We start from the raw sequence: 114,637 nt of genomic DNA on the forward strand, positions 1-114,637 counted from the left end.
GCTCGACCTGTGTTGCCAAGGGATGAAAAGGCGTGTTCACCCGGAATGGGCTGCAATGATAAGTCACCCAAGCGCGGGGGCTCATGGCCTTGCGCATATCGCGGATCAGCCTGGATTTCCCAATGCCAGCTTCGCCCATCAGATGGACCACCCCGCCGCGCCCGGCTTTGGCCTCTGACCAGGCGTTTTGCAACTGATCGCATTCAGCGTCACGTCCGAACAAGGCTGTCCGGTCTTTCAGATGGAGCGTTTCCTGCGCCTCACCGATCAGTCGATAGACCGGCACAGGATGATCAAACCCGGCCAGTGTTTGTGTACCCAGGGGCTCAAACTCCAGTTGTCCTGCCCCAAGAGTGCGTGCTGCGCCCGAAACCATCGTCTCTCCGGGTGCGGCCAGAGCCTGCAATCGTGCAGCAAGGTTGAGTGTCGCGCCGAATATGGCGTCTGGCTGAACATTGGACCCAAGTGCGATATCGCCAACCAGAACGACACCGGATGCAATTCCGATACGGCAACTCAGATCCATCGGGCCCGCCAGCGTCGCAAGATCAGCGTGAGTACGCAGCGCTGCGCGCAGGGCGCGTTCGGCATTGTTCTCGGATGCGGCAGGCCATCCAAAGGCCACAAGAATACCATCGCCGACGATCTGCAGCACCCTGCCGTTGAATTCTGCTGCCGCCTGTTCGACCAGCTTCTGATACCGCAGTGTGGTTGATAACAGGTCTTCGGGTTCAAGTGTTTGGGCCAGCACAGTAGACCCGACGAGATCCACCAGCATCACCGTCAGATGCCGATGCTCCATCCCGTCAAGATCGGTATCGGAACCGGTTGCCCGCCCGACCATTAGCGGCCTCTGACCATGTCAGCGGCATCGCAATGGCGCGTGATGTGACTGAGTCCGTTTTGACCTGGAACTGGCGACATGCCCCCCATATTTGAGCCTCATAACATTTAACCCCCGCTTCGCGTCCTAGGCCAGAGCCGCGAAGTTATCTGCGAGACTATAGGATAGTGCCCCGTCTGGCTATGTCTGGAGCGCTTCGGCTTCCACTTTGGATATGTGGGGTCATTTCTTGATCGCCGAGACGATGGCTGAGGGCGCAGGAACCAAGATACCGGAATCCTGTCTTACACCTTCGGCGCGCGCCCGTGCGGCCAGATCGGTGCGAATGGCGTCACGTTTGGCCGCAGGCTGCCCGCTGAGCAGCGCGGCCGCACGAACGGCGCCCCGGTCAAAGGCGTCAAACAGAAACTCGGGCTCTGACACCGCCAATTGTGTGGCTAAAACCTCTGAAGATATCTCGGTGAAACCGGCTTCGGTGAGTAGAGATTGCGCTACAGTTTTGTCTGCCAGCAAGTGCGCATCTGGCCCTTCGGGTAATGAAACTTCTGGGTCGCCCAAGCGTCCTACCGCGTCGAACAGCCATCCAAAGGCGCCTTCCGAGCCTTTGCCCTGCCAAATCGAAAACGCCAGCCGACCACCTGGTTTCAAAACCCGTGCGGCCTCGGTCAAGCCGCGTAAAGGATCAGGAAAATGGGGAACGCCAAAGCCTATGGTCACTGCGTCGAAGCTGGCGTCTTCAAATTCCATTGCCATTGCATCCCCATGGATAAACACCGCTTCGGGGGCGGCAGATTTGGCAAGCGCAATCATCGCTTGAGAGAAATCCAATCCGACAACTGATGCCCCACGCTTGAGCAATGTGGCCGCCACCACACCATGACCGGTGCAGAGGTCGAGCACCTGAGTTCCGCTCTCTGCTTTTATTGCATCAGATAGCCGCTCGGCGACGACCCGCGTCGCTTGGGCAAAACCATCCGCATACCCCTTGGCGATGGCTGGGTTGGACCAGCCGTCAATCTCCATCTTTTCGAACGCGCGTGTGTTTGACATGGTCGACCTCTTAAACAGGTCAGAACTCTAGCACATTCTCCTGAGTTCGAGATAACTCGCTTAGGTTCCGCTAAATCAACTAGCGGATTTCACCAGGAAACCTCTAGTCAACTGCTGAGCAACAGCAGATTGCCTCTTAGCACCTCGGTTACTTTTGCGCCGATGCCCGGTGCCTCCGAGGCGCGAGGGCCGGCGATGTTCAAAATTCCTACAGGGTGGGCCAGCAACCATGTTTCGACCTGACGCGTGCAGGGTTCGATCCCATCTCTGAGGTCGACCACAAGATGAGGTTTGCCGACGTCCGAGGCGAAGGCGATGGTCTGTTGCGTGCCCGGGCTGGTTGATCCATCGATGAATACAACCGTGGCATCGCCGGATGCGACGTTCAATCGGGTTCTTTCGATGACGTCTTCGGATCGTGTCTCGGTTAGGCCCTCAAAATCTTCAGATATACGACCACATTCATTTGTTCGACCCTTTGGCACCCAACCGCCATAGGACAAACCGTTTGCTCTGGCAAATTCAAGTGCTGCCATGTCCACTCCGGTCTGTCCGCCTGAAACGATTTTCAAAGCCCTGTTCCTGATAGTGACGCTGGGTCAGGGTATGCGCAGATCTACGGGTCCGTAAACTATTGATTTGGGGTCAGAAGCTGAGGCTGCGCACATCCTGCCAACAGGAAGAATGCGCGCCGGGGTGTTTATCTGTTCAGGCGGCAGCGATCTGACGGGCCTTTTCGACCATGACCTCTGCCTGCCGGATCGAGGCATAGTCGATCAGACGACCGTCCAGCGAAACGGCACCTTTGCCAGCGGTTTCGGCTTCGGCCATGGCGACGAGGATGCGTTGCGCTTTGGTGACCTCAGCGTCGCTGGGCGACATTACTTCGTTCGCAAGCGCGATCTGGCTGGGGTGGATCGCCCATTTGCCTTCGCAACCCAGCACAGCTGCACGTTTCGCAGCAGCTTTGTAGCCTTCGGGGTCCTGAAAATCACCAAAAGGGCCGTCGATGGGCCGCAACCCGTTAGCGCGGGCTGCCACAACCATGCGGGCCAGAGCATAGTGCCACATGTCACCCCAATGGCTGGCCCGGTGCGTGTCTGCGTCGGGATCGGTCAGAACCGCGTAGTCGGGGTTCACACCCCCGATGATCGTCGTTCGTGCTCGGGTCGAGGCCGCATAGTCTGCCACACCGAAATGCAGGCTTTCGTTTCGTTTTGAGGCGGCTGCGATCTCGCTGACATTCTGCATGCCCAGAGCGGTCTCGATGATATGCTCGAATCCGATGCGTTTCTTGTAACCCATCGCGTCTTCGATCTGCGTGACCATCATATCGACGGCATAGACATCTGCCGCTGTGCCGACCTTGGGGATCATGATCAGGTCCAGCCGCGCACCGGCTTGTTCGACTACATCCACAACGTCGCGATACATGTAATGCGTGTCCAACCCGTTGATCCGCACCGACATGGTCTTACTGCCCCAGTCGATGTCATTCAGCGCCGCAATAATATTCTTGCGAGCCTGCTCTTTTTCGTCCGGTGCAACCGCGTCCTCAAGATCGAGGAAGATCACGTCCACATCCGATTTGGCGGCTTTTTCGAACATGTTGGGCTGGCTGCCGGGCACGGCGAGTTCGCTGCGGTTCAGGCGCGCGGGGGCTTGTTCAATGGCAAAAAAGCTCATGAGTTGGTCCTTTGAAGAAGGGTGCGTCAGATCACGCGGTCACGGGGTGGGCGGCCTGCGAAGAAGTCGCCCAGATTGTCGAGCACGCGAAAGCCCATGGCTTCGCGTGCTTCATTTGTTGCGCTGCCCAGATGCGGCAGCATCACGAGGTTGTCGCATTGCAGCAGGTCGGGGCTAATGCGTGGCTCGCCGTCGAACACATCCAGCGCGGCCCCGCCGATCGTGTCGAACATCAGCGACTGCACCAAGGCATGCTCGTCCACCACCTCGCCGCGCGCGGTGTTGATCAGGAAGGCGTCGGGTTTCATCAGGTCCAGCCTGCGTCCGTTGATCAGATGCCGGTTCGCAGCCCCGCCGGGGCAGTGCAACGAGACAAAGTCGCAGTGCGGCAGCAGATCATCCACCGTTTCGACTTGGGTAGCATCGAACTGCTTCAGCACGTTGGGCGACACGGCGCTGCGGTTCTGGACCGCGATCTTCATGCCAAACCCGTGATGCGCGCGCCGGGCCATTTCCTGACCGATGCGGCCAAAGCCGATGATGCCCAGCGTTTTGCCGCTGACCTTGGTGCCGACCAGATGGGTCGGGCGCCAGCCGGTCCATCCGCCAGCACGCAGCTCGCGCTCGCCCTCACCGGCGCGGCGGGCGGCCATCAGCAGCAGCGTCATGGCCAGATCGGCGGTGCATTCAGACAGAACATCGGGCGTGTTGGTGACCGTCATGCCCAGATCGCGGGCCGCCGGTTCACAGATATGGCTGTACCCGACGCCGTAGTTGGCCAAAATCTTGGTCTGAGCTGCGGCCACGTCCAGCGCCTCGGCGCTGAGCGTGTCGGTGACGGTGGGCAGAACCGCGTCGTATGTCTTCAACGCGTCGCGGAGTTCCGCCGGAGACATCGGAATGTCCCCGGTATTCAGCACAGCGTTGTAGTTTTCGGCCAGTTGCGCCTCGACGGCGGCAGGCCAGCGACGGGTGACAAGGACCGAAGGTTTGACCATCACGCAGCCTTTCCCATGACGCGGGCGATGGTTTCGCCAATCACCGCGGGGTTTTCAGCAACTGTCACACCAGCCGCCGACAGGATTTCCACCTTCTCGCTGGCGCTTTCGCCAAAGGCCGAGATGATCGCGCCGGCATGGCCCATGGTCCGGCCCTTGGGCGCGGTCAGACCCGCGACATAGGCCACAACAGGCTTGGTGACGTGGTCACGGACATATTCTGCCGCCTCGGCTTCCTGAGGGCCACCGATCTCACCAATCATGGCGATGATCTCGGTGTCTTCGTCCTGTTCGAACCGCTCAAGGATGTCTCGGAAAGACGAGCCGTTGATCGGGTCGCCGCCGATGCCTACGCTGGTCGAGACGCCAATGCCACGCTCTTTCAACTGCGCCGCAGCCTCATAACCCAGCGTGCCCGAGCGTCCAATGATGCCCACAGTGCCCGGCAGATAAATATGGCCCGGCATGATCCCCAGAAGCGCCTTGCCGGGGCTGATGGTTCCGGCACAGTTCGGGCCGGTCAGCACCATGCGCTTGTCTTTGGGATAGCGGTACATGTAGCGCTTGACGCGGATCATGTCCTGCGCGGGGATACCGTCGGTGATGCAGACGCAATAGCGGATGCCTGCATCTGCGGCCTCCATGATTGAATCCGCCGCGAAGGGGGGCGGTACGAAGACGAGGCTGGCTTCGGCGCCGGTGGCTTCGACTGCTTGTTTCACGGTGTCAAAGACGGGCACGCCTTCAACGGTTTCACCGCCTTTGCCGGGGACAACGCCGCCAACGACGTTGGTGCCATATTGCACCATATCCTTGGTATGCAGGCGCGCCATGCGTCCGGTGATGCCCTGAACGATAACGCGGGTGTCGCGGTCCAGAAGAATGCTCATTACACGGCCCTCATCTTGGTGTTTTGGGACAGGTCATTGCGCCATGCGCCCACGGCGCGCTCGGCGGCTTCCATCAGAGTTGTGGCGCGGATGATCGGCAGGCCCGATTTGGCGAGGATTTTCTGACCTTCCTCGACATTGGTGCCCGCCAGACGGACGATCACGGGGATATCCAACTCCAGTTCACGCAGCGCCTGCACGACACCCTCGGCAACCCAGTCGCAGCGATTGATGCCAGCGAAGATGTTGACCAGAACCGCCTGAACATTGTCATCTGAAAGAACCAGCCGGAAAGCTTTGGCCACCCGCTCGGGCGAGGCTCCACCACCGATGTCCAGAAAGTTTGCAGGCTCACCACCGGCCAGCTTGATGGTGTCCATCGTGGCCATGGCCAGACCGGCGCCGTTCACGATGCAACCGATATTGCCGTCCAGTCCGACATAAGACAGGCCACGATCCGCCGCCCGGCTTTCGCGCGGGTCTTCCTGGCTTTTGTCGCGTAGCTCTGCGACCTGCGGGTGGCGGAACAGGGCGTTGTCGTCAAAGCTCATCTTCGCGTCCAGCGCCAGCACCCTGTCATCGCCGGTGATGACCAGCGGGTTGATCTCGACCATGGTCGCGTCCAGCTCGCTAAAAGCGGCATAGCAGCCTTGCAGGGTGCGGACCATGTGCTGGATCAGGCGCGGCTCAAGCCCCAGATTGAACGCGATCTCACGCGCCTGAAACTCCTGCAGGCCAACCGCTGGTTCGACGATCGAACGGACGATGCTGTCGGGGCGTTCGGCAGAAATATCTTCGATCTCCATCCCACCCTCGGATGAAGCGACGATCATCACCCGCTGGCTGGACCGATCGAGAACGAAGCCCAGATAGATCTCACGATCGATTGGCACCGCAGATTCCACATAGACGCGGTAGATGCCTTTGCCTTCGGGACCGGTCTGATGCGTCACCAGCTTACGGCCAAACATTTCGTCGCAGGCTTCGTGGATTTCATTTTCCGAATTGCACAGCTTCACGCCCCCGGCCTTGCCACGCCCACCCGCGTGCACCTGAGCCTTCACGATCCATTTGTCGCCTCCCAGTTCACGCGCGCGATAAGCAGCCTGTTCCGGGCTGTAGGCGAGAGCCCCCGAAGGTGTTTCGACGCCGAACTTCGACAGAAGCTCTTTTGCCTGATATTCGTGGATATCCATCTGCATTTCCTCCCGTTTATGCAGCGATAGATGTGCCGTAGCGGCTTTCCAGAAGCGCATCGATGGCTTCGAAATCCACCGAGCCGCCGATCTCGCGGATCGCTTCGGCAAAGAGTTTTACGATGCGGCTGATCGACTGGTGGTTCAGCTGGTTCAGGATGCCGATGCGGACCTGTACCGGTGCGCTGAGCGTCGGCCAGATGCCAAAGCCACGGGCGCGGCAGTTCTGCACCAATTCCATCTCGCGGCCCGCAAGCTCGGCTGGCAGGTTTAGCACCACAAGGCTGGGCATGTCCGAGGTGACCTGGCAACCCATCGCGGTGACGGCGTCGCGCAGGACGGCCTCATGCGTGCGATAGGAATGCGCGCGTTTGGCCAAGCCTTCCTGCAGAGTCAGGCGCAGCGATTCATGGAAGGCGGCGACAGCATAGCCCGAATGGGTACGGTGATAGGTGCCCTTTTCCACGTCTTGCCCGTCAACGATGCCCCAGTGGCGTGCTTCGAAAATCGGGTTGTGGACGTAGGTATAGGCGCCGGTGGTCTTCAGCGCATCGATATAGGCGTCGGTGAAGCTGACCGGCGCATAGGTCAGCGGTAGGCAGCACAGCCCTTTTTGCGGGCATGAAGCCCAGCCAACGACACCCGGATAATCATCGATGCGGAAGTCCGCGACGCCCAGCGACGAGACAGCGTCGATCAGACCCATCGCTCCGTGGCGTTCACAGGCATCCGAGAAGCCCTGGATGTCGTTCACACGGCCCGAACCGGTTTCCCAATGCGCCATGAAGGCCCATTTCGGTTTGTGCCGGGCCAGAACCTCTTCGACCATCTCTCCGGTGACGGGCTGGCCGTGGGGAACTTCGATCACGGTGACGCTGGCGGCCTGCGGGTCCAGCGGGTTGGCCGCGTGTTCAGCCGGGGTCGCGGCCTTGATGCGCAGGGTCAATGCATCGATGCCCGAGAAAGTGCCGTTCGTGAAGGCCACGATCTTGTCGCCTGGCATGACGGCCGAGAACATGGTGTCGAGGCCGCTCCACCCCGTGCCCGCGACAGCAAATGTATAAGCGTTTGATGTGCCCCAGACCTCGCGCAGCATATGCTTGCATTCGATCATCCCGCGCAGAACATCACCGTGCATGTGATCAGCGATGCCGGCCCGGGCAAAGGCCTGCAGAACGCGGGCATCGGTGTTTCCCGGTCCGGGACCTGCGGCCAGGGTTTCCGGGATTTCGAGGCTGGGGTAGATTTGAAAAGTCATATGTTCCTCCGCGGCGGCAGGGACAGGTTTCGCCCCGCTGATCGCCTTTCCTTGGAGGAGAACCGAAACTTGCGTCATTGCGCAACGTAACTTACTACTGCTTTGGGATACCTATTTGGATGGGTAAATACCTATCCAAACAGGTAAATATACTGATGTATACCAACATAGTTCCTACCCATATGGATGGGTTCTTGCGAAATTGGACAGGAAATCAATGACCGAGACGTTACAGCGCCCCATCGATGTCATGCTGGCCAACAACAACCCTCTGGTCCTCTCGGCTATGTCCGAAATCTTTGAGCGCGATCCGCGATTCTCGCTCGTGGCGACCTCGGCTACGGCCGAAGGCTTTCTTGGTACGGTCATGCGCATCCCGGTTGCAGTGGGGATAGTATCTTGGGAACTGCCCGCGTTGGGCGCAGCCAAACTGATCGAGGTTTTGCGCGAGCAGGCCAACGCCCCGCGGTTTGTGGTCTATGGGGATGAAGCCGGGGATGTGCCGCGTCAGGCCATGCAGGCGGGGGCTGCCGGGTTCGCACCGCGCTCTGGTGACGTCGAAGGCCTGCTTGAAACCTGCGTTGATGTGGCCAAAGGCAAGATGGTTTTTCCGTTCATCGACGTGCGCAAGATGCAACAAAACCCGTTGCAGACGCTGTCGCGCAAGGAACTGGCGATCCTTGAAGCTTTGGCGACCGGCATGTCCAACCGGGAGTTATCGAAAGAGCTGCAAATATCGACCAATACGGTGAAATTCCACCTGTCGAACATCTATGAGAAGCTATCGATCAAGAACCGCGCGCAGGCGATCGCGTTTTATTATTCTTCAAAAGCCGACAATGGTTAATGAGACCTGAAGGTCAGCCATTCTGATAGTAGAAAGAGAGTTTTCGGCTCACTCCACCCGGAGGCGGCGGGAAAGGGGCTGCTCTGCGGATCTGCTCTTTTGCGGCACGGTCGATCTGGGTTGAACCGGAACTGTCGGTTATCTCGACCCATGCGAGTGTGCCATCCGGGTCGATCTGAAAGAAAACCCGCGCAAATCCGCGCTCGGACACAAAGACTGCAGGGGTCCGGTTCAAATGCACCAGTACCAGCCCGGCATAGTTGGTGGTGTTGGAATTACCCGGCCCGCGCCCGCCCGACTGACGCTGACGATCGCCGCGGGTAAAGGCATCGGTGCCCTGGCGCTGAAAGGTCGTTAGTGGCGACTCGATGAGCTGTTGTGGAAAGCGTAACTCGGCGAATTGGTCCGAGCTGTCGGCCGCGCCTTCAGGCGCTTCGCTGGGTGTGCGATCAGGTAGGCGTGGACGGATGGACTCGGTTACTGCCTGCTCTGAAGCCGCAAGATCCGCCTCCTCCTCCGGCTCCAGCGCAGCGATGACCGGGGGGGCGGGCGCTTCGGCCTCTGCCAGCTCTGGTTCCGTGGCCGGTTCGCCTTGCGGGATTTCAGCAACCTCATCAATAGAAGTCGGCTCTGCAGTCTCGGCATCAGCGCGCGCAGGTTCTTCGCTGTCTGGGGGATCAGCCGGTTCGGCGTCCTGCGGTTCGATCACCTCCGGCTGAACCGTTTCAGCTTCGCCGAAATCGGGGGCAAAAACGCGTTGCGGATCGTCGGACGCAACCAGTGCTTCGCTGGTGGGGATTTCGGCTGCTTCCGGTTCTGGGGTTTCGGCAGGTTCGGGTTCCACTGGATCGCTGGGCGTCTCCGCAAGATCTTCGAAGCTGTTGCTCAGGTCCACCACGTCGGAATTGCCTTGTGCGGCAGGTTCACCCGGTTCAACAGATGCAGTCATGCTGAGGCCGAGAACGTGCAAAATCAGCGACACCAGAATGGCCAGCGCGGCAACTATGACCGACCCCCGGATCATTCCAGTGTCCGTTTTGTGACCAGAAACACGGAAGGCGCACCATTGCGGCGCAGCAGGCCCGTGACTTCGATCAGGCGCGCACCCGGAGCATCACGATCCGGAACGATCCGTACCGGCCCTTCATCATGATCGGCCATGAAGGTCTCGGCATCGGTAGGTGTTCCGCGAAAGCTCAGCGTTCCATCCTTGTGCAGAACCAGCGCGTCGGGCGGTTCGCGCCCTTCGAGCTCTGACGTGTCCACAAGGTCGAGGTCAGGGTCCAGTGGTGGTGCGATGGTACCGGTGATCAGAAAGAAGATCAGCATCAGAAAGACGACGTTGATCAAAGCTATCGTTGAATCGCGTTTTCGGCGGGGGGCGGTCTGGCGGATCATCGGCTCACTCCAGCACCAGAACGCTGAGCCCCTCGCGCCCGCGCAGCCGAACCAACAGATCCGTCAGGCGTTGGGCCGTGACATCGGTATCGAGGCTGACGAGCACCTGCCCGGTTTCGATCTCGGTCGCGAGATCGTCCAAGGTTATCGCCGTGCCGTTCAACACAAGACGTTCCGCACCGAGCTGTAGAAAGACCCGCTCAGACGGTTCGCTGGTTTGCGCGGTTCCGCCAGTCGTGCTGCTCAGCTCGATCTCGCCGAATTTTGAGAAGGTCGAGGTCAGCATGAAGAACAGCAAAAGCAGAAAGATCACATCGATGAGTGGCGTCATCGACAGGGTCCGCCGGACAAATGGCGCCCGGTTACGCATGTTCCGGCACGGCTGAAATGGCCTCGGCTTCTTTGGCCAGCTGACCTGGTACCAACACGGTCCGCAGTGCTTTGTCTGCAAAGACCCGCTCGCGCGCGGTGCGGCTTTCGAACCATGACAGAACCATTGAGGTCGGCATCGCAACCGCCAGCCCCACGGCGGTGGTGATCAGCGCCACCCAGATGCCACCCGCAAGCAGCGACGGGTCAATGGAGCTGCCTGCCTGTTGCAGGCTTTGGAACGCTTCGATCATACCCAGAACGGTCCCGAACAGCCCCAGCAAAGGCGCGAGTTGGGCAACGGTGTCAAGAAGGCGAAAACCGCGCTCCAGCCCTGCCAGGGCCAATCCGGCTTCAGCATCCAGACGATCATCGAGACCGGGTAGATCGGGCGCATCCATGGCTGCACCGACCAATGGGGCCAGATAACTGTGGCTTTTCGCCAATCGCGCGCGTGCAGTCTGATGATCCCCGGCATCCCATGCCGTCAGGGCCTGGGACAGCACCCGATGTCGTCCAACTCCGGTCACGGTGAATTGCCACAGTTTGTAAAGCGTGACGGCCAGAGCCAGCACTGACATCACGATCAGAATGGCCACCACTGGCCCGCCCAGAGCCACGATCTGGCGCAATGCTTCAAGCGCGTTCATCCCAAAAGCTCCACATCTATCCGGCTGGTAAGGTTCAGTCCTGTTGCACAGATATCGCTTTCTGAGCCGTCGACAACGCAGCTGTTTGCGCCATTGATCAGAACGCGCCCGATCGAGTCGCAGTTGAGATCGGGCAGGCCGAACTGACGCACGCGCGGACGGTCTGCCGGCAGATCCCGAAAATCGAACAGAGAAAGCGTAACGACACGGCCCGAGCTGTCGAAAATGACGGTCTCAAAAGCTGCCTTCTCGATATCGCTTCCGGTTTCGTTCTGAACCAGAAAGGTCAAGCGGCAGGCGCCGTTCACCTTTTGCACGGTATTGAGCTCCAGCAACAGTTCCGAGGGGTTGTCGTCAGCAGATTGCGCCAGCGCCGAATTTGTTGATGAAATTGCCAGCACAGCTACCAGAGCGAGGCGGTGATACGGCATGAGCGGGCTCCTGATTGTTTAGCGCTGAGGGTTTGTCCCGCGCATCTTTGCAGGGGTTGATCCCTCTTATCCAATCCAACCGAGACGTGAAAGAGCGGGTGGCGCGATTGTGTCCGGCCGACCGGTAACGCGTGATAACTTTCGTATTGACGCATTCATCGATCTCAGGCACTGAATCCGGTGATGGTTCCCAAGGGTGCGCCCGTGGGATGAAAAGGGAATACGGTGCGGTCTACACTGGCCAAACCCGTAACTGCCCCCGCAACTGTAAGCGGCGAGCGAAGCCAAACAGCCACTGGCCCCAAGGGTCGGGAAGGATGGCCAAGCACCGACCCGCGAGTCAGGAGACCTGCCATCAGTTGTTCAACCAAGCCGGGGCGGGGCGTCCTGGAAGGAGGCTTTGATGGCACGTGATACACGTGTTTCTGTAATCAGCACCTTCGCACTGCGTTTGGGCAGAGGCGGAGGGTTATATGCCTGGCGCACCTGATCATTTTGTTCTGATCTGTTCGACCTGTGCGGCCGCGCAATCAGTGGATGGAGTGCATGATACGCTTCAATCGAAGCTGCCCGAGCATTTTGCGATCCGGGCTGTCGATTGCATGGCAGGATGCGCGCATCCCGTGACCGTAGGCTTTCAAGCGGTCGGCAAGGCGCAGTATCTATTTGGTGATATCCAGACATTGATTGACGTCGAAGCCCTGGCCGAGTTTGCCCATCAATATCAACAGAGCCCGGATGGCTGGACCAAGGCCAGCGAGCGTCCGCGTGCCCTTTACACCAAAACCTTGTCTCGCATGCCCCCGATCAGTCAGGAGGTTTCGATATGACCGTCCAGCCGTTTCTGGTGGCTTCGGATCTCGAATATTATGCCTTGAATGGGGACATACTGCTGCAAGGCGTATCCTTTGAGCTGTCCGAAGGGTCAATACTGGCAATCGCGGGCCCCAACGGTGCAGGTAAAACCACACTGCTGAATTTGCTGTGTGGGGCGGAAGGGCTGGCACTAGGGGATGTTTTGCTCAAGGGGCGCAGCCTCAAGCAACTCTCGGCAAAAGAGCGTGCTCGGATGATCGCGGTGGTCAGTCAGCAAGAGATGCCTGACGGGCGCTTGTCGCTGCGGGATTATGTGGCGCTTGGACAGATTCCGATCCGCGCGGACCGATCTGCAGGTGAACACGCGCAGGAACTCAGCCGTATATTGGAGATTACGGGCCTTGGCGCGCTGGCTGACAAGAAGATGGCCCAACTGTCGGGTGGTGAGCGTCAGCGCGCGCATATCGCTCGGGCGCTGGCACAGAACCCGACTTTGCTGTTTCTTGACGAGCCGACCAATCATTTGGATCCCGATGCGAAGGGGCGGATGCTGTCTCTGGTCGCTGATCTGGGTATTACTGTCGTCATGATCGTGCATGATTTGGTCATGATCCCTGAATTCGCCACCCACGTTGCTCTGATGAAATCCACGCGCCTGACCGGGTTTGGTTCGGTCGACGAGGTACTGACATCGGAACGTGTGCGCGAAACCTTCGGTGTCGATTACCTGCGCTTTCATCACGAAGGCCGCATGATCCCCGTTCTGGACATCCGAAGAACAACGCTTTCCACATAAACTCAGGAGACTATCAATGAAGCAAATCTGGTCCGTGGCGCTGGTCACTGCCATGGCAAGCGGCGCCGCTGCGCAAGAGGTGACGGTTGACAATTGCGGTGAGCCGCTTGTCTTTGATGCCGCGCCAGAACGTCTGGTCGTGCATGATATGAATATGACCGACATGGCCTTTGCGCTGGGTCTGCAGGACAAGATCGTCGGTCTGACCGGCATCACCGGATGGTATAAGACCAGCCCCGAGTTCGACACGCTGCGCGGCGATATCCCTGAACTCGCGCCGAAATACCCGACTGTCGAAAATCTTGTTGCGGTCGAACCTGACCTGTTCTTTGCCGGTTGGTATTACGGTATGAAGCCGGGCGGAGATGTGACCCCCGGCACACTGGAGCCATTCGGCATCAGGACTATGATCCTGACCGAAAGCTGCGTCCATCTGGACAAGGATCGCCCCGAAGCCAGCATGAACCTGCTGTTCGACGATGTTTTGCGTCTGGGCAAGGTCATGCATGTCGAGGACAAGGCCGAAGCGCTTGTGTCGGGCTGGAAAGACGAGTTGACAGCAATCGAAGCTCGGACCGCTGATCTGGCCAAACCGCGCGTGTTCCTGTTGGACGGCCCTGCTGATGCGCCCTTTACGGCGGGTAAGTTCGCCATTCCTGACGCCATGATCGCAGCGGCTGGAGGAGAAAGCGTTACGCACGACATGGATACAAGCTGGGGCCGTACCTCTTGGGAAGCGGTTGCCGCAGCCAACCCTGAATTTCTGGTGCTACTGGATTATCAGACCGGCAATGGCGCGGCAGATACCTTCAAGTTCCTGCAGGAACACCCTGTGATGTCGCAGACAGATGCCGTCAAGAACGAACGCTGGATCGGCCTGCGCTATGAAGAGCTCACTCCGGGACCGGCGAATATTGCTGCGATCTCGAAAATGGCCAAGGCCATGCATCCGGATCTCAACTGATATGGGCCGATTGGGCCTGATACTCTTGCTGGGGGCGGTCGTTCTGGCTGCCCTTTTGCTGATCTCGACTATCTATGGAACCACCTCGATTCCGATCACGGACACATTCGAGGCGATCCTTCTGGGCACCGGCCTGACCGGAGGCGAGATGTCTCCGATGCATCGGATCGTCTTCGACCTGCGCCTGCCACGCGCATTGTTTGCAGCGGTGATCGGCGCGGGCCTGGGTATCGTTGGCGTCGTGTTGCAGACCACCACACGCAACGATCTGGCGGATCCATTTCTGTTTGGCCTGTCTTCAGGTGCTGCAGCGGGGGCCGTATTCGTCATCACTGTAACCGGAGATATTCTGGGCTTCTGGACTTTGCCATTGGCTGCGTTCTGCGGAGGGTTGGTGGCGTCGGGTATCGTGCTCGCGCTGGTGCATGGGCTGCGGACAAGCGCGCCCGAAAAGCTGATACTGGCTGGGCTGGCGGTGTCTTTCCTGTTCTCTGCCATTACAAACTATCTGATCTTCGCGGGCGATAGTCGTGCCGCGCATTCGGTGATTTTCTGGATGCTGGGCGGGTTGGGCCTCGCCCGTTGGGAGACTTTTCCGCTTGTCTGCGCGGGCTTGATACTGATCCTGAGCTACTCACTCTACCGCAGTCGCTGGCTGGATGCTTTGCTGACAGGAGATCTGACCGCAACCACTTTGGGCGTGCCTGTGCAGGGCTTGCGGTTCAGCATGTTCTTCACCGCGGCCCTCGCGACCGCCGTCTTTGTTTCGGTGGCTGGCGTGATCGGCTTTGTCGGCTTGATGGTGCCGCATATCGCCCGAGGAATTGCCGGCCCGCTGCACCGCCATTTACTGCCCACGGCGGCCTTGGTTGGTGCTGCGCTTTTGACTGGCTCGGATATCCTCAGCAGGCTGTTACTTGCTCCGCAGGAATTGCCTGTTGGGATCGTGACCACCTCAATCGGGTCCGTATTCGTATTCCTGTTGCTGTTTCGTACAGCGCGAAAGGTGCATTAGGATTGAAGCTGGTTCTGGCTTGTTTCGAGCCAGATCACACGCTTCGACCAGGTCTTGCGCGCGCATGATGTTCCAGACTTGCGCTTCTTTTCCTGCTCACAAACATGGTTTTGCGCCGCTTTCTGAGACGGCGCAAATATGGACAGGCTTAATTGCCCTGATTTCTTTCGGCCAATCGCTCAAGATTGACGACGGTCGATAGCATGAGTCTGTCATGGCTCCAGTCGTCGGTCTGGCGCATTGAAACTGAGCCGAAAGCCAGTATCCCGGCGAATATCAGCGTGCTACCAAATACCAGAGTGTTGGCCGGGCGAAGCAGAAGAGGCGCATCTGACAGCGCCAGTACCCGCTGACGCAACACGCGCTTGGCGCGGCCACCACTGACCAATGCGACGTCCAGAACGTAGGATCGATCACGTGCCACTATGCGACCGCAATAGTTCAACAGGCAATTGGCGTAGTGCGAAGCGTTCAAGCGTCGTCTCGCCACGATGGATTGATCACAACCCAGTTCACGCAGACGTTCAAACTCATATTTCAGCGCTATGTAGGCGGGGTTCCAGAACATGAGCGGACGCAAAAACTCAAGCATCAGTTGCCATTCTACATCGCCAGCGCGGACGTGCTGGAACTCATGCGCGATGGCAAATCGCAGCTCATCCGGCGTATCGAGCAGGTGCGTGGGCAAGACGACGTGCCTCCGGCGCAATCCCCGCACTGCGAAAGGGACCGATATACGGTCAGACAGGCGAATGTCGACTTTCGACGAACGTCGCCAGAGGAAACTGGCGTTTATGGTTCCGCGAATTCGATATGCAGCATGTGCCACGCGCGCTGTCAAAAAAATTGCCCCGGTGGCAATTGCAGCAAACGCAATCAAGGATAAGACAGAACCGCCACTTAGTACGTTATCCGCCCAACGTTCCCGTATGTTGAGCAAGCTCTCGAATTGGGTGGCTGGCAGGGCGATGTCACCCCGCAGATACGCCGCGACCGCGATGTCACCAAGGGCGATAGGACTGTTAGGCAAGGCCATGCGCAACAACTCGGCCAGGCTGATCGCCAGCAGCGGGCTGAGCACGACGCAGACAAGCAGTATCTTGAACACGCGAAGCTGCGCAAAATACGCGAATTGAAGGGACGTCCGTTTCAAAGCGAAGCGCGACGTCAACCAAATCAACAATGCCAGAACCATCACCAGATTCAGCTCGAGATAGAAGTCGAGTACGGGCTTAACTGCTGTCATTTTGCAGTCTCCTCTCTACCAGTGCCCGAATGTCCTCAAGATCCGTCTCTGTCAGCCCGGCATCGTCGACAAGACGCGCGACCAACGTGGCGGGCGTGTCGTCGAACAATGTACGGGACAGATTCTGTAGCGACCGTGTCTGATACCTGTCTTTTTCCAGAAGCGGTTTATAGATCAGCGTCTTGCCGTCCTTGCGACTTTCGACAAAGCCTTTTTCGTCGAGAATACGCAGGATGGTCGCGCCGGATGTATAAGCCAGATTACGTTCTGGCGGCAGGCGGTCAAGAACGTCACGGACCGAGCCCTCACCAAGTGCCCAGAGTTCATTCATGAACTCCAGTTCCACTTCGGTCAGCAGATTGGATGTCTTTTTCTTTCGCATCGGTCTCGGTTTCGCCATTTCTTAGTATGCCTGCCAGACAAGCATCCTTTCGTTGTTTCGCAAAGCCTAAACTTTCCAGAAAACGAAAATCCCCCAACCGATGGACAAGAATAGGGGTGTCCAGACAGGTTGGCCGACCAGGCCGAGCCAGGCGAGGAAGATGTAAGCGGAACCGAGTAAGGTGATGAATAGCCGGTCGCCCAGCGTGGTCGTCAGGCCCAGAACCCCGCGCCGTTCGATCCCGTCGCGGTACTTGAACCCCTCTAGTAGGCCGATCAACGCGATGGCCGAGAAGATGCCAACGAACAGAGCCAACGTAGCCGGTGTCCAGGCCATCCAGAAATCGGGCCACAAGGGATCGGTCCACGAGAAGCCTTTTTCCTCTTGTTGGCCGACACTGCCCCATCCGGCCTGTTGGGCCATAGCCATGGTCGGCAGGAAAGGAAGGGTGAGAAGGAGTTTACGCATATCGAACCTCACACACGTCCCATCGCGAAACCGCGCGCGATGTAGTTGCGGACAAACCAGATGACGATGGCTCCGGGGATGATGGTCAGCGTACCGGCGGCTGCCAGCAGGCCCAGCTCATACCCCGCACTGGAGGCCGTCCGGGTCATCACGGCGGCGATGGGTTTCGCCTCGACTGCAGTGAGGGTTTTGGCCAGCAGCATTTCCACCCATGAGAACATGAAGCAGAAGAAGGCCGCCACGCCCACGCCTGCCTTGATGTTGGGCAGGAAGATCGTCACGAAGAAACGCGGGAAGGAATAGCCGTCGACATAGGCTGTTTCATCCAGCTCCTTTGGGATGCCGCGCATGAAGCCTTCTAAAATCCACACCGCCAGCGGCACGTTGAACAGGGTATGCGCCAGCGCCACGGCCAGATGGGTGTCGAACAACCCGATGGAGGAATAAAGCTGGAAGAACGGCAAGGCGAACACCGCAGCCGGGGCCATCCGGTTGGTCAGCAGCCAGAAGAACAGCTGTTTGTCACCCAGAAACCGATAGCGCGAGAAGGCATAGGCTGCAGGCAGAGCAACACAGACGGAAAGCACCGTGTTCAGCGTCACATAGAAGATGGAGTTAATGTAACCCCAGTACCATGTTGGATCGGTGAAGATCGTGATGTAATTCTCCAGCGTAAAGGTCTGGGGAAACAGGGAAAAGCCCGACAGGATCTCGTTCGTAGTCTTGAAGGACATTGCCACCAGCCAATAGATCGGCAGCATCAGGAACGCGATATAGAGGATCGGGATAAGGGACCGCTTCTTCATTGCGCGTCATCCTTTGTCATCAGAGTGTAGAAGACCCACGACACCAACAGCGTGATAGCGAAATAGATCAGGCTCATCGCAGCCGCAGGGCCAAGGTCGAACTGTCCCAGCGCGATCTTCACCAGGTCGATCGACAGCAAGGTCGTTGAGTTGCCGGGGCCACCGCCGGTCAGAACGAAGGGCTCGGTATAGATATTGAAACTGTCCATGAACCGCAGCAGAACCGCGATGGTTAGGACGGTTTTCATCTTGGGCAATTGGATATAGCGGAACACCGACCATGGGCTGGCACCGTCGATCTTGGCGGCCTGATAATAGGCATCCGGGATCGACACGAGACCCGCATAGCACAGCAGCACAACCAGCGAGGTCCAGTGCCAGACATCCATGACGATGACCGTGATCCAGGCGGACAGAGGCTGTTGCGTCATGTCATAGTTGATGCCCATAACGTCATTCAGGAAATATCCCATCAGGCCGATTTTCGGCAGGGTGAAGATGTTCCACATCGAACCGACCACGTTCCATGGGATCAGCATCGGAAGGGCCATCAGCACCAGACAGACCGGCACCCAGAAGCCTTTGCGGGGCATGGATAGGGCCACGATGATGCCAAGTGGAACTTCGATCAGCAAGATGAGGAAAGTAAACAGGAATTGCCGTCCCAATGCGGCCTGAAACCGGTCGGAACGCAGGATTTGTTCGAACCAGCCTAGCCCTTCCCAGAAGAACTGGTTGTTGCCGAAAGTTTCCTGCACCGAGTAGTTGACCACTGTCATCATCGGCACCAGCGCGTTGAACGCGACCAGTGCCAGCACTGGCAGGACAAAGAACCACGCCTTTTGGTTTTCTGTTCTCATTGCGCCCGCTCCTCGGTTGCGATCCAGCCGTCGCGATAGACGCGGGATTGTTCAGGTTTGAATTGCAGGAAGACCTGTGATCCGGGCTCGGGCACGCTGTGTTCGGTCACGGCTTTGAGAGCCGTGTTGCCGACCATCGCGCTGACTACGAAATGACGGCCAATGTCCGAGATTTTGGTCACATGCGCCGGGATGCCGGTATCGCCAAAGCCCACATATTCGGGGCGGATGCCCAGATCGGTGCGGCCTCCGTCGCCATGAGTGGGGCCTTCCAGCATAACCTCATGGCCTTCGAACACCGCTCGGTCACCTCGGGTCTCACAGGGCAGAACGTTCATGCCGGGCGAGCCAATGAAGTGTCCGACGAATGTGTGCTGAGGCCGCTCGAACAGCTCGACTGGGGTGCCGATCTGAACCACTTCGCCCTCCTGCATCACGACCACTTCGTCCGCAAATGTCAGCGCCTCGGTCTGGTCGTGAGTCACGTAGATCATCGTAGCTTTGACGCGCTGGTGCAGCTCTTTCAGCTTCGATCGCAGCTTCCACTTCAGATGCGGGTCGATCACTGTCAGCGGCTCGTCAAACATCACCGCGTTCACATCGTCGCGGACCAGTCCGCGACCCATCGAGATCTTTTGCTTGTTGTCTGGGCTCAGACCCGAGGCACGGGTATTCAGCATATCCGTGACGTCCAGCATCTCGGCGATCTCATCGACCCGTTGTTTTATCCGCGCTGCGTCAACACCTCGGTTCTTCAACGGAAAAGCCAGGTTCTCGCCCACAGTCATTGTGTCGTAGATCACCGGGAACTGGAACACCTGTGCGATGTTGCGCTGATCGGGGGGGAGGGCGGTCACATCCTGACCATCGAACAGAATCTGCCCTTCGGACGGGGTCAGAAGCCCCGAGATGATGTTCAGCAACGTCGACTTGCCGCAGCCGGATGGGCCAAGCAACGCATAGGCCCCGCCATCGCGCCACGTTACGTCAACTTCTTTCAACGCATAATCCTCGGGGCCTTTCGGCGCGGGCATGTAGCTGTGTCGCAGGTTTGAAAGCTTGATCTGTGCCATGTCACGCGACCCTTTGGCCGTCTTGGCCGAAATACCGGCAATGTGCCGGGTTCATATAGAAACTGTGATCTTCGCCAACCTGGTAGGGATGCACGCCAGCGGCCAGGGATACCCAGTCATCCGACCCGTGTCGGAAATGCGCGCTGGAATCTGAACCCGAAAGCTCGGTCACGATCACGCGGCCTGTCAGCTCAACGTCAGCGTCCGAGGTACGGAATGGCGTGACCCGATGCGGGCGCACTGCGACCATGTAGTCTCCATCGGCCATATCAGAGACGGCCCAGCCACCGCCGCCTGCCAGTTGCGCCTGCGCACCGGATACGGTGATGTGCGCCACGTTAATCGGAGGGTCCGAAAACACGCGTGCTGCAGCGATGTTTTCCGGGTTGCGATAGATGTCTGCCGTGGGGCCGAACTGCGTGACGCGGCCATCTTCCATTAGCGCGGTATAGCCGCCCAGCAGCAGCGCTTCTTCCGGTTCCGAGGTCGCGTAGACAACCACGGCGCCACGCCCGGCAAACAGGTCGGGCAGCTGCTCACGCAGTTCCTCGCGCAGCTTGTAATCGAGGTTTGCCAGTGGCTCGTCCAGAAACACCGCGCGGCTTTCTTTCGCGATGGCGCGGGCCAGTGCGGTCCGTTGCTGTTGCCCACCCGACAGCTCATGCGGGCGGCGTTGCAGCATCGGGCGCAGTTGCAGCAGGTCGGCTGCTTCTTCGACGCGGCCTTCGATCTCGGATTGGGCCATGCCTGCCACGCGCAGCGGCGAGGCGATGTTGTCAAAAACGGTCATATGCGGGTAGTTCACGAAGAACTGGTGCACCAGGCTGATCTGCCGTTTCTGAGTGTTCAGCCTTGTGACGTCCTGCCCATCCATGAGGACCTTGCCCGAAGCAATCGGGTCCAGCCCGGCCATCATCTTGATCAGAGAGGTCTTGCCCGATCCGGTCGCCCCCAGCAGCACATTGAAATGGCCGGTCTGCAGCTTCAGGTTGGTGGGCTTGATATGGATGACGTTGCCGACCCGTTTGGTCGCGTCTTGAAGTTCTATCATGTCCGTGAGTTCCGGTCCTTCAGTGCGCGGCACTGGTCTTGGGGTGGGGGTGCCGCAGACGGCACCCCCGGTTGCATCGGTTTACTGAGACTGCCAGCGCGCTACCAGTTCGTCATAGTTGACGGTCTGGCCCTGCGGCTTTTCGTTCTCAAGCTTGGCCTTGGGCGAACCCTCTTTCTCCAGCCAGAAGGCAGGATCCTGCGGTTCGTTCAGGCGCGGGCCACAGCCACCATAGACACCGGCGCTTTCATCTGCAGCCTGCATGCGAGACATGGTGATGTCCATCTCTTCGGCTAGACGGTCCATTGCCTCTTGCGGCGTGAAGGCGCCCGAGTTCACGTCACCGATCTGCTGCCACCAGATCTGGGCCAGCTTCGGATAGTCCGGCACGTTGATGCCGGTCGGCGACCATGCCACGCGGTCAGGCGAGCGATAGAACTCGACCAGACCACCCAGCTTGGGTGCGCGTTCTGTGAACGATTCGTGGTTGACCGAGCTGTCGCGAATGAAGGTCAGACCCACATGGGACTTCTTCACATCAACAGTTTTGGACGTCACGAATTGGGCATAGAGCCAGGCTGCCTGGGCACGATCCGAGGGGGTCGATTTCAGGAACGTCCAGGAGCCCACGTCTTGGTAACCAACCTTCTGGCCTTCTTCCCAGTAGGGGCCGTGCGGGCTGGGCGCCATCCGCCACAGCGGCGTGCCTTCGTCATCCACGGTGTTGTTGCCTTCGGACTTCGGCTTCACCATGTCAGCGGTAAAGGCGGTGTACCAGAATATCTGCTGGGCCACGTTGCCCTGGCTGAGCGCCGGCAGCGACTGGTAGAAGTCATAAGACGCCGCGCCCGGAGGTGCATAGTTCCGCAGCCATTCGTCCCATTTACGGATCGCATAAACCGCAGCCGGGCCGTTTGCAGCACCGCCGCGCGAGACAGACGCACCAACAGGGTTACAGGTTCCCGCTTCCATGCGGATGCCCCATTCGTCGACCGGAACACCGTTCGGTTCACCCTTATCGCCAGCGCCAGCCATCGACAGCCAGGCGTCGGTCATGCGCCAGCCCAGATCAGGCGCGCGCTTGCCGTAGTCCATGTGGCCATAGATCGCGACGCCATCGACTTCTTTCACATCATTGGTGAAGAACTCGGCGATGTCTTCATAGGCCGACCAGTTGACCGGAACGCCCAGATCATAGCCGTATTTCTCTTTGAACGCGGCTTTGTTGGCTTCGTCATCGAACCAGTCCTTGCGGAACCAGTATAGGTTCGCGAACTGCTGGTCCGGCAGCTGATACAGCTTGCCGTCAGGACCGGTGGTGAACTGGATGCCCATGAAGTCATCCAAGTCCAGCGTTGGCGATGTTGTTGCCGCCCAGTCGCCCCCCATCATGTCAGTCAGAGGATAGGCCAGTTGCAGACGCGAATGTGTGCCGATGAGGTCACTGTCGTTGACATAGCCATCATACAGGTTCCGACCGGTCTGCATCTGAGTCTGAACCGCCTGAACTACTTCGCCTTCGCCGAGGATCTGGTGATTGACCTTGATGCCGGTGATCTCTTCGAACGCTTTGGCGAGGACCTCGGATTCATAGGAATGCGTCGGGATACCTTCGGACAGGACGTTGATTTCCATGCCCGAATAGGGTTGTGCAGCTTCAATGAACCACTTCATCTCACCCATCTGTTCGTCTTTCGACAGCGTCGATGGCTGGAACTCGTCGTCGATCCAACGTTGTGCTGCGGCTTCGTCGGCCCACACGGGACCGTGCCCCGCAATGACGGCAGCCGCCGCCACTGCGGAAAGTAGATGTCTCCGCATCTGTCTCCTCCCAAGATATTTTGCTTGTCCGGCGCTAACCGGATGCCCACAACCATCAGCGATTTTTTGCTACGGTGTCAAACTAATTTTTTAGTAATTGCATAGAATATTGTTTTTGAATGCTAATTTCAGTATGCGCGAATATCCAACTTAAATCCCGGCCAACTGACTTAACGAGAAGGCTGCTGTCGATATAGTCGAAATCACGTGTCGAATTCTGGGCATTTGCGCCGATGCAGGCTTGCAAGCAAGAGGTTCATGAGGTTTCTTGCGTCGGGCTACGAATAAAAGTTTATGCCCATGAAGCTCGAATTCCATCACATCAACTACGTTTCCGACGATGTTGAAAGTTTGCACAAGTTCTATACCGATGTGCTGGGTCTTGAAGACATCCCGATTGAGAATTTTCCGCGGCCGGTGGCAACGGACAATAAGGGATATGATGGTAAAATCCGGTTTGCGACAGATGGTGCAATGCAGATGCATCTGGCCGAGCGCAATCTGGATGTAGCTTTCAAGCATGGTGAGACGATCAACCCCGTAGAACGCGGCCACATTGCGTATCGAACCGACGATATCGAAGCCTTCAAAGCGGTGCTTGAGGCTAACAATATTCTCTATTCAGATTATGGGACGGCCTTCGCCAAAGAATGGCACCAGATCTTTTTTCACGACCCAGAAGGTAACATCGTTGAGGTGCATCAAGCCGTTCACACCGGTTAAATCCAGTGTGAAACAACTGGCTCTATGCTAAATGGCGGGACTTGAAGATGTCGCCAGAGTGCGTTGAACTTCCGCCCAAACGGCCAGAATATGATCAGCAATCTGATCTGCCGCTTCAAACTCGGTTGCGTCGGAAATCACCGATAGGCGCATTACCCAATCCCCGCGCCATTGGCTGCCGCCGACGAAGATTTTACCTTTTTCCAAGATGCCTGCGATGACGGCTTCAGTCGTTTTGCGGCGGGTCCCCGACTCCGCCTCTTCGTTGCCAAAGCTGATGATGATCTGGTTCAGGACGACCTCGTTCAAGATGTGTATACCTTCGACCGGTCGCAAACGGTCTGCAATGCGCTTGGCGGTTTTGCAATGACGCCCGACCATCTCTTGAACCCCTTCGCGGCCAAGCGATTTGAGCACTGCCCAGGTTGGCAGGCCGCGCGCGCGGCGTGACAGTTCAGGGGTTAGGAAACACGGGATGCGCTCATGTTCAGCCTGGGGCGGCAGATAGCTTGCGCTGATCCGCATCGCCTTTTGCAAGGCGTCTTTGTCCCGAACAATTGCATAGCCGCTGTCAAATGGGGTTTGCAGCCATTTATGACCATCGACGCTCCAGGAATTCGCGCGGTCGAGGCCTTCGGTCAACGCGCGATATTCGGGATGCGCGCGCGCCCAGAGGCCGAATGCACCATCTACATGTATCCATGCTCCTGATCGTTCTGCGATGTCTGCGATCTGGCCGAACGGATCAAACGCGCCGGTGTTGATCTGCCCGGCCTGTGTGACGATGATCGCTGGCCCCGTCTGCGCGCTCATTTGCTGCGCCAGATCCGCGGCGACCATCCGGCCCTCAACGTCGGTCTTTATGCGTTTGACACGGTTCCGACCAAGACCGAGATACCCGAGTGCCGACATGACCGACGTATGCGCGTCGTCACCCAGATACACTGTGGTCGGAGGTGCTCCGAACAGCCCATCCTCATCCGGGTCCCAACCGTGGGCGCGCAAAACCGCTCCGCGCGCCGCGGCAAGTGCCGTGAAGTTGCCAACCGTTCCGCCCGTGACAAATCCAACAGCGGCGTCGCGGGGCAGATCGAGAATGTCCAACATCCACCCAGCTGCGATCTGTTCCACCGCTGCGGTGGTGGGGGAAGAGTGATGGAACGCCGAGTTTTGTCCCCAGGCGCTTACCAGCCAGTCTGCGGCAACACCCACTGGAGTCGAGCCTCCCAACACCCACCCAAAGAACCTGGGGTGGACCATTTGAGTAAGCCCCTGTTCGCCGCGATCCGCGAGATCGTTGATCACGGCTTCGGCGTCTTTGCCATGCTCGGGAAGAGGTTCGTCAAAGATGGCCAGCATCTCGTCAAAGCTCTTCTCAGGCGGGCAAGGGCGCGTTGGCACAGATCGCCGGTAGGCCAGGGCACGGTTGCAAGCTACGCTCAGTGCTGAAAACGGATCTGCCATCTCAGGACATCTGATAGCCGGGAGTGGAGTTCGAGATCGCGATCTCTTCCTCGGTCATCTCTTCGGCTATTCCTTCAAAGAGCGGTGTGCTCAGGTAACGCTCGCCAGTATCGGGCAGCATGCACAGGATGTTCGCGCCCGGATCGGCTTTTTCAGCAATGCCGACGGCGATTGCGAAGGTGGCCCCACCTGAGATGCCCGTCAGAATGCCCTCTTGGCTGGCCAGTTTCCGGGCCCATTCCACGCCTGTCGGGCCGGGGACGGGAATCAATTCGTCGAAGAAGTTGTTGTCGATCGATTCCTGCAAAACGGCCGGTATGAAATCCGGTGTCCAGCCTTGGATCGGGTGCGGCTCAAAAGCCGGGTGGCTGGACAGAGGATCACCATCCTGCCCACGGTCAGTGGCAATACCGCTGCCAATCAGTTGCGCATTGGCAGGCTCAGAGAGGATGATCTTGGTCTCGGGCCGTTCCTTGCGCAGCACCCGGGCGACGCCGGTAACTGTACCGCCAGTCCCGTAGCCGGTCACGAGGTAGTCCAGTCGTTGACCGTTGAAATCGCTCAGAATCTCCTGCGCGGTGGTTGCGGCGTGAATCTCGGCATTGGCCTCCGTCTCGAACTGCCGCGCCAGTAGCCAGCCATGCGCCTCGGCGAGTTCGGCGGCTTTGCGGTACATGCCAAATCCCTTTTCGGCGCGTGGGGTCAGCACCACCTTCGCCCCCAGCATCCGCATCAGGCGACGACGCTCGACAGAGAAACTATCGGCCATGGTCACCACCAGAGGATAACCTTTTTGCGCGCAAACCATGGCAAGCCCGATGCCGGTATTGCCACTTGTGGCCTCGACCACGGTCTGGCCCGGCTTCAGGGCGCCACTGCGTTCGGCAGCCTCGATGATGTTGACGGCCAGACGATCCTTGACCGACCCGGCGGGATTGAATGCTTCGAATTTCACAAACAGATTGACGCCTTCGGGACCCAGATTGTTGATGCGGATGACGGGAGTGTTCCCGATGGTATCCAGAACGCTGTCAAAAACGCGCCCGTTTCCTTGCGTCGTTCTAAGCTTTTGATCGGTCATTGTATTATCCTACATGAAGTGTTGGTTTGGCCGGATCAGGCCCCCCTAATGCCGCAAGACTAGACGCAATGGGCGGCGCGAGTCCTGAGGAGTTTCTGAGGAAACCCTGTAAATCGGCGTGAAATTAGTTCTTCTGGCTCAGATTTGAGGAATACCTTGCCGGGTCAACGCACTTGAAAACCGTGAACGCGTATCCGGGTCGGTAAAGGGGAACGACCGGAAAAAATGATCCTGCGTGATGCGTTGGCGCGAGGCACGCACGCGATCTGCCCATTGGGCAGCCTCGGTTTGGTTGCCCGCCAGTTCGTTTGTAAACGTCGCAATCAGGCTGATCAGATCATGCGCTCCCGGCGCATTTGCAGCTCGTACTGCCCAATCCGCGGCTTCGCTATCGCGACCTTCCATCGCCAGGCTCATCGCGCGTGTTCCCAGCATCGCATAAAGCAGCGGATCAAGCGGGCTGAGCGCGCGGGCTTCGTCCGACAGACGCCGACCGATGCCGCTGGCGCCGGACACCGTCTCGGTCCAGGCGCGGGCGTAGATGCCTTGCGCAAAATTCGGGCTGAGCGCAGTAGAGCGGTCCAGCCAGATTTTGGCGCTGTTTAGATCACCCACTAGCCACAGGGCGCGGCCCATGTTGAAATTGGCAAACGGGTCCATCGGGTCCAGATCGACGGCACGCTCGGCTTCGGCCCGTGCGAGCTTAATTGGTTCGGCAGGACTGTCCGAATAGTGCATGAATGCTGTTTTGAAATGGGCAAAGGACAACGCCCCGTGCGCCCGTGCAAACTCGGGTTCCAAAGCGATCGCCTTTTCGAATAAGGCAATCGCCCGGTCATTTTCATTGGCGTCAAAGCGATAGAGGGATTGCAAGCCCAGATGATAGGTTGCCCAGGCATCGATATTTTCGGGCGATCGGAGGCGTGCCTTTGACGCCTCGCTCAGCGGGATCTGAACCTCGATTGCGAAGACGACATGAGAAACGATCTGCTCGCGCACCTCGTGCACATCATCGAGGCGGGAATTGAAACGGTCGGCCCAAATCACTTCGCCATCTGCGGTACTGGACAGCATGACGCTGATAGCGACCCGAGGGCCCATCACTTCGACACTGCCGGTCAGGCAATATCGGGCCCCGAGACTCTTGCGGATTTCTCCGATCTCACCGGACTTTGAATGGAAGCGAAACGATGACCCGCGCGCGATTACGGCAATCCAGCGCAACCGAGAAATGGATGCGATGAGTTCGTGTGGTATCGCGGCGCTAAGCGTTTTGGCCGTGCCGTCCGCACCGATGTTATCGAAGGGAAGAATGGCGATTGTGGGCCGTGTCGCGGCTTCGATCCATTCGGTGTCCTGCACGTCCAGATCCTGCGGCACTACGGATGCGGGCGTTGCCTCGCAATCAATGATCTGCAACGGGGCCATCCACCGCAGCCCTTTGCCATGAACCGTTTTGATAACTGCTTGCCGATCCCCGGTATCTTCGACAGCGCGCCGCGCCGATTTGATGCAAGTGGACAAGGCAGCCTCGGACACGATCCGATTGCCCCACAAGGTGGCAAACAGCTCGTCTTTTGTAACGAGGCGGTCTTGGTTCTTGGCCAAAAGGGCGATGAGCTGGAACGCCAGCGGTTCTACATCGACAACCGATCCGTCGCGCAGAAGTTCCTGACGCAGAAGATCGATTCTGAACTCACCAAACTCACAGATCATTGTGAGACATTACCAAGAAACGACAGATCTGGACATAAGATCTGAAATGAGAGGCGATTAATCGGCGTGTTCGGCCAGTAGTCTTTCGGCAATCGCGGTGGTGTCATCCAGATGTCTCTCAACCGCCGCTGCGGCTTTTTCCGCATCGCCTGAGATAATCGCATCGCATATCGCCTGCATATGCTCGGGCCCCGGGCGGCTGCGTTCAGTCGAAGAGAGAGTCATCATGCGCAACCGGCTGATGCGGCCGTTGAGGCGTTGCACGATCTCCCATGCGATATGATCGCCCGCGCCCTGAAATATCTCGGCGTAAAATCCCGCCGTGGCGCGAAATAGCCCACCGGGCGTTTTGTCGGTAAACTGATGCTTGAGCTGGTCGAGCGCACTCCGAAGGCGCATCGCGCGCTCGTCAGTTATGTTTTTGGCGCATTTTCGAGCTGCCGCCGTCTCCAGCATCCGTCGGATCTCGTAGATCTGCTGCGCATCATTCCAGTTCATACGCGCCACGATTGGTCCGCGCCCCGGCAGGATTTCAACCAGACCTTCGGCTTCGAGATAGCGGATCGTTTCGCGTACAACGGTGCGGCTGACACCAAGCTGATCGCACAATGGTCGTTCGACTAGCCGCTCTCCCGGTTTGAAATGCCCTTCGATGATCGCGTCCCGCATACGTTCCTGCACGATGTCCCGCAGGGTTAATGGCGGTTGTTCTATTCTGGAAAGCGCGGGTGTGGTCATAGCTGCGGTGATATCAATGAGGGTGTTTCGGCGCAATGGGATTGACTGATGGTATTATGGTATACCATAAGTCAAATCGAGAATCGAACCATAGGGTGCAGCCATGCCAGCCGAAATCCGAAAAACGCTTCTTCATGTCGAAAACACTCTGATCGAAGGGGACAGGGTGGCTGAGCGCCCTTTGAAGATGATCGCAGCCGTCGCGGTTATCCGAAATCCGTGGGCAGGCCGGGGTTTCGTCGAGAATCTGAGGCCCGAGATCAACGATTGCGCGCCGGGACTGGGCAAGCTGCTGACCGAGATGGTGCTGGACGCCGCCGGAGGGGGCGACAAGGTCGAGGGCTACGGAAAATCCGCCATAGTCGGTGTGAATGGTGAAGTTGAGCATGCCTCGGCGTTGATCCATACGCTGCGGTTCGGGAACCACTATCGCGAGGCGGTGGGTGCTAAATCCTATCTTGCATTCACCAACACGCGCGGTCCGGCCAATGCGCCGCTGCAGATACCGCTGATGGACAAGAACGATGGCGGTCGGCGCAGTCACTATCTGACTATTCAGTTGTCTGTCGCGGACGCGCCGGCACCGGATGAGATCGTGGTGGCGCTTGGTGCCTCGGTCGGTGGGCGTCCACATCACCGGATCGGTGATCGTTATCAAGACCTGAAAGAGTTGGGCCATGACGTTGACAACCCTGCAGCTGTCTGAACCCTACGGAACGCTCAGCTATCGTGAAGCGGGGTGCGGAAAACCGGTGGTATTGATCCACGGGGTCGGGATGCAATCTGCAGCCTGGGGGCCGCAGGTTGACGTGCTGTCGGAAACGCATCGTGTGATTGCGGTGGACATGCCGGGGCATGGTGGATCGTCCCGATTGCCTGAGGGCGCGCAACTGCCTGGCTTTGTCGAATGGCTTTGGACGGCTCTGGCAGCTTTGAACCTTGGACGCGTCAGTCTCGCCGGTCACTCCATGGGTGCGCTTGTCGCTGCAGGCTACGCGGCCAGCTATCCTGATGCTGTCGAGCGGGTGGCGCTGTTGAACGGTGTATATTGCCGATCCCCCGAGGCGCGCGCAGCGGTGGAAACGCGCGCGGATCAGATTGGCAGCGGATGTTTCGATCTTGAGACACCTCTGAACCGCTGGTTTGGTAATAGTCCGATAGAACAGGCTGCACGGAAGGACGTGGAAGGCTGGTTGGCTAAAGTCGATCCAGTTGGTTATGCAACGGCCTACAGTGCATTTGCGCGCGGGGATCGGACCTATGCCGACCGTTTGGGCGACATCGCTTGCCCATTTCTTGCGATCACCGGGGATGGAGACCTGAATTCGACGCCTGAAATGTCTGATAACATGGCCGCAGCCGCCCCCAAGGGGCAATCAGTGGTCATCGCAGGGCATCGGCATCTGGTCAACCTAACCGCTCCGGAGCAGGTGAATGCGGCCCTGAAAGACTGGCTTAGGTGGGAGGCAAACGATGACAGAGTTTGATCCGCGCGACCTGCGCAATGCGTTTGGCGCTTTCATGACGGGCGTGACCGTGGTTACGACACACGACCCCGATGGCAGACCGCTGGGGTTCACGGCGAATTCGTTCACCTCGGTCTCGCTTGATCCGCCTTTGGTTCTGGTCTGCCTTGCGAATACATCACGCAACTACGATGCCTTTGCCGGTGCGGGAGGCTTTGCCGTCAACGTGTTGTCCGAGGCGCAAAAAGAGGTTTCAAACACATTCGCCCGACCGGTCGAAGATCGTTTTTCAGCGGTTGATTGGCGGCCCGGACCGCATGGTGCGCCGATTTTTGACGGTGTCTCGGCCTGGTTTGACTGTTCGATGTTCAAAACCGTTGAGGCAGGCGATCATCTGATCCTGATGGGCAAGGTTCAAGCCTATGCGAACAACACCCATCCGGGCCTTGGCTATGCGCGGGGCGCTTATGTCACGCCAGCGGCAGAAGCCGAGGCGTTGAACAATCGCGCCAACCTGATGGTCTCGGCCCTGATTGCGCACCAGGGAAGGGTCTTGTTGGTCGAAATCAAAGGCGGTTCGTTCGCTTTGCCCGAAGTCAAAGTCGGCAAAGACGGTGCGTCAGCAGCCCTTCGGCGATTAATCGACGCCAGTGGGGTCGAGGCTGAAGCAGGGTTCATCTACTCCGTCTACGAAGACGAGACGCGCGAAACCCAGCATATCTCATTCTTGTGTCAGGCCAGTGGGGAAGCTGCGGAGCAGGGCGCGTTCCATGACCTCGATGCACAGACGCTTGACGCTTTGGCCGACCCGGTGGTGCGTACGATGTTGCAGCGTTTTGCAGTCGAGAGCCGAATGGGGAATTTCGGGGTGTATTTTGGCAATCAGGACAGCGGTACCATCCGACCTGTCTCATCAGAGGGTTGAGCGATGAAGTTTTCGTTATTTGCTCATATGGAGCGCATTTCTGCGGATGAAGATCAGAAGAAGATCTATGATGAGTTCATTGAGCTGTGCAGGATCGCCGATCAGGGCGGGATGCATGCAATCTGGACGGGTGAACATCATGGTATGAATTTCACCATCGCGCCAAACCCGTTTCTGAGTTTGGTGGACGTCGCGCGTCACACCAACAATGTGCGGCTGGGGACGGGGACCGTGATCGCACCATTCTGGCACCCGATCCGACTGGCCGGTGAGGCGGCGATGACCGACATCATCACTGATGGACGGCTTGAGGTGGGTATCGCGCGCGGGGCGTATTCCTTTGAATACGAGCGCCTGATGCCGGGTATGGATGCCTGGGAAGCCGGTCAGCGCATGCGCGAGCTTGTGCCTGCTGTGAAGGCGCTTTGGGAGGGCGATTACGAGCATGAAGGAGAGTTCTATCAGTTTCCCAAAACCACCTCGGCACCGCTTCCATTGAGGCTCGAAGGCCCTCCGATCTGGATTGCGGCTCGTGATCCGAACAGCCACGAATTTGCGGTTGCGCAGGGATGCAATGTGCAGGTGACGCCGTTGTGGAAGGGTGATGCTGAAATCTCGGACCTGATGGAAAAGTTCAACGCGGCTTGTGTAAAACATTCAGACCAACCACGCCCGAAAATCATGTTGCTGCAGCACACCTATGTGGCAGACAGCGATGAGGACGCCCAATTAGGAGCTGTCGAGCTGAACCGGTTCTACTGTTATTTCGGGGCGTGGTTCATGAACCAGCGCGAAATCTCTCATGGACTAATCGAGCCGCTTACCGATGAAGAGATTACCGCCCACCCGTTCTATAGCCCCGAGGCCATGGCGCGTGACCTCGTGATCGGTACCCCTGATAAGGTCATCGAACGGCTGAAAGGGTATGAGGCATTGGGCTATGATGAATATGCGTTTTGGATCGACAGCTCGATGTCGTTTGAGCGAAAAAAAGCCTCGCTTGAGCGGTTTATCAATGATGTGATGCCCGCATTTGCCTGATCACCTTAAGGGAAATACATATGCAAAGCTTCCAGCACTATATCGGGGGTCAGTTCGAAGACGCGGCTCGGCATTTCGATAGCATCGACCCGGCGACAGGCAACCCGTGGGCTCGGATGCCCGACGCCACCGTTGACGATGTAAACCGCGCGGTGGATGCGGCTGAGCGAGCATTTGTCTCGGTTGAATGGGCACAAATGACGGCCAGCGCGCGGGGCAAGCTTCTGATGAGCCTCGCCGATCTGATTGCTGAGAACGCGCCGCAACTGGCGGAATTGGAAACGCGCGACACCGGAAAGATCATCCGCGAAACAACCGCGCAGATCGCTTATGTGGCTGAATATTATCGGTATTATGCTGGGCTTGCCGACAAGATCGAAGGTGCACACCTGCCCATCGACAAACCGGATATGGAGGTTTGGCTGCGGCGCGAACCCGTAGGTGTTGTTGCGGCAGTCGTGCCATGGAATTCTCAGCTGTTTCTGTCGGCGGTCAAAATTGGGCCTGCATTGGCTGCAGGTTGTACAGTGGTCCTCAAAGCCAGCGAAGATGGTCCTGCGCCGATGCTGGAATTTGCGCGTATCTTCGATCAGGCCGGATTCCCCAAGGGTGTCCTGAGTGTCATCACGGGCGGCCCCGAAGTGGGCGCCACGCTGACAAGCCATCCCAAAGTGGCGCATGTGGCGTTTACAGGTGGGCCTGAGACGGCCCGTCATATCGTGCGCAATTCAGCAGAGAATCTGGCCTCGACGTCGCTGGAACTGGGCGGCAAATCCCCATTCATCGTATTTGACGATGCCGATCTGGAAAGTGCGGTGAACGCTCAGGTCTCAGGGGTGTTTGCGGCGACCGGGCAAAGCTGCGTTTCAGGATCTCGTCTTGTGGTACAGGCCGGGATCAAGGACGCCTTTCTGGCGCGCCTGAAAGAAAAAGCCAAAGCGATTGTCATCGGCGCACCGGACAAGATGGAGACCGAGGTCGGACCGCTTTGCACCGCGCGTCAACGCGGCAGAGCCGAAGCGTTGATTGCTCAATCAATTGAGCAGGGCGCGAAACTGGTGACCGGGGGGCAGGCTCTGGATCGCGACGGGTATTACTTCGCGCCAACCATTCTGGATTGTGACGCCGCCCCAAACGCGGCCTGCCTGAGCAATGAGTTCTTTGGCCCTGTGCTGTCGGTCATCAGTTTCGAAGATGAGGCTGAGGCCATCGCTATTGCCAATGATACGCAATACGGTCTGGCTTCCGGGCTGTTTACCCGAGACCTCACCCGCGCCCATCGCGTGATCCGGGCCATTCGGGCGGGGATCGTCTGGGTGAACACCTATCGTGCGGTTAGCCCGATCGCGCCGTTTGGGGGCCATGGGCTGTCAGGTCACGGGCGCGAAGGCGGGATCGAAGCCGCGCTGGACTATACAACCGTCAAAGCCGTTTGGCTTCGGACCAGCGATGAGCCGATCCCGGATCCGTTTGTCATGCGCTAGAGCGGGCTACTTGCCCTTCCAGACCGGGTCGCGCTTTTCGGCAAAGGCCTTCGCGCCTTCCAACTGGTCTTCGCTTGCATAAAGCACATCAACCGTGCGCAACTGGCGCTTGGTGATGCGGTTCATGGTGTCTTGGAACTTGGCATCTTCAGCGTCACGCACGATCTCTTTGATCGCCGCATAGACAAGTGGCGGCCCCGAGGCGAGCAGGCGCGCCAGTTCCCAGGCGCGATCCATCAATTGATCGACCGCGATGATCTCATTCACCAGCCCCCAACGATTGGCCTCTTCGGCATCGAACCAGCGGCCAGTCAGCAGCAACTCCATCGCGATGTGATAGGGAATGCGCTTGGGCAGTTTGACACTCGCCGCGTCGGCCACCGTGCCTGAACGGATCTCGGGTAACGCAAAAGTGGCGTGATCAGCGGCCAGGATCATGTCTGCGGATAGAGCAAGTTCCAACCCGCCACCGCAGGCGATGCCATTAACGGCCGCGATGACCGGTTTGTTCAGGTCACGCAGTTCCTGCAGGCCGCCAAAGCCGCCAACACCGTAGTCCCCATCGACAGCATCGCCTTCGGCGGCGGCTTTCAGATCCCATCCCGGGCAGAAGAACTTCTCACCTGCGCCAGTCAGGATGACCACGCGCAACTCAGGATCGTCACGGAATTCAGCAAAGACATCGCCCATGATCCGGCTGGTAACCAGGTCGATCGCATTGGCCTTGGGCCGGTCCAGCGTCACCTCAAGGATCGCCCCTTCGCGGCGGGTTTTGATCGGGTCCATTTCTCAGGCCTTTCTGATAAGGGCGTCCACGGCCACCGCCTTGTCGGGCGTGCAGAGGAGCGGGTTAATCTCAACCTCGCCAAGCGTGTCGGCATTTTGCATGACATAGGCCTGAACGGCCTCAATCGCGGTGATGATCGCATCCATATCAGCCGCCGGTTGGCCGCGATAGCCCGCCAAAAGCGGCGCGATCTTCAGTTTGCCAAGGGCGGTTCGGATTTCATCGGAGGTACAGGGCAGCAGCAGCGATGCGGTATCACGCAGCACTTCGGTCAGGACGCCACCGGCACCCAGAGTCAGCACAAATCCATGCGCCGGATCGCGGACCACCCCGATAAGCAGTTCGGCGACCGTTCCAGCAATCATTTCTTCGATCAGTATCTCGCTCGTACCGATCTCGGCTGCAACCTCAGCGACGTCCTCGGCCTGAACGCCCAGCCGAACGGCGGCATGCTCGGACTTATGTGCAAGACCAACGCCTTTGACCGCGAAAGGTGCATCCATTTCCTGCGCCGCTGCACGTGCCTCGTCTGGCCCACCGATCGTGCGGTTCTGCGGGATGCGCAGACCGCATTGGGCCAGAGCCTTTTTGGATTCACCTTCGGTGAGCGTCCGGTTGGCCTCGGTTGTGCCCGGCAGCCAAACGGGGATTGCCGAGGGTGCTGCGATCTGCCCTGCCGCGCGAATGGCGGAGAGCGCTTCGGCCAGCCCCATGAAAGGCACGACACCTCCGTCCATGAGCTCTTGCGCGACGTCTTCGGGCAAAAGCTCGGGCAGCGTAGCTGCGATGGCGAACCGAGCGCCGGTTTCAGCGCGCACCCTCAGGGCCGCCCGCGTGGCGCAGATCCAATCGGTCGCGTCGGTGTTCGGGTAGTCGACAATCGAGACCGTCAGGTCAATGTCGTCGCCGGTCATGCCGGACCAGGCCTTCGCCATCGCTCCTTCATCACGCCAGATATAGGTGTGGTAATCCAGCGGATTATTCAGCGCGACCATGGGGCCAAGCGCATCGCGCAGATGGGCTTTCTTGTTATCGGACAGACATGGGAAGGTCAGACCTATACCAACGGCCATGTCGGCGATCAGACTGGCCTCACCGCCAGAACAACTGATCGAGGCGATGTTGCGGCCTGGTAGCGGGCCATAGCAATGCAGCAGTTTCAGCGTTTCAAGGAAATCGGGCAGGGCGGACAGGCGCGGGATGCCGAGACGTTCAAGCAGAGCTTGCGCGCCTGCATCGCTGCCTGCCAAAGAAGCCGTGTGCGATACGGTTGCGGCCTGTGCCTGCTCGGACGCGCCGACTTTGAGGGCTACCAGTGGAATGCCTTTGCGGTATGCTTTGGCAGCCAGAGCTTCCCACTCACGAATGTCCTTGAACCCTTCGACATGCAGCCCAACTGCAGTGACGCGTGGGTCGTTTAACAGAGCCGAAGCGATCAGGGCCTGGCTGGTCTGGGCCATGTTCCCGCAGGCCACCATATAAGCAATTGGCAGCGCACGTTTTTGCATGGTTAGGTTGATCGAGATGTTCGAGCTTTGCGTCAGGATCGCAACGCCCTTATCGACAGGCTTAGCCCCATGCTGGTCCGGCCACAGCAAGGCTCCGTCCAGTGCATTGATGAAGCCATAGCAGTTCGGCCCCAGAATAGGCATGTCACCTGCAGCGGAAATCAGTTGTTGCTGCAGGTCGCCACCGGTTTCATCCTCTGCGGCTGCTTCCGAGAAGCCAGATGCGAAACACACCGCACCGCCGGCCCCCATGCGGGCCAATAGCTGAACCGCCTCAATCGTGGCGTGCCGGTTGATGCCGATGAAAACCGCATCCGGTGCCTCGGGCAGGTCTTCCAGACGCCCATAGACCTTGTGACCCGCAATATCAGCAGCCTTGGGATGCACAGGCCAGATATGGCCCGCATAGCCCATGCGCTCAGATTGCTGAATGACCTGCTGGCACCAGGCGCCACCGCCAATCACAGCGATGGATTTGGGCCGCAGCAGCCGGGTGAGATCTTTGCTCATCGTCAGGCGCCCAGCGGACGGAGAAGGTCGCGGCTGATGATGTGGCGCTGAATTTCGCTGGTGCCATCCCAGATGCGCTCGACCCGCGCGTCGCGCCAAAAACGTTCGATGGGGAAGTCATCCATCAGGCCCATACCGCCAAATATCTGCAACGTTGTGTCGGTGACACGTGCCAGCATTTCCGAGGCGTAGAGCTTGGCCGACGCGATTTCTCGGTTCGAGGGCAGATTTTCATCCAGACGCCACGCTGCAGAGAGGGTCAGCCAATCGGCGGCATCGATCTCGGTGATCATGTCGGCGATCTGGAAGCCTACACCCTGAAACTTGCCGATCGGCTGGCCGAATTGCTTGCGCTCGGCAGCGTAGTTCAGCGCATAGTCAAAGCAGCGACGCGCGCGCCCGACCGAAAAGGCCGCAACCGTCAGTCGGGTTGCGTAAAGCCATTCGTTCATCACGGCAAAGCCGCCATCCACCTCGCCCAGCACCTGCGCGTCAGGCAGGCGGCAATTGTCGAAATACAGAATGTAGTTCTTGTAACCCTTATGGCTGACCGAGTTGTATCCCTCGCGCACCTCGAAGCCGGGTGTGCCGCGATCCACAAGGAATGTGGTGATCCGTTTTTTTGGCCCTTTCGGGGTCTCGTCGACGCCGGTGGCGATGAAGACGATGAAGAAATCCGCGTGTTCCGCGCCCGAGATGAAGTGCTTTGAGCCGTTGACAACCCAGTCCCCGGCGTCGCGCACGGCTTGACATTTCATTCCCCGCACGTCCGATCCCGCATCCGGTTCGGTCATCGCCAACGCGTCCATCTTTTCGCCACGCACGGCGGGCAGAAGGTAACGCTCGCGCTGTTCATCGTTACACGCCATCAGGATGTTCTGCGGGCGGCCAAAGAAATGGGTCAGCGCCATCGAGCCACGGCCCAGCTCGCGTTCGACCAGCGTGAAATCGAGATGCGACAAGCCCGCGCCGCCAACCTCTTCCGGGAAGTTGCAGGCGTAGAACCCCAGATCGATGCACTTTTGTTTGATCTGCTCACCCAGTTCGTGCGAGACCTGACCGGTCCGTTCAACCTCGGCCTCATGCGGGTAGATTTCCTTCTCGACAAAGCTGCGAACCGTCGAGACGATCATTTCCTGTTCTTCGGACAAACCAAACTGCATGGTGCGTGTTCCCTTGATATCTGGTTGCCGATGAAACGAGATTGTCTGACTCGATGACATGCAGTATTCGTCAAATATCATGCGGGAATAGAAAAAGTTGACGCAGAGATATAACATTCTGCTGTTTGACGGGTTTTCGAACCACTGTCTGGCCAGTTTGGTTGAACCGCTGCGCGCGGCAAATACTCTGGCGGGGCAGAAGCTTTATGCGTGGCGATTCTATTCGCCGGATGGCGCATCGGTCCAAAGCTCTAGCGGATTGCGGGTGACGCCGGATGGCGCGCTGGGGATTGAGACCGGCAATACGCTGGTCGTCATGCCTTCTTACGGATATCTCGACCTTGCAATGCCCGAGACGTTGCGGGCTCTGCGGCGAGCGGCGACCCGGCATGTTAACCTGGCGGGTTTGGATACGGGTAGCTGGCTGCTCGCCCGTGCTGGCCTATTGGAAGGTCACCGCGCGACCATTCACTGGGATGAGCTTTCGCGGTTCGAAGAGGCCTTTCCTGAGGTCGATGCCGTGCAGGAACGCTATGTGATCGATCGCAACCGGATCACCTGTTCCGGCGCGATGGCGGCTTATGATTTGGCAACGGCAATGATCCTTGCGGACCACGGCCCGCTTTTATCGATGGAGGTCGCACATCTGTTGATGAACCGCGGTGAACCGGGCGCCGCTGCACTGCCGATGAAGTCCGGAGATAGTTTGGTGAACCGCGTTCTGAACATCATGCAGAAATCACTCGAGACGCCAGTGCAGATCAAGGAGATCGCACGGCAGCTGGGTTGTTCGCAGAAGAAGATCGAAAGCCGGGTACAAGCTGAGCTGGGAACAACGCCGCAGGCGCTCTACCGTCGCCTGCGTCTGAACCTGGCACGTAACCTGGCGACCGAGACGCAGCAATCGGTGGCCGAGATCGCCAGCCGATGCGGATATGAAAACGCGAGCGCTATGACACGGGCGTTTCGGTCTGAATTCGGGCTGACGCCGACGGCCTATCGGAATAGTGGGCAAGGTCAGGCGCGCATTCGCGAGAATTCCGGGTCGTAGGGTGAGGGCGTAATGACCTCTGCCTCGACAATCTCGCCGCACAGGTCGAGTTGCATTCGGCTGCCGGGGGCCGCGAAATCCGGCTCAACGAAGCCATAGGCAAGGTTCAATCCGGTACGGTGACCCCAATCACCTGACGTGATCGTGCCCACGACTTTGCCTGACGAGATCAAAGATGCGCCGCCATGCGCAGGCGCGTGGGTTGCGTCGATCTGCAGATTGACCAGCTTCTTGCGTGCGCCCTCCGCTTGACGTTTCATCAATGCGTCCCGGCCAATGAAGTCACCTTTGTTCAGCCTGATAAATCGGTCCAAACCGGTCTCGAATGGATCAAATTCGGTCAGCAGATCGGCTTTCCAGTGCAAAAAGCCCTTTTCCATCCGCATCGAATCCACCGCTCGCGCTCCGAACAGCTTCAACCCATGCGCGTTCCCGGCCTGCCGCAGGGCGAGGTAGGCCGCATAAAGTGAACCATTGGGGACGTGGATTTCATATGCCAATTCGCCTGAGAAGCTGATGTTCAGCACCGTAGCCGGAGCGATGCCGACAAAACACTCGCGCACGGACAGCCAGGGGAAGCTGTCGCGGGACCAGTCGCCGCGCGCGCAGGCTGACAAGACATCACGTGCTTTGGGGCCCGCGAGCACCAGAATGGTCTGATCATTGGTCAGTGATTTCAGCTGCACATCCTCTTCGTCAGACAGATGTGCCTGCAACCAGTCCATATCGTGATATTCACTGGCCGCGGCCGAGCCGTACCAAACCCGCGCCGGGCCACGATCACTGGCGGGCAGGTTGGCGATGGTGGCCTCAGCCTTGACCATGCCATGGTGGTTGAGCAGATAGCCTAGCCCCACGCGCCCTTCGCGCTTTGTCACCGCACCGCAGAGCATCCGGTCGAGAAACTTGTGACGATCCGCGCCCGTGATCTCGATACGGTTGAAGCCGTTGACTTCGGTCAGGCCGACATTGGTTTGAATGTTCTGAACCTCGGCTGCAACCAGATCAAAGGCCTCATCGAAATTGAAACTCAGCGAGGGATGAAACTCGGGTGACGGCTTGATGTACTCAACCCGTTCCCACCCGTTCACAACGGTGAATTCTGCCCCTTCGGCTGCGAAAACAGGGGTCAACGGGGTGGTCTTGGCCGGGCGGCCCGCGGGGCGGTGTTCATGGGGGAAGTGAAAGCGGAATTCGTTCTGATAGTCCTCGATGGCTTTCAGCGCGGTCAGTTCCACATTCGTGTGACCTGTAAACCGACGCGGATCGAGGCACCATGTGTCATAGCAGGCTTCACCATGTACGATCTGCTGCGCCAGCAGCCAGCCATGGCCACCGCCTTCCCCAAGACCGGCGCGCAGGCCGATGATGCAGAAGGCGTTGCGTTTGCCGGGGATCGGGCCGACCAGCGGCGCGCCGTCAATCGTGTAAGTGATGGGGCCGTTGACGACGGTGTGAATGCCGACTTCCATCAGCGCGGGCATACGGGCAAAGGCGCCTTCCAGCACATCGGTGACCCGGTCCAGATCATCCGGACACAAGGCGTTGACGAAGTTCGGATCAATCCCGTCCATGCCCCAGGTCTTGCAATCCTGTTCATAGAACCCGACCAGCAATCCGTTCTTTTCCTGACGGCAGTAGTAATCGCTGATCGGACAGCGCAGCAGGGGCATCCGGTGACCCGCTTCGCGGATAGTCGGGATTTCTTCGGTCAGGAAATACTGATGCTCCATCGATGCGACAGGGTGATGAACGCCCATCATGGCGCCGACCTCGTTCACACGATACCCGCAGGCGTTCACCACGATATCGCAATCAATGTCGCCATGTTCGGTGTGCACGGTCCATGTGTCGTCCTTATGCTGGGTCAGCGCGGTGACCGGCGTGTTCCGATACACCTCGGCCCCAGCTTTGCGGGCGCGGCGGGCCAGGGCCTGACACAACTGCGCCGGGTCTATGTCGCCATCCAGCGGATCCCAGAGCCCGCCCAGCAGGTTCTCGGTTGAGATCAGCGGATGACGGCGGGCGCATTCTTCGGCGTCGATCACCTCGAAATGAACATCCATCCCGCGCGCCATGGACGCGAAGTGTCGATATCCCTGCATCTGCTCCGGCGTATTGGCCAGACGAATGCCGCCATCGCCGTGATGGTAGTTGATCGGATAATCCGGGTCCTCGGCCAGTTCCTTGTACAGGTTGATCGAATGGGTCTTGAGCCCGACCATGGTCTGATTCATGCCGAAATTGGTCACTTGCGCAGCAGAATGCCAGGTTGTGCCGCTGGTCAGCTCGTTGCGCTCAACCAGTACAACATCGCTCCATCCTTCACGGGTCAGGTGATAGAGCGTTGAGCAACCGGCGATGCCGCCTCCGATGACGACCACCTTAGTGCGCGATTTCATGCAAGAACCCTCCGGCTGGTTTTTCGGGATTAGTCCGGCGCATGCGTGGGTTTTCAAGCGATTGGGCGTTTTTGCGCAGAATATCGAAGATTGATCTTGAGATAATCGTAGAAAGGTAATTCCCGTTGAATCCGGACAGTCGAGATCCTTTGAATAAAGTCATTACATCATGTTGAAAGGACTGCGATGGAAGCGCGGCAGGGAAAGCGGGCAGGGCGAAAGGGCCGTCTTGCACAACGGGCGGAAAAACCTGCGCTTGATCCGTGCCCGCCGGGACAGCCGGGCGGCAGCTATAAACCCCTGACCGACGCTGAGCTGCAGCGTATTTATTCCACCGCGCTCGATCTGCTCGACAGGTTGGGAATGGGCGAGGTGCCGCCGCGACTGCACGCAGATCTCTTGGCGATCGGTGCGCGCGACACTGGCGAGGGTAGGGTGACCTTCCCGCCGCAGCTTGTGGAACAAGCCATCGATCAGGCCGCCAAGACCTTTGTGCTTCACGGACGGGATGAGACGCGTTCGATCGAGGTGGGCGGCAATCGTGTGCATTTCGGAACTGGTGGGGCGGCGGTTCAGACGCTTGATCCGAATACAGGTCTCTATCGCCCGTCGACCCTGCAGGATTTGCATGATTTCACACGGCTTCAGGATGTGTTGGCCAATGTCAGTTGGTTTACCCGCTGCTGCGTTGCCACTGACGTACCTGAGACCTTCGATCTGGACGTAAACACCGCTTATGCGCTGATAAAGAACACCACCAAGCCTACGGCAACTTCCTTCACATTGGCCGAGCATGTTGCCCCCATCGTCGAGATGTTGGACATCGCCGCAGGTGGCCCGGGCGAATTCTCGAAACGCCCTTTCATGAAGGCGCATATCAGCCCCGTGATCTCGCCGATGCGCTATGGTGAAGATGCGGTAGATGTCGTCTATGCCTGTGTCGAACACAATATCCCAATGTCTTGTATCACCGCCGCGCAGGCGGGGGCGACGGCGCCTGCGACTTTGGCTGGGTTTCTGGCTCAATCTCTGGCCGAGACCCTGGCCAGCCTGGTGATGGTTCACGCAATCCAACCCGGATTTCCGATGGTGTTCTCTAACTGGCCTTTGGTGATCGACCTGCGTACCGGCGCGTTTTCGGGTGGGAGTGGTGAAACCGCGGTGCTGAACGCTGCCTCGGCTCAATTGTCGAACTGGTTGGGGCTGCCTTCGGGCGTGGCCTGTTCGATGACGGACGCGAAAGCCATAGATGCGCAATACGGGATGGAGAAGGGGCTGACCTCGATGGCCGCAGCGCTGGCGGGCGGTAATCTGATATACGAAAGCTCGGGCATGACGGCGTCCCTATTGGGGGCGAGCTTCGAGGGCTTTGTGCTTGATGACGAAATGCATTCGAACACCTATCGCGCCCTGCGGGGCATTGAGGTGACCGACGACAATCTGGGCTTTGACGCTATTTGCGAGGCGGTTTTGGGCGAGGGGCATTTTTTGGGTGGGCAGCACACCTTTGCTGCGATGGAACGGGATTATTTTTACCCGTCATTGGCCGACCGGGACGAACCCCGGACATGGGCCGAAAACGGTGCGCTTGATGCCTGGTCCCGTGCGCGCTTGAAGGCGCAGGAAATCTTGCGGGATCACCGTCCCAACTATCTGACGCCCGAGCAGGACCACCTGATCCGAGCGCGCTTCAATATCCTTTGAGCACGGCCGGATTACTCGACAAGATCGAAACGATCAGCGAGCCAAGGGTTATCCGCATGAAGGGGTGCAAGGATGCGATCTCGGATCAGCGCGCGCGTTTTGGTGTCGACCAACTCGATCACCGAGCGGGAACAATCCGGCGTCGCGACCAGAGCAAGCGTGCGTGAAAAGCTCTTTCCCGGGAAGGGGTGCATTTTCAGCTTTGGCTGAAACCGTTTGGCGCGCGAATACAAGAGTGGTGTCGTGATGGTCCACCCGGCCCCGGCTGAAACCATGGACATCAGGGTCTGATTGTTGCTGCACTCAAACCTGTGGGGCGGGGAAAACCCCATCCGGCGCAATTGCGATTCAATCTGCCGCGCAATGATGAGCGAATTGGAAAACCGCAGGAACGGCAATTTCGTGCGCCCTTCGACGATATCGGTCAACGACTCGTCATTCACCTTTGGCAGAACGATGACAAACGGATCGCGTAAAAGGGGGCGGTCCTGAAGATCACGCATCTTTTCGGTGGGTGTGGTTGAGATTCCCACATCCAGTTGCCGGTCACGCAGCATCTCGATGATCGCGTGGCTGGAGTCCGTGTGATACAGAAAATCGCAGGCGGGCATGTTGGCCGACAGGAATACAGCAAGCTCGGGAATGATGTCGCTGTCAAAATCCTCGATTGTGCCAAAGCGCAGATAGCTGGCCTCGGCAATGCTGCCTGCCGAGGCTTCGGCCTTGGCCTTGCGGATCAGATGCAGAGCGTCATCGATATTGCGCAGGAAGACATGGCCCTTTGGCGTCAGCACCATGGGTCGGCGTGCATGATTGAACAACTCGACGCCAAGATGATCCTCGAGATTGCGCAAATGGTGCGAGATTGTGCTGATGGTCAGCCCGGTTTCCTTCGCTGCCGCCTGCAGTGAGCCCTTCTGCGCGCAGATCTGAAACAATTCCAGCCACTTGAGGCTGAGGTCCTTGGGAGCAGTCTGACGTGGCATCCGAGTCGTCTCGTTAGGGTTTGGTCAAATATGATCAAATTATGAGAGTCTTGCTATCAAAATTTCTCAAATCAGATCGCATGACGACTGCCCCTATGTCGTAACAGGCGTGACGGCCTCGTGTTTGGACAAACGCATCTCAGCGGCGCGCGCATGGCCCTCCATACCCTCCATTCGGCTGATCCGGGCAGTGCGTCGGGCCAGCTCGTGCGAGGCCATAGACGTACAGCGTTGCCACGTCACCGTCTTGGTGAATTTGTGGACGGACAGGCCTCCGGTATAGCGCGCGGCGCCGCTGGTCGGCAGCACGTGGTTCGGACCCGAGGTTTTGTCGCCGAATGATACGGTCGTCTCGGCCCCAAGAAACAATGAGCCATAGGCCGACAGCTGATCCAGCCACCAGTCCAGATCCTCGGCCATGACCTGCAGGTGTTCCGGCGCGTAGTCATCTGCTACTCGGGCCGCCTCCTCTCGCGTGTCACATAGGATCACTTCGGCTCGATCCCGCCATGCTACCCGTGCGGCTGAGGCATTGGGTTCAGGCAGGCTGTGGATCAACGCATCTATGCGCGCAATCACTCCGTGTGCCAGCGCCTTGTCGGTGCTGACGAGCCAGACCGGGCTGTCCATGCCATGCTCGGCTTGACTAACCAGATCCCACGCAACAGTTTCGACGGATGCGGTGTGATCCGCGATCACCAGAGAATCCGTAGGCCCGGCGAACATATCGATACCCACCTTGCCGAACAGCATCCGCTTCGCCTCGGCCACATAGGCGTTTCCGGGGCCGACCAGAATGTCCGCAGGTCGCGCTCCGAACAGTCCATGCGCCATGGCGGCAATCCCCTGAACGCCGCCAAGGTTCAGGATCAGGTCGGCCCCGGCGAGGTCCATCGCATAGACGATTGCATCGGGAATACCCGCCTCGGGGCGGGGCGGAGAGACCGCGGTGATATGAGGCACCCCGGCGACCTTGGCCGTTGTGATGGTCATCAGAGCGCTGGCAATATGGCTATATCTTCCACCGGGCACATAGCAGCCCGCGCTCGAGATCGGGATTTGTTTTTGCCCAGCGATCAGGCCCGGCATCACCTCGATCTCGCACTCTTGTACCGTGGTCATTTGTGCCTCGGCAAAGCGACGGATGTTGGCGTGGGCAAAGCGAATATCTTCTTTGACCGTATCGGGTACGCGGTCGCAGGCAGCATTGCGCGCCGTCTCGGACAGGACGAAATCTCCGGTCCAGCCGTCGAGCTTTTCGGCATAGCGCCGCACCGCCTCTTCACCCTCGCGTTCGATGTTTGACAGCATGATCGACACGATGTCGTGGATATCGGTGTTCTCTGTTTCCGGGCGGGGTTCGGCGGTTTTCAGATAGGTGACGGCCATGAGGGTACCTCAACTGGGCAGGTAATGGGCGTGAATGGCGTTGGCCAGAACGTCGACGGTATCAAGGACGGGCACTTCCGAAGAAAGCGTACGCGTGAGGAGCGAAAACTCGGAACAAGCCACGAGCAGCAATTGGGCACCATGCCCGGTCAGGTCTGCCGTGGCGGCAGAGAGCGTTTCGTGTGTTGCCGGGATCGCCCCGTCTGCCTTGATTTGCCGGATTGCATTCAGCATCTGGTCTTCGTTTTTCGGCCAGAGCGCCGAAAGACCTACCCGCTCCAATGAAGCGTCGAACACTCCGGCTTTACGCATCGCCGGCGAGGCCAGGATGCCGAGGCATCCGCCGTCAGGCAGCGCCTGAGCCGCCTGTTCAATCGACAGATCGACCATGTGCAGAAATGGGATCGAGATCGCCTGTTCGATCTGCCCCGCATAATGATGCGCGGTATTGCAGGGCATGGCCAGTGCCGTCGCGCCCGATCGTTCCAGCCCCCGCGCCATGTCGGCCAGAACTGGGCCGGGATCAGCGCCGGTCCCTTCGATCAGATGGGCGATGCGTGAGGGGACCTGCGGGTTCATGTCGATCAGCAAGGGCAAATGATCCACATCATCCTGCGCTTGCACCGTGCCCAGCAAGCGTTGTTGCAATAGGATTGTCGCCTCGGGGCCCATGCCGCCCAATATGCCCACGACCCGGCGGGTCATGCGGGAACCTGACAGAAGACATTCGCCAGCATTTACAGGTTGACCCAACGATCCGAGTGATCGAAGGCAAAATCATAACCGAACAGACCAACTGAACCTCCGGTATGCAGGAACACCAGACGCTCGCCTTTGAACGTGCCCTTCCGGGCCAGATCGATCAAACCTGCGGCACCTTTGGCGGAATAGACCGGGTCCAGCAGAATACCTTCAAGCTCCGCAAACATCCGGATCGCCTCAATCCCGCTTTCGGTCGGCAGACCATAGCCTTCACCCACATAGTCCGTATTGGCCATCACATCTTCGCGGCTCACGACGCCTGAGCAGCCCAGTTTTTCAGCTGTCTTGCAGGCCAGATCATAGACCATCTGCTCTTGCTTGGGTTGCGGCGCGCGGGTGCCGATGCCCAACACGGGGATGCCGGTGTTCATGGCGCAAAGCCCGGTTACCAGCCCGGCCTGCGTGCCGGAAGAGCCGGTGGCATGCACCACGCGGTCAATCTGCAAGTCAGCATCATTGGCCTGACTAACCATTTCCAACGCACAATTGACGTACCCCAGTGCACCCGTCGGGTTCGAACCGCCGCCAGGGATCAAATAGACCTTGTGCCCCTCGGCGCGATTCTTTTCTGCGGCGCGCTCCATCTCGGCGGGCATATCGTGGCCACCGGGAAATTTCTCGGTCGTGGCACCATGCAGATGATCCAGCAGCACGTTGCCGTTATTGTTGTAATTGGCGTTGTTATAGCTGGTGCGGTCCTCCAGCAGGATATGACATTTCAAACCCAATCGGGCAGCAAAAGCCGCCGTCTGGCGCGCATGGTTGGACTGGGTTGCACCCTGCGTCATCACCATGTCCGCGCCCTGTTCCAGAGCCTCACCAAACAGGAATTCAAGCTTGCGGGTCTTGTTGCCCCCGGTCGACATACCGGTGCAATCGTCGCGCTTGATCCAGATCTCGACCCCCAATGCGTCGGAAAGACGTTTCATCGGCTCCAGCGGAGTCGGTAGATGGGCAAGAAAAACGCGTGGGAAACGAGAAAGGTGCATCAAGCTGTCCTGATCTGAACCCTGAGCCGGTTGAAGGATCAACGGGCGAATGGGTCATAGGTTTGATTTCGGGTTCGGCTGCAGCCAGACTATGGCCGCATGTTCGAAGTTTATCAGAGCTTACAGCGCCCGTCGGTCAAGCATCGCGTTTCCGGTTTCGAAAAACCCGGAAGATAACTTCGATATTCCGCGATTGATTGAGGGTCGTTCATTCAGATGTCATCGGGAGGGTGCGAAAATCGTTCTTCAGCCACGAGAACTTCGCCGTCATTGGCTCGGTCACGTGCTGGCGGATCAGATTGTACAAAGTGTTGTGCAGCAATCGTGTTGTGGTTGGTGGATAGACGCTGGTGGTAAACAGCGACACGGTCCGTGCGAAGCTTTTCCCGGGAAAGGGCACGGCGCGCGTGTCCTCGTGGAATCTGCGCGCGCGATAATAACTAGCAGCGGTCGTGACCGCCCAGCCACTGCCTTCGGCGACAAGCCCAATGATGGACTGATTACACTCAAGCTCGAACCGGTTCGGCAGGCTGATCTTGCTGCGGGTCAGCTGGCTTTCGATCAGTTTTCCAATGGTGTGGTCCCGAGAATACCGCAACAATGGCAAGGCGGTCTCTGAATCAAGCAACTCTTCAACCGGGCCTTTGAACGAGGGTGGCAAAATCACAATGAACGGGTCTCTGAGCAGTGGAAATTCCATCAACCCCTCAGCATGACCCGAGGGGCGTGTGGCCACACCTGCATCCAGTTTCTGGGATTGCAGCTTGTCGATGATTTCGTGGCTAGGGCGAGTGAAATGGCGGAAACTGCACCTTGGCAACGAGGCTGACAGATGCCGGAAAAGCTCGGGTGCCACGCGGCTGTCGAAGTCGTCGATCAGACCCAGCCGCAGATCAGTTGCGTGTTGCCAAGTACCCGAGCGCAGTTCAGCCTCGCCACGTTTCAGGGCCATCAACCCCTCCCGAACATGGCGCGAGAACACGGTTCCGGCAGGGGTCAGACCCATGGGGCGACGGCTGTGATCAACCAGTTCGACATCCAGCGCCTTCTCTAAGCTGCGCAGATGGTTCGACACGGTGCTGATCGACAAACCGGTTTCGGCCGAAACCTTCTGGATTGATCCAAGCTTGGAAATAAGTTGAAACACCTCCAGCCATCTGAGACTGAGTGATTTTTGTGGCATCCAAGCGCTCCTGATCTGCGACTGATTAGGCTAAAGCGAAACAAAGTTTCGCTTTTTCCGCAACAAGATTTTTATTTCACGATTCCGCCCGCCTGCGACTATGGTTTTCCCACTGTTTCGCAGGTCGAAGTTTCGCAATAATCGGGCTGACGAAACCAGCAGGGAGAAAGTAGTCAAAATGATCAAGAGAAAACTGCTCACAACCACCTTTGCCGGCATTGCTGCACTAACCGCTTCGCAAGCGGCGGCGCTGGATGAGATTACGGTTGCGTATTTCCTGGAATGGCCGATGCCGTTCCAATATGCCAAGGCCAACGGAACCTATGAAGAAGAGCTTGGTGTAAAGATCAACTGGGTGTCCTTCGACACTGGTACGGCGATGTCCGCAGCGATGGCGTCGGGCGACGTACAGATCGCGGTCAGCCAGGGCGTACCGCCCTTCGTGGTCACCACATCGGCAGGACAGGATATTCAGATCGTCGATGTCGCGGTCAGCTATTCGGACAACGACAACTGCGTCGTTGCAGAAGCGTTGGAGATCGACAAAGGCAACGCGGGCGAGTTGAACGGCAAGAAAGTTGGTGTTCCGATCGGTACGGCGGCGCATTACGGTTTCCTCTCCCAGATGGGTCATTTCGGCGTGGATGTTGGCTCGATGGAGATCGTTGATATGGCACCCGCGGATGGCGCGGCGGCCTTTGCGCAGGGCAACCTGGACATGGTCTGCGGCTGGGGCGGCGCGCTGCGTCGCATGGTCGAACATGGCAATATCCTGCTGACCGGCGCTGAAAAAGAAGAGCTTGGCATCCTGGTCTTCGACGTGACCAGCGCCCCGTCAGGCTTTATCGAGGAAGAGCCCGAGCTTCTGTCCAAGTTCCTGAAAGTCACCGCAGATGCCAATGCGAAATGGAATGCAGGTGACAGCAAGGACGAAATGCTGCCGGTGATCGCTAAGGATGCTGGTATGGATCCCGCGGATGCCGAGGCAACCATCGCCACCTTCTCCTTCCCATCGGTTGAGGAGCAGTTGTCCGAGAAATGGCTGGGCGGCGGCGCGCAGGACTTCATGAAGGGTGTGGCCAACGTTTTCGTTTCGGCAGGCAGCATCGAGTCGGCGCTGGATTCGTATGATGGTGCCGTGAATGCAGCACCACTTGCGGCGGCAGGTAACTAAAACTCACAAGTCGCCAATTAAGACCGGCCCCACAGAGGGCCGGTCAACAGATATGCACGCAGGAAGGATACAGGATGCCTGAACTGGACATTGTCGATTTGTCCATGCGTTTCGACCTACCCAACGGCTCATCGGTGCAGGCACTACAGGATGTTTCGCTCAGCCTGAAAGAAGGCGAGCTGATGTCGGTGCTTGGCCCATCGGGCTGCGGCAAGACCACGCTTCTCAATATCGTTGCGGGATTTCTGGCCCCTACATCGGGTAAAATCGAACTGAACGGTCACCTCGTCGAAGGACCGGACGCTGAACGTGGAATGGTTTTCCAGAAAGGCGCCTTGTTCGAATGGATGAACGTGCGCGAGAATGTCGATTTCGGTCCCCGTATGAAAGGGATGCCTAAGGCCGAACGCGACCAGATCTCGGATCATCTGCTCGAAGTCGTGGGTTTGCAGGACTTCAAGGACAAGGCGGTCTACGAGTTGTCTGGCGGTATGCAACAGCGCGTGGCGCTGGCGCGGTGTTTGGCCAACGAGCCGGACGTTATCCTGATGGACGAACCTCTGGGCGCTCTGGACGCGCTGACGCGCGAAAAGATGCAGGGCCTTGTTCTGAAACTCTGGAAAGAAACCGGCAAGACGATCATTCTGATCACCCACTCGGTCGAAGAGGCCCTTTTGCTGGGCGAGCGTCTGATCGTGATGGCGCCCAGACCCGGACGAATTCACCGCGAATACAACCTGCCGTTCGCCGAGCGCGGCGTGAACGCGGATCTGCGGGACGTGAAGAAATCCGAAGGGTTCGCAGAAAAACGCGATGAGATTCTCTCGATGATCTGGGAGATGGAAGAAGAAATTATGGGTCGGACGGAGCAGGCATCATGATTGTACTTCTGTTTTATATTGGCCTGTTTGGCGGCGCGTTCTTCATCGTCTACGCGATGCGTCGGGGATTGCAGTCACGTCAGGACTTCACCAGCCTGAAAACAGTAACTTTTGGCGATGAAAGCGCGGTTCGTGCAGATCGGGCGGCGTCAATCATCTCGGTCCTCGTGATCTTTGTGATCTGGGCCGCGTTCACGGGGTCAAAACTGTTCCCGATCCATGTGCCGGGCCCCTTTGTAGGCGAAACGCAATTCACCTACACTTTGGAGAATGCGGATGGCACCACGGACGAGGCGACCGTCTTTGTCCGCGTCCCCTCATTTGGTGAAGAGGCTGAGAAGTTCGAGGTTGAGCCCGGAAGCGGTTTTGCCAAGGATGATGCCTTTGCGGCACCTGCGGGCCGGTCTTCGACCATTCTGTTCGACAAAAACGACGACGCCAAACGCGCGGATGGCGCGAAAATCATCGCCATCAATGGCACGCCCATTGGCCCGGATGATGCGGTGGATACAGGTGATGGTACTGTTACTCTGACCGGGAAAGGCGCGATCAGCTTTACGCCCGATCAGGGCCTGCAGATGAACCCGATCTGGCTGCCTGCACCGGAAACCGTCGTTGCGCGTTTCTTTGAAATTGCCAGCGAGGGCTACCAGAACTTCTCGCTGTGGCAGCACCTGGGCTGGTCACTGCTCCGCGTGATCGCAGGCTTTGTAGCAGGTGCACTGGTGGGCATCCCGCTGGGCTATGCAATGGGCCTGTCCGGCTGGTTCCGCGGCTGGTTCGACCCGATCGTCGAATTCATGCGTCCGGTTCCGCCTTTGGCGCTGATCCCGCTGGTTATCATCTGGTTCGGCATCTGGGAAACAGGAAAGATCGTTCTGCTGTTCCTGGCGGCGCTTTGGATCATGACCATCGCTGCGCGGGCAGGGGTTTCCGGGGTGAACATCTCGAAAATCCACGCCGCCTATTCGCTGGGCGCTTCTAAGTGGCAGATCATGCGTTATGTGATCGTACCCAACTCTCTGCCCGAGATATTCACGGGCGCACGGGTCGCGATGGGCGTTTGCTGGGGCACGGTTGTTGCTGCTGAACTGGTGGCAGCCCAGAAAGGCGCCGGGATGATGATCATCGCCGCGTCGAAATTCCAGCTGACCGACATCGTGATCATGGGCATCGTGATGATCGGTATCATCGGCTACGGCATCGATATCCTGATGCGCAAGGCTGAAAACTGGCTGGTGCCGTGGAAAGGCCGCAGCTGATCTGTCGGATCATGGCATAGAAACGGCTCCCGAATATTTCGGGGGTCGTTCAGTAATCGGATACCAGCAGAAAATCCGGAGTCGCGTCTTCCTCAATGGTCGCAAATCGCGGGATCGGATCTTCGAACACATTGTCTGTACGATCGTCGTTGACAGTCGAGACCTCACCAATCAGGCAATCGCCCTGTTCGGCCCAGAACGCATGCCAGATGCCGGGCATCAGGGTGACGCTTTGACCAGGTTTCAGGCGCAATAGCTCTCCAGGCTGAATGATGACCGGGCAACCGTCGCTCGGGACAACAACAGGCGTTTCACGATCGATGCCACCGTCGGGATCTGAGGCGTAGATCTCCATCACGAGATCACCGCCCCCACGGTTGATGATGTCTTCGGCTTTCAGGATGTGGCGGTGCATGGGCGACAGTTGTTTATCGCGCGAAATCAGAAGTTTCTCGGCATAAAGCATGCCGCGCCCTTGGCTCAAGTCGTCTACGTCTCCGTTGCGCAGGGTGAAGAGGAACAGCCCAAGCTCATCGAACCGACCTTGTCCATAGTCGGTGATATCCCAGCCCAGCCCTCGGTTGCGAATGCCTGCAGCCTTGTCGCTGCGCATCTCATCGGGTGACCAATTGTAAAAAGGTGGCAACACCGCGCCGAATGACTGGATAAAGCGTTGTGCATCGGCCTTGATGTTGTTGATATCGGATCGTTTCATGGTCGTATGCCTATCAAAGTTCATGCGCCCAGGGCGGGTTTGCCCCGGCGCGGGAGACAGTTACAGCGGCTACCTGCGCGCCCAGTTCAAGTGCGGCCTTCATGCTGTCTGCCGAAAGGGTCCGTAGCGCCGGTTTGTTCAGGTGGCCGGTTTGCTCAAGCTGAGCGAGAACGCCTGCGTTGAAAGTATCGCCGGCACCAACGGTATCGACGACGTCGACCTTTTGCACCGGGACCGAGACCTCGGAACCGTCGGCAAGATAACCCGTCGCGCCGTCACCGCCTCGGGTGACGATCACAACCGCCGGTCCGGCTTGCAGCAGCAGCGGGATTTTCTCGGCATGAGTTTCCGGGCCTGGGATGATCCAGTCGAGGTCTTCATCCGAAACCTTGACGATATCGGCCAGAGCGATCATCCGGTTCAGACGGGTGCGGTATCGCGTCTGATCTTTGATGAATCCCGGTCGGATGTTTGGGTCCAGCATCACCGCGCGATCCGAGCCGTGACGCTCTAGAAGCGCGGCATAAGCATCAGCGCAGGGTTCACAGGCAAGGCTGATCCCTCCAAAATACAGCGCTGAGACCCCCGTTAGCTGGTCCGGCATGTCGTCGGGACGTAGCATCCGACCGGCTGAGTTTTCGTCAACAAAACTATAGCTCGCGTGGCCGTCCTGCAGCTGCACAAAGGCCAATGTCGTGGGGCGATCCGAGCGAATGATGTGATTGGTCGAGACATGGCTGATCTGCAGTGCGGCAGTCAGTTGCTCGCCAAACATATCCGTCGAGAGGCCGGTCAACAGCCCGGTCTGAACGCCCAACCGTCCCAGTGCAATTGCCGTGTTGAAGATGGCCCCGCCGGAATGCGGAACAAACCCCTGTTCACCCGAAACAGTGGGCGCGGCAATCATGTCGATCAGGGCTTCTCCGCAGCACAGGATCATTCCGCTGTCCTCTTCCCTTTCTCAGCGCGCGAGCGCATTCTGGCAGAAATTGTTAGCGCCAACAATGCCGAAATCATCTTGTTCCGAGACATATAGGTTCATTCCCTGACGCAGCGTATCGAACCGTCCGCCCGCATTGAAGGCCCTCAGGAAATCTTGACCGAAAAGCCAGCGGTTCTTTTCGGCGACGCCACCCACCAAGAAAACACCGCCTGTTGGAACCAGGGCCATTGCCAGATCACCCATGATCGCGCCGAGATGTTCGGTGAACATACGCGCGGTTTTAACGGCGCAGGGATCATTCCCATCCCGCGCGTCTTGTAAAATATCCTTGGCGGATCGTGTTGCTGCTTCGGTCCGGCCGCTCGCCATCCCCACGGCCTGATACAGGATCGGCAAGCCTATTCCGCTCAGAAACATCTCCGCTTCGATCACCAGACTATCGTCGAAAAAGCACTCGGGCGCTATGCGCCGGGCGGCGTTGAAGACCTCAACTTCATCAAGGTGCCGGGGTGAGAGGCCCATATGGCCGCCTTCACCCGATGCTGTATGGAAATGACCTTCGGACCAGAGCAGGGCGCCGACGCCCAGCCCGGTACCGGGTCCCACAACCAGACGGGTGCCAATCGGGGGAGCGCTTTCGCCTTGCAGCACTTCGACATGATCTTCGGTGATCTTGGCGACTGACCACGCAGCTGCTGTGAAATCATTGATCACGAAGGTATGTTGCGAGCCAGTGGCACGGGCGAGCTCATCTTCGGACAGATCAAGATTGGCGTTGGTCAGGCGGATAGAACCATTCCGTACTGGCCCGGCCCCTGCGGCTACTACGGCACGCGGATCGGTGCCGATCTCGTCCCGCAAGCTGTGCAGCGCATCGCGCAGATCGGTCAGAGTACCGGTCGGATGCTTTCGCAGGTTGGTCAGTTCTCCGTTGGTGACGACCCCCAACCGGGTGTTGGTGCCGCCAATATCCGCGACAAGGTTCCAATGTGCGTGCACATGGCTTTCTGGCCTGACCCATGGCGCCGGGTGTGGTTGATCGGACAGAAATGTCAGCAGCTCTGTACTCGACGACTTCAGGAAAACACCCCCTACAGGAACGTTCTGCCGAAGCGCACCTTGAACCGCTTCCAACCCAAGTTCCAATTTAGATAGTGTGCCACCGTCCAGAGTGACAAAAAGCGGTACCTCCTTGGCGTAGCCTTGTACCTCAAGGAGCGTTGGCAAGGTCTTGAGCGAAAGGTCATACCAGTCGACAGGCTCTGCAATTGTGCCAAGGTCCTGCTGCCAGTTTTTGGGCAGATCGGCCCCAAGCGGCTCTAGTATCGATGTTGGATAGGACCCGCCTATGACGGCCTCTAGCCCGTGGCCCAGCTCTGCGCCAACATTCGTCATGCCATAGCCGCGCATCGCTTGGACGGCCATGCCTTGCGCCAGCAGCTGATGGTGCAGGCTCCGCGCGGTGCCGCGTTTGTCGTTCTGTTGGGCGGGCAAGGGAGCACAGGTTGCGATGCTGAACAAAAGCTCACCAATCCGAGCTACGATTATCTCGGCGAAATCGGCAAAGCGCGCAGCGACATCTCGGTTGCGCCATCCGCCATGATCCACCAGAGCAGCTGGCAGAGTTTCATGGTCGAGCATCACGCAGGGGCGCTGTCCAAGTTCCAGAATTTGATCAACTCGTCGCGCAAGGTGATCCACAGCTTCGGGCACCGGTTTGCACTCATCCTGAAGGATCTGATCCCAGTGGATGTGCAAACGATAACTATCAAACCCGCCCGCAATCTTGGCAGGCTCGACCGCACCAAACAGGAAATCGTCGGGAAAATCTGAACGGGTGTATTTCATCGTTGCAACCTGCTGGGCGTGACCTTAGCTCTGCGACCTAGCAGGTTATGTTAGCGTTATCTACCCTTATTATTATGGCTGCACGCGTGTGCGGAACACGACATCACAACCGTTGACCCGGGTATCCTCCCAGACGATCGGGTCTGCGTTGTAGTTGATCAGAACCTCGTAAGAGGCTGTCTCGCGCCGTCGCAAGCCGTTTGGCATCGAAACGACGGGCAGGCCCGTTTGTTGCGCCGCCATGGCGATGATCCTGTCCCAAAGAGGTTCATCCGGGAAACCGCCCAGATACCACAGGCTATCATTTCCCTTCAGTGCCGCGTTGCCATTGTCAAAGCTCAGTAGGTCGGGCGCGTCGCCGGACAGATGTTCGGCCCAGTGGATGACTGCGCCGCCGCCCTCAACCGGGCGTTCGGTGCCGGGGGGCAATGTCTCGATCACATCGACCGAGCAATCCAGCGCCGACAGGCCGGGGCGTCCGTGGTCGGGAATGCGAAACTCGGGCGTGATGGCGCCTGTGCGCGGTCCGAGGATCGCGAGTTTGGCTTTGGACAACGATTTTTGCAGATCCTCGTCCACACTTGCGAGACCCGGTGCCAGGATCAGGTCATAGTCGTTAGGAAGCGGGTAAGCCGCAGAAAGGACATCCACCGATAGCCCAGCCCGCCGTAGCGCACGATAGGCCGCGAAGACCAAACGGAAATACCCAAAGCCCGCCCCCTGAGGCTGCGTCTGCCACGCCCAATCCGACGCATAGTCGAACAGGATAGCGACCTTGGCACGCGCGGGCTTGATCTCTCCAAGCTTGGCCAATTCATCGGCTGTCTGGCGCGCCTCGGTCAGAGCGGGGGTGTCGTCCCCCCATGGGCTCAGAAGACCTGCATGCATCTGTTCTTGCCCGAACGGGGCCTGACGCCAGCGGAAATAGCTGACAACTTCAGCACCATGCGCCACAGCCTCCAGCGACCAGAGCCGCACCATGCCGGGCAGCGGGGCCGGGTTGTAAGGTGCCCAGTTCACCGGGCCGGGCTGTTGCTCCATCACCCACCAGCGCCCGTGGCCAACCGCGCGGTAGAGGTCGTGGTGAAACGCCTGCATATCCGGATCACCTTGTTGCAGGAACGCTGCCTTATGTGTGTCATCAGCCTCAAGCCGGTCCGACAGAAAGCCGATCGGATAACTGTCCCAAGTGGCGATATCGAGGTCTTTTCCGATCTCGAAGTGATCGAAATCCAGCACACGCCCCATATAATTGTGAAGCAGTGGTGTATCTGTCAGCGGGCGCAGCGCATCAACCTGAGCTTTGTTGAAGGCCACTACCTGATCCGAGCTGAATCTGCGGAAGGCCAGAACATGCGCCGGGTTGGGTTCTGTTACTGTCAGATTGGGCAGGTCGATCTGGTCAAAGCTGGTGTATTCCATCGACCAGAACACATTGCCCCACGCCTCGTTCAGGGCCTGAACGGTTCCATAGCGGTTCTTCAGCCAGAGCCGGAATGCCTGCAATGCAACCGGGCTGTAGCTGAGCGTTGTGTCGTGACAACCATATTCATTGTCGATCTGCCACGCGGCGACATGAGGATTGCGCCCATAGCGCTCGCCCATGATCCGCGCAATGCGCACGCCTTCTTCGACATAGCCCAGATGGCTGAAGCAATAATGCCTGCGCGACCCGAAATTGCGTGGGTTGTCGTTGGCGTCAACGGCCAGCATGTCGGGATGCTTGTCCAGCATCCACCGGGGTGGTGTAGCCGTGGGCGTGCCCATCACCACCTTCAACCCCGCAGCGCCAAGCGTCTCGACGGCACGGTCGAGCCAGTCGAATTGCAGATCGGCAGGCGTTGGCTCTAACCGGCTCCAGGCGAATTCGCCGATACGGACCCATTTCAGACCTGCATGGATCATACGTTCCGCGTCTTCGGACCACTGCGTTTCAGGCCAGTGTTCCGGGTAATAGCATACACCAAGTTCGGGTTTCATAAGATGACTCTGTGTTCCATCTGCCCATGCGCGACGTCTGGCGCAAAAAGGGTCATGCCGTTGGTTGGGTTTGATTTCAATGTATCTGCGTCCAACCCCTGCCGGGCCGTGGTGCAGAACAGCGTCGTCAAATCGTTGCCTCCGAATGCGGGGCAGGAAGTATGGCGGGCGTCAAAATCGACTGCACGCAGAAAATGTGCATCCTCGTCATAAACGGCCACCCGGCTGGCACCCCATTGGGCGATCCAGATGTTGCCTTGCGCGTCGACGACCGCACCGTCCGGGTTTAGTCCTTCTTGGGTGAGGTCGAGGAAGACAGCTACCTTTCCCTCGGGCCATCCCGTTTGCGCATTCAATTGCCAACGCATGACCTGTTTGGTCGCAGTATCGCAGAAATAGGCACAGGACCGATCGGGCGCAAAGCAGATAGCGTTCGAGATGGTGACATCTCCGACCAAATGCCTCAGCTCTCCCTGCCAATAGCGGTAGATCGATCCGGCACCGGCCTCGGCCTGTTTACCCATGGTGCCGATCCAGAACCCACCAAATGGGTCTGCGCGACCGTCGTTCGAGCGCGTAACTGCGTTGTCCGCCTCGAGCGCTACGATGAGGTCTTTCGCATCAGTCTCCAACCCAAACCGCCAGAGCCCGGTTTCTGAGGCGATCAGCAGAGTGTCGTGATCGATCCACCCTGCGGCCGAGACATGCTCATCAAACTGCCAGATCTGTGCCGTGTCTCCGTCACGCGACATCAAGCGCTTGCCGATGATATCGAACCAGAACAATTGCTGCCGTTCCGGATGCCACAACGGCCCTTCGCCCAATTCGCAAGGGCGGTCGTCATAGATCTGACTCATGCGATGGCCTCGTCATAAGCTGTAACGATCTTGCGGGCTCGTTCAGCGATATCCGCGACAGGCATGCCCGGCTTGAATAGCGCTGATCCGATGCCAAACCCGTCTGCGCTGGCCTCGATCCATTCCTTGAAGTTTTCAGGCCCTGCGCCGCCGACGGCAAAAACCTGAGTCCCGGCGGGAAGAATTGCCCGCATCGCGGCAAGCCCCGAAGGTCCAGCCATGGATCCCGGAAACAGCTTCAGCCCGCTCGCACCCGCCTTGAGTGCCGAGAATGCTTCGGACGGAGTAAACACGCCCGGCCAGCTTTCGAGGCCTAGCTTATGAGTATGCGAGATGACGTCGACGTCACAATTGGGCGAGACAATCAAGCGGCCTCCAACATTGGCCACCGAGTCGACCTCATCCAGAGTCAGAACGGTGCCTGCACCGATCAGAGCATCATCGCCGAATTCGCGTGCCAGAATCCTGATGCTCTCCAATGGGTTGGGCGAGTTTAATGGAACTTCGATCCGATCAATTCCAGCGTCGATCAGCGCCCGCCCGACAGCGGCGGCCTCGGATGGGGTCAACCCGCGCAGGATGGCAATGACAGGGCGGCTCATGCGGTTTCTTTCGTCAGGGATCGAGCCTGCAACAAACCTGCAAGCGTTGCAGCTGTGGCGTCCACGATCTCAATCATAGCGCCCTGTTGTCCGAGCGCTGCAGCGTAGGCGTTTGACAGACCTTCCGGTCCGATGATTGCCAGTTGCTGACCCAGCCAATAGGGCCGCGTCGCGGCAAGCTCCGCTCCGATCAGCATGCCGGACAACCGTGCATTGGCTACGGACTTGCTTTGACCGTGCAGCAGGTCAGCGGCGCGCAAACCAAACAACCGAACGGCCAATTGTTCCGGCTTGGACAGCGCATCCGTGACCGCTTCGCTGAAACTTGCGTCGTCCCATCCGTCCTCTACCGAGTGTCGGAGTACCGATTGCCCGCGTAGCAGATCGAACAATTCGCCGGTCATGAATGTTCTGAAACTGATGACTTCTCCGGCGCTGATTTGCACCCATTTGGTATGCGTGCCGGGCAGGCATATGACGCCGTCCCAGTGCGGGCGCGTTGCCAGATAACCTGCGATCTGGGTTTCTTCGCCACGCATAACGTCGGCAGGATCGGACTGCTTCAAACCCGGCACGACAAATGCGCGGATACGTGGGTCAGTATCCGGGACCCGGATCGGAGCATTCGGCACAGGGGCCGAGGGGACGGCGACATAGGGTGCTTCGACCCAGCCTTGCCGCGCACCGACCATGCCGCAAGCGATGACATCAACGGTTTCTGCGGGCAACCAGGGCTCAATCAGTGCCATTAGCGCGGCCTGAAAATCTCCGCCGGCTGTTTTGGACATGCCATCCTGTGACTGAGAGTGTTCCAGCACAGTGTCACCCTGCATGGCCCAAGCCCTCAGGCGGGATGTTCCCCAATCAACTGCGATCCAGTCCGTGTTCATTTCATCATCCTGTTGTCACCACACCGCCATCAACCACCATGCATTGGCCGGTCATCGCATGGCTGGCCTTTGACGCAAGAAACAGTGTCGGCGCAACCATATCTTCGGGTTTGAGGTGTTCTTTCAGGCATTGCCGCTCCAGATGCGCGACCAGATCTTCGGGCGTTGCCCACATATCCAGCTGCTTCTGGGTCAGCACCCAGCCCGGAGCCAGCGCATTGACCCGGATGTCCTGCGGCCCCAATTCGCGCGCCAATGAACGGGTCATGCCAGTGATCCCCGCATTCGAAGTCGTGTATATCGGATAACCGGAATTGCCCATCAGATAGCTGATCGAGCTGAAATTGACGATCGCCCCACCTTTATCCTTCATCTGACGCGCAGCTTCCTGACAGGCAAAGTAATAGGCCTTGAGATTGACCTCGATCATCCAGTCCCAGAACTCGGGCGTGGTGTCTTCAAGCCCGTGGCGCTTATCGTTGGCCGCATTGTTGACTAACACGTCAAGCGGGCCATGCGCCTCAGCCGCTTGTTGCATGGTGGCGTGCAAAAGCTCGGTGTCGGTCATATCGCCCTGCAGGAACAGAGGTGCTCGCCCGTGCTTTTCACGCATTTCATCAACAAAGGCACTGGCGTCAGAGCGGCCGATGAAGGCGACCTGAGCACCTTGTGCCATGAAGCCGTCCGTCAGCGCGGCCCCAAGCCCAGAGCCGCCGCCGGTAATGTAAACCGACGCTCCGTTCAGGTCATGGAAAGTGGCGGGTTGGGTCATCAATGGCTCTCTCTGGTCACAAGGCGGGTGTCTTTTCCAACAAGGAAATCAAGGTCGGCACCCTGATCCGCTTGCAGCACATGGTCGATATAGAGTTTCGCGTAGCCGCGGGTGTAATGCGGATCGTCCGGTTGCCAGGTGGCGCGGCGGGCGTCCAGTTCTGCCTCATCGACCAGAAGTTCCATCTCGCCCTTGCTGGCCGACACGCGGATGCGATCACCGGTTTTAACCAGCGCCAATGTGCCGCCTGCCTGTGCCTCGGGGCTGACATGCAGGATGACGGTTCCATAAGCAGTGCCTGACATGCGCGCATCCGAGATGCGGATCATGTCGCGCACACCTTCCCTCACCAGCTTGGCGGGGATCGGCATATTGCCAACCTCGGGCATGCCGGGATAGCCCTTGGGCCCGCAGCCCTTGAGCACCAGAATGGTTTCAGCCGTCACTGGCAGGTCGTCGCGGTCAATGTTCGCCTTCAGGTCTTCGATGTTTTCAAAAACGTAAGCTTCTGCTTCGGTTTCCAGCAGCGCGTCAGTGGCTGCCGATGGTTTCACGATGGCCCCGTTGGGCGCAAGATTGCCGCGCAAAACACGCAGGCCAGCAGCGGGTTTGACCGGATCAGCGAAGGGGCGGATGACATCGGTGTTATAGCACTCGGCTCCTTCATAATGGGCCGATATATCCTTGTTCAGGACAGTTTTGGCCGGGCGTAAGAAGGATTTGAGTTCGTTCAACACGGCTGGCACACCACCAGCATAGCAGAAATCTTCCATCAGGTACTTGCCTGAGGGCATGCAGTTCACCAGCAGCGGGATTTCGGTTCCGAGTTCGAAATCCTTGAGCGTCAGGTCAACGCCGACGCGTCCTGCAAGCGCCAGTAAATGCACGACCGCGTTGGTTGAGCCTCCGACTGCAGCATTGGTCAGAATGGCGTTCTCGAACGCCTCTTTGGTCAGGATGTCCGAAGGTTTGAGGTCTTCGTCCACCATCTCGACAATCCGCTTGCCGGTCAGATGCGCCAGCGCCATACGGCGGGCATCGACGGCGGGCAGGGCCGCATTGGTGGGCAGGCTCATACCCATTGCCTCGACCAGTGAGGCCATGGTGGAAGCTGTGCCCATGGTCATGCAAACCCCGGCGCTACGCGACATGCCCGACTCGGCGTTCATGAAATCCTGCAGGGTCATCTCTCCTGCACGGACCTCTTCCGAGAACTTCCAGACATCCGTGCCCGAGCCGATATCCTTGCCCTTGAATTTCCCATTCAGCATCGGGCCGGAGCTGACTACGATGGAGGGCAGATCGACTGAGGCTGCACCCATCAGCTGCCCCGGCGTGGTCTTGTCACATCCGCCCAGCAGGACAACGCCGTCAATGCCATAGGCGCGGATCGATTCCTCGACATCCATCGCCAGCAGGTTTCGGAACAGCATGGCCGTGGGTTTCATCTGGGTTTCGCCCAGCGACATAACGGGGAATTCGAGGGGGAAGCCGCCGGCCTCCCACACGCCACGTTTGACACCTTCGGCCAGGTCGCGCAGGCCCGAATTGCAGGGTGTCAGTTCCGACCATGTGTTGCAGATGCCGATAATTGGGCGTCCGTCAAATGCGTGGTCAGGAAAACCCTGATTTTTCATCCAGGACCGATGGATGAACCCGTCTTTGTCGAGCTTCCCGTACCAGTGTTCCGAGCGGCGTTTCTTGGTCATTGATTGCCCCTTCAAGCGGCTTTGGCGGGCTGGCACCAGTCGGGCAGCCAGTCTGAATGAGCAGTCAGAAGATCTGTTACCAGATTGCGAATCTGGCGCAGGTCCAGCTCGGCCGCTGTGTGCGGGTCCATCATCGCAGCGTGATAAATGTGCTCGGAGTTCTGTTCAACCAGCGCACGGACGGTGAGTTCCTGAACGTTGATCTGGGTCCGCATGAGCGCGATCAGTTGCGATGGAATGTCAGTGACGACGGAAGGTTGCACGCCATTGCTGTCCACCAGACAAGGGGTTTCGACCGCAGCACCAAGGGGCAGTTGCGGGATTTGGCCGGTGTTGGGCAGGTTGCCATAGGCCGTGTAGGGGGTGTCGGTTACGATAGCGTTCATCAGATCAGCCGCGAATTCGTGGCTGCGGGTGACTTGGATATCGCGGCCATCGGTCAGGGTTTTGGCCTGTTCTTTCCAATTCGCAACCTGCTCAACGCAGCGGGTAGGGTATTCATCCAGCGGGATCGAGAATTGCTCGATCAGATCATGCCGCCCGTCTTTGATGAACCACGGCACATATTCGGCCAGATGTTCCGAGCTTTCGGTGCAGAAATAACCCAGATGGTCCATCACCTCATACCGCACCTTGTTCGGGCAACGTGGCATCAGCAACGGGGGTTTGGGCAGTGCACCCTGCGCATAGCCCTGGCGGAGGGCGGGGTAGAGATCGCGACCCTGATGTTCGAGGCGCAGGAAGAAGGCGACGTGATTAACGCCAGCGACCTTATAGCGGAACTCGTCTTTGGGCAGGTCGAGGTCATGGGCCAGTTCCTCGACCGTGTTCTGGACCGAATGGCAGAGCCCGACATGTTTAAGCGTTGGGAATTGCTCGGCCAGCGCCCAGGTGTTGATCGCCATCGGATTGACGTATTGCAGCAGTGTCGCGTCGGGGCAGAGTTGCATCATATCTCTTGCTACGTCCCACAGGACTGGGACCGTACGCAGCCCGCGCATGATGCCTCCGACGCCAAGCGTGTCAGCGATGGTTTGGCGCAGCCCGTACTGTTTGGGGATTTCGAAATCTGTGACGGTGCAAGGTTTGTACCCTCCGATCTGGAAGGCAGTTATGACGAAGTCGGCCCCTTCAAGCGCTGCGCGGCGGTCGGTATGGGTCGATACCGTAGCGCCTGTCCCGACTGATCGGATCATGGCGCGCGCTACTGTTTCGCTCTCGGTCAGGCGTTGAGGGTCGATGTCCATCAACGCAAAATGGCTGTCGGCCAATGCCGGGGTCAGCAGGGCATCGCCCACGATGTTCTGCATGAAGATCGTGGAACCCGCGCCGATAAAGGTGATCTTGGTCATCGGGCAAACCTTTGGTTTGACGTTATTTTACGGCACCGAGGGTCAAACCCGCGATGAAGTGTTTCTGCATCAGGAAGAACATGGCCACCGGCGGCAGCGCCGCGACGATGGAACCTGCACTCATCAATTGATAGGCGGCGCGGAATTGCGCATTGAAGCTGGTGATCCCTGCCGTAACAGGTTGGCTTTCCGCGCCCTGGGTCAGAACAACCGCCCAGAAATAGTCGTTCCAGATGAAGGTGAAAATCAGCACGCTGAGCGCTGCAATTGCTGGTTTCATCAATGGCAGGACGACGTACCAGAAGATACGCCATTCGCTGATGCCCTCGACTCGCGCCGCCTCAATCAGCTCAAAGGGCAGGGCGCGGATAAAGTTGCGCATGAAGAGCGTGCAGAAGCCAGTCTGGAACGCGATGTGAAACAAGACCAGACCGGTTTTGGTATTGTAGAGACCCAGTTCCAGCGTCAGGTCGCGCACCGGGACCATGAGAATCTGGAAGGGTACAAAATTACCTGCCACGAACATGAAGAAGATCCAGAGATTTGATCTGAATTTGTAGATACCCAAGGCGAACCCGGTCATGCAGCTGAGTGCGACCGCGCCAATCACCGTCGGAACGGTGATAAGAAACGAGTTCATCAGATAGCGCGGCATGTCCGAGTTGAAGAAGACTTGCCCGTAGTTGACTGCACCCTCAAAGCTGGACGGCAGGCCCCAGTAATTCGCGTTGGTGAAGTCTGCTGCCGGTTTGACTGAGAACAGGGCAACCGCCAGCAGGGGGCCGAGCCATAGCAGCAAGGCCAGAGGTAGCATGGCCTGATAGGTAATTTGTGCCGCGCGGGGTTGTTTTTCGATGGGTTTGGGAAACATCTCAGTGCCCCTTCTCTTCACGATACATCGACCACAGGAAATAGGCGATGAAGCAGAGCATGATCAGGAACAGGATCACGGCGATGGCCGCGCCATATCCCATGCGGAAGCCGTATTCGGACAGCGCGACCTCGAACATGTAGTAGGCCAGAACGCGAGACGACCCGAACGGACCGCCCTGAGTCATGATCGAGATTAGGTCGAAGCTGCGCAGCGCGCCGATGATGGTCACGACAAAGGCGATGAAGGTGGCAGGGCGCAGCTGCGGCAGAATGATGTGCCAGAGCATCCGCCAGCCTTTTGCACCGTCCAGACGCCCGGCCTCGATCTGTTCGGGATCCACGGCGTTGAGGCCGGTGAGGTAGAGGATCATGCAGTAGGCTGTCTGCGGCCAGAGGCCGGCAAAGATGATGCCGTAAGTCACGAAGCGCTCGTCGCCCAATACGTTCAACGGTCCCATGCCAAACAAGCCGAGGAATTCGTTCAAAAGCCCGAAGGTCGGGTCATAAAACCAAGTGAACACAAGGCCGACGACGACTTGAGAAATAACGAATGGGAAGAAAAACAGCGATTTATAAAGGCGGATGCCCCAAACTGTCTGATTTAGAAACAGTGCGATGAAAAGACCCGCTGGGATCGCCGCCAGGTACAGGATCAACCAGATCAGGTTGTTCTTGAGCGAAATGTAGAATGCGTCCCGGTCGACCCACTCCCAGTAGAGGTCCTCGTAATTCCGAAAGCCAACGTATTCCGCCGCACCCAGCCCGTCCCATTCGTAGAGAGAAAGGTTGAAGGATTGGAAAACCGGGATGATCACATAGACCATGAAGAACAGCAGGCCGGGGGCCAGAAACAGCCACGGCGCGATGCGTTGTTGGTTTCTGTGGAACCAGCTTTCCTGTTCGGGGACGTCTACTGCAGCTGTCATGAGGACTCTCGGGTCTGGTGGGGTGAAGGCGGGCTGAAGCCCGCCCTACGATTGTGCTTGGCATAGGCCAGGCTTCAGCCCGGCCTACATTCCAAATCAGTTGTCGTAGATGCGCCCGCGTGCACGTTCCAGCTTGGCCAGAATACGGTCAACATTGTCGGGCTTGACCATGAATTCCTGAAAGCCTTCCATCGACACTTTGGCCATTTCAGCAGGCGCGTCGCGATCCCAGAACTGGGCAACGCCGCCGGGGCTGTTCGACGACAGCATCTCGAAACCTTGCAGCAGGAACTTATCGTCATCCACCGAAGACTGCGCGTTTACCGGAAGCTGGCCGAGATTTGCGCCGTTGTTGATTTCGGATTGCTCATCCGCGGAAACCACAAAGCGCAAGAACTCGCGCGCGGCTTCCTTGTTGGAAGCATTGGCCGGGATGTGGAACGTGTCGGTCGGCGCGTCTTCGGCTAGTTCTACATCGGGGTTGATGGCGACGAACTGGTAGAAATCCAACTGATCATCGGACAGACCAGCCTCGCGCAGCGGGGCCACGGCGAAGTTACCCATCAGATAGGCCGTGGCTTCGCCGTTGACCATGAAGGGCAGGGCCTCTTGCCAGCTATATGTCTGGTGGTTGTCGATAAACGCGCCCATATCGATCAGCTGCTTCCAGTTGGCGAAGGTCTGCTTGACGCGATCATCCTCCCAGCTGATTTCGCCATTGGCGAGCTGGTTGTGGAAGTCGTAGCCATTGGTGCGCATATTCAGATAGTCGAACCAGCCGCCAGCGGTCCACAGGAACTTGGTCCCGATGGTGTAGCAAGCGCGTCCCGAATCGACGATCTTCTGGCAGTTTGCCAGCTCTTCTTCCCAGGTGGTTGGCTCGCTCAGGCCCAGCTCATCGAAGATGTCTTTGCGATAGTAAACGCCCCACTGATAATAGGTATAGGGCACGCCCCATTGCTTGCCGTCGATGGTCATCGCACCTTTGGTCGAGGCTAGGTTGTCTGCAATCTCAGGCTCGGCCCAGAGATCGGACACATCTTCGAAAAGACCAGCCTCCACATAAGGTTTCATCCGGTTCGCAGCATACCATGTGGCGACATCAGGCGTGTCCGCCGTCAGGAAGTTGCGGATTTGGGTCTTATAGGCTTCGCGGTCGATCACCGTGGTTTCGATTTCCAGGCCGGGGTGCTCTGCCGCAAAGCGCTCGATCATCGCTTCCATTGTCGCGCGGGGCGCAGGGTTCGACGTGTCGAGGAAAATGCGCAGCTCGCCCGAGAGCTCGGCAACGGCCGGAGCCGCGATTGCGACGCTCATGGCCAGCGCAGCCGTGGTGCGCTTGAAGATGGAATGCATGGTTTCCTCCCTTTTGCTTCCATTCTGGTGTTTTTAAGTTCCAAATAATGAAACCGTGTTTTATATATTGAAAACTACACATCGACTCGGCTAGTCTTGTCAAGACCCTCGTGGCCTGGCCGCAGGGAAAGTGGAGGAGAATAGGCACCCGTGGCAGGTGACGGTACAATCGGAAAAGCATGTGATGTGCTGGAGCAGGTGGCGTCGTTCGATCGCCCTGTTCGATTTGCGGAACTGCTGGAAAGCAGCGAGTTTCCCAAGGCAACCCTCTATCGGTTTCTGCAATCACTGACCAATCAGGGGATGTTGTATTACGATCCTGACCGGCAGACCTATTCCCCGGGCATGCGCCTCGTGCGTCTGGCGCATTCGGCCTGGACTCAAAGCTCACTGGCGCCGATCGCGCGGCCGTTCCTGGATGTGCTCAGCCAGGAAACTGGCGAGACGGTGCATCTGGCGCAGCTCGATTCTGGCCAGGTTCTATATGTAGACAAGCGAAACGCGCAGCGACCAGTCGAGATGTATTCCGAGGCCGGAAAAGTCGGCCCGGCTTATTGTACCGGCGTCGGCAAGGCGATGATGGCCTATTTGGATGAGGGCCTGCTGCAGAAAACGATTTCGCAGCAGAGCTTTCATCGGTTCACCGACAAGACGCTGACCTCGGAAGCTGCCTTGCGCGCAAATTTGGAGATGATCCGCAACAGGGGCTATGCCGTTGACGATGAAGAGCACGAACCCGGCATTATCTGCGTGGCCTGTCCCATTCTGACGCCTGGTGGGCGCGTGTTGGGTGCGCTTTCGATCACCGGATCGACCGGGCGGATGAATTTCGAACAATTGGAATCATGGGTTCCCCGCGTTCGGCGTGTAGCCGAACAAATCGGAACCGAAGCACAAGCGTGGCGGTTCCCCGAGAGCCAGAAGAACAGGATACAAGCGACATGACAGGTGTAACCCTGAAGAACGCGATCAAGCGCTATGGCCAGACTCAGGTCATCCACGGGATCGATTTGCAGATTGAAGATGGTGAATTCTGTGTCTTCGTTGGCCCTTCAGGCTGCGGCAAATCCACATTGCTGCGGATGATAGCCGGGTTGGAGGAGACCTCGGACGGAGAGATTCATATCGGCGCACGCGATGTCACGCATATGGATCCGGCGAAGCGTGGTGTGGCGATGGTATTCCAGACCTATGCGCTCTATCCACATATGACCGTGGCCGAGAATATGGGTTTTGGCCTGCGGATGAACGGTGTGGCGAAGGCCGAAATTGATCAGAAGGTTCAGGAAGCCTCGGGTATTCTCAAGCTCGACCAGTATTTGAAACGCAAGCCCAAGGCTCTGTCGGGTGGTCAGCGTCAACGAGTAGCCATCGGTCGCGCTATTGTGCGTGGCCCCGAGGTATTCCTGTTCGACGAGCCCCTGTCCAACCTCGACGCAGAATTGCGGGTGGAGATGCGGGTTGAGATTGCGCGTCTGCACCAGGAAATCGGTGCGACAATGATCTACGTGACGCACGATCAGGTCGAGGCGATGACCATGGCCGACAAGATCGTCGTGCTGCGGGATGGGCGAATCGAACAGGTCGGAGCTCCGATGGATCTGTACCGCGATCCTGACAATAAATTTGTCGCTGGTTTCATCGGTTCGCCAGCGATGAATTTCCTTGAATGTGATGTGGTCGATGGAACCGTGCGCCATCCGGCCTTGTCTGAATCCATCCCGGTGACGAATGGTGTGCCGTCCGGTGCCACGAAGGTAACATTGGGCATTCGCCCCGAGCATATTCAGGTCGATCGCAACGGAGAGTCCTGCACTGTGGACCTGACCGAAGCGCTTGGCGGTGTGTCGTATTCCTATTTGCTAACCCCAAATGGTGATAAACTGATCGTTGAAGAACGCGAAGATCAGCGCAGCAAGAATGGAGAGCGGATCGGTATCTCGTTCCGCCCGGAACGCGCCATGATGTTCGATCCGGAGACCGGGCAGAGGTTGCGCTGAGCATCCAATCTGTATGCCATGAACTTACGCGGGTCATTAGCTTTCAAAGCTTCTGGCCCGTTGCGTTGTGTGCCGCTGAAAAGAGGCACAAATCTATTTATGGATTTTGTATCCAATATCCGATACTGAAGATTCGTGCGCTCAGCGAATGGAGACCCTGGAATGCCAAACACCGTATTCACCGGCACGATGCCCGCCTTGATGACCCCCTGCACCTCCGCTCGCCAACCGGATTTCGATGCGCTTGTCCGCAAAGGACAAGAGATGATCGCAGCCGGGATGTCAGCCGTGGTCTATTGCGGCTCGATGGGGGATTGGCCCTTGCTGACTGACGCCCAGCGGATGGAAGGGGTTGAGCGTCTGATCGATGCCGGGTTGCCGGTTGTGGTCGGTACCGGGGCGATCAACACGAAATCCGCGGTTGCCCACGCGGCCCATGCGCAGAAGATGGGCGCGGCGGGGCTGATGGTGATCCCGCGGGTGTTGTCGCGGGGCAGCTCGCCTGCAGCGCAGAAAAATCACTTTAAGGCGATCCTCGAAGCCGCACCGGATGTGCCCGCAATCATCTACAACAGCCCGTATTATGGCTTTGCCACGCGGGCCGATCTGTTCTTTGCTCTGCGCGCCGAGCATTCCAATCTGGTTGGGTTCAAAGAATTTGGTGGCAAGGATGATCTGCGCTATGCCGCCGAGAATATTACCAGCCAGGATGATCAGGTCACGCTGATGGTCGGCGTCGATACCGAGGTCTACCATGGCTTCGTCAATTGCGGTGCAACTGGCTCAATCACCGGAATCGGCACCGCTCTGCCGCGTGAGGCGCTTTTGCTGGCTGCACTGTCTCAGAAAGCAGCTGCAGGCCATGCCGAGGCGCGCCAACGCGCGCAAGAACTGACCGAGGCGATCCATGTATTGTCGAGCTTCGATGAAGGCCCTGATCTGGTGCTTTACTACAAGCACCTTCTGGTGCTGAACGGAGAAGACGAATACCAACTGCATTTCAACGAAGGCGATGCGCTGACAGACGCGCAGCGTAACTACTGCGAGCAGCAATATGCGCTGTTCCGCGGCTGGTTCGCCGATTGGTCGAGGCAGGGCGGAGTGATTGCCGAATGCATGTGATCGACAGCCATACCGGAGGTGAGCCTACGCGGGTCATTCTGGACGGCGCCCCCGATCTTGGCACCGGGCCTCTCGCCGAGCGGGCGCGTCGGTTGGCGACCGAACATGAAGCCTTCTATCGCTCGATAATGCTTGAACCCCGCGGACAGCCGGCCATGGTCGGCGCGTTGTTGGTTGAGCCGGTGGATACCTCCTGCGTGACCGGCGTGATCTATTTCGATGTGGACGCGGTATTGGGCATGTGTGGGCACGGCACGATAGGGCTGGCCGTTACCTTGGCGCACTTGGGGCGGATTGATGTCGGCACGCACCGTATTGAAACCCCAGCGGGAGTGGTGACGGTTGAGCTTCATGATGCAAACACCGTCACCGTGACCAATATCGAAAGCCGCCGGGTCCGGAAGAACGTGTCGTTGGATGTGCCCGGACATGGGTCGATAGCGGGCGATATCGCTTATGGCGGCAATTGGTTCTTTATCGTCGATCCCAGCCCGATCCCTGTGACAACTGAGAATATCGGTGCGATGACCGCGTTGACTATCGCAATCCGTGAAGCCTCGATTGACGCAGGGGAGGGAGGCGAAAATGGTGAGCCTGTGGATCATGTGATCCTGCAGGGACACTCGCCCAGCGGGGCGCATAGTCGAAATTTTGTGCTTTGCCCGGATGACAACTATGACCGCTCACCCTGCGGCACCGGCAGTTCCGCGCGGCTGGCGTGTCTGGCTGCGGATAATCAGTTGGCTGCCGGAGAGGGGATTGTGCAGGAAAGTGTCATCGGCAGTTCTTATCGCTTATCCTATCAGCCGGGCCCAAATGGCGGGGTGATCCCACGTATTACCGGGCAAGCCTATATCATGGCCGAAGCCACATTGATCTTCGGCAGGCAGGATCCCTTCCGCACAGGCATTGAGACGTGACCGAACTGGTCATCATAGGGGCCGGTGTCATTGGCATCACCACCGCGCTGGAGTTGCAGCGCAGAGGGCATAAAGTCCGCGTGCTGGATCGAAAGGGCGTCGCGTCCGAGACCTCGGCCGGGAATGCCGGGGCCTTTGCCTTCCCCGAAGTGGAACCCTTGGCAACGCCCGGAATTATGCGCAAGGCCCCGAAATGGCTGCTTGATCCGCTTGGTCCATTGTCGATCCCACCCGCCTATGCCCTGCAGATCGCGCCATGGATGTACCGGTTCTGGCGCGCCAGCAGGCGGGACCGATATGAGAGCCTTCTGGACGCTCAGTCCAAGTTGATGGACTTGTCCTCAACCGCGCTGGGGCGATTGATCCCTTCGGTCGACGGCGAAGAGAGGATGCAGCGCGACGGGCAGATGCAGCTTTATGAAAGCGAGGCCGAATTCCGTGCCAGCCTGCCCACATGGGAGTTGCGTCGCCGCCATGGGATAGAGTTCGAGCTGTTGGAAAGCCCATCGGCGATTGCCGAAAAGCAACCGGGCCTCAGCCCCCGTTTCACGCATGCGGGGTTCACGCCCGGCTGGTTCAATACGGTCGACCCCAAAGCCTGGGTCGAGCATCTGGCGTGGGTATTTCGTGAACGGGGAGGAACGATCGAACAGTGCGAAATCCGGGCGCTGGAACCGCGCGATGCCGGTGTTGAAATCATCCACGCCGAGGGCAGGATTGCAGCTCCGCATGTGGTCGTCGCAGCCGGGGCGTGGTCGCACCACCTTGCGCGAACTCTCGGTGATCATATCCCGCTGGAGACAGAACGCGGGTATAATACGACGCTGCCCAAAGGTGCTTTCGATCTTCGGATGCATCTGACCTTTTCGCGTCATGGTTTCGTCGCGAGCCGTATCAATGGTGGTGTTCGCATCGGAGGTGCGGTTGAGCTTGGTGGCCTGAAATTGCCGCCGAATTACAAACGAGCGGACATTCTGTTGCAAAAGGCCGCGCAATTTCTGCCGGGCCTCAAAACCGAAGGCGGCACGCAATGGATGGGTTTCCGGCCATCATTACCTGATAGCATTCCAGTCATCGGGCCGTCGGCCAGGTCCGCGAACGTCTTTTATGCTTTCGGTCACGGTCATCTAGGGCTGACTCAATCGGCTGGAACAGCCGAATTGATCGGCGCACTGATCGATGGCCAGGAACCTCCGATCTCGTTGCATCCATACTCTGCCAACCGTTTCTGAAGGGGATCTCATGCGCAGCACAAAGACCATTCACGTCGTATCGGCCCATGCCGAAGGAGAGGTCGGTGACGTGATTGTCGGAGGTGTCGCACCTCCACCCGGCGACACGATCTGGGATCAGCGCAACTTCATCGCCTCGGACCAGACCTTGCGCCGTTTTGTATTGAATGAACCGCGCGGAGGCGTGTTTCGGCACGTCAATCTGCTGGTCCCGCCCAAGCATCCTGACGCGGATGCTGGGTTCATCATCATGGAGCCCGAAGACACGCCGCCTATGTCGGGCTCAAACTCAATTTGCGTTTCAACCGTGTTGCTCGATAGCGGGATCATCCCGATGCAGGAGCCCGAGACACACATGACGCTCGAAGCACCCGGAGGGTTGGTCCGCGTGCGGGCGAAGTGCCGCAATGGCAAGGCCGAGCGTATTTATGTTCAGAATGTCTCAAGCTTTGCGGACAAGCTAGACGCCCGGATTGAGGTTGAAGGGATTGGTAGCTTGCGCGTCGACACCGCCTTTGGTGGCGACAGTTTTGTCATTGTGGATGCCGCAGATCTTGGCTTTGCATTGACGCCGGATGAAGGTGCAGACTTGGCCCGCACTGGTGCCGGGATCACCGACGCTGCAAATGAGCAGTTGAGTTTCAACCATCCCACCAAGGATTGGAATCACATCTCGTTCTGTCAGATTGCTGGGCCCTTGCGAAGAGAAGGTGAAATCCTGACCGGCCGCAATACGGTTGCCATCAAACCGGGCAAGCTGGATCGTTCGCCTTGTGGCACGGGGGCCTCGGCGCGGATGGCGGTGCTGTTGGCAAAGGGGCAGATGTCAGCGACCGACCGGTATCATGCACGCTCGGTAATCGACAGCGAGTTCCGCTGCCGAATCGTGAATCAGCACGATCTGAACGGTCGTAATGCGATTACCCCGGAAATATCGGGCCGGGGCTGGATCACCGGCACGCATCAGCACATGCTGGACCCGGATGACCCGTGGCCGGGCGGCTACCGTCTGAGCGACACCTGGGGTGCGTAACATGGGATCCAAACGCGCCATTGCCCGCCAAAGCCTGCCTGATGTGATCGCCAGCGATCTGCGTGAACGTATCCTGAGCGGTGAACTGGCCGAGGGCGAAACCATCCGGCAAGAAGCGCTTGCGGAAGAATATGATGTGTCCCGTATGCCAATACGCGAAGCCCTTAAACAATTGGATGCCGAGGGGCTGGTCGTCTTGACCACAAACCGAGGCGCGACGGTCACCGAGCATTCGCTGGACGAGATAGCCGAGATATTCGACCTGCGGGTTTTGCTTGAAGTTGACCTGTTCCGGCGCGCCATCCCTGCGATGACCACTGTAGAGTTTGCAGAATGCAAGGATATCCTGAAACAGATGGAGGCATCATACGACGCAAACGATGTTGGCCAATGGGGTGCGCTGAACCATCGTTTTCATACAGCTCTTTACGCTGCGGCGGGGCGCGGCTTGACCAATGAACTGCTGCATCGGGTATCGCTGCAATCCGATCGCTACATTCGCATGCATCTGAGCGTGATGCAGCAGCGCGGGCCTGCCCGCAAAGAACATCGGGAGCTGTTGCAGCTGGCGCAGGCCGGTCAGACTGACGCGGCCTGCGCTCTGCTTGCGACGCATATCGGGCGAACCAAAGAAGAACTCATTACACTGATGACAGCCCGTCGCGCCACAGAGTCTCAGCCCTCCTGAGTGAACATCAGGCGTGCTGTGACGGGGACGGTGCGGGTGATGCTGGGCAGTTGCGCCAGTTCCATCAGCTTGTCGACACCAGGGGTAACCCCTGCATCCTCGGCGCTGATAAAGACCATGTCATTGGTCGATACCATGACTGCATCCTCGCCGACGCGCAGGATGAACATGTCGGTGTAGAAATCGACCTCGGTGCCTACCAGCGACAGTTTGGCGTCTACTTCCATCACGGTGGTTTCCCCTACGGCCAATTTCGAGACTGCGTCCATATCGATCTGGGCCGTCAGCGTTGCAGTGGCGGCCTTGCGGAAGACATGCTCGATCATGCGTTCGTTGCGAATGTCGATATTGGTCTCAACCGAAGACAAATCGATATCGATCTCGACCTTCCCGTCTTCGCTTACGTGACCCGAGAGATTTGAAAAGGAGTTAACCTCTCCCACATCCTCGATTTTGACTGTGCCATAGGCCAGATGCGAGGCGTCAGAATCCAATGTCCAGTTGGCCGCAAATGCGGGCATTGCAACAATTGCCGACGCAATCGTGAATGTTTTCAGCAGAAGTTTCATTTCTTTCCTCCAGAGTCTATGTCAGTTCAAACCAAGCGGGCCCGGTCCCATGTCAAAGCAAACACACACAGGTCGCGATTTATTCGATGAGTGTTGAAATGAGTTCCGAACAAGCCGTACGCGGCGCGATCCAGACCCACTCCAAACGGGTCTGGCGTTTTGGGCTGGCTCTGTCGGGCGCTTCGGATATTGCAGACGATTTAATGCAGGCGACTGCGTTGCGGGCGTTGGAGAGGCACCATCAGGTCACTTCTTATGACCGTCTGGACAGCTGGCTGATGACGATCTGCCGCTCGATCTGGTTGAACGAAATCCGCGCACGTTCGGTTCGAAAGGCGCAGGCGCTGTCCGTGACGCCCGAATCTGAATTAATTGCATCCGGACCCGATTCAGAAACGAATATTTTCGCCGCTCAGGTGTTTACACAAGTGATGCAACTGCCAGAAGCGCAGCGCGAGACGGTGATGCTTGTATTTGTCGAAGGATACAGTTACCGCGAAGCTGCTGCTATGCTGGACGTTCCCATCGGTACGATCATGAGCCGGTTGTCCAATGCCCGGCAGAAACTGAAATCCGTGATGCAGCACGACGGGGCTGACATCGTGCGACGGAGTGGCAAATGAAGTTTTCAGATGAGACGCTTCTGGCCTATCTGGAAGGCAGTCTTGAGGAGTCGGAGGCCCGCGCCATCGAGGACGCAGTGGCCGATGAACCGGCGCTGGAATCGCGCCTGATGGCACTCGATCCGTTCGCTGCTGCGGTTCAGCAGGCCTTTGAGGATGTGCCCGCCAAGACGCCGCAGGTCGATCTGCCCCAACCTGTCGCGACGCAAAGCTCTGCTGGGCCTATGCGCCTTTTGGCAGTTGCGGCTTCGGTTGCAGTCATAGCGGTTTCAGCCACATTCTGGGCCACACGCCCTGCGGAACTGGGCTGGGCCGCGCAGGCGGCGATTTACCAGTCGCTCTATGTGCCGGAAACCATCGCCTCGCTGAATAATTCGCCCGAGGCGCTGGACGCACAGTTTGCCCGCGCCGAAGCAGAGTTGGGCCGTTCGCTGAACCGGGATGTGCTTGAGGCGTTGCCCGGGCTTGATCTGAGGCGGGCGCAGGTGCTGTCGTTCAAAGGCAAACCGCTGATCCAGATCGTTTTTGCGGACGCACAGGGTCAGCCCTTTGCGTTCTGCATTATCCGACAGGGTGAGGGTGCGCCAGCGAAGGATGTGAACCTGGCTGTGCTCAGCGGGCTGGCAACAGCCACCTGGGCGGGCGATGGCTATGGCTATATGCTTTTGGGCAGCGACCCGCAGACCGATCTGGGTAACGAGCTTAGCATCCTGACCGAGACCTTTACCGGCTGATCAGTTCGAATACCCCTTGTGAACTGCCGTAAATGGTCGAAGAATATCGGCCATGACGCCTAAACCTCTGACATCGGATCTGGATGACGAGGCCACCGAAGAGGGGCCCCGCAGTATATACGACACCGATCCGCCGGAAGATGAAGATCTGTGGTTTCTTCCTCCGCCTGATGACGAAAACCCCGAAGATCTGCTGACACCGGGGCCGCGGCCCGAGCAGACACTTTTGTTCGATCCCCGAGACTGGCGCGCGGCGCAATCCGAACTTTCCGCCGATCTTGCGGATCTTGCCCTGACCTTCGGTGCGTTGGATGAGCGGTTGAGGGCAGGCCCGTCGGGCTGGGGGCATCGGTTGGCATTGATGGAGGTCTCGGACCTGGGCTGGTGGACCGGCGACCGGATCGGGGTCGATCGCCTGGCGCTTTGGACGGGGTTGCGGATCGGGGCGACGAGTGATGATGTTCAGGCCCTCTATCGCGCAGGCTGGGCCGTGCGTAGGCTGACCTCGGGCGCTGGCCCCTCGGACGGCGGATGGGAGACAGGTCTCACCGCATTTCTCGATCGTCAGGCGCAAGGGATTGAAGATACGCCTGAAGCGGTCGCCGATCTGGCCGAGGTGATGCGCAGCGCGGACGGATTGCATCCGGTCACGCAGGCCGCTGTTGGCTTTCACGCATGGAGGGCATTTTCCCCCGGAATCGGACAGGACACCGAAGCCGCGATCGTCGCGAACCGGCACGCGGCAACGATGGGGCGCGGCGGGGCGTTGTTTATGCCGCTGGCCTTGTCTGGACCGGGCGCTTTACGCGGCTCCGGAACAGTTGAGGAAAAACTGGCGGCCTGGGTGCGTGGGGCGGGGCAGGCCGCACTTGCCGCCTTGCTGCATTTGGACCGGATCAGCGCATGGGAAACGCGCGCGCGCGATGCAACGTCAGACCTGAGTGGGCGCACACCGCCCGTTTTGATCGATGCACTAACGGCCTGGCCGATGGTCTCGGCCCCGCTGGCCGAAGAACTGACTCAATCCTCGCGCGCCGCCGTTCAGCGGAATCTGGACAAATTCACCCGAAGGGGTCTGATCCGGGAGGTTACCGGGCAAGGGCGGTACCGCGTCTGGACTGCAGATTTGTGATCGCCCGGACCATCGGTCCGGACGATATGAAGGCTTAGAACCAGCGGCCAATCGCGATAAGTGTCGGTGACAGAGTGGTTGCATCAGATGTTGCAGATATCACTTGATAGGTGACCTCTGTCTCAGACGGCGTATTGAAACCAAGGAACCGGTTGAGCCCGCCACCATTGCCGCTGATGCCGGGTGCCGTGCCCGAAGCGAAAGCGATGGGGAAATCCCAGTTTGCAAAGCTGCTGGCAAAAAGGACCCCGGTTGCCGTGGTGCACCCAACCGCGCCCAATGTCGCTGTACAAATTTGGGTGCCATCGGCAAAGCGCACATAATCGCCGTTCGCGCTGCTGCCACGTTCGATAACGGCCCCGCCGGGGGTGCCGCCAGTTTCCGAGACCACGCCCAATACGTTGCCGGGCCCATAGCCATAATCTGCACGCATCAAGCGCCCCGGCGTGGTGTCGTCAACGCTGCTTTGCACCGCCGCGCCACTTGCGGTGCCATTGCTGGCATCGATCCGCAATGCCTCGGTCCAGCTTCCGCCGTCGGGTGAAACTTTGATCGCAAATTCGGTGCTGCCGGACAGGCCCATTTCGGCATGGCCGATCCAGTTCGACTGGAACAGCAACGAGGCCGTATCACCAGCACCCGCCTTGTTGATCTTCAACTGATGCCCGCTTCCCTCGTGGGTCAGCAACGTGGCCGGGCTGCGCACCGCCAGCCGGTTGGTGCTGTCGGACCCTGTGGTGATCCCGACACCAGACAGGTTTTGCGTACTGACGGGCGGGTCAATCCAATCCGATCCGTTCCAGACCTTGATCTGACCCGATCCCTGATCCCAGGCCTGCCAACCAATGCCGGGCGTCACGAAATGCCAAGCATTGTCGATCCACGCGGCCAATTTACCGGCCTGACCGCTCCAGTCGCCGGTTGGAGAAGCCCCCAAGGCGTGGATTTCACCCTGATCCGGTGCGGCCGGCGGAACTGTGGAATTCAACGCCGCAAGGCTAAGTTGCACGACCAGATCCAGCGCCCGCAGCGCTTCGTTATGGGTGACATGTTTCTGGGCCTGCGCGGGTTGCAGATAGGGCAGGTTCAATCGGGGTGAGTTTTGTGGCACGGGCGTCCTCCTATGGCTGTCGGTCCGACGATGATTGCGCGCCACCCTGCCGTGATCCGCGTGAATCTCGCCTGACCGGGCCGAACGCCCGATTTATCATGTGTTAAAAAGTCCAGCCGCTAATCGCGTGCATATATATCTTCGTATCGAATGATATCGTCTTCACCGAAATAGGTTCCGGTTTGCACTTCGATCAAAACCATCGGCACCTTGCCTGGGTTTACCATCCGATGCACCGCACCCAGCGGTACGTAGACTGACTGGTTCTCGGAAACCAGTTGCACCTTGTCATCAATGGTGACTTCAGCCGTGCCTTCCACGACAATCCAGTGTTCGGACCGATGATGGTGCGACTGCAGACTGAGCGAAGCGCCGGGGTGAACATGGATCCGTTTGACCTGAAACCGGTCGCCGATCACAAGGCTTTCGAACCAGCCCCAGGGACGGTGATCGACAGGTAGGGATTCCGCCTGTTTCGCGCCCTTGGCTTTCAATGCGGCGACGGCCTGTTTGACGTCCTGGGCCCGATCCATACTCGCCACAAGAACTGCGTCGGGCATCGCGACCGTGATCACATTTTCAAGTCCCATCGCAACGACTTCCTGAGCCGGGGCTTCCGAGCGAACCAGCACATTGCGGCAATCGATGGCCGTGACCTCGCCCGAGGTTGCGACACCGTCAGCGTTCGGGTTGCTCAGTTCTTGCACCGCGGACCAGCTACCCACATCTGACCACCCGGCGGCATAGGGAACCACGCTGAGGTTGTGGGCCTTTTCCATCACGGCATAGTCGATCGAGATATCCTGAACCGTGCTCCATGCTTTTGGATCAAGACGCAAGAACCCCAAATCGGACTGAGCTTGCTCAACAGCCGATCGCACCGGTGCCAAAAGATCTGCGGCGTGTTGTTCGAATGCGTGCAGGATGTCTTTCACGGCGAACAGGAAGATGCCCGAGTTCCAAAGGTAGCTGCCGTCCGAGACCATCGCTTTGGCGCTCTCAAGATCGGGCTTTTCGACAAAGCGATCCAATTGAACCGCCGCCCCAGATGCATCGGGCGAATGGCGTAGCTTGAGATATCCATACCCCGTCTCGGGTCGATCAGGTGTGATTCCGAATGTCACCAGGTCGCCGCGGTCGGCTATGGTGCGCGCGCCTTCGGCCACGGCCGCGTGAAAGGCGGAGGTGTCAGGGATGACGTGATCTGACGAGGCCACCAACATCACCGCATTCGGGTCAGTTGAAGCAAGGTGCAGCGCGGCGGCCAACACGGCCGGTGCCGTATTGCGTCCCTCAGGCTCAATCAGGATCGGACCGGGATTGACACCGATCTCGATCAATTGCTCGGGTACCACGAAGCGAAACGCTTCGTTGGTCAGGATCAATGGCTTGGCATAGGGCGCATCATCCGGCCCGCGCAGACGCTCGGCACATTGTTGCAGCAGGCTGGTTTCCCCAATTAGCGGTACGAACTGCTTTGGATAACTTTTACGTGACAACGGCCAAAGCCGCGTGCCAGAGCCGCCACACAGGATGACCGGATAGATCTTGCTCATGATGGCTGCTCCCTCAGACCGGATCGTTTTATTGGGCGGCCTGGTCCGAGGCGACGATGTCATGCAGATAGCGGCTCAGATCGTCCCGCAGATCTTCGCGATCCAGTGCAAAGGAGACGGTTGCCCGCAGGAATCCTGCTTTTGAGCCGCAGTCGAAGCGCCGACCGTCAAACTTGTAACCGAAGACGGGTACGCCGTTGGTGATGTCTTCGGCAATCGCATCGGTCAGCTGGATTTCACCACCGCTGCCCGCTTTCTTCTGGTTCAGGTTATAGAGGACCGACGGACCCAGAATATAGCGACCGATCACAGCCAGGTTCGATGGCGCTTCTTCGGGTTTAGGCTTTTCGACCATGCCCTTGGCGCGGACGACGGTGCCGACATTCTCGCCAGTATCCAGAATCCCATAGGAACTTGTCTTCTCGTTCGGTACTTCCATCGCGGCCACCATGTTGCCGCCGGTTTCCTCATAGGCCTCGACCATCTGCTGCAGACATGGTTTGTCAGCTGCGATCACGTCATCAGGCAGCATGACCGCAAAGGGTTCGTCCCCGATCAGGCGGCGCGCGCACCACACCGCGTGGCCCAAACCCAGCGCCTTGTGCTGGCGGATATAGGCAATCGCACCGCTTTCCATGTTGGTTTCATTCAGAACTTCCAGCAGATCGTCTTTGCCTTTGGATTTTAGATCCTGTTCGAGCACCAGATTGTGGTCGAAATAATCCTCAAGCGCAGATTTGCCGCGCGAGGTTACGAAGATGAATTCCTTGATCCCAGCGGCACGGGCTTCGTCGATGGCATACTGAACCAGCGGGCGGTCGACCAAAGTCATGATCTCTTTTGGCACCGATTTGGTCGCCGGCAAAAACCGCGTACCCATTCCTGCAACAGGGAAAATCGCCTTGGTGACCTTGCGTGTCATATTACCTCTCAAATTCGATGCTCGTCCGGCGGGTTCTTCGATTGCCGGCGCCTCCACATAAGTCTTAAATCCGTATCAATCAATCGTACCAGGCATGGACACCGTGGACCGGTTGGAATCTGCCATTAACCTAAGGTCAGAGTCAAAACGAAACCGGATCAGGAGCGAATCCGCGCTCCCAAGCCTATGACGGCATCAGGGGCGCGTAGAGTGTCAGCCTTTGGCCATGATGGCCTCGAGCGGATCATGTTCTGCCACGAAGTGATCCGGTGCCACTTCGCTAAGTTGCGGCACATAATCCACCTCGCCTGCCGATAACCGGCTGGGCAGAAAACGCAGCGCTGCCTTCGGATCCATTGGCGACGGCAATTCTCCCGGAAGTTTAAGCCTTTGGCGGCTGCGCTCGACATCCGGGTCGGGGATCGGCACCGCCGAGATCAGAGACTTTGTATATGGGTGAATAGGCTCGGAACAAATCACCTCTCCATCACCCAGCTCCACGATGCGACCGAGATACAAAACCATGATCCGGTTCGAGATCGCCCGCACCACAGACAGATCGTGGCTGATGAAGATCATCGACAGGCCGAATTCTTGTTGCAATTCGCGCAACAATTCGACGATTTGAGCCTGAATGGACACATCCAAGGCCGAAACGGCCTCGTCACAAATGATCAGTTTTGGCTTGTTGATCATCGCGCGCGCGATTCCCACACGCTGGTTCTGTCCACCGGACAGTTCGTGCGGATAACGATTGATCATGTTTTCATTCAGACCGACCCGTCCCATCATTTCCGCGACCATCTCTTTACGCTCGCGCTCGGTTAGATCGGGGCGATAGGTTTTCAACGGTTCTGCAATCGAGGCCGAGATTGTCATACGTGGATCAAGGCTGGCCAGCGGGTCCTGAAACACGATCTGCAGATCTTTGCGATACTTGTTCAACTCGGCGCGTTTCAGACCAACAATTGGACTGCCCAACCAGCTGACATTGCCTGCACTGGGTTCGATCAATTGCAGAACAGCCCGTGCCAGCGTGGATTTGCCGCATCCGGACTCGCCCACCACGCCCAGGGTTTCACCCTTGCGGATGTCAAAACTGACGCCATCAACCGCTTTCAGCGGCACCTTGCGACCGAACAGCCCACCCGAGACGTGGATGGGGAAGTGAACCTTGACGTCATCGACCTTGAGCAGCGGTTCTTCAACGGCTGGCAATGCCTTGGGCGCATCGCCTGCATCAATGCGCGGCATGGCCTCAAGCAAGGTACGCGTGTAGTCGTGCTGAGGCGCGCGGAAGATCTCGCGCGTGTCACCTGCTTCGACAAATTCTCCCATGCGCATGACCTGAATCCGATCACACATCCGCGCCACAACGCCCATATCATGTGTGATCAGCGCAATCGCGGTCCCTTCATCCTTTTGCAGACGCACCATCAAGTCCAGGATGTCGGCCTGAACCGTAACATCCAGAGCGGTCGTGGGTTCATCCGCAATCAGAAGTTTGGGATTGCATAGCATCGACATGGCGATCATCACGCGCTGACGCATCCCGCCCGAAAGCTCGTGCGGATACTGGTCCAGACGTCGTGCCGCCTCAGGGATGCGCACCCGGTTCAGCCAGTCCAGGCAACGTTGGCGCGCGGCTGTGCCCTGCAGGCCTTCGTGGATTTGCAAAACCTCACGCATTTGCTGACCTACCCGCAGATGCGGTGTCAGGGCGGTCAACGGATCCTGAAAGATCATGCCCACATCCGCGCCACGGATACGATTCAACTCATTTATAGGTAGGTTCAGGATTTCCTTGCCGTTCAACATGGCGGAACCCGAGGCATGCCCAGCAGGCGGCAACAGCCCCATCGCGGCCATGAAGGTCTGGCTTTTGCCCGATCCACTTTCACCAACGATCCCGAGGCATTCGCCGGGGTTGATATCGAAGCTGATACCTTTCACTGCCTCGACCACGCCATCTGGTGTGTCGAATTGGACGCTCAGGTCCTTGACGGAGAACAAACTCATATCAGCGATCCTTCGGGTCCAGAGCGTCACGCAGGCCATCGCCGATGAAGAACATCGTGATGATAATGGTGACATAGAAAGTCAGCGGGTACATCAGCTGCCACAGGGTGCCATAGCTCATGGTGCCGGCCCCCTCGGCAATCAGACGCCCGAGCGAGGTGTATGGTTCCGAAATGCCAAGGCCGAGGAACGAAATGAAGCTCTCGGTCAGGATCATTTCGGGCACCAGAAGCGAAGCGTATACGATCACAACACCCAGAAGATTGGGCAGGATGTGACGATACATGATCGTGAACTCGCCAACGCCAGCGGCGCGCGCGGCCTCGATGAACTCGCGGTTCTTCAGGGTCAGGGTCTGCCCACGCACAATTCGCGCCATGGTCAGCCAACCGACTGCCCCAAGGGCGATGAACAACATGAAGAATGACCGTCCCGCGACAACCAGCAGCAGAATGATGACCAGCGTTGCCGGGATCGCAAGAAGGATATCGACAAAGCGCATCATCACGCTGTCGGTGCGTCCGCCGATATAGCCTGCGGCGATGCCATAGCAAGTGCCAACGATCAGCGCAGTCGCTGCGCCAATCAGACCTACCAGCAGAGACGTCGTGGTTGCCTGAATAACGCGGCTGTAAAGGTCACGTCCCAGGTCATCAACACCGAAAAAATGGCCGGTCTCCACGGACGGCATGCCCATGCCACGCACGTCCCCCATGACGTTCCAGTCGATCTCTTCATTATCCCAGATCGCAAAATAGGGACCAATGATTGTGAACAACACGATCATCCCAAGAATGAAGACACTCGCCATTGCCGCTTTGTTGCGGACAAAGCGCATGCGTGCGTCTTGCCAGAGCGATCGCCCCTGAATGACCGTGTAATCTGTGATTTCTTCGGCCAGATGGGCGGCTTTTTGTGATTTTCCTAGCATGGCCAGCCCCTTAGTAGCGGATTTTTGGATCGAACCAGGCATAGGCCAGGTCGGTCAGCAGGTTCACGATGACGGTCAACGCACCGTAGAGGATCGTGACACCCAGCAGCACGGCATAGTCGCGGGCGAGAGCTGAGTTCACATAGGCTTGCCCCAGACCACCGGTCGAAAAATAGATGTCGACAAAAACCGAGCCCGTCAGCACATAGACAAAGACCGGGCCCAGATAAGAGACGACCGGCAGCAGCGTGGGCTTCAGCGCATGACGCCAGATCACAGTTCTTGTGGGCAGGCCCTTGGCACGCGCGGTGCGGATAAAGTTTGAATTCAAAACCTCCAGCATCGACGACCGGGTGATCCGCGCAATCGAACCCATATAGGACGTCGCAAGCGCGATGACGGGCATCACCAGATACTGCCACTGGCCGCCATGCCAGCCCCCACCCGGCAGCCAGCCCAGCCACAACGTGAAAGTCAGGATCAGGATCGGGCCCATGATGAAGTTCGGCAGGGCTTGAGCGGCGATGCCCAGCCCAACGGCAAAGTAGTCGATCCAAGTGTTATGCCGGATCGCAGCTGCAATCCCCAGTGTAACGCCCACGGCGGTCGCAAACAGGAACGACAGCGAGCCATAGGTCAGAGAGATCGGAAAACCCTGTGCGATGATGTCGTTGACGTCCCGGTCCTTGAATTTAAAGGACGGACCAAAGTCGAAATGCACAACGATGTTATAGAGGTAGTCCCACAGCTGTTTCCACAGCGGTTGGTCCAGCCCGTACCGCGCTTCGATATTGGCCAGAACCTGCGGCGGCAGAGGCCGTTCCGAGGTAAAGGGCCCACCGGGCGCCACGTGCATCAGGAAAAAACAGGCGACGACCAGCAACAGGATCGTCGGAATGGCGACCATCAGCCGCCGGAAACTATAGGCAAGCATTTCATGCCCCCGCGTTTATTGGCTTTGCCCCGGACGATACCGGGGCAAAGCGTGGGTCAAAGACGATTATTCGGCGAGCTTATAAAGGTTCTTCGAATACCAGTTCTGCTCGACATTGTTCACCGGCCAGTTCCCCACATCGCTGTCCATCATATAGACGCCGGCATAGTGGTAGATCGGGATCACCGGGGTTTCCTGCGCGATGATACGCTCGACCTCGGTGTAGAGCGGCGCTGCGTCATCTGCGGTCTTGGCTTCGGCCAGCAACTCGTCCACGCGGGCATTGTTGTATTTACCGTCATTGTAACCTGAGTCCGACTGCAGCAGGTCGAGGAAGGTCGAGGCCTCGTTATAGTCGCCACACCACGCGCCGCGCGCCAGATCGAAGTTCTGGTTGCCACGTTCTTCCAGGAACACTTTCCATTCCATATTGGCCAGTTCGGCTTGAACGCCGAGCTTCTGCTTCCACATCTGGCTCAGCGCTACTGCAACCTTCTTGTGGTTTTCCGAAGTGTTATAGACCATCTCGAAGCTGAGCGGGTTGTCGGGGCCATAGCCCGCTTCGGCCAACAGCTCCTTGGCCAGTTCGTCGCGCTCAGCTTGCGACATCGAAGCCATTTCAACCGCTGGAACGGTGAAACCTGCGGTTGCTTCCGGCGCAAATGTATAGGCTTGGGGCTGACCACCGGCCATCACTTTTTCGGTGATGATCGCGCGATCAACGGCAAGCGACAGGGCCTGACGCACGTTGGGGTCTTTGAAGGCCTCCGGGCCGCCCTCGGACAGGTTGAAGGTATAGTAATAGTTACACAGGCGCGGGAAACTAATGGCTTCTTCCGGGTGCTCCTGGCTCAGGCGCGGATATTGACCTGCTGGAATTTCGGTCCGATCCAGTTCACCTGCCAGGTAGCGGGTCAGGGCAACGTTTTCATCGTTGATGACCAGCGCCACAACCTTGTCGATGATCGTGTTGTCGTTGTCCCAGTACATCTCGTTACGCTCGCGGACCGAGCGTTCTTGCGGCAGATGCTCGGTCAGGACATAAGCACCGTTCGAAACGATGTTCTCTGGGCGCGTCCAGGCATCACCGAACTCTTCAATGACTTTCTGCGGGGCAGGGAATGTGGTCGAGTGGGTGGTCATTTGTGGGAAATAGGGCAGGGGGGCGCTCAGGCGTACTTCCAACGTCTTATCATCGATGGCTTTAACGCCCAGTTCGTCCACCGGCTTTTCGCCTGCGATGATGTCGGCTGCGTTTTCGATCGACATCAGCTCCATGAACCACGCATAAGGCGAGGACAGTTCAGGATCGACGGCGCGTTTCCAAGCATAGACGAAATCGCCTGCCGTAACCGGATCGCCGTTTGACCATTTTGCGTTGTCGCGCAAGGTAAAGGTGTAAACGTTCTTGGTGTCGTTGACTTCAATTCCGGTGGCAACACCGGGAACCAGATTGCCTTCTTCGTCTTGATTCATCAGGCCTTCGAACAGATCGCGCACGATCTCTGCGCCCGAGACATCTTCGACGACCTGAGGGTCAACCGAGCTGTGTTCGTCAAGGATACGATAGGTAAAGGTCTGGTCATCGGCCAATGCTTCACCGGTTTCCGGGTGGGTGCCCGCAGCGATTGCGGCACCAGCGATAATGGTTGAGGACAATAGCCCCGCCAACGAGGTTCGGATCAGTGTGTTCATGTGTTTACTCCCATTTATTGATATCAGAAGCCGCACCACTGCCGTGGGGTGACTCTTCTATCTATTCGTTTCCGGCATCTGCGATGGCAGCGCGTTGACCTAAATCGTGATGAGACAAAAAACCTGGCCTGCGGCGACAGGGGATACCAGAAATCTAACGGCGAAAGGTAACTTTCACTGCGGGAAGCGTGCCGTTTTTTCGACAAAGGTAAAGAGCATTGGGAACAATCGTGAGGTCAAAGATCAAATGAAACCGTAACCGGCGGCGCCTTCGAAAGAATATTCTGAAACATCTTCTCGTCATGACATTTTCGTGAAGCACGATATATATGACAAGGTGAATGCGTCCGAAAACGGGCTCTTGAACGGCGAATCACCCGAAGCTTTAAGGCTTCAGTTTGGCCTTCATTTCGGCTTCGGGGAAACAAGTGGGAGGCTGCCGGGTTGCCTCCTGCCAGCGCCCGATCGAACGGCGGGTTTTATAGCCGGGCAACCCGTCGACGCCGCCCACATCGTGCCCCTGCCGGACCAGCGCTTCTTGCATCCGGGCAATGTCAGAACGGTAGAGCCCGCCTACGTTACCCCATCGACCGCTGAAATCTCCGACGCCATATTGGATGCGATCCCCGACATGCCCCACAAACAGCGCGTAGAGGTCGCTGGTGTTATAATCCTTCAGGACATAGAAGTTCGGGGTTACGATAAAGGCGGGACCTTTGCGCCCGGCGGGCATCATCAAATAACCTTCGGCCGCCTGTTCATGCGCTGGAAACGGTCGCCCCGAGACGCGCGCGATGCCCATTGCAGCCCAGTCTTGAATTGAACGCCCCTGATCCGGCCCCTCAAGCGCACAGGATACATCGCTTGGCACGGTCACTTCGAAGCCCCAATCGCGCCCTGCCACCCAGCCATGCCGTGCCAGATAGTTGCCGATAGAGGCGATGGTGTCCGCCTCGGACCCCCAGATATCAGCTCGGCCGTCTCCGTTCCCATCGGCAGCATAGGTCAGAAAACTGGTTGGCATGAATTGCGGTTGTCCCAGCGCGCCCGCCCAACTACTTTTTAGCACGGATGCGTGCCCAGCCTCGGCAATCTGCAGGGCGGCGATCAATTCACTGGTGAAATAGTCGGAGCGTGTGCTCATGAAACCCTTAGTGCCCAGGACCTGAAAGGCGTTGTGGCGGATTGGAACCTGTCCATAGCCGCTCTCACGCCCCCAGATCGCCAGAATAATGCGCGCGGGCACACCCGTTTTTGCTTCGACCCGCGCCAGTGTTTTCGCGTGGCGCCGTGCCATCTGGCGACCTACCGACGTGGCCCCTCGCACCGAGTTTGCATTGAAATAACGCCCAGGAGAGCCAAATTCTGCCTGCCGCTGAGCCTTCGGTGTTTTCTTCGGGCTTCCCGGAGGCACCAGATCCGGCAACTCCCAGTTTAGGGTCACGCCATCAAAGGCACTCTGAAAGGTGCGTCGTGAAACGCCTTTGGCTTTTGCTTGGGGCCAGATCTCTTGCTGCAACCAACTCTGAAATTGCCTCTCGACCGCCTCGCGATTCTGCGCAAAGGCGGGCATTGCAAGCAGGGTCAGAGAGATCAGAGCAACGGTCAATCGCATGTCTTCAGGTCTCGCGTGCCCCATCCTCCATGTCAACCACGCCGTGGGCATCCTCCCGGAAAAGGTCTTGAGAAATAGTCTGACTCTGCCGATAGTTGCCAGGAACCCCGTCATAAGAGGATCAGCAAGCGTGACCATCCCCCGGATCTCCGCTGTGGCAGTACCCGCCTTGCTCGCGCTGCTGGTGTCGGCCCAGATCGCCGGGGCGAGTGATAGTTTTCTGGATCCTCAAGGACCGATAGCAGCAGTGCAGAAGACGCATCTTTTCCGCGCTACGGCCTTGATCCTGATTGCCGTCATTCCTGTGCTGGTGTTGGTGCCATTGATTGCCTTGCGATATCGCCGTCGCAAGGGCGGGGCAGCAGCTTACACACCGCACTGGGATTTTTCGGCAAAGCTTGAGTTTTTGATGTGGGGTGTACCGGTCGTGATCGTGGCGATCCTGTCATTTTATTTATGGAAGGCCACCCACCGTCTTGATCCCTACGCAGCCCCGTTCGGTCAGGAACCGGCATTGCAGGTTCAAGTGGTCGGATTGGATTGGAAGTGGCTGTTCATCTATCCCGATCTGGGTATCGCAAGCGTGGGAGAGCTGGGCATACCGATCAATCAGCAGGTGGCGATGACCCTGACGACCGACACGGTGATGCAATCTTTCATGATCCCTGCGCTGGCAGGGCAGATTTACGCCATGCCCGGAATGACGACCAAGCTGCATCTGGTCGCGGATACACCAAAGACCATGCAGGGAGAGAACACCCAATATAATGGCCGTGGTTTCACCAAGCAGAAGTTTCTGACGCAGGCCATGCAGCCCACAGACTTTGAAGCCTGGGTGACAAGCGTTCGGGCCAATGGGATCCCCTTGACCGAGGATACCTATCGCACGCTCGCCATGCGCACGGATCGGGATGAGGTGCAAGCGGCTTTGGGGACACCGCTTATGCCCCTCAATGCGCTCTATTTCACGTTGGAAGAAGGTGATCTGTTCGGATCGATCCTGCATCGCTATCACAGCGGTGAACCCCTTCCCCTGAACCAGCAACCCGGCACGACCGCGTTCGGGCAGGAGGCGAAGCAATGACATCTGCCGAGACTGGTTTCCTTGGCCGTCTGAGTTGGGACGCATTGCCCATCATGGGGCTTATCCAGAACCCCAACGCGAACGAGATCGTGGCGAACGCAGCTGCTGGCATCGTTGTCGTCGGAGTTGTTGTGGTGGTGGCGGTGCTGACATGGTTCCGCCTGTGGGGGCCGCTGTGGCGTGATTGGCTGACCAGCACTGATCACAAGAAGATCGGTATCATGTATATCGTTTTCGCCATCGTCATGCTGGCGCGCGGCGTGCTGGAGGGTGTGGTGATGCGCGCTCAGCAGGCCGCTGGGCCGGGGGATGGGTTTCTCGAAGCTGAACACTTTGCCGAGCTGTTCAGCACCCATGGAACCATCATGGTTTTCTTTGTCGCTGTACCCTTCGTCTTTGGCGTTGCAAACTATGTGATCCCGCTGATGATCGGCGCGCGCGACGTTGCCTTTCCGGTGTTGAACCAGATCGGCCTTGGGCTGACCGTTTCCGCGGGCATGATGCTGATGGTTTCACTGGTGGTGGGAGAGTTCTCGACCGGTGGTTGGACGGCTTATCCACCTTATACCGGAGCCGCGTTCAATCCGGGTGTAGGGCCAGATTACTGGATTTGGGCCATTGTCGTCTCAGGCGTTGGTACGACGCTGACGGGTATCAACTTCGCGGTCACGATCTATAAACTCCGTGCGCCGGGGATGAAGTTTATGCGGTTGCCGATGTATTGCTGGACAATCATCTGCAGCTCGATCCTGATCGTCTTTGCCATGCCGCCGCTGGGTGTTGCGGCACTATTGCTGGCAGCCGATCGGTATCTGGATTTCCATTTCTTCACCAATGATCTCGGCGGCAACATGATGAACTATGCCAACCTGTTCTGGCTGTTTGGTCACCCCGAGGTCTATCTGCTGGTCCTGCCTGCCTATGGCATCTATTCCGAAGTCTTCGCTACTTTCTCGGCTAAGCGCCTGTATGGCTATAACTCGCTGGTCATCGCCACGATGTCGATTGCAATCATGTCTTTCACGGTCTGGCTGCACCATTTCTTCACCATGGGTCAAAGCGCGCTGATCAACGCTGTATTCGGCATTGCCACGATGCTGATTGCCATTCCAACGGGTGTGAAAGTCTACGATTGGATGGCGACGCTCTATCGTGGACGTATCCGGTTTTCGGTGCCGATGCTTTATGGTCTGGCTTTCCTGATGCTATTCGTGATCGGTGGTCTCAGCGGCGTGATTCTTGCAAACCCGACCGTTGATTATCAGGTCCACAACACGCTGTTCCTGGTGGCACATTTCCACAACGCGCTGTTGCCCGGTGTGCTGTTCGGCTTACTTGCTGCCTACAATTACTGGTTCCCAAAAGCCTTCGGATTCCGTCTGAACGAATTCTGGGGCCGCGTTTCGGTCTTTTGCTGGACTGTTGGTTTCCTTCTAACCTTCATGCCGCTTTATTTCGTCGGCCTGATGGGAATGCCGCGCCGGTCATTCAGTTGGGAGGACCCGAGCTTTCATCCTTATATGATTGTTGCCGTACTCGGTGCGTTGGTGATTACATGCGGCTTGTTCTCGGTGTTGATCCAGCTTTGGGTCAGCATCCGAGACCGCGATCAGTCCCGTGCGCCCGTCGGCGATCCGTGGGACGGGCGCACGCTGGAATGGTCTATCCCGTCGCCACCTCCGCCTTATAACTTCGCCATTATCCCGCAAGTGACCGATCGCGATGACTTTGCCGCCGCCAAAGAGCGAGGTCAGGCCTATCCCAAACCGGAGGCCTATGAAGATATCGAAATGCCGCGCAACACTGGCGTCGGGTTCATCCTGTGTGTGCTCAGCGGTGTTTGGATGTTCGCCCTGGTCTGGTGGATCTGGTGGCTGGCCGCTTTGATCACAATCGCAATGATCCTTGCCTTTATCATCTGGAGCTTCGACACCAGCACCGAAATCATCATCCCCGCCGAAGAGGTGCGCAAAGAACACGAGGCCTGGCTGGCGCTGGTCCACAGCACTCAAGCTGTGGACCGCGACCATGAATGCGCGCCGGAAAACCGAGGTCTTGCGCGCCCGGATATGGAGGCCGTGACATGAGGCGCGCACCCGAACACAGCTATCCGGGGATCAACCTTGGCGAGGATCATGCCAGCGCGCATAAGGTCACCGAGATCGTAACCTTCGGTTTCTGGGTCTTTTTGATGAGCGATTTGGTCTATTTCGGACTGATGTTCGCAATCTACATCACTATGATCGATGCGCAGGCCGGAGGGCCGGGACCGCATGAACTGTTCGACCTGAAAAGCATCTTCGCCCAGACGCTGATCCTATTGACCAGCAGCCTGACCGTGGGGCTTGCGATGCTGGCACTAAAATACAATCTGCCACGGGCGCGCATCGTACTTTGGTTTGGCGTCACACTACTACTGGGGCTCTGCTTTCTGGTGCTGGAGATCCGCGATTTCATGAACATGGCTGCGCAAGGCGGTATCCCACAACGCAGCGGCTTTCTGTCAGCTTTTTATGGCCTTGTGCCACTGCACGGGCTGCACGTCGCGGCAGGGTGCATCTGGCTGATCGTGTTGGGCATCCAGCTGCGCGTGATGGGTATGACCGATCTGGTAATCTCTCGCGTGGTGCGGCTGGCGCTGTTCTGGCACTTCCTCGATCTGATCTGGATCGGCATCATAACCATCGTGTATTTCGGAGGGCTGGCCTATGGATAGACGGACCGAACTACACCGGCGCGAACGGCGGCGCTATGTCATCGGCTATGGTGGTTCGCTGTTGCTGACGCTTATCGTGTTTGCCATTGCGTATCGGTACGGCATCGAGACACCCGGAGTATATTTTGCCATCGGCCTGCTTGGGCTGGCCCAACTGGTCGTGCAACTGGTCTATTTCCTGCATATCGACCGTCGCCGCAGTAGCCGCGAGGATCTGGACCTGATCCTGTTCTCAACCCTCGTATTGCTCATCATCATCGGCGGGACAGTTTGGATTCTGGGCAATCTGGCCGTGCGGATGCACATGATGTGATCCGGGAAGGACGGTAGCGAATGAAGCCAATCAAAGTCATCGCCGTTGTTGGCATGCTCGCCGCGATTGCGGTCGGGCTGCTGTTGTTCTGGCGACATGAAGAACGATACCCCTCGACACAAGATGCCTATATCGGGGCCAACATTATCTTTGTTGCGGCGCAGGTGACCGGACAAGTCGCGGAGGTCGCAATATCCGACAACCAACCGGTTAAAGCGGGTGATCTGCTGTTCACGATTGATGAGACGCAGTTCAAGGCTTCGGTTGATCAGGCTCAGGCCAATCTGGACAGCGCCATTCAACAGGCCGAATCCTTCTCGAACCAGATCACGGCGGCGCAGGCCGCGGTGGAAAGTGCCGGTTCTTTCTATGAAACGTCAAAAAGCAATCTGGAACGGGCCCGAGCTTTGTTTTCAGACGGCAATCTTGCACAAGCCTCGTTGGATCAAGCCACTTCGGAATTCGCGCAAGCCTCGGCCCGGTTGACCACAAGCCGCTCCGAACTGGCCGCATTGCAAAGCGGTTTGGCGGCTCGGCAAGACAACGTGCTGTCCTCGCAAGCGGCGCTGGAGATTGCACAGGCCGATCTGGCCTGGACGAAGGTCTATGCATCTGCCGATGGCTGGATCGCCAACCTGACCCTTCGCCCCGGATCTTCGGTATCCGCGAATGCACCGCAATTCTCGATCGTCGAATCCTCGGAATGGTGGATCGATGCCAACTTCAAAGAGACCTCTCTTCCCCGTATCCGAGCGGGTCAAACAGCCAAAATCCGGGTCGATATGCTGCCGGGCATTGCTCTGACAGGCAGAGTAGCTTCCATCGGGCGTGGCTCGGGTGATACGTTTTCGCTGCTGCCGTCAGAAAACTCGAGCGGTAACTGGGTCAAGGTCACAAGGCGGTTTCCAGTACGGATCGAGCTTGATCCAACGGACGCACCGCTGCGGGTCGGGGGCAGCAGCAAGGTCACGGTTGATACAACCGGATCAGGGCAATGACCGATCCCGGCCACATCAATCGCGTGATTGTGGTGGCCGTTGTTCTGAGCGCCATTCTTGAGGTGCTCGACAGCACCATCGTCAACGTCGCGCTGCCCCATATTCAAGCCGCGTTCGGCGCAACAACCGATCAGGCGACATGGATCCTGACCAGCTATATTGTCTCGGCCGTGGTGGTTATGCCGCTAACCGGCTTTGTCGCACGCAGGGTCGGGCGACGACGATTGATCCTGACGGCGGTCACGGGCTTTGCCACCATGTCGGTAATGTGCGGTCTGTCGTGGAGCCTAGAGACCATTGTCGCATTCCGGTTAGCGCAAGGCATGTTCGGCGCCTTCCTGATCCCCCTTTCACAATCCATTCTGTTTGACGCTTTCCCGCGCGAAAAACGGGGGCAGGCAATGGCGGTGTTTGGGCTGGGTGTTGTGGTCGCTCCGGTCCTGGGGCCGACTGTCGGGGCCATTCTGACCGAATATTTCTCATGGCGGATGGTCTTTTTCGTGAACCTACCCGTTGCGGCGATGGCCTTGCTGTTGCTGGCCGGGGAACTTCCTGATGACAAAACCGAAGAGGTTCGTATCGATTGGAAAGGCCTGGCGCTGCTGGCCCTTGGTATCGGTTGCCTACAATTCGTGCTTGATCAGGGAGAGACCAAGGACTGGCTGTCGTCCCGGATCATTCAGGTTGCGGTTATCGCCTCGGTTCTGGGTGCGATGGGGTTTATCCTTCACGGGCTTACATCCCGGCAACCTGTCGTCGATCTGCGCCTTTTCGCGGACCGCAATTTCGCGCTGTGCAACCTCGTCATCGCTGGGTTTGCGATTTCATTGTTCGGAGGCATCGCCATTCTGCCAACCTTTGTCCAGAACCTGCTGGACTATCCGGTCATCGCATCGGGGCATCTGTTTATCCCACGCGGAATTGCTGCTGGTGCGTCCATGGTCCTGACCGGAGCCGTTCTGGTCACCCGGTTCGATCCGCGCGTATTGGCAGGCCTCGGCATGCTGCTGACCGCGATCGGGAATTTCATGATGGGTTCGCTAAATCTGAATGCGAGCTTCTGGCAGCTTGCCTGGCCGGGGTTCGTCAGCGGCCTCGGCATGGGTTTGGTTTTCGTTCCAATGTCCATTCTGGCATTCGAGAGCATCAGCAAGACGCGGCAGGATGAGGCCTCGGGCCTGTTCAACGTCACGCGGCAATTGGGGTCATCTGTTGGGATTTCTCTGGTAGGAACCTGGGTCGTACGAGGTTTGCAAGCGAACACAGCGGTTCTGAGCCAGAATGTGACGCCTTACAATCCCGCCGCGCAGGCCTACCTCGAACCGTTGGGTTTGACACCAGACAGCGCAGAGGGCGCAGCATTGTTGGGGCAGGAGATTGCAAAGCAGGCCGAGATGATCTCATATCTGACAGTATTCAATAATTTAGGTCTGCTGGCGCTGGCAACGATTCCGCTGCTGTTCTTCTGTCGCGCGCCGAACCCAGAGGCGCGCAACGCAGCGCCCGTACACTAGCGGGTCAGAAAAAGACCGAGCCAAAGCGCAAACCAGCACAAAACAAGGCTGATGAGGATGTTTCCTGCAGCAAGCGCGATGGTTTTTTCCCGGTGCAGCTGCAGGGACTGATAGGCAAAACTTGAGAAGGTGGTGAACCCGCCACAAAAGCCGAACACCAGTCGTTTTTCCTCTTCACCCATTTCTACCGGGCCTCCCAGATAACCTATCCAGAGACCAAGCAGCAAACTTCCCACGACATTCACAATCAGCGTGGAGTATGGAAGATCGTGTGTCACACGCAGGGCCAGCCAATGGCGCAGAACGGCGCCCAGCCCCCCGCCCAGGGCGAACATGCTGTGCAGATAGAGCTCGTTCATTCTGCAGCCTCCGAAGGCGGTAAACGGCGACCCAAGGCTTCGCCCAGAATGGCGGCGCTCAAGCCAAACAGGATCTCCGCCGCGATCGCTATAATCACCAGCGAGCTACCGGCTTCAGCCATCCGCTCGAGTTCGGCCACGAAGGAAGAGAAGGTGGATAAGCCACCACAAAACCCGACTGCCCCCAGATGCAGCAAATGGGCGTGCATGCGATGTCGTATGGCATAGAGCCAGCCGAGGATGAAACAGGCCACGACATTGATGCCGAAGGTCGCTGTCAAAAACGGGGCGCCGGGTATTTCCAGCGCGAAGAGTTCTCGCAACAGCGATCCCGCAGCTCCACCAACGAAAACCGCCGTATACATCAGCGCGCGATGCTTGAAGCGAGAAGGTGAACGTGACACTGCGGCTGATCCTGCTCTGACCCGTATTTATCCGGCATACAGATTGCTTCAACACGCTTCAAGCAAGGGCGATGAAGCATTCGTTATAAATACGTTGGCTACAAAGGCTTGCACTGAAAGGTCAAATTGTTCCACGGTCTCGGATATGAACAGGCAACAGCCGAACCGCTTTGGCGCGACCCAGGGAGATCAGATATGATTGTTCGCAGGCTTTATTACATCGTCAGCTATGTGTGCCTGCCCTTGACCCTGCTGTGGGGCTATTTCTGGCCGCCCGCCTACTGGCTGCTGGTGTTCCTTATCCCTTATGCGGTGATTGGACTCTACGATATGCTGACGACAAAGCATAACGTACTGAACAATTACCCTGTCCTTGGCCATTTCCGATACATGCTGGAATTTGTCAGCCCTGAAATCCGCCAATATTTCGTGGAAACCAACGAAAGTGGTCGGCCCTTCAACCGTATCATTCGCAGTCTGGTCTATTCACGCGCCAAGGGGCAGGTCGATACGCAGGCCTTCGGTACGCAATACGATATCCAAACCGTCGGCTATCACCGTGCCAACCATTCGCTCGCGCCCAAACATGTTCCCGAAAGCGAAGAAAGGGTGATGCTGGGCGGCCCGCAATGTGAAAAACCGTACAATGCCTCACGCCTGAACGTCTCCGCAATGAGCTTTGGAGCGCTCAGTGCCAACGCGATCCGCGCGCTGAACGGAGGTGCGAAGGATGGCGGATTTGCCCATAACACGGGCGAGGGCGGGCTCTCTCCGCACCATCTGGCCGAGGGTGGCGACATAATCTGGCAAATCGGTACTGGCTATTTCGGATGCCGGACGCCTGAGGGCGGTTTTGACAAAGACAAGTTTGCCGAGAGGGCCAAGAAGGACGTTGTAAAAGCGATTGAAATCAAGCTCTCGCAAGGTGCAAAGCCCTCTCATGGGGGCGTGTTGCCTGCAGCGAAAGTGGATGAGGAAATAGCAGAGATCCGAGGAGTGCCGGTGCATCAGGACGTGATATCTCCGCCTGTTCATTCGGCCTTCGACGGACCTACCGGGTTGATGCATTTCGTGCAGCATTTGCGTGAGATGTCGGAGGGAAAGCCAGTTGGCTTCAAGCTCTGTATCGGCAATCCGACCGAATTCATGGCAATCTGCAAAGCCATGCTGGAGACCGGCATTCTGCCCGATTTCATTACCATAGACGGGGCCGAGGGGGGTACCGGTGCTGCGCCTGTGGAATTCACCAACCGGCTGGGAATGCCGCTGAATGAGGCATTGATCTTCGTGAACAACTGCCTGCGCGGGATTGGAGCGCGCGACAAGATCCGCGTTATCTGCTCGGGCAAAGTGGCGACCGGTTTCGACATGATTGAGAAATTCGCTCTGGGCGCCGATATGTGCAACGCAGCGCGGGCGATGATGTTTGCCGTGGGCTGCATTCAGGCGCTGCATTGCAACACCAACCGCTGCCCCTCGGGCGTCGCGACGCAAGACCCGATCCGGGGTCGAGCCGTGAATGTGCCGCAGAAACGGCAGCGTGTGCACCGATATCACGACGCAACGCTGGAAAGTTTCCGCGAAATTCTGGGGGCAATGGGCAAGGAAAAAGTCTCGGATCTGCGACCCGCCGATATCCGCCGCCGGACAGCGGATGAGCGGGAACGGACCTACGCAGATCTGTACAGCTTTCTGGATGATGGCGCACTGTTGGGCGACACCATCTCAGAGGAGTTCGCGGCTGACTGGAAAGCGGCCTCAGCCAGTCACTTTTAGACTGGTTTAACGCGGGATCGAGCGCGGGTTGTTCTGTGCATGAGTATGAATTTTGCGGATGCTCCATTCGACGGAGTCCCGCATGGTCTTGCCCAAGGCAACATCAAAGGCCTCAACCAGGTCCGGTGTCTGGTCGCTGGCGGCCATTACATTTTCCTGAAACGAACTGGAGGCGATGATCTTATCTTCGTACTCGTCAATGATCTTGATATTGATGCGTACTTCCACACGCACCGTTTTTGAGTCCTCCGCCTCGCTGACAACGATGCCCTGAAATTCACGCAAATCAGGTGCAATGACATAATCCGCGCGCAGCCCGACCGTCGAACGGCCTACAGCCGCGACCTTACCGGAGTTCTCATAGCTTTCGACCATCAGAGCCTGAACAATTAAAGGGGCCCGGTCAACCCATCGGGCTCTGGGCAAATACTGAACCTGCAACAATGAGGGCTGAACCGCGATCTGATCGGTATTTACCGCAGCCGTTGCAGTGGGCTCTTCAACAACGATTTGCTGCTGGATTCTGGGCAGCGATGTCGAGAAGGTGCTTTTCGGAGTTAACAGATACAGGTCATTGGGTTTCGACGCCTGACGCAATGTGTCCAAGCCGGTACATCCAGCCATTGCGGCCAACACCAGAGTCAGGATTAGGGGCCGTATCATTGACGAAACTCCGATGCTTGGGTGCCTAACAAAAAGCGGGCCGGGTCGCGCTCAACCTTGTCGACCAAGCGGTCGAGACTGATGACCAGACGCTGTGATTCCTCAATAAAGCGGACGAACTGTGGCAGTCCTACGCGCAGGAAGTCCGAGACCTGGCGACGGTTGTCCTGCACGATGCCATCGATCGTGCCCAACAGGTCCGAAGCGGATTGCGACGCGCTGAGAATGTCATCCGAAATCTTGTCGATCTTCTCGGTGATGTTCGAAACGGTCGAAGCCACTTGATTGGCCGCCTTGCGCACATCTTCCGCAACCGACGCAATATCTTCGTCCATAACGCGATTGGCTGAGTCAAAGGCACGCTCGGCCGAAGCAAGCGCAGCCTTGGCAGTATCCATGGCGGAATTGATCGAGCCGAGCGTGGTGTTCGCGTTCGCGAAGGTCTCGGTAACCGTACCCAAAGTGATGCTGCCTTCCTCGGAAAGTACAATCAGATGATCTGCCAGTCTTGAACCGCGTTCGATAAAAGGTCGTATTTCCTCGGTCATCACGGTCTGGGCGGTCTGCAGCGTACCATTCGCGGTATCCAGCGCAGTCTTCGCTGATTCTGAAGCCTCTTTGATGCTGTTCAGCGTATCCGTTCCGGTCGTAAGCGTGGTTTCGGCAGTGTCGGCCAGCGTATCCAGACGCTTGGTGAAATCCCCGATCTCTTTCGCAGCGCCGCCCAGATCGCTCGACAGGCTTTCGAAATCCGACAGTGTTTTGTCCAGTCGCCCCGAGGCCGAGGACAGATTGCTCAGGATCTCGGAGACGGCCTGACGGTTCTTCTCATCCACAACCGAGTTCAGGTCCTCAAGCAAGGTCAAGGCTTTTTCCAGAACCTGCGGCGCACCCTCCAGCAGAGACTGGATTGAGCTCCGTTTGCTTTGAATCACGCTGTTCTGCGGCAATCGTTCAGCCGAGGCGGAACCACCGGATAGCTCGACATAGGCGACACCGGTCACGCCCAACGATTGCAACTGCGCAATGGTTTCCTTGGTGACCGGGATATCTGCGTCAACTTCAAGGCGGACACGGACCTTGGAAGGGTCGTTGTCATCCAGCTGCAACGAGATGACCTGACCCACAGGCAGACCATTATAGTTGACGCCACCTGCCGCAGACAGGCCTGCCACATTGTCGAATAACACATCATAATACGCGTATTGCCGTGTGACTTCGAACTTGGCGAGCCACAGGAAGAAGCCGAAAGCCCCCAGTATACCGGCAAGGGTGAACGCACCGATCAGGATATAATTCGCTCGGGTCTCCATCGCCTCTACCTGTCCTACCCTTTCTCTTGCGCCGCGCGGGCACGAGGGCCTGTGAAATATTCCTGGACCCAAGGATGGTCGACCTTGGTCATGTCCTCTATCGGACCTTCAACCAGCACGCGTTTTTCCGCAAGTACCGCGATGCGGTCACAAATTGCGTAAAGACTGTCCAGATCATGGGTAACCATGAACACGGTCAGACCCAACGCTTGCTGCAGCTCTCTGATCAGATCATCATATGCGGCGGCTCCGATGGGGTCCAATCCGGCGGTAGGCTCGTCCAGAAACACGATCTCGGGGTCCAGCGAGAGCGCGCGCGCCAGAGCTGCCCGTTTGCGCATCCCGCCCGACAGTTCCGAAGGGAACTTGCTGCAGCTTAGCTGAGGCAGCCCTACGAGGCTGATCTTCAGCCCCCCAAGCGCCGCCATCAGGCTTTCGCTGATGCCGGTATGTTCGCGCAACGGCGCCATCACGTTCTGCAACACAGTCAGAGACGAAAACAGCGCTCCGTCCTGAAATGCGACGCCCCAGCTTTTTTCAATCCGCTGACGGTCGGCTTCGGGGCCGTTGAGCACATCGACGCCCAGTACCTCTATGCTGCCCGCCTTGGGTTTGTTCAGTCCGACAATCGTACGCAGCAACACCGACTTTCCGGTGCCTGATCCGCCGACAACGCCCAGAACCTCACCGCGCCAGACATCGAGGTTCAGATTGTCATGCACCACCTGCTCACCGAACTGGTTGGTCAGATTTCGTACGCGAATGACAGCTTCGCGCTGCGTTTCACTTTGGGGGTTGTTCTGCAGGGCGGTGCCGTCCATGTCAGACCCCCAGCTCGGAAAAGAAGATTGAGAACAGCGCGTCGATGGCGATCACCATGAAGATCGATTGCACGACCGAAGCTGTCGTGCGCTGGCCTACGCTTTCGGATGATCCTTTGACCTGCATCGCCTGCCAGCAGGCAATTGTTCCGATCACCAGCGCAAAGAACGGGGCTTTGATCATGCCAATCGCCAATTGCCAGACCCCGGTGTTTTCCTTGAGCCGCGTCAGGAACATGCCGGGGCTGACGCCCAAATCGATCCAGCTCATCAATGCGCCGCCGATCAGACCAGCCATATCGGCCACGAACCCAAGAATGGGCAGCATGATCAGCAACGCAACAACGCGCGGAACGACCAGCACCTCGATCGGATCAAGACCCAGCGTGCGCATCGCGTCGATCTCTTCCTGCACCTTCATTGAGCCTATCGAGGCGGTAAAAGCTGAACCCGACCGGCCTGCCACGATGATTGCAGTCAGCAGGATGCCAAGTTCGCGCAGGATCGAGATCGAGATCAGCTCGACCACGAAAATCTCGGCTCCGAACTGTTTCAATTGGGTCGCGCCCTGAAAGGCTAGGACCACACCGATCAGAAAACCCATCAGCGTCACGATGGGCAGCGCCTTGAAACCGACCTGTTCCATCTGCGAAACCAGCGCCGCACGCCGCAGTCGCCAGGGCATGATCAGCGTGCGCACCAGCCGGTGCAGGGTCAGTCCGAGGAATCCAAGGATCGACAGCGTGTCCCGCCATGCCCCTGCCGTATGTTCACCGATCCGGCCCACCCAATTGACAAAACCTGTCGGAGGCGCCTGATCGCCCAGTTTTTCGGGGATGTTCTGCGACACCGTATCGATCAGCGAAGAATGGGCAGGCGTTAACCCTTCGAAACGGACATTCGCACCATCGGCGCCCAATCGGCGCGACAGGTTTGCCACCAGCCAGGCACCGCCTGTATCCAGCGCCTGCAATTGTGACAGATCCATCACAACATCCTGTCCGCTCGGATGGATCGCCGCGAAATCGGCTTCAACCTTATCCAGCTGTTGCGTGCGCAGATCACCCGAAATCCGCAGGCACACGCCGGATGCGCTGGTGTCAGAGATGATCGCAGGTCGGTTCATAGCGGTATGTGAAGTCAATCCGGGTGCGGCTGCAATGGGTTTGTTCAACCGGACCGGGTTTTAGCACCCATCAATTGCGATGGTGATACAGTAACTTCCAGTCTCTGATCGGCTGAAAACCAGTTGCGCCTGTTACGAAAGCCGGACACTGTCCGCCGCAAATCGTGAAACACCAATCGGAGAATGGCACCGTGGGTCAGACCGGGAATATTCTTTTTATCACCATCGATCAACTGCGCGCGGATTGCCTGAACGGAGCGCTTTCCGAACATGTGAACATGCCCAATCTGCGCGCATTCATGAGCGAGGCAACGGTGTTCAAGCGGCACTTTTCGGTCACGAACCCCTGTGGCCCTTCTCGGGCTTCGATGTTGACGGGACGGTATGCGATGAACCACCGGTCGATCCGGAATGGCACGCCGATGCGTCACGACACGCCGAATATCGCGACCGAGATGCGCAAGGCCGGCTACCGCCCGATGCTCTATGGGTACACCGATACATCGGTCGATCCTCGGGTTCTCCATCCCAATGATCCTGTGGCCAAAAGCTATGAGCACCCGATGGCCGGCTTCGACGAGATTGTCGAAATGCGGCTCGAAGAATCCTATCCGTGGCGATCTCATTTGCTGAAGAAAGGATACAAATTCGAGAACTATTTGGATGTCTATAAGCCCGTATCACCCGATGGCGGTACACCAAAGCTGAACGACCCGGCGCTTTATCGCGCCGACGACAGCGACACAGCGTTTCTGACCGATACGTTCCTGAACAGCATCGCTGCCTACGATAAGACCGATTGGTTCGCGCACCTGACCTACATCCGGCCTCACCCGCCATTGGTCGCGCCTGCACCTTACAATCGCATGTATGATCCGGCGCAACTGCCGCTGCCGGATACGCTGCCTTCGGCTGATGATGAAAAGGCAATTCATCCGTTTTTTGGACCACTGATCGACAAAAGCGATCTTCGAAACGCGGTTCTGGGTTTCGATGTGGTCGAACAAACCGAAGAAAATCTACAGACCCTGCGCGCCATCTATCTTGGGTTGGCGACCGAAGTTGATCATCACATCGGTCGGGTCATTCAATATCTGAAAGACAGCGGCCTTTACGATAAAACCCTTGTGGTGATCACCGCCGATCACGGCGAGATGCTGGGCGACAGGTTCTCATGGGGCAAGATGTCGGTCTATGACGCGGCATATCAGACGCCACTCATGATCCGTGCCCCAGGGGAAGGGGCGGGAAGGGTGGTTGCCGAGCCAACCGAATCCATCGATATATCGCCCACGATTCTGGACTGGGTCGGGCAGGTGGCACCCAATTCGATGGATGGCCGGTCCTTGCTGCCTCTGGTGCGGGGTGAGACACCTGAGGATTGGCGCAGCTATACATTCAGCGAGTTGGATTTCTCGGAGCCCGAAGATCCGTCACTTTGGCAGAACCGACTGAAAACAGGAAACAGCGACTCTTGCCTGGGCATCTTGCGGGACGAGCGCTTCACGCTGGTCGAATTTGCCGCCGATCTGCCGCCTTTGTTGTTTGATCGTCAAGGGCGCGGGGAGCATGAGAATGTCGCGGGCAAACCGGATTTCGCAACTGATCTTGCACGGCTGTGCCGCCAGATGCTGCGTCACCGGATGCGCAACACCGACCACACGCTTTCGCTTGATTCGATCACCGCGGAAGGTCCGAAATCTCAGCGTCGGTATCACTAGATTCGTGGAAGGCGGGCCGCTTTTCCGGCCGGCTGCGCCTTCAGATTGATTATTATTCAGGCAGAGCACTTCTGTATAAAGAAGTGTTTCAGGCCCAATAATTGGGCCTATTGCCCGTTCTGTCTGTAGTTGTAGGGAAAATGACCGAATGCTTGGGTTTTTGACCGAAAAATATTTTTGGTGACAAAAACATTAAAAAACTGTCACATCTTTATGGTCTTTTGCTGAATTGAAGAAAGACCTGAGTTTGCGGGCATGATGACGAAGACCAATGTGAATGACAGCATTGCCAACACGATGGCGCTGGGTGGGATGACACGACTAAACGGTACCGATCTGCTTCGGCAGCAGAGGGCCATTTCTGTCATCTCCCCGCAGTCACACAACGATCCGCACAACAATTCAGCCCAAGTATCACACCCGGTGTCATCCACCTGGTGTGCATCGCCATTTCAAAGACTCAAAACCAAGAGGGTTCCAAGATGAAAAGATTACTCCTATCCGGTGTTGCGGCGGTTGTGCTGCCCGGCGCCGCGTTTGCGGACTGCCCGGCCATAACCGTGGCAGATTCGCAGGGCATCGCTGCCGGTGAGCATCCGCAGCAATACGAACTGGCAGAATTCCAATCCGCTGCAAATTGCGAGCTGAGCTTTTCAGAAAACCCGGCGATCGCCGATCTGAATGCCCGCATCAAAGGGAATGGCGATCTGCCCGCAGTGGCAGACCGTCTTCCCAGCGAGCCTTTGATCGTAGTGCCCTACGACGTGATCGGCCAGTATGGCGGTCAGTTTGATGCACTGTCGAATGCAACCGAATCCGGCACTTCGGATTTCCTGTCCGTGCGGCATACCAGCCTGGTGCGCTATGCGGACGATCTGCAGACAATAGTTCCTCATGTCGCCAAATCTTTTGAATGGAATGACGATTTCACTCAGTTGACAGTAACTCTGCGCGAAGGCCACAAGTGGTCGGATGGCGCACCGTTCACGTCGGCGGATGTGGTGTTCTGGTACAACAACCTGATGATGGACCCGAATGTCATCCCCGAAGCCAAAGATTATGCCCTGGCCGGTGGTGAGCCCATTGAAGTGGTCGCGCTGGATGAACAGACCGTTCAATTCAATCTCAAAGCACCCAAAGCTGGCCTGATCGAAACCTTCGCGTCCCAGTATGTACAGCCCTATCAGCCGATGCATTTCCTGGGTCAGTTCCACCCTGAAATCAATGCCGACGCAGATGCAAACGCGCAGGCCCTTGGCTATGAAAACGGCTATGATGCAATCAAAGCCTATTACGGCAACTCGGACTGGACCGACACGCCATCGCCCATGCTGACCGCCGGGGACAAGTTGGCGGGTCTGCCCAAAAACGCGGTCCCGACACTGGAGAGCCACATCCTTGTCGAGGAGACTGCGGAAGGCCGTCACCTGGTCGCGAACCCATACTTCTTCGCCGTCGACACGGCGGGTAATCAATTGCCCTATATCAACGAGCAGGACGAAGTTTACATCAGCGACTCAGAAGTGCGTTTGCTGAAACTTCTGAACGGCGAGGTGGATTACAAGGCGCAATCAGTTGTTCTGCCAAATGCCCCGGTGCTGCTGGAAGGGCAGGAAGCAGGCAATTATCGCATCGACGTGCGGCCGACGATTGCGATGCCGGCGGTTGCCTTCAACTTGACGCATGAAGATGAAGCAGTTCGCGAAGTATTCAACGACCTCCGCTTCCGTGCCGCGATGTCGAACGCCATTAACCGGGACGAAATCAACGAGACGATCTATTTCGGTCTGGGTACTCCGCAGCAATATGTAGGCTTCTCACCGGTTCCGGATTTTGTTGATCCGAAATGGGTCAGCTACGAAGCCTCGTTCGATCAGGATCGCGCCAGCGCTCTGCTGGACGAGGTTGGACTGGTGGATGCCGATGGTGACGGCAATCGCGACATGCCCAACGGTGATCCGCTTGTTCTGGACTGGCAGTTCTCATCGCAAGAGGTTTCCGCGGCTTTGGTCGAACTGATCGCGCAGAACTGGAAAGATATCGGGATCAACACCACCATCAAAGAGGTGACGCCGGACGAATATCGGTCGGCCCAGTCGTCGAACGCTTTGGACGTCCTGACGTGGACCGTGGGTTCACCTGTCGGCACAAACTTGGGTGACAATCAGCTGTGGGTGCCGCCGTATTCGGACTATTTCGGCCTGCGCCCTGCGATGGGTTGGGCTGAATGGGTCGACTCGGATGGATCGGCCGGTGTTGAGCCGCCGCAATACGCGAAAGACCTGATTGCAGGTATCAACGCGTTCCAGGCAGCAATTCCCGGCTCTGCAGAGCAAGGTGAGATCGGCAACAGCATGGTTGAATCGATGACAGGAAATCTGACATTCATCGGCATCATCTCGGCCCCATCGCCGGTATATGTCAGCAACAAGCTGAGCAACGTGCCTGAATTCAAAACAGCATCTTATGAATTCTATCGCACCTATCCTTACCGCGCATATCAATGGTCGCTGAGCGAATAATCGCGGATTGATACAATCGGAGGACGGGCGGCAACGCCCGTCTTCACGTCTTTATTGAAGGATACCCATGTTACAGTTCGCCCGATTTGCCGCGACCCGGGCGGTCATGGCACTGATCACGTTGGTGATCGTTTCACTAATCGTGTTCTCATTGATGGAGCTTGTGCCAGGTGACTGTGCCGAGCGCTACCTTGCCTACAAGAACACGCAAGGGCAGGCGATCACGCTGACAGATATTCAGAATGAGCGTATTCGTCTGGGTCTGGATCGCCCCTTTCTGGAACGCTGGGTCAGCTGGCTTTCCGGAGCATTTCGCGGTGACTTTGGCGACAGCTGTATCCTTCGGGTCGATATCGCACAATTGCTGGGCGACAAGTTCTGGGTGTCCCTGTGGATTTGCCTGGGCTCGCTGACGCTTGCCTACGCGATTGCCATCCCGGTCGGCATCATCTCGGCCGCGTCGCGCAATGCCTTTCTGAACAACACGCTGCGCATCGTCAGCTATCTGGGTCTGGCGATGCCAAACTTCTTGCTGGCGCTGATGGTGATGCTTTTTTCGACCATCTATTTCGGCGAAACGCTGACGGGGCTATTCTCACCCGAGTACAAAAACGCGCCCTGGTCCTGGGCGAAATTCGTTGACTTGATGAAGCATGCCTGGCTGCCAGTGTTTATCCTGGGCTGGTCGGCCACCGCCTTTGCGTTGCAAACCGTAAGGGCATTGATGTCTGACGAGATCGGCAAACTTTATGTCACCGCCGCCGCCGCACGCGGTATCTATGGTCGTCGCCTGCTATGGCGATATCCGGCTCGTCATGCACTGGGACCGATCGTGAACTCGCTTGGGTTTGACCTGAACCGTATCTTCAACGAGTTGCCGATTGTGGCCCTGATCCTGACATTGACAGAAGCGGGATCGCTGCTGCTGGAGGCGCTGGCCCGGTCAAATGACCAGCAGCTTGCAGGAGCGATCATCTTCCTGCTGACGGCCTCCATCGTGACGCTGAACTTTGCCACCGACATTCTGCTCGCGGTTCTCGATCCGCGCGTTCGCAAGAGTATCCTGAGGTAAGCCGATGACTGCGATGACAAAACAACAGGCAAAAGAAGCCTATTTCACCGCATCTCAACGACAGCTGATCTGGGCGCGGTTCAAGAAACAACGCTCGGCCATGATTGCCGCCACGGTGCTGATGGTGTTGATCTTGTCTGGGATCTTTGCACCATTTCTGTCGCCTTACGATCCCACCGCCGCAGGGCGTGATAAAGATTATTTGAACGGCGCGCCGCAGATTCCGCAATTCTGCGACAAGAACGGCTGTTCATTGCGCCCGTTTTTGCATGAGGTGACGCGTGAACGTTCTTTGGCGACGAATTTCCGCTGGGTGGAGAAGGTCAACGAAGACGAGCGGCGTTACGTCCAGTTCTTCGTAAAGGGGGACCCTTACAAACTGTTTGGCTTCATCCCCGGTGACATCCACTTGTTTGGCACGGACACCGGCTATGTCCACCTGTTTGGCACCGATGCTGCCGGTAAGGATATTTTCAGCCGCACTCTGCATGCGGTTTGGACATCGCTTCAGGTCGGGACATTGGGGGTACTGATCTCATTTGTTCTGGCCCTCGCGATCGGAGGGGTCGCCGGGTATTACGGTGGCATGATCGACAGTTTGATCCAGATGATCACGGATGCCGTGCGTACCATCCCCTCGATCCCACTGTTCATGGCCATCGCCGCCTTTATCCCGCCAGAGTGGTCGGCAGAGACGCGATTTTTCGTGATTACAGCCATTCTGGGCCTAGTTGGCTGGCCCACGTTAGCCCGCCGCGTGCGTACGCATCTGTTGACTGAACGCAATCAGGAATACGTCTTGGCCGCGCAACTCAGCGGAGCGTCACCCAGTCACATCATCCGCAAACACCTGCTACCCAGTTTCACCAGCTATATCATCGTCGATCTGGTGATCACGTTCCCTTATGTGGTGCTCAGCGAAACCGCTCTCAGCTTTATCGGCCTCGGCCTGAAGGACCCGGTCAACAGTCTGGGCGTGATGCTGCAGAATGTGACCAGTGCCGACGTATTGCTGAACTATCAGTGGTATTTCATCCCGGTATTTTTCTTCATCGCACTGGTGATGGCATTTGTGTTTGTAGGCGACGGGTTGCGCGATGCAGCGGACCCCTATTCGGAGTCCAAGAAATGAGCCTGCTCGATGTTGAAAACCTCACCGTTCAATTCAAAACGGATGAGGGTCTGATCACCGCTGTAGACAACGTATCCTTTTCACTTGCCCCCGGCGAGGTGATGGGGCTGGTCGGTGAAAGTGGATCAGGCAAGTCGGTGACAGCGAAATCACTGATGAAGCTGAATGCCAACAACACCGTCTATGCGCCTGAGACCAAGATTAACCTGCATCTTGAGACGGGTCCGGTGGATGTAATGTCCCTGAAACGCCCGCGTGACATGGAGGTTGTGCGCGGCGGCGCCATCAGCATGATCTTTCAGGAACCGATGGCCAGTTTTGCACCTGCCATGACCATCGGCAGCCAGATGGTCGAGCAATTGTTGATCCACACGGATATGAACAAAAAGCAGGCCAAAGAGCTTTCGATCGAGATGCTGGACCGTGTCGGCATCTCGGACGCTGCAACGCGGTTCGGACAGTTCGCCTTTGAGCTGTCCGGGGGGATGCGCCAACGCGCGATGATCGCCATGGCGTTGTCGACTAAGCCCAAGCTGCTGATTGCAGATGAGCCAACGACCGCTTTGGACGTCACCATTCAGGCACAGGTCATCGACCTGATGAAAGATCTGGTTTCTGAGTTTGGGATGGGGATCATCTTCATCACTCACGACCTGGGCGTCGTCGCCCAGACCGCCGACAAGGTGGCCGTGATGTATCTAGGCCGCATCATCGAACAGGGTCCGGTGCGCGAGGTGATCCATGCGCCGACCCACCCCTATACTCAGGGTCTGATTGACGCGCTGCCTCAGCTGGACGACCTCGACAAGCCGCTCAAGCCCGTTCCTGGCGATATCCCGTCGCCGCTTGAGCGGCCCGACGGCTGCGTATTCCACACGCGCTGCGGTAAGATTATCGGCGACATCTGCAAAAACCAGGTCCCACATTGGAGCGATGTCGGTCCCGACCACCGCGCCGCCTGCCATCTCTGCACTGAAGGATCCGCCGCATGAGCGATAAACCCCTTATCAGCACTCAGGACCTTTCGGTCGGGTTCCAGATCGGCGGTAAGATTTTCAATAAGAGGATCCTCAAGGCCGTCGACCACATCACGCTCGATATTCCCAAAGGGACGTTCTTTGGCGTCGTTGGGGAATCGGGTTCCGGCAAGACAACGCTGGGACGCGCCCTGCTGAATGCCGTTCCCATCACGGGTGGCCACGCCACCTATGACGATGGTGAAGTGCAATACGACCTCGCCGAGATGAAACCCGCTGACCTGAAAGAGTATCGCCGCCGCGCGCAACTGATCTTTCAAGACCCTTATGCGGCACTCAGCCCACGTATGACCGTGCGCGATATCATTGCCGAGCCGCTTGAAGTCATGGGCCTGACCAAAACACGCGACGAAACCGACGCCCGGGTGCGCGAGATCGCTGCAAAATGCCGGTTGAACCTTGAGCATCTGCGTCGCTTCCCACATGCGTTTTCCGGGGGTCAGCGGCAGCGCATATCAATCGCGCGTGCTCTGGTGTCGGGGCCGAGTTTCGTTGTGGCAGACGAATCCGTCGCCGCGCTCGATGTCTCAATTCAGGCCGATATTCTGAACCTGCTAAAAAGCCTGCAGGAAGAGCTGGGCCTGACATTCATGTTCATCAGCCACGATTTGAGCGTCGTAGCCCATACTTGCGATCATGTCGCTGTGATGTATCTGGGCCGCATTGTCGAAAGCGCCCCCACACGCCAGCTGTTCGAAGCCCCGCGCCATCCCTACACAAAGGCTCTGTTCTCGGCGATCCCCTCGCTTGATCCCGATGAGAAGGGCAAGGCGCAGAAGCTGGAGGGCGAAATACCGTCTCCTACGAACCCTCCGACCGGGTGCAAGTTCAACACACGCTGCCCTCATGCGATTGATATCTGCCGCCAGAAAGAGCCGCAGCTTGAACATGAAGACGCCACCCACTTGGTTCTCTGCCACCGATGGCGCGAGCTGATGGAGGCCTGACGCGACCTGTTTCTAAAAAACCTAGACATGCTGAGCACTTACAGTATCGTAACCGCATAGAATCTCGCGCTGGCACACCCGTGCCGGACAACTAGTCGGACGTTTGCGGACCGATCTGAATTTTTGGCGAATTGTGCCGAGGTCCATCTTTGTCACGTCCGGCTTTTGCCGAACCTGATATTGTGAGGTGAAGTATGCTCGATTGGCTGGTGAATATTCTTCAGACCTATCCTGAACTGGCGGTATTTCTATCCATCGGTATCGGTTTCCTTGTCGGCCCATGGAAGCTGATGGGGTTCAGTCTGGGCACCGTGACTGCAACCTTGCTGGCGGCGGTGGTGATCGGGCAGGCGCATATCGACATCGACTCAGCGGTCAAATCGACCTTCTTCATTCTGTTTATCTTTGCTGTGGGTTACGGTGTCGGACCTCAGTTCATGCGCGGCCTGAAGGTAGACGGCGCGCGCGAGGTTTTCTTTGCGCTCAGTGTCCTTGCTCTCTGTCTGGTGATTCCTGTCATAGCTGCGAAGGTGGCAGGGCTGGAATTGGGGTATGCCGCGGGACTTTATGCTGGCTCGCAGACGATCTCGGCGGCGATCGGGGTTGCGACCGATCAGATTGGCCAATTGGGCCTCTCGGCCGAGCAGGCCAAGACCTATGCCAACCAGATCCCAGTCGCGTATGCGGTCACCTATATCTATGGCACTATCGGTTCGGCCATAATTCTGGCCAAGATCGGGCCGCGCCTGATCGGCGTTGATCTGCCCGCCGCCTGTAAGGAATACGAGGCCAAGCTGGGTGGCGGTGCATCGGTGGAAACCGGTGAAGGCATCGTCTCGGCCTATCGCGCTATCGAAGCGCGGGCGTTTGAAATTCCTGCGGGTAGCGACCTGCTGGGCCAGCCGGTCAAGGATCTGATGCCGGGTGTACGCATTTATGCCGAACGACTACGTCGCGGCGATCAGGTGATCGAAGTAGACGACAATACTGTGCTTGAGGCGGGAGATGTCGTCATGTTCTCGGGTCGTCGTGCCGATCTTGTGACCCTGCTGGAAACCAATCTGAAAGAGGCTGACGCTCCCGATCTGTTAAGCATCCCGTCCGAAAAACTGGACGTGTTGATCACCAGTAAGGAGGTCCACAACAAGACCCTCGAACAGCTCAGCAAAATGTCGATTGCACGCGGTGTCTATGTTTCGAAGCTGACCCGCAACATGCTGGATCTACCGCTGCTGCCGGGCACCGTGGTCCATCGCGGGGACATTCTGACCCTTCAAGGTGCCAAACGCCACGTTGAGGCCGCCATCGCCGAGATCGGCTATGCTGATCGGCCTGTCGACACCACCGATCTGGCCTTTGTCGGCTGGGGTATTTTTATCGGCGGTGTGATCGGCACGCTGGCGATCATGATGGGAGGATTTCCCATCAGCTTGTCCACTACAGGAGGGGCGCTGTTGGCCGGTCTGGTACTGGGTTGGTTGCGGACGGTGCACCCAACCTTTGGCCGCATACCGGGGCCTGCGCTATGGCTGATGAATACGCTGGGTCTGAACGTCTTCATAGCGGTGATCGGGATTACTGCAGGGCCGGGCTTTGTCGCCGGGCTGCAACAAGCGGGGATTGCGTTGCTTCTTTGGGGGATCGTTGCCACTTCGCTACCGATGATCTTTGCGGTTTATGTCGGGCACTACGTGTTCAAATTTCACCCCGCTATCTTGTTCGGCGCCTGTGCTGGCGCACGAACGACCACGGCTGCCTTGGGTATGATCCAGGAGGCTGCCCAAAGCCGCATCCCGGCGCTTGGCTATGGGATGCCCTATGCCATTGGCAACACATTGCTGACCATTTTCGGAATGGTCGTTGTTTTGATCCTAAGCTGATTTCGAAAGGTTCGATCCATGGATAGACTCACGCTGCACGATTACGAAGCGCTCAGCCCGTTTCAGATCAAGGATGAGCTGATCCAACTGGCCTCGGCCGAGGCGCGCAAGGCCAACAGCGCCTTTCTGAACGCAGGTCGCGGCAACCCCAATTGGGTTGCCACCCGCCCGCGCGAGGCTTTCTTTGCGTTGGGTCAGTTCGCAGTGACCGAGTCCAAACGCGTGATGGACCATCCGGCAGGGTTAGGCGGTATGCCTGCTATAAAGGGCTGTCATGGCCGATTGCAGGACTGGGCCGCGGCAAATGCCGACATGCCAGGCGTCGATATCCTGCTGGAAGTTGTGGCCCATGCCATTTCAGCCTTCGCGTTCAACGCGGATGAGTTTGTCCATGAACTGACGGATTCCATCATTGGTGATAATTATCCTGTCCCGGACCGTATCCTGAAACACAACGCAGCCATCGCGCATGAATACCTGATGTGGGCGATGTGTGCGGGTCACCGTCCCGACGCGCAATTCGACCTGTTCGCGGTTGAAGGTGGAACAGCAGCGATGTGCTATATCTTCAAAACGCTGAAAGCGAACCGGCTGCTGAGTCCGGGTGACACCATCGCGCTCTGCACTCCGATCTTCACGCCTTATCTTGAGATGCCCGAGCTTGAGGACTACGCCCTCGAATCCGTGCATGTGGAAACGGATGAGGAAGACGGATTTCAGCTGACCGATGCCGCGGTGGAGAAGCTGAAAGACCCCAAGGTAAAGGCGTTCTTTCTGGTCAATCCGGGCAATCCTTCCTCGGTGGCGCTCAGCACCGCATCACTACGCAAGTTGGCTGATCTGGTTGAAAACCACCGACCCGACCTGATCGTGCTGACCGACGATGTCTATGGCACGTTCGTACATGACTTTACCTCGGTGATGGGCCATCTGCCGCGTAATACGATCGGAGTTTACTCTTATTCAAAGTACTTCGGCTGTACCGGCTGGCGTCTGGGTGTGATCGCCGTCGCGCAAGACAACATATTTGACCTGAAACTCGCCGAGCATCCCGAAGACATCAAACAGAAGTTGGACAAGCGCTATGGCACACTCAGCCTGACACCGCGCGATATCCGCTTTATCGACCGGTTAGTGGCCGACAGCCGGGATGTGGCGCTGAACCACACGGCGGGACTATCGCTACCGCAACAGGTGATGATGACGCTGTTTTCACTGTGTGAACTCGTAGATACCAAAAAAGCCTATCAGACCGCCTGCATGGAGCTGGTCCACCGCAGGTTCAAACTGCTGACCGAGGCGTTGGGGGTCGAGGTTCAGGCGGGCGAGCACTATGATGCATACTACGGCATCATCGACTTCGAATTCTGGCTGCGAAAGTATGTGGGTGAGGATGTGGTCACCTGGATCAAGAAGAATATCCACCCGCTCGATATCGCCTTCAAACTGGCCGAGGACTACGGCATCGTCCTGTTGAATGGCAGCGGGTTTGACGCCCCAAGCTGGTCAGCCCGCGTCTCTTTCGCCAATCTTCCGGACGAAGCCTATTCACAGATTGGAACTGCAGTCCGCTCGGTCGCGCGAGGATATGTGCAGGCCTATCGCGCTGCGAACAACCAACCGCTACACGGTTAGACAAGGCCCTACACCTGCGCCCGAACTGGTGTTACCCATAGGCGCAGGGGAGGACGGAATTGGAGATTACCGAACAGCGCATTAAGGCGATGACCACTTCTGGCTTGAACCTCATCGGCCAGGCGCTGTCGATCTACGACAGCAAGCTCCGTCTCGTGCTCAGCAATCTGCGTTTTCAAGAGATGTTTGACCTGCCGGAAGAACTCGTCCAGCCGGGGGCATTGTTCCGCGACACTATCCATTTTCTTGCCAGCCGCGGGGAATATGGCGCGGATGGCGCTGTTGAGGATATGGTCGAAAGCCGTGTCGCGCAGGCCCTGGCCTTTGAGCCTCATTACATGGAGCGTGTTCGCCCCAATGGTCAGGTGATCTCCATCGAAGGTGCACCACTGCCAAATGGTGGCTGGGTGGCCGTTTATACAGACATCACCCGAACCCGACAGGTCGAGGATCTGTTGCGCGCCCGGTCCGAAGAACTGTCAGGGCAGTTGCTGAGCCACGCCGAAGAGCTTTCGGCCACCAACCGCAAACTTGCTGCCACCATCACCGCGTTGGAAGAGGCCAAACGCCAGTTGACAGAGATCGAAGCCCGAACGCGGATGACGACCGAGATGATGCCTGCGCATATCGCGCATCTCGATGCCAACAGGCAGTATGACTATTCCAACCGCCGTCTCAGTTCGGTCATGCCGGGTCGCCCGTCAGAGATTCTGGGGCTCCATATATCTCAGGCTCTAGGCAAGGCGGCCTATGACCGGGTCAAACCGCACCTGGAGCAGGCCTATGGCGGGCAACCATCGGTGTTTGAATTCACCGAGGATCAGGATGCCCGGCGCATTCGCGTGTCCTTTACACCAGATCAGGTCGGCGGTGTTTATGTCATGTCGGTGGATATCACCGAAGAAACACAGGCACGCGTCGCCCTGCAGCAGACCCGTCGCCGCGCCATGGCTGCGCAAATGACAAGCGGGTTGGCCCATGACTTCTCAAACCTTCTGACCATTATCCTGGGGATGCAGTCTCGACTGGCCAAAATGGAGCTGCCAGAAGAGGCCGATAAACTTGTGGCGGCTACTCAATCGACGGCGCGCCGTGGTGGCCAATTGCTGAACCGTATCGCCGACATGACCGGCAACCGAACGCCACAGCCCAAGGCCACGGATATGCGCGGGCTGCTTGAGGATTTACGGGTTCTGGCGACTCCATCACTGCCGCGCGGTATGGGTTTGTCTGTCGTGAACACTTTGCCTGACGAGCCTTTGATGCTTGATCCAGGGATGGTGCAGGACGCTTTGCTGAACCTGGTTCTCAATGCCCGTGACGCCTGTGGCAGCTCGGGACAAATAACCATCAGTGCCCACGCGATCGGAATGATCTGGGCCGAGGTCACGGTCTCGGACACAGGCCCTGGGTTTTCGCCAGAGGCGCTCGACAAGGCGCTGAATCCGTTTTTTACGACGAAGGGAAGCGATGGCTCGGGGTTGGGTCTGCCCATGGTCTACGACACTGTAAAACTTGCCGGAGGAGATCTGAGTCTGCGCAACACTCCATCCGGGGCATCGGTGGTAATGCGCTTGCCCTACCGTCCTGCGCCGCCGGCGAGATCGGGTCTTGTCCTGCTGGTTGAGGATAACGATGACCTGCGTGACCAGTTTCGCGACATGCTGGTCGAGTTGGGTTGCTCGGTTATCGAGGCAAGTTCGGCTGATGAAGCGCTTGAGTTGACGGCAGAGATTGATGACATCTCGCTGGTTGTGACCGACATCCGTTTGGAGGGCGAGGGGACTGGCATCGATCTTGTGGACCAGATCAACGGTACGCTGCCCTGTATCATGATGACATCCCTGCCTCATTCCGATCCGCTGCACAATCAGGCATTGACCCGTGCGCCCGTCCTGCGCAAACCGTTTACTCAGGCGCAATTGTCGGCGCTGATCCGCACTGAGGCCGCATAGATGACAAATCCTTTGGTCACTATCCTTGATGATGAGCCCGAAATTCGGCGTATTCTGACCGATGCTCTGGAAGAGGCCGGGTTTCGCACCCAAAGCTTTGCCAGGGCCCGCGAATTTGAAGCCTCGCTCAAACGTGTCACCCCGGATGTCTGCCTTGTGGATCTATCGCTGCCCGATACTGACGGCTTGGCGTTGGTGCATCGACTGGCGCTGGAGCAAGGTGCAGCGGTGATCATCATCTCCGGCCGGGCGCAAGTGCAGGATCGTGTCACCGGACTTGAGCTTGGTGCCGATGACTACATCACAAAACCCTTTGACCCCGCCGAAGTGGTTGCCCGTATCCGTGCCCGTCTGCGGTCGTCTGGCCCTGCGGTTCAAAGCTCGGATGTGGCCGAATTCAATGGTTGGACAGCCCAGTTCGACCGATATGTTCTGATTGACGTCGACGGTATCGAAACACCGTTCAGCCATGCCGAAGGCGAAGTGCTGCGTCTGTTTCTAGAAAGCCCCAAGCGCCTAATCAGCCGTGCGCGGATGCAGGAGATGTTGGGTGGAGGTGCTGGTGACAGTTTTGATCGCGCGATGGATGTCCGTATCTCTCGCTTGCGGACAAAGCTGGGCGAAGACCCTAAAAAACCACGCCTTATCAAAACAATATACGGCGCGGGTTATATCTTCCTCGGCGA

At 57.9% G+C, this 114,637-nt stretch carries 105 protein-coding genes and 1 riboswitch (2 of these 106 cut by a window edge); of the genes, 43 read left to right on the forward strand and 62 right to left on the reverse strand.

Annotation, left to right across the window (positions count from 1 at the left end; all coding sequences use genetic code 11):
* The 8 genes from ACR0IV_RS13055 to ACR0IV_RS13090 form a co-directional block, all read right to left on the reverse strand.
* Positions 1-844: the beginning of an ATP-binding protein gene (locus ACR0IV_RS13055; protein WP_480658838.1), read on the reverse strand. The gene continues 2,171 nt to the left of window position 1, outside the view; 844 of the gene's 3,015 nt are visible here — the first part of the coding sequence; it begins with the start codon at positions 842-844; its stop codon lies off the left edge, out of view.
* 222 nt (positions 845-1,066) lie between these two features.
* Entirely contained in the window at positions 1,067-1,894 is an 828-nt protein-coding gene (locus tag ACR0IV_RS13060) for a methyltransferase domain-containing protein (RefSeq protein WP_480658837.1), read from the reverse strand.
* 107 nt (positions 1,895-2,001) lie between these two features.
* Entirely contained in the window at positions 2,002-2,466 is a 465-nt protein-coding gene (locus ACR0IV_RS13065; RefSeq protein WP_480658835.1) for a putative molybdenum carrier protein, read from the reverse strand.
* A 136-nt stretch (positions 2,467-2,602) separates the two neighbouring features.
* Positions 2,603-3,580, reverse strand: a complete 978-nt coding sequence (locus ACR0IV_RS13070; protein ID WP_480658833.1) for an HpcH/HpaI aldolase/citrate lyase family protein — start codon at positions 3,578-3,580, stop codon at positions 2,603-2,605.
* Positions 3,581-3,606: 26 nt separating this feature from the next.
* Complete coding sequence (locus ACR0IV_RS13075; RefSeq protein ID WP_480659006.1) at positions 3,607-4,578, reverse strand: 2-hydroxyacid dehydrogenase; 972 nt, start codon at positions 4,576-4,578, stop codon at positions 3,607-3,609.
* Positions 4,578-5,468, reverse strand: a complete 891-nt coding sequence (gene sucD, locus ACR0IV_RS13080) for a succinate--CoA ligase subunit alpha (RefSeq protein ID WP_480658832.1) — start codon at positions 5,466-5,468, stop codon at positions 4,578-4,580. Before sucD ends, ACR0IV_RS13075 begins: the two co-directional genes overlap by 1 nt.
* The gene (locus ACR0IV_RS13085) at positions 5,468-6,664 is read right to left on the reverse strand and encodes a malate--CoA ligase subunit beta (RefSeq protein WP_480658831.1); all 1,197 of its coding nucleotides are present in this window, start codon (positions 6,662-6,664) and stop codon (positions 5,468-5,470) included. The genes sucD and ACR0IV_RS13085 overlap by 1 nt, the downstream gene beginning before the upstream one ends.
* A 16-nt stretch (positions 6,665-6,680) precedes the next feature.
* Positions 6,681-7,922 (reverse strand): aminotransferase class V-fold PLP-dependent enzyme, encoded by a 1,242-nt coding sequence (locus ACR0IV_RS13090; protein WP_480658829.1) that lies wholly within the window; start codon positions 7,920-7,922, stop codon positions 6,681-6,683.
* A 217-nt stretch (positions 7,923-8,139) separates the two neighbouring features.
* Between ACR0IV_RS13090 and ACR0IV_RS13095 the strand changes: the two genes are divergently transcribed.
* Positions 8,140-8,769, forward strand: a complete 630-nt coding sequence (locus ACR0IV_RS13095; protein WP_480658827.1) for a LuxR C-terminal-related transcriptional regulator — start codon at positions 8,140-8,142, stop codon at positions 8,767-8,769.
* Between the two features lie 13 nt (positions 8,770-8,782).
* Here ACR0IV_RS13095 and ACR0IV_RS13100 read toward each other — a convergent pair whose 3' ends face one another.
* The 5 genes from ACR0IV_RS13100 to ACR0IV_RS13120 are packed head-to-tail and all read right to left on the reverse strand — an operon-like array spanning position 8,783 to position 11,617.
* The gene (locus tag ACR0IV_RS13100) at positions 8,783-9,793 is read right to left on the reverse strand and encodes an energy transducer TonB family protein (RefSeq protein WP_480658825.1); all 1,011 of its coding nucleotides are present in this window, start codon (positions 9,791-9,793) and stop codon (positions 8,783-8,785) included.
* Positions 9,790-10,167 carry an ExbD/TolR family protein gene (locus ACR0IV_RS13105; RefSeq protein ID WP_480658824.1) on the reverse strand — a complete coding sequence of 126 codons (378 nt, stop codon included), beginning with the start codon at positions 10,165-10,167 and terminating at the stop codon, positions 9,790-9,792. The genes ACR0IV_RS13100 and ACR0IV_RS13105 overlap by 4 nt, the downstream gene beginning before the upstream one ends.
* A gap of 4 nt (positions 10,168-10,171) precedes the next feature.
* Positions 10,172-10,498 (reverse strand): ExbD/TolR family protein, encoded by a 327-nt coding sequence (locus ACR0IV_RS13110; protein WP_480472548.1) that lies wholly within the window; start codon positions 10,496-10,498, stop codon positions 10,172-10,174.
* Positions 10,499-10,529: 31 nt separating this feature from the next.
* Entirely contained in the window at positions 10,530-11,186 is a 657-nt protein-coding gene (locus tag ACR0IV_RS13115) for a MotA/TolQ/ExbB proton channel family protein (RefSeq protein WP_480472550.1), read from the reverse strand.
* Positions 11,183-11,617 (reverse strand): hypothetical protein, encoded by a 435-nt coding sequence (locus ACR0IV_RS13120; RefSeq protein WP_480472552.1) that lies wholly within the window; start codon positions 11,615-11,617, stop codon positions 11,183-11,185. The genes ACR0IV_RS13115 and ACR0IV_RS13120 overlap by 4 nt, the downstream gene beginning before the upstream one ends.
* A 167-nt stretch (positions 11,618-11,784) precedes the next feature.
* A riboswitch (cobalamin riboswitch) is annotated at positions 11,785-11,988 on the forward strand.
* Positions 11,989-12,090: 102 nt separating this feature from the next.
* Here ACR0IV_RS13120 and ACR0IV_RS13125 point away from each other — a divergent pair.
* The 4 genes from ACR0IV_RS13125 to ACR0IV_RS13140 are packed head-to-tail and all read left to right on the forward strand — an operon-like array spanning position 12,091 to position 15,208.
* Positions 12,091-12,447, forward strand: a complete 357-nt coding sequence (locus ACR0IV_RS13125; protein WP_480658823.1) for a DUF1636 family protein — start codon at positions 12,091-12,093, stop codon at positions 12,445-12,447.
* Complete coding sequence (locus tag ACR0IV_RS13130; RefSeq protein ID WP_480658821.1) at positions 12,444-13,229, forward strand: ABC transporter ATP-binding protein; 786 nt, start codon at positions 12,444-12,446, stop codon at positions 13,227-13,229. Before ACR0IV_RS13125 ends, ACR0IV_RS13130 begins: the two co-directional genes overlap by 4 nt.
* Positions 13,230-13,245: 16 nt before the next feature.
* Complete coding sequence (locus ACR0IV_RS13135) at positions 13,246-14,193, forward strand: ABC transporter substrate-binding protein (RefSeq protein WP_480658819.1); 948 nt, start codon at positions 13,246-13,248, stop codon at positions 14,191-14,193.
* 1 nt (position 14,194) lies between these two features.
* A complete protein-coding gene (locus ACR0IV_RS13140; RefSeq protein WP_480472560.1) occupies positions 14,195-15,208 on the forward strand; it encodes a FecCD family ABC transporter permease in 1,014 nt (337 codons plus the stop codon).
* A 148-nt stretch (positions 15,209-15,356) separates the two neighbouring features.
* Here ACR0IV_RS13140 and ACR0IV_RS13145 read toward each other — a convergent pair whose 3' ends face one another.
* The 8 genes from ACR0IV_RS13145 to ACR0IV_RS13180 form a co-directional block, all read right to left on the reverse strand.
* A complete protein-coding gene (locus tag ACR0IV_RS13145) occupies positions 15,357-16,454 on the reverse strand; it encodes a M56 family metallopeptidase (RefSeq protein WP_480658817.1) in 1,098 nt (365 codons plus the stop codon).
* Positions 16,441-16,836 carry a BlaI/MecI/CopY family transcriptional regulator gene (locus ACR0IV_RS13150; protein WP_480472564.1) on the reverse strand — a complete coding sequence of 132 codons (396 nt, stop codon included), beginning with the start codon at positions 16,834-16,836 and terminating at the stop codon, positions 16,441-16,443. The genes ACR0IV_RS13145 and ACR0IV_RS13150 overlap by 14 nt, the downstream gene beginning before the upstream one ends.
* Before the next feature lie 66 nt (positions 16,837-16,902).
* Complete coding sequence (locus ACR0IV_RS13155; protein WP_480472566.1) at positions 16,903-17,304, reverse strand: DUF2160 domain-containing protein; 402 nt, start codon at positions 17,302-17,304, stop codon at positions 16,903-16,905.
* Between the two features lie 8 nt (positions 17,305-17,312).
* A complete protein-coding gene (locus ACR0IV_RS13160) occupies positions 17,313-18,110 on the reverse strand; it encodes a carbohydrate ABC transporter permease (RefSeq protein WP_480600012.1) in 798 nt (265 codons plus the stop codon).
* Complete coding sequence (locus ACR0IV_RS13165) at positions 18,107-18,970, reverse strand: carbohydrate ABC transporter permease (RefSeq protein WP_480472570.1); 864 nt, start codon at positions 18,968-18,970, stop codon at positions 18,107-18,109. The genes ACR0IV_RS13160 and ACR0IV_RS13165 overlap by 4 nt, the downstream gene beginning before the upstream one ends.
* Entirely contained in the window at positions 18,967-20,043 is a 1,077-nt protein-coding gene (locus ACR0IV_RS13170; RefSeq protein ID WP_480658816.1) for an ABC transporter ATP-binding protein, read from the reverse strand. The genes ACR0IV_RS13165 and ACR0IV_RS13170 overlap by 4 nt, the downstream gene beginning before the upstream one ends.
* 1 nt (position 20,044) lies before the next feature.
* Positions 20,045-21,094: an ABC transporter ATP-binding protein gene (locus ACR0IV_RS13175; RefSeq protein WP_480658815.1), complete on the reverse strand. Its 1,050-nt coding sequence runs from the start codon at positions 21,092-21,094 to the stop codon at positions 20,045-20,047.
* An 81-nt stretch (positions 21,095-21,175) separates the two neighbouring features.
* On the reverse strand, positions 21,176-22,915 hold the full coding sequence (locus ACR0IV_RS13180) for an ABC transporter substrate-binding protein (RefSeq protein ID WP_480658813.1): 1,740 nt from the start codon (positions 22,913-22,915) through the stop codon (positions 21,176-21,178).
* Positions 22,916-23,215: 300 nt separating this feature from the next.
* Between ACR0IV_RS13180 and ACR0IV_RS13185 the strand changes: the two genes are divergently transcribed.
* A complete protein-coding gene (locus tag ACR0IV_RS13185) occupies positions 23,216-23,638 on the forward strand; it encodes a VOC family protein (RefSeq protein WP_480658812.1) in 423 nt (140 codons plus the stop codon).
* A 27-nt stretch (positions 23,639-23,665) separates the two neighbouring features.
* On the opposite strand, the gene ACR0IV_RS13190 is transcribed toward ACR0IV_RS13185, so the two are convergent.
* From ACR0IV_RS13190 to ACR0IV_RS13205, 4 genes are all read right to left on the reverse strand, one after another.
* Positions 23,666-25,102 (reverse strand): pyridoxal phosphate-dependent decarboxylase family protein, encoded by a 1,437-nt coding sequence (locus ACR0IV_RS13190; RefSeq protein WP_480658811.1) that lies wholly within the window; start codon positions 25,100-25,102, stop codon positions 23,666-23,668.
* Between the two features lies 1 nt (position 25,103).
* A complete protein-coding gene (cysK, locus tag ACR0IV_RS13195) occupies positions 25,104-26,183 on the reverse strand; it encodes a cysteine synthase A (protein ID WP_480658809.1) in 1,080 nt (359 codons plus the stop codon).
* A gap of 138 nt (positions 26,184-26,321) precedes the next feature.
* Positions 26,322-27,899: a winged helix-turn-helix domain-containing tetratricopeptide repeat protein gene (locus tag ACR0IV_RS13200; RefSeq protein ID WP_480658807.1), complete on the reverse strand. Its 1,578-nt coding sequence runs from the start codon at positions 27,897-27,899 to the stop codon at positions 26,322-26,324.
* Between the two features lie 57 nt (positions 27,900-27,956).
* Positions 27,957-28,637 (reverse strand): GntR family transcriptional regulator, encoded by a 681-nt coding sequence (locus ACR0IV_RS13205; RefSeq protein ID WP_480658805.1) that lies wholly within the window; start codon positions 28,635-28,637, stop codon positions 27,957-27,959.
* 103 nt (positions 28,638-28,740) lie between these two features.
* Between ACR0IV_RS13205 and ACR0IV_RS13210 the strand changes: the two genes are divergently transcribed.
* The 5 genes from ACR0IV_RS13210 to ACR0IV_RS13230 are packed head-to-tail and all read left to right on the forward strand — an operon-like array spanning position 28,741 to position 33,553.
* Positions 28,741-29,343 (forward strand): amino acid synthesis family protein, encoded by a 603-nt coding sequence (locus ACR0IV_RS13210; protein ID WP_480658804.1) that lies wholly within the window; start codon positions 28,741-28,743, stop codon positions 29,341-29,343.
* Entirely contained in the window at positions 29,315-30,124 is an 810-nt protein-coding gene (locus ACR0IV_RS13215) for an alpha/beta fold hydrolase (RefSeq protein ID WP_480658803.1), read from the forward strand. The genes ACR0IV_RS13210 and ACR0IV_RS13215 overlap by 29 nt, the downstream gene beginning before the upstream one ends.
* A complete protein-coding gene (locus tag ACR0IV_RS13220; RefSeq protein WP_480658801.1) occupies positions 30,111-31,028 on the forward strand; it encodes a flavin reductase family protein in 918 nt (305 codons plus the stop codon). Before ACR0IV_RS13215 ends, ACR0IV_RS13220 begins: the two co-directional genes overlap by 14 nt.
* 3 nt (positions 31,029-31,031) lie before the next feature.
* A complete protein-coding gene (locus ACR0IV_RS13225; protein ID WP_480658799.1) occupies positions 31,032-32,069 on the forward strand; it encodes an LLM class flavin-dependent oxidoreductase in 1,038 nt (345 codons plus the stop codon).
* A 20-nt stretch (positions 32,070-32,089) separates the two neighbouring features.
* Positions 32,090-33,553 (forward strand): aldehyde dehydrogenase, encoded by a 1,464-nt coding sequence (locus ACR0IV_RS13230; protein ID WP_480658797.1) that lies wholly within the window; start codon positions 32,090-32,092, stop codon positions 33,551-33,553.
* Between the two features lie 6 nt (positions 33,554-33,559).
* On the opposite strand, the gene ACR0IV_RS13235 is transcribed toward ACR0IV_RS13230, so the two are convergent.
* Genes ACR0IV_RS13235 through ACR0IV_RS13245 form a run of 3 tightly spaced genes read right to left on the reverse strand, consistent with a single transcriptional unit; the run spans position 33,560 to position 37,521 of the window.
* Positions 33,560-34,339, reverse strand: a complete 780-nt coding sequence (locus tag ACR0IV_RS13235; protein ID WP_480658796.1) for a carnitinyl-CoA dehydratase — start codon at positions 34,337-34,339, stop codon at positions 33,560-33,562.
* A 3-nt stretch (positions 34,340-34,342) separates the two neighbouring features.
* Positions 34,343-36,358: an acetate--CoA ligase family protein gene (locus ACR0IV_RS13240; protein ID WP_480658795.1), complete on the reverse strand. Its 2,016-nt coding sequence runs from the start codon at positions 36,356-36,358 to the stop codon at positions 34,343-34,345.
* 2 nt (positions 36,359-36,360) lie between these two features.
* On the reverse strand, positions 36,361-37,521 hold the full coding sequence (locus ACR0IV_RS13245; RefSeq protein ID WP_480472602.1) for an acyl-CoA dehydrogenase family protein: 1,161 nt from the start codon (positions 37,519-37,521) through the stop codon (positions 36,361-36,363).
* Positions 37,522-37,618: 97 nt separating this feature from the next.
* Here ACR0IV_RS13245 and ACR0IV_RS13250 point away from each other — a divergent pair, with 97 nt between their 5' ends.
* On the forward strand, positions 37,619-38,572 hold the full coding sequence (locus tag ACR0IV_RS13250; RefSeq protein ID WP_480658794.1) for a GlxA family transcriptional regulator: 954 nt from the start codon (positions 37,619-37,621) through the stop codon (positions 38,570-38,572).
* On the opposite strand, the gene ACR0IV_RS13255 is transcribed toward ACR0IV_RS13250, so the two are convergent.
* Complete coding sequence (locus ACR0IV_RS13255; protein ID WP_480658792.1) at positions 38,539-40,974, reverse strand: GcvT family protein; 2,436 nt, start codon at positions 40,972-40,974, stop codon at positions 38,539-38,541. The two genes, ACR0IV_RS13250 and ACR0IV_RS13255, sit on opposite strands and share 34 nt — an antisense overlap.
* 186 nt (positions 40,975-41,160) lie before the next feature.
* Here ACR0IV_RS13255 and ACR0IV_RS13260 point away from each other — a divergent pair, with 186 nt between their 5' ends.
* Complete coding sequence (locus tag ACR0IV_RS13260) at positions 41,161-42,678, forward strand: trimethylamine methyltransferase family protein (RefSeq protein WP_480658791.1); 1,518 nt, start codon at positions 41,161-41,163, stop codon at positions 42,676-42,678.
* A gap of 11 nt (positions 42,679-42,689) precedes the next feature.
* Here the strand turns inward: ACR0IV_RS13260 and ACR0IV_RS13265 are convergent, their stop codons facing one another.
* From ACR0IV_RS13265 to ACR0IV_RS13285, 5 genes are all read right to left on the reverse strand, one after another.
* Positions 42,690-43,664 (reverse strand): LysR family transcriptional regulator, encoded by a 975-nt coding sequence (locus tag ACR0IV_RS13265; protein ID WP_480658789.1) that lies wholly within the window; start codon positions 43,662-43,664, stop codon positions 42,690-42,692.
* A gap of 93 nt (positions 43,665-43,757) precedes the next feature.
* Positions 43,758-45,053, reverse strand: coding sequence for a histidinol dehydrogenase (gene hisD / locus ACR0IV_RS13270; RefSeq protein ID WP_480658787.1), 1,296 nt, complete (start codon positions 45,051-45,053; stop codon positions 43,758-43,760).
* A 9-nt stretch (positions 45,054-45,062) separates the two neighbouring features.
* The gene (cuyB, locus tag ACR0IV_RS13275; RefSeq protein WP_480658786.1) at positions 45,063-45,758 is read right to left on the reverse strand and encodes a cysteate racemase; all 696 of its coding nucleotides are present in this window, start codon (positions 45,756-45,758) and stop codon (positions 45,063-45,065) included.
* A 32-nt stretch (positions 45,759-45,790) separates the two neighbouring features.
* Entirely contained in the window at positions 45,791-46,804 is a 1,014-nt protein-coding gene (gene cuyA, locus ACR0IV_RS13280; RefSeq protein WP_480658784.1) for a D-cysteate sulfo-lyase, read from the reverse strand.
* 208 nt (positions 46,805-47,012) lie between these two features.
* On the reverse strand, positions 47,013-47,987 hold the full coding sequence (locus ACR0IV_RS13285) for a LysR family transcriptional regulator (RefSeq protein ID WP_480658783.1): 975 nt from the start codon (positions 47,985-47,987) through the stop codon (positions 47,013-47,015).
* Positions 47,988-48,165: 178 nt separating this feature from the next.
* On the opposite strand from ACR0IV_RS13285, the gene ACR0IV_RS13290 reads away from it, so the two are divergent.
* From ACR0IV_RS13290 to ACR0IV_RS13300, 3 genes are all read left to right on the forward strand, one after another.
* Entirely contained in the window at positions 48,166-49,161 is a 996-nt protein-coding gene (locus tag ACR0IV_RS13290; RefSeq protein WP_480472620.1) for a taurine ABC transporter substrate-binding protein, read from the forward strand.
* A gap of 74 nt (positions 49,162-49,235) precedes the next feature.
* The gene (locus ACR0IV_RS13295) at positions 49,236-50,042 is read left to right on the forward strand and encodes a taurine ABC transporter ATP-binding protein (RefSeq protein WP_480472622.1); all 807 of its coding nucleotides are present in this window, start codon (positions 49,236-49,238) and stop codon (positions 50,040-50,042) included.
* Positions 50,039-51,304 carry an ABC transporter permease gene (locus tag ACR0IV_RS13300; protein WP_480658782.1) on the forward strand — a complete coding sequence of 422 codons (1,266 nt, stop codon included), beginning with the start codon at positions 50,039-50,041 and terminating at the stop codon, positions 51,302-51,304. Before ACR0IV_RS13295 ends, ACR0IV_RS13300 begins: the two co-directional genes overlap by 4 nt.
* Positions 51,305-51,353: 49 nt before the next feature.
* On the opposite strand, the gene ACR0IV_RS13305 is transcribed toward ACR0IV_RS13300, so the two are convergent.
* The 13 genes from ACR0IV_RS13305 to ACR0IV_RS13365 form a co-directional block, all read right to left on the reverse strand.
* Positions 51,354-52,019 carry a D-lyxose/D-mannose family sugar isomerase gene (locus tag ACR0IV_RS13305; RefSeq protein WP_480658781.1) on the reverse strand — a complete coding sequence of 222 codons (666 nt, stop codon included), beginning with the start codon at positions 52,017-52,019 and terminating at the stop codon, positions 51,354-51,356.
* A gap of 13 nt (positions 52,020-52,032) precedes the next feature.
* Complete coding sequence (locus tag ACR0IV_RS13310; protein ID WP_480472628.1) at positions 52,033-52,959, reverse strand: carbohydrate kinase family protein; 927 nt, start codon at positions 52,957-52,959, stop codon at positions 52,033-52,035.
* Between the two features lie 21 nt (positions 52,960-52,980).
* Positions 52,981-54,810, reverse strand: a complete 1,830-nt coding sequence (locus tag ACR0IV_RS13315) for a family 1 glycosylhydrolase (RefSeq protein WP_480658779.1) — start codon at positions 54,808-54,810, stop codon at positions 52,981-52,983.
* A gap of 72 nt (positions 54,811-54,882) precedes the next feature.
* Positions 54,883-56,790, reverse strand: coding sequence for a beta-galactosidase (locus tag ACR0IV_RS13320; RefSeq protein WP_480658777.1), 1,908 nt, complete (start codon positions 56,788-56,790; stop codon positions 54,883-54,885).
* Positions 56,787-57,647, reverse strand: a complete 861-nt coding sequence (locus tag ACR0IV_RS13325) for an SMP-30/gluconolactonase/LRE family protein (protein ID WP_480658775.1) — start codon at positions 57,645-57,647, stop codon at positions 56,787-56,789. The genes ACR0IV_RS13320 and ACR0IV_RS13325 overlap by 4 nt, the downstream gene beginning before the upstream one ends.
* Positions 57,644-58,249 (reverse strand): 2-dehydro-3-deoxy-6-phosphogalactonate aldolase, encoded by a 606-nt coding sequence (locus ACR0IV_RS13330; protein ID WP_480658774.1) that lies wholly within the window; start codon positions 58,247-58,249, stop codon positions 57,644-57,646. Before ACR0IV_RS13330 ends, ACR0IV_RS13325 begins: the two co-directional genes overlap by 4 nt.
* Entirely contained in the window at positions 58,246-59,139 is an 894-nt protein-coding gene (locus ACR0IV_RS13335; protein WP_480658772.1) for a 2-dehydro-3-deoxygalactonokinase, read from the reverse strand. The genes ACR0IV_RS13330 and ACR0IV_RS13335 overlap by 4 nt, the downstream gene beginning before the upstream one ends.
* Before the next feature lie 4 nt (positions 59,140-59,143).
* On the reverse strand, positions 59,144-59,911 hold the full coding sequence (locus ACR0IV_RS13340) for an SDR family NAD(P)-dependent oxidoreductase (protein ID WP_480658770.1): 768 nt from the start codon (positions 59,909-59,911) through the stop codon (positions 59,144-59,146).
* Positions 59,911-61,620: an IlvD/Edd family dehydratase gene (locus tag ACR0IV_RS13345; protein WP_480658769.1), complete on the reverse strand. Its 1,710-nt coding sequence runs from the start codon at positions 61,618-61,620 to the stop codon at positions 59,911-59,913. Before ACR0IV_RS13345 ends, ACR0IV_RS13340 begins: the two co-directional genes overlap by 1 nt.
* An 11-nt stretch (positions 61,621-61,631) precedes the next feature.
* Positions 61,632-62,972 carry an alpha-galactosidase gene (melA, locus tag ACR0IV_RS13350; protein WP_480658767.1) on the reverse strand — a complete coding sequence of 447 codons (1,341 nt, stop codon included), beginning with the start codon at positions 62,970-62,972 and terminating at the stop codon, positions 61,632-61,634.
* Positions 62,973-62,994: 22 nt separating this feature from the next.
* On the reverse strand, positions 62,995-63,843 hold the full coding sequence (locus tag ACR0IV_RS13355; protein ID WP_480472646.1) for a carbohydrate ABC transporter permease: 849 nt from the start codon (positions 63,841-63,843) through the stop codon (positions 62,995-62,997).
* Between the two features lies 1 nt (position 63,844).
* Positions 63,845-64,771, reverse strand: coding sequence for a carbohydrate ABC transporter permease (locus tag ACR0IV_RS13360; RefSeq protein ID WP_480472648.1), 927 nt, complete (start codon positions 64,769-64,771; stop codon positions 63,845-63,847).
* A gap of 96 nt (positions 64,772-64,867) precedes the next feature.
* Positions 64,868-66,127, reverse strand: a complete 1,260-nt coding sequence (locus tag ACR0IV_RS13365; protein WP_480658764.1) for an ABC transporter substrate-binding protein — start codon at positions 66,125-66,127, stop codon at positions 64,868-64,870.
* A 150-nt stretch (positions 66,128-66,277) separates the two neighbouring features.
* On the opposite strand from ACR0IV_RS13365, the gene ACR0IV_RS13370 reads away from it, so the two are divergent.
* The 7 genes from ACR0IV_RS13370 to ACR0IV_RS13400 all read left to right on the forward strand — a co-directional run bounded on the left by ACR0IV_RS13370 (position 66,278) and on the right by ACR0IV_RS13400 (position 73,122).
* Positions 66,278-67,072, forward strand: a complete 795-nt coding sequence (locus ACR0IV_RS13370) for an IclR family transcriptional regulator (RefSeq protein WP_480658762.1) — start codon at positions 66,278-66,280, stop codon at positions 67,070-67,072.
* Positions 67,069-68,127: an ABC transporter ATP-binding protein gene (locus ACR0IV_RS13375; protein ID WP_480658760.1), complete on the forward strand. Its 1,059-nt coding sequence runs from the start codon at positions 67,069-67,071 to the stop codon at positions 68,125-68,127. The genes ACR0IV_RS13370 and ACR0IV_RS13375 overlap by 4 nt, the downstream gene beginning before the upstream one ends.
* A 162-nt stretch (positions 68,128-68,289) precedes the next feature.
* A complete protein-coding gene (locus ACR0IV_RS13380; RefSeq protein WP_480472654.1) occupies positions 68,290-69,249 on the forward strand; it encodes a dihydrodipicolinate synthase family protein in 960 nt (319 codons plus the stop codon).
* A complete protein-coding gene (locus tag ACR0IV_RS13385) occupies positions 69,240-70,169 on the forward strand; it encodes a 4-hydroxyproline epimerase (RefSeq protein WP_480658757.1) in 930 nt (309 codons plus the stop codon). Before ACR0IV_RS13380 ends, ACR0IV_RS13385 begins: the two co-directional genes overlap by 10 nt.
* Positions 70,166-71,401 carry an NAD(P)/FAD-dependent oxidoreductase gene (locus ACR0IV_RS13390; RefSeq protein WP_480658755.1) on the forward strand — a complete coding sequence of 412 codons (1,236 nt, stop codon included), beginning with the start codon at positions 70,166-70,168 and terminating at the stop codon, positions 71,399-71,401. Before ACR0IV_RS13385 ends, ACR0IV_RS13390 begins: the two co-directional genes overlap by 4 nt.
* Before the next feature lie 10 nt (positions 71,402-71,411).
* Positions 71,412-72,434: a trans-3-hydroxy-L-proline dehydratase gene (locus ACR0IV_RS13395; protein WP_480658753.1), complete on the forward strand. Its 1,023-nt coding sequence runs from the start codon at positions 71,412-71,414 to the stop codon at positions 72,432-72,434.
* A 1-nt stretch (position 72,435) separates the two neighbouring features.
* Positions 72,436-73,122, forward strand: a complete 687-nt coding sequence (locus ACR0IV_RS13400; protein ID WP_480658751.1) for a GntR family transcriptional regulator — start codon at positions 72,436-72,438, stop codon at positions 73,120-73,122.
* Here the strand turns inward: ACR0IV_RS13400 and ACR0IV_RS13405 are convergent.
* Positions 73,110-73,691, reverse strand: coding sequence for a YceI family protein (locus ACR0IV_RS13405; RefSeq protein ID WP_480472664.1), 582 nt, complete (start codon positions 73,689-73,691; stop codon positions 73,110-73,112). The two genes, ACR0IV_RS13400 and ACR0IV_RS13405, sit on opposite strands and share 13 nt — an antisense overlap.
* A gap of 98 nt (positions 73,692-73,789) precedes the next feature.
* Here ACR0IV_RS13405 and ACR0IV_RS13410 point away from each other — a divergent pair, with 98 nt between their 5' ends.
* From ACR0IV_RS13410 to ACR0IV_RS13420, 3 genes are read left to right on the forward strand one after another with little or no spacing between them, the layout of a single operon-like run.
* Positions 73,790-74,314, forward strand: a complete 525-nt coding sequence (locus ACR0IV_RS13410) for an RNA polymerase sigma factor (RefSeq protein WP_480472666.1) — start codon at positions 73,790-73,792, stop codon at positions 74,312-74,314.
* Positions 74,311-75,048, forward strand: coding sequence for a hypothetical protein (locus ACR0IV_RS13415; protein WP_480658748.1), 738 nt, complete (start codon positions 74,311-74,313; stop codon positions 75,046-75,048). The genes ACR0IV_RS13410 and ACR0IV_RS13415 overlap by 4 nt, the downstream gene beginning before the upstream one ends.
* A 52-nt stretch (positions 75,049-75,100) precedes the next feature.
* Complete coding sequence (locus ACR0IV_RS13420) at positions 75,101-76,180, forward strand: helix-turn-helix domain-containing protein (protein ID WP_480658746.1); 1,080 nt, start codon at positions 75,101-75,103, stop codon at positions 76,178-76,180.
* Between the two features lie 34 nt (positions 76,181-76,214).
* Here ACR0IV_RS13420 and ACR0IV_RS13425 read toward each other — a convergent pair whose 3' ends face one another.
* The 8 genes from ACR0IV_RS13425 to ACR0IV_RS13460 all read right to left on the reverse strand — a co-directional run bounded on the left by ACR0IV_RS13425 (position 76,215) and on the right by ACR0IV_RS13460 (position 86,963).
* On the reverse strand, positions 76,215-77,291 hold the full coding sequence (locus tag ACR0IV_RS13425; RefSeq protein ID WP_480658744.1) for a DUF2793 domain-containing protein: 1,077 nt from the start codon (positions 77,289-77,291) through the stop codon (positions 76,215-76,217).
* 119 nt (positions 77,292-77,410) lie between these two features.
* Positions 77,411-78,847 carry a mannose-1-phosphate guanylyltransferase/mannose-6-phosphate isomerase gene (locus tag ACR0IV_RS13430; protein WP_480472674.1) on the reverse strand — a complete coding sequence of 479 codons (1,437 nt, stop codon included), beginning with the start codon at positions 78,845-78,847 and terminating at the stop codon, positions 77,411-77,413.
* Between the two features lie 28 nt (positions 78,848-78,875).
* Positions 78,876-79,769 (reverse strand): UTP--glucose-1-phosphate uridylyltransferase GalU, encoded by an 894-nt coding sequence (galU, locus tag ACR0IV_RS13435; protein ID WP_480658741.1) that lies wholly within the window; start codon positions 79,767-79,769, stop codon positions 78,876-78,878.
* A gap of 213 nt (positions 79,770-79,982) precedes the next feature.
* A complete protein-coding gene (locus ACR0IV_RS13440; protein ID WP_480472678.1) occupies positions 79,983-81,788 on the reverse strand; it encodes an ABC transporter ATP-binding protein in 1,806 nt (601 codons plus the stop codon).
* 1 nt (position 81,789) lies between these two features.
* Positions 81,790-82,719, reverse strand: a complete 930-nt coding sequence (locus tag ACR0IV_RS13445) for an ABC transporter permease subunit (RefSeq protein WP_480658739.1) — start codon at positions 82,717-82,719, stop codon at positions 81,790-81,792.
* A 10-nt stretch (positions 82,720-82,729) separates the two neighbouring features.
* Positions 82,730-83,653, reverse strand: coding sequence for an oligopeptide ABC transporter permease OppB (gene oppB / locus ACR0IV_RS13450; RefSeq protein ID WP_480472682.1), 924 nt, complete (start codon positions 83,651-83,653; stop codon positions 82,730-82,732).
* 66 nt (positions 83,654-83,719) lie between these two features.
* Positions 83,720-85,348, reverse strand: a complete 1,629-nt coding sequence (locus tag ACR0IV_RS13455) for a peptide ABC transporter substrate-binding protein (RefSeq protein ID WP_480658737.1) — start codon at positions 85,346-85,348, stop codon at positions 83,720-83,722.
* A gap of 385 nt (positions 85,349-85,733) precedes the next feature.
* A complete protein-coding gene (locus ACR0IV_RS13460; protein ID WP_480658735.1) occupies positions 85,734-86,963 on the reverse strand; it encodes a lytic murein transglycosylase in 1,230 nt (409 codons plus the stop codon).
* Positions 86,964-87,093: 130 nt separating this feature from the next.
* Here ACR0IV_RS13460 and ACR0IV_RS13465 point away from each other — a divergent pair, with 130 nt between their 5' ends.
* Genes ACR0IV_RS13465 through ACR0IV_RS13490 form a run of 6 tightly spaced genes read left to right on the forward strand, consistent with a single transcriptional unit; the run spans position 87,094 to position 93,588 of the window.
* Positions 87,094-88,047, forward strand: coding sequence for a cytochrome ubiquinol oxidase subunit II family protein (locus ACR0IV_RS13465; RefSeq protein WP_480658733.1), 954 nt, complete (start codon positions 87,094-87,096; stop codon positions 88,045-88,047).
* Positions 88,044-90,134: a cbb3-type cytochrome c oxidase subunit I gene (locus tag ACR0IV_RS13470; RefSeq protein WP_480658731.1), complete on the forward strand. Its 2,091-nt coding sequence runs from the start codon at positions 88,044-88,046 to the stop codon at positions 90,132-90,134. The genes ACR0IV_RS13465 and ACR0IV_RS13470 overlap by 4 nt, the downstream gene beginning before the upstream one ends.
* The gene (locus ACR0IV_RS13475; protein ID WP_480658729.1) at positions 90,131-90,763 is read left to right on the forward strand and encodes a cytochrome c oxidase subunit 3; all 633 of its coding nucleotides are present in this window, start codon (positions 90,131-90,133) and stop codon (positions 90,761-90,763) included. The genes ACR0IV_RS13470 and ACR0IV_RS13475 overlap by 4 nt, the downstream gene beginning before the upstream one ends.
* On the forward strand, positions 90,756-91,076 hold the full coding sequence (locus ACR0IV_RS13480) for a cytochrome o ubiquinol oxidase subunit IV (protein ID WP_480658727.1): 321 nt from the start codon (positions 90,756-90,758) through the stop codon (positions 91,074-91,076). Before ACR0IV_RS13475 ends, ACR0IV_RS13480 begins: the two co-directional genes overlap by 8 nt.
* Before the next feature lie 20 nt (positions 91,077-91,096).
* A complete protein-coding gene (locus ACR0IV_RS13485; protein ID WP_480658725.1) occupies positions 91,097-92,074 on the forward strand; it encodes an HlyD family secretion protein in 978 nt (325 codons plus the stop codon).
* Entirely contained in the window at positions 92,071-93,588 is a 1,518-nt protein-coding gene (locus tag ACR0IV_RS13490; protein ID WP_480658723.1) for a DHA2 family efflux MFS transporter permease subunit, read from the forward strand. The genes ACR0IV_RS13485 and ACR0IV_RS13490 overlap by 4 nt, the downstream gene beginning before the upstream one ends.
* Here the strand turns inward: ACR0IV_RS13490 and crcB are convergent.
* Together crcB and ACR0IV_RS13500 are read right to left on the reverse strand one after the other, a co-directional pair.
* Positions 93,585-93,947, reverse strand: coding sequence for a fluoride efflux transporter CrcB (gene crcB, locus ACR0IV_RS13495; RefSeq protein ID WP_480658722.1), 363 nt, complete (start codon positions 93,945-93,947; stop codon positions 93,585-93,587). The two genes, ACR0IV_RS13490 and crcB, sit on opposite strands and share 4 nt — an antisense overlap.
* On the reverse strand, positions 93,944-94,351 hold the full coding sequence (locus ACR0IV_RS13500) for a fluoride efflux transporter FluC (protein WP_480658721.1): 408 nt from the start codon (positions 94,349-94,351) through the stop codon (positions 93,944-93,946). The genes crcB and ACR0IV_RS13500 overlap by 4 nt, the downstream gene beginning before the upstream one ends.
* A gap of 195 nt (positions 94,352-94,546) precedes the next feature.
* Between ACR0IV_RS13500 and ACR0IV_RS13505 the strand changes: the two genes are divergently transcribed.
* Positions 94,547-96,127, forward strand: coding sequence for an FMN-binding glutamate synthase family protein (locus tag ACR0IV_RS13505; RefSeq protein WP_480658719.1), 1,581 nt, complete (start codon positions 94,547-94,549; stop codon positions 96,125-96,127).
* Positions 96,128-96,133: 6 nt separating this feature from the next.
* On the opposite strand, the gene ACR0IV_RS13510 is transcribed toward ACR0IV_RS13505, so the two are convergent.
* Genes ACR0IV_RS13510 through ACR0IV_RS13525 form a run of 4 tightly spaced genes read right to left on the reverse strand, consistent with a single transcriptional unit; the run spans position 96,134 to position 100,050 of the window.
* Entirely contained in the window at positions 96,134-96,790 is a 657-nt protein-coding gene (locus tag ACR0IV_RS13510) for an ABC-type transport auxiliary lipoprotein family protein (RefSeq protein WP_480658718.1), read from the reverse strand.
* Positions 96,787-98,103 (reverse strand): MlaD family protein, encoded by a 1,317-nt coding sequence (locus ACR0IV_RS13515; RefSeq protein WP_480658717.1) that lies wholly within the window; start codon positions 98,101-98,103, stop codon positions 96,787-96,789. The genes ACR0IV_RS13510 and ACR0IV_RS13515 overlap by 4 nt, the downstream gene beginning before the upstream one ends.
* A gap of 14 nt (positions 98,104-98,117) precedes the next feature.
* Positions 98,118-98,924, reverse strand: a complete 807-nt coding sequence (locus ACR0IV_RS13520) for an ABC transporter ATP-binding protein (protein ID WP_480658715.1) — start codon at positions 98,922-98,924, stop codon at positions 98,118-98,120.
* A gap of 1 nt (position 98,925) precedes the next feature.
* On the reverse strand, positions 98,926-100,050 hold the full coding sequence (locus ACR0IV_RS13525; RefSeq protein WP_480658713.1) for an ABC transporter permease: 1,125 nt from the start codon (positions 100,048-100,050) through the stop codon (positions 98,926-98,928).
* 164 nt (positions 100,051-100,214) lie between these two features.
* Between ACR0IV_RS13525 and ACR0IV_RS13530 the strand changes: the two genes are divergently transcribed.
* The 10 genes from ACR0IV_RS13530 to ACR0IV_RS13575 all read left to right on the forward strand — a co-directional run.
* Positions 100,215-101,771, forward strand: a complete 1,557-nt coding sequence (locus tag ACR0IV_RS13530) for an alkaline phosphatase family protein (RefSeq protein WP_480658711.1) — start codon at positions 100,215-100,217, stop codon at positions 101,769-101,771.
* Positions 101,772-102,253: 482 nt separating this feature from the next.
* Positions 102,254-104,293, forward strand: a complete 2,040-nt coding sequence (locus ACR0IV_RS13535) for an ABC transporter substrate-binding protein (protein WP_480658710.1) — start codon at positions 102,254-102,256, stop codon at positions 104,291-104,293.
* A gap of 67 nt (positions 104,294-104,360) precedes the next feature.
* Complete coding sequence (locus ACR0IV_RS13540; RefSeq protein WP_480472717.1) at positions 104,361-105,365, forward strand: ABC transporter permease; 1,005 nt, start codon at positions 104,361-104,363, stop codon at positions 105,363-105,365.
* A gap of 4 nt (positions 105,366-105,369) precedes the next feature.
* Positions 105,370-106,497: an ABC transporter permease gene (locus ACR0IV_RS13545; RefSeq protein ID WP_480658708.1), complete on the forward strand. Its 1,128-nt coding sequence runs from the start codon at positions 105,370-105,372 to the stop codon at positions 106,495-106,497.
* Positions 106,494-107,489: an ABC transporter ATP-binding protein gene (locus ACR0IV_RS13550; protein WP_480658707.1), complete on the forward strand. Its 996-nt coding sequence runs from the start codon at positions 106,494-106,496 to the stop codon at positions 107,487-107,489. Before ACR0IV_RS13545 ends, ACR0IV_RS13550 begins: the two co-directional genes overlap by 4 nt.
* Positions 107,486-108,481, forward strand: a complete 996-nt coding sequence (locus tag ACR0IV_RS13555; RefSeq protein ID WP_480658706.1) for an ABC transporter ATP-binding protein — start codon at positions 107,486-107,488, stop codon at positions 108,479-108,481. Before ACR0IV_RS13550 ends, ACR0IV_RS13555 begins: the two co-directional genes overlap by 4 nt.
* 194 nt (positions 108,482-108,675) lie before the next feature.
* Positions 108,676-110,361: an aspartate-alanine antiporter gene (aspT, locus tag ACR0IV_RS13560; RefSeq protein WP_480472725.1), complete on the forward strand. Its 1,686-nt coding sequence runs from the start codon at positions 108,676-108,678 to the stop codon at positions 110,359-110,361.
* A gap of 18 nt (positions 110,362-110,379) precedes the next feature.
* A complete protein-coding gene (locus tag ACR0IV_RS13565; protein WP_480658705.1) occupies positions 110,380-111,996 on the forward strand; it encodes a bifunctional aspartate transaminase/aspartate 4-decarboxylase in 1,617 nt (538 codons plus the stop codon).
* An 89-nt stretch (positions 111,997-112,085) separates the two neighbouring features.
* Complete coding sequence (locus tag ACR0IV_RS13570) at positions 112,086-113,951, forward strand: PAS-domain containing protein (protein WP_480659005.1); 1,866 nt, start codon at positions 112,086-112,088, stop codon at positions 113,949-113,951.
* Positions 113,952-114,637: the 5' portion of a response regulator transcription factor gene (locus ACR0IV_RS13575; RefSeq protein WP_480658704.1), read on the forward strand. 16 nt of this gene lie beyond the right edge of the window; 686 of the gene's 702 nt are visible here — the first part of the coding sequence; it begins with the start codon at positions 113,952-113,954; the stop codon falls past the right edge of the window. It begins immediately after the preceding gene.

This window comes from Ruegeria sp. C2, from assembly GCF_056537765.1.

Excerpts from the sequence above, each read along its gene's own strand:
- ACR0IV_RS13060 (WP_480658837.1), bottom strand. The coding sequence starts at position 1,894 with ATGTCAAACACACGCGCGTTCGAAAAGATGGAGATTGACGGCTGGTCC.
- ACR0IV_RS13070 (WP_480658833.1), bottom strand. The coding sequence starts at position 3,580 with ATGAGCTTTTTTGCCATTGAACAAGCCCCCGCGCGCCTGAACCGCAGC.
- ACR0IV_RS13075 (WP_480659006.1), bottom strand. The coding sequence starts at position 4,578 with ATGGTCAAACCTTCGGTCCTTGTCACCCGTCGCTGGCCTGCCGCCGTC.
- sucD (WP_480658832.1), bottom strand. The coding sequence starts at position 5,468 with ATGAGCATTCTTCTGGACCGCGACACCCGCGTTATCGTTCAGGGCATC.
- ACR0IV_RS13085 (WP_480658831.1), bottom strand. The coding sequence starts at position 6,664 with ATGGATATCCACGAATATCAGGCAAAAGAGCTTCTGTCGAAGTTCGGC.
- ACR0IV_RS13090 (WP_480658829.1), bottom strand. The coding sequence starts at position 7,922 with ATGACTTTTCAAATCTACCCCAGCCTCGAAATCCCGGAAACCCTGGCC.
- ACR0IV_RS13095 (WP_480658827.1), top strand. The coding sequence starts at position 8,140 with ATGACCGAGACGTTACAGCGCCCCATCGATGTCATGCTGGCCAACAAC.
- ACR0IV_RS13100 (WP_480658825.1), bottom strand. The coding sequence starts at position 9,793 with ATGATCCGGGGGTCGGTCATAGTTGCCGCGCTGGCCATTCTGGTGTCG.
- ACR0IV_RS13105 (WP_480658824.1), bottom strand. The coding sequence starts at position 10,167 with ATGATCCGCCAGACCGCCCCCCGCCGAAAACGCGATTCAACGATAGCT.
- ACR0IV_RS13110 (WP_480472548.1), bottom strand. The coding sequence starts at position 10,498 with ATGACGCCACTCATCGATGTGATCTTTCTGCTTTTGCTGTTCTTCATG.
- ACR0IV_RS13115 (WP_480472550.1), bottom strand. The coding sequence starts at position 11,186 with ATGAACGCGCTTGAAGCATTGCGCCAGATCGTGGCTCTGGGCGGGCCA.
- ACR0IV_RS13120 (WP_480472552.1), bottom strand. The coding sequence starts at position 11,617 with ATGCCGTATCACCGCCTCGCTCTGGTAGCTGTGCTGGCAATTTCATCA.
- ACR0IV_RS13125 (WP_480658823.1), top strand. The coding sequence starts at position 12,091 with ATGCCTGGCGCACCTGATCATTTTGTTCTGATCTGTTCGACCTGTGCG.
- ACR0IV_RS13130 (WP_480658821.1), top strand. The coding sequence starts at position 12,444 with ATGACCGTCCAGCCGTTTCTGGTGGCTTCGGATCTCGAATATTATGCC.
- ACR0IV_RS13135 (WP_480658819.1), top strand. The coding sequence starts at position 13,246 with ATGAAGCAAATCTGGTCCGTGGCGCTGGTCACTGCCATGGCAAGCGGC.
- ACR0IV_RS13140 (WP_480472560.1), top strand. The coding sequence starts at position 14,195 with ATGGGCCGATTGGGCCTGATACTCTTGCTGGGGGCGGTCGTTCTGGCT.
- ACR0IV_RS13145 (WP_480658817.1), bottom strand. The coding sequence starts at position 16,454 with ATGACAGCAGTTAAGCCCGTACTCGACTTCTATCTCGAGCTGAATCTG.
- ACR0IV_RS13150 (WP_480472564.1), bottom strand. The coding sequence starts at position 16,836 with ATGCGAAAGAAAAAGACATCCAATCTGCTGACCGAAGTGGAACTGGAG.
- ACR0IV_RS13155 (WP_480472566.1), bottom strand. The coding sequence starts at position 17,304 with ATGCGTAAACTCCTTCTCACCCTTCCTTTCCTGCCGACCATGGCTATG.
- ACR0IV_RS13160 (WP_480600012.1), bottom strand. The coding sequence starts at position 18,110 with ATGAAGAAGCGGTCCCTTATCCCGATCCTCTATATCGCGTTCCTGATG.
- ACR0IV_RS13165 (WP_480472570.1), bottom strand. The coding sequence starts at position 18,970 with ATGAGAACAGAAAACCAAAAGGCGTGGTTCTTTGTCCTGCCAGTGCTG.
- ACR0IV_RS13170 (WP_480658816.1), bottom strand. The coding sequence starts at position 20,043 with ATGGCACAGATCAAGCTTTCAAACCTGCGACACAGCTACATGCCCGCG.
- ACR0IV_RS13175 (WP_480658815.1), bottom strand. The coding sequence starts at position 21,094 with ATGATAGAACTTCAAGACGCGACCAAACGGGTCGGCAACGTCATCCAT.
- ACR0IV_RS13180 (WP_480658813.1), bottom strand. The coding sequence starts at position 22,915 with ATGCGGAGACATCTACTTTCCGCAGTGGCGGCGGCTGCCGTCATTGCG.
- ACR0IV_RS13185 (WP_480658812.1), top strand. The coding sequence starts at position 23,216 with ATGAAGCTCGAATTCCATCACATCAACTACGTTTCCGACGATGTTGAA.
- ACR0IV_RS13190 (WP_480658811.1), bottom strand. The coding sequence starts at position 25,102 with ATGGCAGATCCGTTTTCAGCACTGAGCGTAGCTTGCAACCGTGCCCTG.
- cysK (WP_480658809.1), bottom strand. The coding sequence starts at position 26,183 with ATGACCGATCAAAAGCTTAGAACGACGCAAGGAAACGGGCGCGTTTTT.
- ACR0IV_RS13200 (WP_480658807.1), bottom strand. The coding sequence starts at position 27,899 with ATGATCTGTGAGTTTGGTGAGTTCAGAATCGATCTTCTGCGTCAGGAA.
- ACR0IV_RS13205 (WP_480658805.1), bottom strand. The coding sequence starts at position 28,637 with ATGACCACACCCGCGCTTTCCAGAATAGAACAACCGCCATTAACCCTG.
- ACR0IV_RS13210 (WP_480658804.1), top strand. The coding sequence starts at position 28,741 with ATGCCAGCCGAAATCCGAAAAACGCTTCTTCATGTCGAAAACACTCTG.
- ACR0IV_RS13215 (WP_480658803.1), top strand. The coding sequence starts at position 29,315 with ATGACGTTGACAACCCTGCAGCTGTCTGAACCCTACGGAACGCTCAGC.
- ACR0IV_RS13220 (WP_480658801.1), top strand. The coding sequence starts at position 30,111 with ATGACAGAGTTTGATCCGCGCGACCTGCGCAATGCGTTTGGCGCTTTC.
- ACR0IV_RS13225 (WP_480658799.1), top strand. The coding sequence starts at position 31,032 with ATGAAGTTTTCGTTATTTGCTCATATGGAGCGCATTTCTGCGGATGAA.
- ACR0IV_RS13230 (WP_480658797.1), top strand. The coding sequence starts at position 32,090 with ATGCAAAGCTTCCAGCACTATATCGGGGGTCAGTTCGAAGACGCGGCT.
- ACR0IV_RS13235 (WP_480658796.1), bottom strand. The coding sequence starts at position 34,339 with ATGGACCCGATCAAAACCCGCCGCGAAGGGGCGATCCTTGAGGTGACG.
- ACR0IV_RS13240 (WP_480658795.1), bottom strand. The coding sequence starts at position 36,358 with ATGAGCAAAGATCTCACCCGGCTGCTGCGGCCCAAATCCATCGCTGTG.
- ACR0IV_RS13245 (WP_480472602.1), bottom strand. The coding sequence starts at position 37,521 with ATGCAGTTTGGTTTGTCCGAAGAACAGGAAATGATCGTCTCGACGGTT.
- ACR0IV_RS13255 (WP_480658792.1), bottom strand. The coding sequence starts at position 40,974 with ATGAAATCGCGCACTAAGGTGGTCGTCATCGGAGGCGGCATCGCCGGT.
- ACR0IV_RS13260 (WP_480658791.1), top strand. The coding sequence starts at position 41,161 with ATGGAAGCGCGGCAGGGAAAGCGGGCAGGGCGAAAGGGCCGTCTTGCA.
- ACR0IV_RS13265 (WP_480658789.1), bottom strand. The coding sequence starts at position 43,664 with ATGCCACGTCAGACTGCTCCCAAGGACCTCAGCCTCAAGTGGCTGGAA.
- hisD (WP_480658787.1), bottom strand. The coding sequence starts at position 45,053 with ATGGCCGTCACCTATCTGAAAACCGCCGAACCCCGCCCGGAAACAGAG.
- cuyB (WP_480658786.1), bottom strand. The coding sequence starts at position 45,758 with ATGACCCGCCGGGTCGTGGGCATATTGGGCGGCATGGGCCCCGAGGCG.
- cuyA (WP_480658784.1), bottom strand. The coding sequence starts at position 46,804 with ATGCACCTTTCTCGTTTCCCACGCGTTTTTCTTGCCCATCTACCGACT.
- ACR0IV_RS13285 (WP_480658783.1), bottom strand. The coding sequence starts at position 47,987 with ATGCCACAAAAATCACTCAGTCTCAGATGGCTGGAGGTGTTTCAACTT.
- ACR0IV_RS13290 (WP_480472620.1), top strand. The coding sequence starts at position 48,166 with ATGATCAAGAGAAAACTGCTCACAACCACCTTTGCCGGCATTGCTGCA.
- ACR0IV_RS13295 (WP_480472622.1), top strand. The coding sequence starts at position 49,236 with ATGCCTGAACTGGACATTGTCGATTTGTCCATGCGTTTCGACCTACCC.
- ACR0IV_RS13300 (WP_480658782.1), top strand. The coding sequence starts at position 50,039 with ATGATTGTACTTCTGTTTTATATTGGCCTGTTTGGCGGCGCGTTCTTC.
- ACR0IV_RS13305 (WP_480658781.1), bottom strand. The coding sequence starts at position 52,019 with ATGAAACGATCCGATATCAACAACATCAAGGCCGATGCACAACGCTTT.
- ACR0IV_RS13310 (WP_480472628.1), bottom strand. The coding sequence starts at position 52,959 with ATGATCCTGTGCTGCGGAGAAGCCCTGATCGACATGATTGCCGCGCCC.
- ACR0IV_RS13315 (WP_480658779.1), bottom strand. The coding sequence starts at position 54,810 with ATGAAATACACCCGTTCAGATTTTCCCGACGATTTCCTGTTTGGTGCG.
- ACR0IV_RS13320 (WP_480658777.1), bottom strand. The coding sequence starts at position 56,790 with ATGAAACCCGAACTTGGTGTATGCTATTACCCGGAACACTGGCCTGAA.
- ACR0IV_RS13325 (WP_480658775.1), bottom strand. The coding sequence starts at position 57,647 with ATGAGTCAGATCTATGACGACCGCCCTTGCGAATTGGGCGAAGGGCCG.
- ACR0IV_RS13330 (WP_480658774.1), bottom strand. The coding sequence starts at position 58,249 with ATGAGCCGCCCTGTCATTGCCATCCTGCGCGGGTTGACCCCATCCGAG.
- ACR0IV_RS13335 (WP_480658772.1), bottom strand. The coding sequence starts at position 59,139 with ATGAACACGGACTGGATCGCAGTTGATTGGGGAACATCCCGCCTGAGG.
- ACR0IV_RS13340 (WP_480658770.1), bottom strand. The coding sequence starts at position 59,911 with ATGACCCAACCCGCCACTTTCCATGACCTGAACGGAGCGTCGGTTTAC.
- ACR0IV_RS13345 (WP_480658769.1), bottom strand. The coding sequence starts at position 61,620 with ATGACCAAGAAACGCCGCTCGGAACACTGGTACGGGAAGCTCGACAAA.
- melA (WP_480658767.1), bottom strand. The coding sequence starts at position 62,972 with ATGACCAAGATCACCTTTATCGGCGCGGGTTCCACGATCTTCATGCAG.
- ACR0IV_RS13355 (WP_480472646.1), bottom strand. The coding sequence starts at position 63,843 with ATGTTTCCCAAACCCATCGAAAAACAACCCCGCGCGGCACAAATTACC.
- ACR0IV_RS13360 (WP_480472648.1), bottom strand. The coding sequence starts at position 64,771 with ATGACAGCTGCAGTAGACGTCCCCGAACAGGAAAGCTGGTTCCACAGA.
- ACR0IV_RS13365 (WP_480658764.1), bottom strand. The coding sequence starts at position 66,127 with ATGCATTCCATCTTCAAGCGCACCACGGCTGCGCTGGCCATGAGCGTC.
- ACR0IV_RS13375 (WP_480658760.1), top strand. The coding sequence starts at position 67,069 with ATGACAGGTGTAACCCTGAAGAACGCGATCAAGCGCTATGGCCAGACT.
- ACR0IV_RS13380 (WP_480472654.1), top strand. The coding sequence starts at position 68,290 with ATGCCAAACACCGTATTCACCGGCACGATGCCCGCCTTGATGACCCCC.
- ACR0IV_RS13385 (WP_480658757.1), top strand. The coding sequence starts at position 69,240 with ATGCATGTGATCGACAGCCATACCGGAGGTGAGCCTACGCGGGTCATT.
- ACR0IV_RS13395 (WP_480658753.1), top strand. The coding sequence starts at position 71,412 with ATGCGCAGCACAAAGACCATTCACGTCGTATCGGCCCATGCCGAAGGA.
- ACR0IV_RS13400 (WP_480658751.1), top strand. The coding sequence starts at position 72,436 with ATGGGATCCAAACGCGCCATTGCCCGCCAAAGCCTGCCTGATGTGATC.
- ACR0IV_RS13405 (WP_480472664.1), bottom strand. The coding sequence starts at position 73,691 with ATGAAACTTCTGCTGAAAACATTCACGATTGCGTCGGCAATTGTTGCA.
- ACR0IV_RS13410 (WP_480472666.1), top strand. The coding sequence starts at position 73,790 with ATGAGTTCCGAACAAGCCGTACGCGGCGCGATCCAGACCCACTCCAAA.
- ACR0IV_RS13415 (WP_480658748.1), top strand. The coding sequence starts at position 74,311 with ATGAAGTTTTCAGATGAGACGCTTCTGGCCTATCTGGAAGGCAGTCTT.
- ACR0IV_RS13420 (WP_480658746.1), top strand. The coding sequence starts at position 75,101 with ATGACGCCTAAACCTCTGACATCGGATCTGGATGACGAGGCCACCGAA.
- ACR0IV_RS13430 (WP_480472674.1), bottom strand. The coding sequence starts at position 78,847 with ATGAGCAAGATCTATCCGGTCATCCTGTGTGGCGGCTCTGGCACGCGG.
- galU (WP_480658741.1), bottom strand. The coding sequence starts at position 79,769 with ATGACACGCAAGGTCACCAAGGCGATTTTCCCTGTTGCAGGAATGGGT.
- ACR0IV_RS13440 (WP_480472678.1), bottom strand. The coding sequence starts at position 81,788 with ATGAGTTTGTTCTCCGTCAAGGACCTGAGCGTCCAATTCGACACACCA.
- ACR0IV_RS13445 (WP_480658739.1), bottom strand. The coding sequence starts at position 82,719 with ATGCTAGGAAAATCACAAAAAGCCGCCCATCTGGCCGAAGAAATCACA.
- oppB (WP_480472682.1), bottom strand. The coding sequence starts at position 83,653 with ATGCTTGCCTATAGTTTCCGGCGGCTGATGGTCGCCATTCCGACGATC.
- ACR0IV_RS13455 (WP_480658737.1), bottom strand. The coding sequence starts at position 85,348 with ATGAACACACTGATCCGAACCTCGTTGGCGGGGCTATTGTCCTCAACC.
- ACR0IV_RS13460 (WP_480658735.1), bottom strand. The coding sequence starts at position 86,963 with ATGCGATTGACCGTTGCTCTGATCTCTCTGACCCTGCTTGCAATGCCC.
- ACR0IV_RS13470 (WP_480658731.1), top strand. The coding sequence starts at position 88,044 with ATGACATCTGCCGAGACTGGTTTCCTTGGCCGTCTGAGTTGGGACGCA.
- ACR0IV_RS13475 (WP_480658729.1), top strand. The coding sequence starts at position 90,131 with ATGAGGCGCGCACCCGAACACAGCTATCCGGGGATCAACCTTGGCGAG.
- ACR0IV_RS13480 (WP_480658727.1), top strand. The coding sequence starts at position 90,756 with ATGGATAGACGGACCGAACTACACCGGCGCGAACGGCGGCGCTATGTC.
- ACR0IV_RS13485 (WP_480658725.1), top strand. The coding sequence starts at position 91,097 with ATGAAGCCAATCAAAGTCATCGCCGTTGTTGGCATGCTCGCCGCGATT.
- ACR0IV_RS13490 (WP_480658723.1), top strand. The coding sequence starts at position 92,071 with ATGACCGATCCCGGCCACATCAATCGCGTGATTGTGGTGGCCGTTGTT.
- crcB (WP_480658722.1), bottom strand. The coding sequence starts at position 93,947 with ATGAACGAGCTCTATCTGCACAGCATGTTCGCCCTGGGCGGGGGGCTG.
- ACR0IV_RS13505 (WP_480658719.1), top strand. The coding sequence starts at position 94,547 with ATGATTGTTCGCAGGCTTTATTACATCGTCAGCTATGTGTGCCTGCCC.
- ACR0IV_RS13510 (WP_480658718.1), bottom strand. The coding sequence starts at position 96,790 with ATGATACGGCCCCTAATCCTGACTCTGGTGTTGGCCGCAATGGCTGGA.
- ACR0IV_RS13515 (WP_480658717.1), bottom strand. The coding sequence starts at position 98,103 with ATGGAGACCCGAGCGAATTATATCCTGATCGGTGCGTTCACCCTTGCC.
- ACR0IV_RS13520 (WP_480658715.1), bottom strand. The coding sequence starts at position 98,924 with ATGGACGGCACCGCCCTGCAGAACAACCCCCAAAGTGAAACGCAGCGC.
- ACR0IV_RS13525 (WP_480658713.1), bottom strand. The coding sequence starts at position 100,050 with ATGAACCGACCTGCGATCATCTCTGACACCAGCGCATCCGGCGTGTGC.
- ACR0IV_RS13535 (WP_480658710.1), top strand. The coding sequence starts at position 102,254 with ATGAAAAGATTACTCCTATCCGGTGTTGCGGCGGTTGTGCTGCCCGGC.
- ACR0IV_RS13540 (WP_480472717.1), top strand. The coding sequence starts at position 104,361 with ATGTTACAGTTCGCCCGATTTGCCGCGACCCGGGCGGTCATGGCACTG.
- ACR0IV_RS13545 (WP_480658708.1), top strand. The coding sequence starts at position 105,370 with ATGACTGCGATGACAAAACAACAGGCAAAAGAAGCCTATTTCACCGCA.
- ACR0IV_RS13550 (WP_480658707.1), top strand. The coding sequence starts at position 106,494 with ATGAGCCTGCTCGATGTTGAAAACCTCACCGTTCAATTCAAAACGGAT.
- ACR0IV_RS13555 (WP_480658706.1), top strand. The coding sequence starts at position 107,486 with ATGAGCGATAAACCCCTTATCAGCACTCAGGACCTTTCGGTCGGGTTC.
- aspT (WP_480472725.1), top strand. The coding sequence starts at position 108,676 with ATGCTCGATTGGCTGGTGAATATTCTTCAGACCTATCCTGAACTGGCG.
- ACR0IV_RS13565 (WP_480658705.1), top strand. The coding sequence starts at position 110,380 with ATGGATAGACTCACGCTGCACGATTACGAAGCGCTCAGCCCGTTTCAG.
- ACR0IV_RS13570 (WP_480659005.1), top strand. The coding sequence starts at position 112,086 with ATGACCACTTCTGGCTTGAACCTCATCGGCCAGGCGCTGTCGATCTAC.